This window comes from Streptomyces sp. NPDC046203 (genome assembly GCF_040646255.1).
Classification (GTDB): domain Bacteria; phylum Actinomycetota; class Actinomycetes; order Streptomycetales; family Streptomycetaceae; genus Streptomyces.
Genome location: NZ_JBEYZX010000002.1, coordinates 1 through 115,343, shown reverse-complemented (window position 1 = coordinate 115,343; position 115,343 = coordinate 1). Strand labels below are relative to the sequence as shown.

At 72.3% G+C, this 115,343-nt stretch carries 80 protein-coding genes, 1 pseudogene and 1 riboswitch; of the genes and pseudogenes, 21 read left to right on the top strand and 60 right to left on the bottom strand.

The window, feature by feature from the left end:
* Positions 1–363 precede the first annotated feature (363 nt).
* Positions 364–3,078: an NB-ARC domain-containing protein gene (locus tag ABZ990_RS02270; RefSeq protein ID WP_361223915.1), complete on the bottom strand. Its 2,715-nt coding sequence runs from the start codon at positions 3,076–3,078 to the stop codon at positions 364–366.
* A gap of 268 nt (positions 3,079–3,346) precedes the next feature.
* On the opposite strand from ABZ990_RS02270, the gene ABZ990_RS02265 reads away from it, so the two are divergent.
* Together ABZ990_RS02265 and ABZ990_RS02260 are read left to right on the top strand one after the other, a co-directional pair.
* Positions 3,347–3,547, top strand: a complete 201-nt coding sequence (locus ABZ990_RS02265; protein ID WP_361223912.1) for a hypothetical protein — start codon at positions 3,347–3,349, stop codon at positions 3,545–3,547.
* A gap of 220 nt (positions 3,548–3,767) precedes the next feature.
* Positions 3,768–4,721 carry an IS481 family transposase gene (locus ABZ990_RS02260; RefSeq protein ID WP_361223910.1) on the top strand — a complete coding sequence of 318 codons (954 nt, stop codon included), beginning with the start codon at positions 3,768–3,770 and terminating at the stop codon, positions 4,719–4,721.
* Between the two features lie 270 nt (positions 4,722–4,991).
* Here the strand turns inward: ABZ990_RS02260 and ABZ990_RS02255 are convergent, their stop codons facing one another.
* From ABZ990_RS02255 to ABZ990_RS02240, 4 genes are read right to left on the bottom strand one after another with little or no spacing between them, the layout of a single operon-like run.
* Positions 4,992–8,045 carry a DUF3962 domain-containing protein gene (locus tag ABZ990_RS02255; protein WP_361223907.1) on the bottom strand — a complete coding sequence of 1,018 codons (3,054 nt, stop codon included), beginning with the start codon at positions 8,043–8,045 and terminating at the stop codon, positions 4,992–4,994.
* A 52-nt stretch (positions 8,046–8,097) separates the two neighbouring features.
* Positions 8,098–11,802, bottom strand: a complete 3,705-nt coding sequence (locus ABZ990_RS02250; RefSeq protein WP_361223904.1) for a hypothetical protein — start codon at positions 11,800–11,802, stop codon at positions 8,098–8,100.
* Positions 11,795–12,985, bottom strand: a complete 1,191-nt coding sequence (locus ABZ990_RS02245; RefSeq protein ID WP_361223901.1) for a hypothetical protein — start codon at positions 12,983–12,985, stop codon at positions 11,795–11,797. Before ABZ990_RS02245 ends, ABZ990_RS02250 begins: the two co-directional genes overlap by 8 nt.
* The gene (locus tag ABZ990_RS02240; protein ID WP_361223898.1) at positions 12,982–14,751 is read right to left on the bottom strand and encodes a PD-(D/E)XK nuclease family protein; all 1,770 of its coding nucleotides are present in this window, start codon (positions 14,749–14,751) and stop codon (positions 12,982–12,984) included. The genes ABZ990_RS02245 and ABZ990_RS02240 overlap by 4 nt, the downstream gene beginning before the upstream one ends.
* Positions 14,752–14,961: 210 nt before the next feature.
* Between ABZ990_RS02240 and ABZ990_RS02235 the strand changes: the two genes are divergently transcribed.
* The gene (locus tag ABZ990_RS02235) at positions 14,962–16,437 is read left to right on the top strand and encodes a serine/threonine-protein kinase (RefSeq protein ID WP_361223895.1); all 1,476 of its coding nucleotides are present in this window, start codon (positions 14,962–14,964) and stop codon (positions 16,435–16,437) included.
* 81 nt (positions 16,438–16,518) lie between these two features.
* Here the strand turns inward: ABZ990_RS02235 and ABZ990_RS02230 are convergent, their stop codons facing one another.
* From ABZ990_RS02230 to ABZ990_RS02195, 8 genes are all read right to left on the bottom strand, one after another.
* Positions 16,519–18,591 carry an N-6 DNA methylase gene (locus tag ABZ990_RS02230; protein ID WP_361223892.1) on the bottom strand — a complete coding sequence of 691 codons (2,073 nt, stop codon included), beginning with the start codon at positions 18,589–18,591 and terminating at the stop codon, positions 16,519–16,521.
* A 388-nt stretch (positions 18,592–18,979) separates the two neighbouring features.
* On the bottom strand, positions 18,980–20,248 hold the full coding sequence (locus tag ABZ990_RS02225) for a TIGR02679 family protein (RefSeq protein ID WP_361223889.1): 1,269 nt from the start codon (positions 20,246–20,248) through the stop codon (positions 18,980–18,982).
* Positions 20,239–24,351 (bottom strand): TIGR02680 family protein, encoded by a 4,113-nt coding sequence (locus ABZ990_RS02220; RefSeq protein WP_361223887.1) that lies wholly within the window; start codon positions 24,349–24,351, stop codon positions 20,239–20,241. The genes ABZ990_RS02225 and ABZ990_RS02220 overlap by 10 nt, the downstream gene beginning before the upstream one ends.
* Positions 24,348–25,580, bottom strand: coding sequence for a TIGR02678 family protein (locus tag ABZ990_RS02215; protein WP_361223884.1), 1,233 nt, complete (start codon positions 25,578–25,580; stop codon positions 24,348–24,350). Before ABZ990_RS02215 ends, ABZ990_RS02220 begins: the two co-directional genes overlap by 4 nt.
* Positions 25,577–27,160 (bottom strand): TIGR02677 family protein, encoded by a 1,584-nt coding sequence (locus ABZ990_RS02210; protein ID WP_361223881.1) that lies wholly within the window; start codon positions 27,158–27,160, stop codon positions 25,577–25,579. The genes ABZ990_RS02215 and ABZ990_RS02210 overlap by 4 nt, the downstream gene beginning before the upstream one ends.
* A gap of 318 nt (positions 27,161–27,478) precedes the next feature.
* Complete coding sequence (locus ABZ990_RS02205; RefSeq protein WP_361223879.1) at positions 27,479–29,164, bottom strand: histidine kinase; 1,686 nt, start codon at positions 29,162–29,164, stop codon at positions 27,479–27,481.
* Between the two features lie 121 nt (positions 29,165–29,285).
* A complete protein-coding gene (locus tag ABZ990_RS02200; protein ID WP_361223876.1) occupies positions 29,286–30,092 on the bottom strand; it encodes an ABC transporter permease in 807 nt (268 codons plus the stop codon).
* Positions 30,089–31,054, bottom strand: a complete 966-nt coding sequence (locus ABZ990_RS02195; protein ID WP_361223873.1) for an ATP-binding cassette domain-containing protein — start codon at positions 31,052–31,054, stop codon at positions 30,089–30,091. Before ABZ990_RS02195 ends, ABZ990_RS02200 begins: the two co-directional genes overlap by 4 nt.
* 285 nt (positions 31,055–31,339) lie before the next feature.
* On the opposite strand from ABZ990_RS02195, the gene ABZ990_RS02190 reads away from it, so the two are divergent.
* Positions 31,340–31,984: a response regulator transcription factor gene (locus ABZ990_RS02190; protein ID WP_361224436.1), complete on the top strand. Its 645-nt coding sequence runs from the start codon at positions 31,340–31,342 to the stop codon at positions 31,982–31,984.
* Positions 31,985–32,098: 114 nt separating this feature from the next.
* Here ABZ990_RS02190 and ABZ990_RS02185 read toward each other — a convergent pair whose 3' ends face one another.
* Together ABZ990_RS02185 and ABZ990_RS02180 are read right to left on the bottom strand one after the other, a co-directional pair.
* Entirely contained in the window at positions 32,099–33,427 is a 1,329-nt protein-coding gene (locus tag ABZ990_RS02185; protein WP_361223870.1) for a class I SAM-dependent RNA methyltransferase, read from the bottom strand.
* A 128-nt stretch (positions 33,428–33,555) separates the two neighbouring features.
* The gene (locus ABZ990_RS02180; RefSeq protein ID WP_361223868.1) at positions 33,556–35,607 is read right to left on the bottom strand and encodes an APC family permease; all 2,052 of its coding nucleotides are present in this window, start codon (positions 35,605–35,607) and stop codon (positions 33,556–33,558) included.
* 236 nt (positions 35,608–35,843) lie between these two features.
* Between ABZ990_RS02180 and ABZ990_RS02175 the strand changes: the two genes are divergently transcribed.
* Positions 35,844–36,512 (top strand): TrkA family potassium uptake protein, encoded by a 669-nt coding sequence (locus ABZ990_RS02175; RefSeq protein ID WP_361223865.1) that lies wholly within the window; start codon positions 35,844–35,846, stop codon positions 36,510–36,512.
* The gene (locus ABZ990_RS02170; protein ID WP_361223862.1) at positions 36,512–37,189 is read left to right on the top strand and encodes a TrkA family potassium uptake protein; all 678 of its coding nucleotides are present in this window, start codon (positions 36,512–36,514) and stop codon (positions 37,187–37,189) included. Before ABZ990_RS02175 ends, ABZ990_RS02170 begins: the two co-directional genes overlap by 1 nt.
* A 178-nt stretch (positions 37,190–37,367) precedes the next feature.
* Here ABZ990_RS02170 and ABZ990_RS02165 read toward each other — a convergent pair whose 3' ends face one another.
* The 8 genes from ABZ990_RS02165 to ABZ990_RS02130 all read right to left on the bottom strand — a co-directional run bounded on the left by ABZ990_RS02165 (position 37,368) and on the right by ABZ990_RS02130 (position 45,482).
* Complete coding sequence (locus ABZ990_RS02165; RefSeq protein WP_361224434.1) at positions 37,368–38,051, bottom strand: DUF3159 domain-containing protein; 684 nt, start codon at positions 38,049–38,051, stop codon at positions 37,368–37,370.
* Positions 38,052–38,219: 168 nt separating this feature from the next.
* The gene (locus ABZ990_RS02160) at positions 38,220–38,618 is read right to left on the bottom strand and encodes an OB-fold nucleic acid binding domain-containing protein (RefSeq protein WP_361223860.1); all 399 of its coding nucleotides are present in this window, start codon (positions 38,616–38,618) and stop codon (positions 38,220–38,222) included.
* A gap of 46 nt (positions 38,619–38,664) precedes the next feature.
* Positions 38,665–39,351, bottom strand: a complete 687-nt coding sequence (locus ABZ990_RS02155) for a response regulator (protein WP_361223857.1) — start codon at positions 39,349–39,351, stop codon at positions 38,665–38,667.
* A 175-nt stretch (positions 39,352–39,526) separates the two neighbouring features.
* The gene (locus tag ABZ990_RS02150; RefSeq protein WP_361223854.1) at positions 39,527–42,289 is read right to left on the bottom strand and encodes a DUF4118 domain-containing protein; all 2,763 of its coding nucleotides are present in this window, start codon (positions 42,287–42,289) and stop codon (positions 39,527–39,529) included.
* A gap of 233 nt (positions 42,290–42,522) precedes the next feature.
* On the bottom strand, positions 42,523–43,215 hold the full coding sequence (locus ABZ990_RS02145) for an ABC transporter ATP-binding protein (RefSeq protein WP_361224432.1): 693 nt from the start codon (positions 43,213–43,215) through the stop codon (positions 42,523–42,525).
* Between the two features lie 404 nt (positions 43,216–43,619).
* Positions 43,620–44,384 carry a DUF3710 domain-containing protein gene (locus ABZ990_RS02140; protein WP_361223852.1) on the bottom strand — a complete coding sequence of 255 codons (765 nt, stop codon included), beginning with the start codon at positions 44,382–44,384 and terminating at the stop codon, positions 43,620–43,622.
* 1 nt (position 44,385) lies between these two features.
* Positions 44,386–44,898 carry a dUTP diphosphatase gene (gene dut / locus ABZ990_RS02135; protein ID WP_361223849.1) on the bottom strand — a complete coding sequence of 171 codons (513 nt, stop codon included), beginning with the start codon at positions 44,896–44,898 and terminating at the stop codon, positions 44,386–44,388.
* A complete protein-coding gene (locus tag ABZ990_RS02130; RefSeq protein ID WP_361223846.1) occupies positions 44,898–45,482 on the bottom strand; it encodes a PaaI family thioesterase in 585 nt (194 codons plus the stop codon). Before ABZ990_RS02130 ends, dut begins: the two co-directional genes overlap by 1 nt.
* 58 nt (positions 45,483–45,540) lie before the next feature.
* Between ABZ990_RS02130 and ABZ990_RS02125 the strand changes: the two genes are divergently transcribed.
* Positions 45,541–46,080 (top strand): DUF3093 domain-containing protein, encoded by a 540-nt coding sequence (locus ABZ990_RS02125; protein WP_361223842.1) that lies wholly within the window; start codon positions 45,541–45,543, stop codon positions 46,078–46,080.
* Positions 46,081–46,097: 17 nt separating this feature from the next.
* On the opposite strand, the gene ABZ990_RS02120 is transcribed toward ABZ990_RS02125, so the two are convergent.
* From ABZ990_RS02120 to ABZ990_RS02100, 5 genes and pseudogenes are all read right to left on the bottom strand, one after another.
* The gene (locus ABZ990_RS02120; RefSeq protein ID WP_361223840.1) at positions 46,098–46,907 is read right to left on the bottom strand and encodes a hypothetical protein; all 810 of its coding nucleotides are present in this window, start codon (positions 46,905–46,907) and stop codon (positions 46,098–46,100) included.
* Positions 46,908–47,132: 225 nt separating this feature from the next.
* Positions 47,133–47,852 (bottom strand): annotated as a pseudogene (locus ABZ990_RS02115) (hypothetical protein); the annotation flags it as partial.
* 629 nt (positions 47,853–48,481) lie between these two features.
* Complete coding sequence (locus ABZ990_RS02110) at positions 48,482–48,778, bottom strand: DUF4193 domain-containing protein (RefSeq protein WP_003955561.1); 297 nt, start codon at positions 48,776–48,778, stop codon at positions 48,482–48,484.
* A gap of 396 nt (positions 48,779–49,174) precedes the next feature.
* On the bottom strand, positions 49,175–50,410 hold the full coding sequence (locus ABZ990_RS02105) for an ATP-binding protein (protein WP_361223837.1): 1,236 nt from the start codon (positions 50,408–50,410) through the stop codon (positions 49,175–49,177).
* Between the two features lie 4 nt (positions 50,411–50,414).
* On the bottom strand, positions 50,415–51,068 hold the full coding sequence (locus ABZ990_RS02100) for a response regulator transcription factor (protein WP_361223835.1): 654 nt from the start codon (positions 51,066–51,068) through the stop codon (positions 50,415–50,417).
* 504 nt (positions 51,069–51,572) lie between these two features.
* On the opposite strand from ABZ990_RS02100, the gene ABZ990_RS02095 reads away from it, so the two are divergent.
* Positions 51,573–51,746 (top strand): hypothetical protein, encoded by a 174-nt coding sequence (locus ABZ990_RS02095; protein ID WP_361223832.1) that lies wholly within the window; start codon positions 51,573–51,575, stop codon positions 51,744–51,746.
* 144 nt (positions 51,747–51,890) lie between these two features.
* Here the strand turns inward: ABZ990_RS02095 and ABZ990_RS02090 are convergent, their stop codons facing one another.
* A complete protein-coding gene (locus tag ABZ990_RS02090; RefSeq protein WP_361223830.1) occupies positions 51,891–52,691 on the bottom strand; it encodes an inositol monophosphatase family protein in 801 nt (266 codons plus the stop codon).
* A gap of 129 nt (positions 52,692–52,820) precedes the next feature.
* Positions 52,821–53,948 carry a ferrochelatase gene (locus ABZ990_RS02085; RefSeq protein WP_361223827.1) on the bottom strand — a complete coding sequence of 376 codons (1,128 nt, stop codon included), beginning with the start codon at positions 53,946–53,948 and terminating at the stop codon, positions 52,821–52,823.
* Between the two features lie 245 nt (positions 53,949–54,193).
* Between ABZ990_RS02085 and ABZ990_RS02080 the strand changes: the two genes are divergently transcribed.
* Together ABZ990_RS02080 and ABZ990_RS02075 are read left to right on the top strand one after the other, a co-directional pair.
* Positions 54,194–55,624 carry an MFS transporter gene (locus tag ABZ990_RS02080; RefSeq protein ID WP_361223825.1) on the top strand — a complete coding sequence of 477 codons (1,431 nt, stop codon included), beginning with the start codon at positions 54,194–54,196 and terminating at the stop codon, positions 55,622–55,624.
* Positions 55,572–56,903 (top strand): D-arabinono-1,4-lactone oxidase, encoded by a 1,332-nt coding sequence (locus tag ABZ990_RS02075; protein WP_361223822.1) that lies wholly within the window; start codon positions 55,572–55,574, stop codon positions 56,901–56,903. The genes ABZ990_RS02080 and ABZ990_RS02075 overlap by 53 nt, the downstream gene beginning before the upstream one ends.
* Positions 56,904–56,952: 49 nt before the next feature.
* On the opposite strand, the gene ABZ990_RS02070 is transcribed toward ABZ990_RS02075, so the two are convergent.
* Positions 56,953–57,987, bottom strand: coding sequence for a hypothetical protein (locus tag ABZ990_RS02070; RefSeq protein WP_361223819.1), 1,035 nt, complete (start codon positions 57,985–57,987; stop codon positions 56,953–56,955).
* A 434-nt stretch (positions 57,988–58,421) separates the two neighbouring features.
* Between ABZ990_RS02070 and sepH the strand changes: the two genes are divergently transcribed.
* The gene (gene sepH / locus ABZ990_RS02065; protein ID WP_361223816.1) at positions 58,422–59,483 is read left to right on the top strand and encodes a septation protein SepH; all 1,062 of its coding nucleotides are present in this window, start codon (positions 58,422–58,424) and stop codon (positions 59,481–59,483) included.
* 215 nt (positions 59,484–59,698) lie between these two features.
* Here sepH and ABZ990_RS02060 read toward each other — a convergent pair whose 3' ends face one another.
* Positions 59,699–60,526 (bottom strand): sulfurtransferase, encoded by an 828-nt coding sequence (locus ABZ990_RS02060; protein WP_361223814.1) that lies wholly within the window; start codon positions 60,524–60,526, stop codon positions 59,699–59,701.
* 416 nt (positions 60,527–60,942) lie between these two features.
* Between ABZ990_RS02060 and ABZ990_RS02055 the strand changes: the two genes are divergently transcribed.
* Positions 60,943–61,740 carry a VOC family protein gene (locus ABZ990_RS02055; RefSeq protein WP_361223811.1) on the top strand — a complete coding sequence of 266 codons (798 nt, stop codon included), beginning with the start codon at positions 60,943–60,945 and terminating at the stop codon, positions 61,738–61,740.
* 157 nt (positions 61,741–61,897) lie between these two features.
* Here ABZ990_RS02055 and ABZ990_RS02050 read toward each other — a convergent pair whose 3' ends face one another.
* From ABZ990_RS02050 to ABZ990_RS02035, 4 genes are all read right to left on the bottom strand, one after another.
* On the bottom strand, positions 61,898–63,265 hold the full coding sequence (locus ABZ990_RS02050) for a polysialyltransferase family glycosyltransferase (RefSeq protein WP_361223808.1): 1,368 nt from the start codon (positions 63,263–63,265) through the stop codon (positions 61,898–61,900).
* A 3-nt stretch (positions 63,266–63,268) separates the two neighbouring features.
* Positions 63,269–64,234 carry a glycosyltransferase family 2 protein gene (locus ABZ990_RS02045; RefSeq protein WP_361223806.1) on the bottom strand — a complete coding sequence of 322 codons (966 nt, stop codon included), beginning with the start codon at positions 64,232–64,234 and terminating at the stop codon, positions 63,269–63,271.
* Positions 64,235–64,347: 113 nt separating this feature from the next.
* Positions 64,348–67,041 carry a YfhO family protein gene (locus ABZ990_RS02040; RefSeq protein WP_361223803.1) on the bottom strand — a complete coding sequence of 898 codons (2,694 nt, stop codon included), beginning with the start codon at positions 67,039–67,041 and terminating at the stop codon, positions 64,348–64,350.
* 470 nt (positions 67,042–67,511) lie between these two features.
* A complete protein-coding gene (locus ABZ990_RS02035) occupies positions 67,512–68,759 on the bottom strand; it encodes an MFS transporter (protein ID WP_361223801.1) in 1,248 nt (415 codons plus the stop codon).
* Between the two features lie 166 nt (positions 68,760–68,925).
* Here ABZ990_RS02035 and ABZ990_RS02030 point away from each other — a divergent pair, with 166 nt between their 5' ends.
* A complete protein-coding gene (locus tag ABZ990_RS02030; protein WP_361223798.1) occupies positions 68,926–69,852 on the top strand; it encodes a LysR family transcriptional regulator in 927 nt (308 codons plus the stop codon).
* Positions 69,853–69,957: 105 nt separating this feature from the next.
* Here the strand turns inward: ABZ990_RS02030 and ABZ990_RS02025 are convergent, their stop codons facing one another.
* From ABZ990_RS02025 to ABZ990_RS02010, 4 genes are all read right to left on the bottom strand, one after another.
* The gene (locus tag ABZ990_RS02025; protein ID WP_361223796.1) at positions 69,958–70,608 is read right to left on the bottom strand and encodes a thymidine kinase; all 651 of its coding nucleotides are present in this window, start codon (positions 70,606–70,608) and stop codon (positions 69,958–69,960) included.
* 155 nt (positions 70,609–70,763) lie between these two features.
* Positions 70,764–71,972, bottom strand: a complete 1,209-nt coding sequence (locus tag ABZ990_RS02020) for a nucleotide pyrophosphatase/phosphodiesterase family protein (RefSeq protein ID WP_361223794.1) — start codon at positions 71,970–71,972, stop codon at positions 70,764–70,766.
* Positions 71,972–72,574: a DUF5998 family protein gene (locus ABZ990_RS02015; protein ID WP_361223792.1), complete on the bottom strand. Its 603-nt coding sequence runs from the start codon at positions 72,572–72,574 to the stop codon at positions 71,972–71,974. Before ABZ990_RS02015 ends, ABZ990_RS02020 begins: the two co-directional genes overlap by 1 nt.
* Positions 72,575–72,901: 327 nt before the next feature.
* Positions 72,902–75,955: a GNAT family N-acetyltransferase gene (locus ABZ990_RS02010; protein WP_361223789.1), complete on the bottom strand. Its 3,054-nt coding sequence runs from the start codon at positions 75,953–75,955 to the stop codon at positions 72,902–72,904.
* 214 nt (positions 75,956–76,169) lie between these two features.
* Here ABZ990_RS02010 and ABZ990_RS02005 point away from each other — a divergent pair, with 214 nt between their 5' ends.
* Positions 76,170–76,451 (top strand): HPr family phosphocarrier protein, encoded by a 282-nt coding sequence (locus tag ABZ990_RS02005; RefSeq protein ID WP_361223786.1) that lies wholly within the window; start codon positions 76,170–76,172, stop codon positions 76,449–76,451.
* Between the two features lie 300 nt (positions 76,452–76,751).
* Here ABZ990_RS02005 and ABZ990_RS02000 read toward each other — a convergent pair whose 3' ends face one another.
* From ABZ990_RS02000 to ABZ990_RS01990, 3 genes are all read right to left on the bottom strand, one after another.
* The gene (locus tag ABZ990_RS02000; protein WP_361223784.1) at positions 76,752–77,522 is read right to left on the bottom strand and encodes a M23 family metallopeptidase; all 771 of its coding nucleotides are present in this window, start codon (positions 77,520–77,522) and stop codon (positions 76,752–76,754) included.
* Positions 77,523–77,534: 12 nt separating this feature from the next.
* Positions 77,535–77,698, bottom strand: a riboswitch (cyclic di-AMP (ydaO/yuaA leader).
* 278 nt (positions 77,699–77,976) lie between these two features.
* Positions 77,977–79,374, bottom strand: a complete 1,398-nt coding sequence (locus ABZ990_RS01995) for a pitrilysin family protein (protein ID WP_361223781.1) — start codon at positions 79,372–79,374, stop codon at positions 77,977–77,979.
* The gene (locus tag ABZ990_RS01990; RefSeq protein WP_361223778.1) at positions 79,371–80,720 is read right to left on the bottom strand and encodes a pitrilysin family protein; all 1,350 of its coding nucleotides are present in this window, start codon (positions 80,718–80,720) and stop codon (positions 79,371–79,373) included. Before ABZ990_RS01990 ends, ABZ990_RS01995 begins: the two co-directional genes overlap by 4 nt.
* A 189-nt stretch (positions 80,721–80,909) precedes the next feature.
* On the opposite strand from ABZ990_RS01990, the gene ABZ990_RS01985 reads away from it, so the two are divergent.
* On the top strand, positions 80,910–83,372 hold the full coding sequence (locus tag ABZ990_RS01985; RefSeq protein ID WP_361223775.1) for a DNA topoisomerase IV subunit A: 2,463 nt from the start codon (positions 80,910–80,912) through the stop codon (positions 83,370–83,372).
* Positions 83,373–83,516: 144 nt separating this feature from the next.
* Here ABZ990_RS01985 and ABZ990_RS01980 read toward each other — a convergent pair whose 3' ends face one another.
* The 4 genes from ABZ990_RS01980 to ABZ990_RS01965 form a co-directional block, all read right to left on the bottom strand.
* On the bottom strand, positions 83,517–84,560 hold the full coding sequence (locus ABZ990_RS01980; RefSeq protein WP_361223773.1) for a GTP-binding protein: 1,044 nt from the start codon (positions 84,558–84,560) through the stop codon (positions 83,517–83,519).
* Positions 84,561–84,838: 278 nt separating this feature from the next.
* Positions 84,839–86,431, bottom strand: a complete 1,593-nt coding sequence (locus ABZ990_RS01975; protein WP_361224430.1) for a cation acetate symporter — start codon at positions 86,429–86,431, stop codon at positions 84,839–84,841.
* 11 nt (positions 86,432–86,442) lie between these two features.
* Positions 86,443–87,006 (bottom strand): DUF485 domain-containing protein, encoded by a 564-nt coding sequence (locus tag ABZ990_RS01970; protein WP_361223770.1) that lies wholly within the window; start codon positions 87,004–87,006, stop codon positions 86,443–86,445.
* A gap of 281 nt (positions 87,007–87,287) precedes the next feature.
* The gene (locus ABZ990_RS01965; RefSeq protein WP_361223768.1) at positions 87,288–89,405 is read right to left on the bottom strand and encodes a DNA topoisomerase IV subunit B; all 2,118 of its coding nucleotides are present in this window, start codon (positions 89,403–89,405) and stop codon (positions 87,288–87,290) included.
* Between the two features lie 432 nt (positions 89,406–89,837).
* On the opposite strand from ABZ990_RS01965, the gene ABZ990_RS01960 reads away from it, so the two are divergent.
* The gene (locus ABZ990_RS01960; protein ID WP_361223765.1) at positions 89,838–90,068 is read left to right on the top strand and encodes a hypothetical protein; all 231 of its coding nucleotides are present in this window, start codon (positions 89,838–89,840) and stop codon (positions 90,066–90,068) included.
* 248 nt (positions 90,069–90,316) lie between these two features.
* Here the strand turns inward: ABZ990_RS01960 and ABZ990_RS01955 are convergent, their stop codons facing one another.
* From ABZ990_RS01955 to ABZ990_RS01925, 7 genes are all read right to left on the bottom strand, one after another.
* On the bottom strand, positions 90,317–91,135 hold the full coding sequence (locus ABZ990_RS01955; protein WP_361223762.1) for a serine protease: 819 nt from the start codon (positions 91,133–91,135) through the stop codon (positions 90,317–90,319).
* A 169-nt stretch (positions 91,136–91,304) separates the two neighbouring features.
* A complete protein-coding gene (locus tag ABZ990_RS01950) occupies positions 91,305–92,840 on the bottom strand; it encodes an RNA polymerase sigma factor (RefSeq protein WP_361223760.1) in 1,536 nt (511 codons plus the stop codon).
* A 618-nt stretch (positions 92,841–93,458) separates the two neighbouring features.
* Entirely contained in the window at positions 93,459–94,394 is a 936-nt protein-coding gene (locus tag ABZ990_RS01945; protein ID WP_361223757.1) for an FCD domain-containing protein, read from the bottom strand.
* 106 nt (positions 94,395–94,500) lie between these two features.
* Complete coding sequence (locus ABZ990_RS01940) at positions 94,501–96,687, bottom strand: ATP-binding cassette domain-containing protein (RefSeq protein WP_361223754.1); 2,187 nt, start codon at positions 96,685–96,687, stop codon at positions 94,501–94,503.
* A gap of 182 nt (positions 96,688–96,869) precedes the next feature.
* A complete protein-coding gene (locus tag ABZ990_RS01935) occupies positions 96,870–97,652 on the bottom strand; it encodes an NUDIX domain-containing protein (protein WP_361223752.1) in 783 nt (260 codons plus the stop codon).
* A gap of 902 nt (positions 97,653–98,554) precedes the next feature.
* On the bottom strand, positions 98,555–100,663 hold the full coding sequence (locus tag ABZ990_RS01930) for a glycogen debranching N-terminal domain-containing protein (RefSeq protein WP_361223750.1): 2,109 nt from the start codon (positions 100,661–100,663) through the stop codon (positions 98,555–98,557).
* A 178-nt stretch (positions 100,664–100,841) separates the two neighbouring features.
* A complete protein-coding gene (locus ABZ990_RS01925) occupies positions 100,842–102,365 on the bottom strand; it encodes a DUF4192 domain-containing protein (RefSeq protein ID WP_361223748.1) in 1,524 nt (507 codons plus the stop codon).
* 111 nt (positions 102,366–102,476) lie between these two features.
* Between ABZ990_RS01925 and ABZ990_RS01920 the strand changes: the two genes are divergently transcribed.
* Together ABZ990_RS01920 and ABZ990_RS01915 are read left to right on the top strand one after the other, a co-directional pair.
* Positions 102,477–104,660 (top strand): RecQ family ATP-dependent DNA helicase, encoded by a 2,184-nt coding sequence (locus ABZ990_RS01920; protein ID WP_361223745.1) that lies wholly within the window; start codon positions 102,477–102,479, stop codon positions 104,658–104,660.
* A gap of 216 nt (positions 104,661–104,876) precedes the next feature.
* Positions 104,877–105,512, top strand: coding sequence for a hypothetical protein (locus ABZ990_RS01915; RefSeq protein ID WP_361223743.1), 636 nt, complete (start codon positions 104,877–104,879; stop codon positions 105,510–105,512).
* Between the two features lie 185 nt (positions 105,513–105,697).
* Here ABZ990_RS01915 and ABZ990_RS01910 read toward each other — a convergent pair whose 3' ends face one another.
* Positions 105,698–106,327: a hypothetical protein gene (locus tag ABZ990_RS01910; RefSeq protein WP_361223740.1), complete on the bottom strand. Its 630-nt coding sequence runs from the start codon at positions 106,325–106,327 to the stop codon at positions 105,698–105,700.
* Positions 106,328–106,496: 169 nt separating this feature from the next.
* A complete protein-coding gene (locus ABZ990_RS01905; RefSeq protein WP_361223737.1) occupies positions 106,497–107,201 on the bottom strand; it encodes a ribonuclease HII in 705 nt (234 codons plus the stop codon).
* Positions 107,202–107,880: 679 nt separating this feature from the next.
* Here ABZ990_RS01905 and ABZ990_RS01900 point away from each other — a divergent pair.
* Positions 107,881–109,392 (top strand): MFS transporter, encoded by a 1,512-nt coding sequence (locus ABZ990_RS01900; RefSeq protein ID WP_361223734.1) that lies wholly within the window; start codon positions 107,881–107,883, stop codon positions 109,390–109,392.
* A 252-nt stretch (positions 109,393–109,644) separates the two neighbouring features.
* On the opposite strand, the gene ABZ990_RS01895 is transcribed toward ABZ990_RS01900, so the two are convergent.
* The 3 genes from ABZ990_RS01895 to ABZ990_RS01885 are packed head-to-tail and all read right to left on the bottom strand — an operon-like array spanning position 109,645 to position 112,872.
* Entirely contained in the window at positions 109,645–110,556 is a 912-nt protein-coding gene (locus tag ABZ990_RS01895) for an ADP-ribosylglycohydrolase family protein (protein ID WP_361223731.1), read from the bottom strand.
* Between the two features lie 12 nt (positions 110,557–110,568).
* The gene (locus ABZ990_RS01890) at positions 110,569–111,228 is read right to left on the bottom strand and encodes a histidine phosphatase family protein (protein ID WP_361223728.1); all 660 of its coding nucleotides are present in this window, start codon (positions 111,226–111,228) and stop codon (positions 110,569–110,571) included.
* Positions 111,229–111,261: 33 nt separating this feature from the next.
* The gene (locus tag ABZ990_RS01885; RefSeq protein WP_361223725.1) at positions 111,262–112,872 is read right to left on the bottom strand and encodes an ABC-F family ATP-binding cassette domain-containing protein; all 1,611 of its coding nucleotides are present in this window, start codon (positions 112,870–112,872) and stop codon (positions 111,262–111,264) included.
* A 100-nt stretch (positions 112,873–112,972) separates the two neighbouring features.
* On the opposite strand from ABZ990_RS01885, the gene ABZ990_RS01880 reads away from it, so the two are divergent.
* Positions 112,973–113,626, top strand: a complete 654-nt coding sequence (locus tag ABZ990_RS01880; protein ID WP_361223722.1) for a TetR/AcrR family transcriptional regulator C-terminal ligand-binding domain-containing protein — start codon at positions 112,973–112,975, stop codon at positions 113,624–113,626.
* A gap of 224 nt (positions 113,627–113,850) precedes the next feature.
* Here ABZ990_RS01880 and ABZ990_RS01875 read toward each other — a convergent pair whose 3' ends face one another.
* A complete protein-coding gene (locus ABZ990_RS01875) occupies positions 113,851–114,456 on the bottom strand; it encodes a YdbC family protein (RefSeq protein ID WP_361223719.1) in 606 nt (201 codons plus the stop codon).
* A 212-nt stretch (positions 114,457–114,668) separates the two neighbouring features.
* Between ABZ990_RS01875 and ABZ990_RS01870 the strand changes: the two genes are divergently transcribed.
* Positions 114,669–115,193 (top strand): TerD family protein, encoded by a 525-nt coding sequence (locus ABZ990_RS01870; RefSeq protein WP_361223716.1) that lies wholly within the window; start codon positions 114,669–114,671, stop codon positions 115,191–115,193.
* The last annotated feature ends 150 nt before the right edge of the window (positions 115,194–115,343 follow it).

Genomic DNA, 115,343 nt, shown 5'->3' with positions numbered 1-115,343 from the left:
GGGAAGAAGCGGAATGCCGACCGCACCGCGATGACCTGTGATGATCACCGATCGCCATGATCATCCGATGGCCGCCCGCCGGCAGACCCGACTTAGCCGCCGCCTGCCAGTCACCTCACCTCAGAGGCGAGTTCCGGCGCTTTCACCCGCTTTGCACCAACATCCCACCAGGGGAGACCGCCGGTCACCCATACCGCGCCGACAGCGTCGACCGTGACGGCTGATTTACGTACGGTCACTGTTCGTGAGTACGGCAGTCGGCCAGTCGTCCGCCCCGTCGTCGACTTCTTCGGGCAGGCGCTACCCGGACGAGCCCTCAGGCCGTACGAGGAGGCGCCCACCCCGGTCAGCGTCCGAACCACATCACGGAAGACGGGCGATCCGGTCGAGGGCCGCGTCGACATCCCTCTCGCCCGCCCTCCTCAGGAGGGCTCCGGCCTGTTCCGTCGCCTCGACCGACTCGGCAGCCCTTCCTGCGGCCCGGAGAGCCATCGCGAGCCAGACCAGTGTTCTTGTCTCCCTGCTCCCATAGGCCAACGACCGATACAGCACACGAGCACGCACCAACTCGGCGACGGCGGCTTCGGGATCTTCCCGCGCCATCCGGATGCGCCCCAGAGTGAAGTGCGCGTGCGCCTGCCCGTTGACATCGCCTGTGTCCACCAGTAGGGACAGGGTCCGCAAGCAGCACTCGGCTGCCTCCTCGTACTGGCCGAGGTCGTATCGCGCGCTCCCGATGCCGCTCAGTACAGCCGCCTGCCCAAGGACGTCCTGGAGTTCTTCGAAGGCGGGCAGAGCAGCACCGAAATGCTCCAGCGCCTCCCGGGGGGCACCACTCTCCTGGAGCAGAATCCCGAGGGTGTGGCGCGCCAGGGCGGCCCCCAGCATGTCTCCGTCGTCGTCGCTGATCCGCACCGCGCCGTTCAGCTCCCGCACGGCAGCCGCGACGTCGCCCAGGGCTCGGTGCGTCCCGGCGAGCATCCGGCGCACCATGGCCACGTCGGCCGGGCCGGACTCCCGTGTCGCCGCGGGGAGAGCGCGGTGGAGACCGGCGAGCGCGTCCAGATGGCGATCGGACCGCCACTGGAAGGTGACCAGGGTCATCGACAACAGCCATGTGTAGCGGTCGAGTCCGTGCCGCTGGGCCAGTCCGACGGCGGCGGTCAGCGTCGAGTACTCCGCCTCGAACCAGCTCATCGCCGCCGTCGCGTCGCCCGGGTCCATGACGTCGAGTGTGCTGGGCCGGCCGATCGGCAACCGCCGCCCGGGCTCCAGCCGCCGGTCGCAGGCCCACGCCTGGTGAAGCAGGTAACGCAGCATTCGCTTCACCACGCGAATCCGCTCGGCTTCGGCCCACTCGCGGGTCAGCGACTCGGCGTAGACCCGGACCAGGTCATGCAGGGCGTACCGCTCGCTCGAGGGTTCGAGCGCCAGGCTCATCCCCAGAAGCTCGTCGACCGCATCGCTGACATGAGGCCTGTCCTCGGGCTCGATGGCCCGCAGTGCCGCCCAACTGATCGTCGGTCCCGGATGGATCGCCAGCCGTTCGAGCAGTCGTGCCGCCGGCGCGGAAAGCTGCCGACGGGAAGTATCGAGCGACAGACGTACGCTCAGATCCTCGGAGCCCAGGTCGAGTGAACGCAGCCGAGTGCTTTCCACTCGCAGTTCGCGCACGATGTCCGGCAATGCCCATGGACGCCGTTTGATGCGCGCGGCCATGATTCCGAGCGCCAGCGGAAGCCCGGAACAATGCTCCACGATGTCGGGCACGAAGGGAGCGGCTGTGCGCATGCGGTCCTCGCCGAGCCGCTTGCCGAGGAGTGTGGCGGCGTCCGCACGATTCAGTGGTTCGAGAGGGATGAGTTCGCCGCGCTCCCGGATCTCCAGCCCGTCCAGGTGGCGGCGGCCGGTGACGATCGCCGCGCTGGCCCCGGCCGGGGGAAGCAGCCGGCGGACATGCGCCTCGTCCCGCGCGTTGTCCAGGATCAAGAGGACCGAACGGTCCGCGAGCGCGGTGCGGTACGCGGACAGCATGCCTTCGGGCGTCGGCGTGGCCGGGCGCACGCCGAGATCGTTCAAAAGCCGGGCGATGATGTGCTCGTGGCTCAGGAGGCCCTCAGGAGCGACCTCTCCGAGATCAACGTACAGGATGCCGTCGGCGAAGTACTGGTCGAGCGCCACCGCGACCTCGACGGCGAGCGCGGACTTCCCGACGCCGGGCAGCCCCGACAGGGCGACCAGCCGGGACCGCTCCGGGCATCGCCCCAGAAGAACCTCGGTCATCCGGTCGCGCTGCCGGCGGCGCCCCACCAGCGAGGCCGGCCCGAGCGGAAGCTGACGGGGTCTCGGCGGGGTCATGGAACGGATGGAGACGGCAATCCCCTGGTCGTACGCACCTGTCGTGCCCACGAGCAGCAGGTGCGCGGTGGACTGGCCGCGTTCCCGCTCCCACTCGGCCAGAAGCGGCGCAATCTCGACTTCCCTGCCGAGCGCACGCAGTGCGCGCACCTTGAGTTCAAGCAATGCCTCGCTCGTCGGCCAGTGCACCAGGGCGGAATCGACCCGATCGAGCGCGGCCCGCGGCTGAGCGCATTCGAGTTCCGTTCGGACACAGGCGGTCGTGGCCTCCCGGAGCTCCCCCATCAGTTCATGCCGTCTCCGATCGAAGGCGGCCCCTTGCATCCCATCGAAGAGAATCCCGCGCCACTCCCCTGTCGCGTCACGGAGTGAATCGAGCCGCACTGATGAGTCGCGCGTGAAGTCCGCCGTCCGCAGCAATCCTCGAAAGCGCAGGTAATCGACCCATTCCGGCTTGGCGTGAACTCCACAGAACCCTCTCTCGTTGCCCTCGGAGCAAATTTCCGGCACAGACTTACGAAGCTGGTGAAAAGTCTGCCGAATTCGATTCGGGTTCAACGACTCCCGGGGCCACAGATATCGCATGATCTCGTCGTGGGACGCGCGAAGGCCGGGCGAGACGAGGAGAACGGCCAGCAGCTCCAAGGCCTTTCGCGATCTCATGCCGACCGCCCGGCCCGCCCGGAGGACCGTCACCGGACCCAGCAACCGGAGCTCCATGACGCCTCGCCTTCTTCCCGTTCGCGGCGGATCCGCGAGCATCGGAGGAGAAGCATGGCACATCTCGTCGAGCGGCATTTAACGTTCACCTAACGCTTGCCACTTGGCCGCGAGGGGCTCGGCCTGACAATCTTCGAGCACCCCGATCCGGCTAGTCCGACAGGACGGGAATCGCCAGGTCATTCATTCGATGACATCGAATTTGTCTTCGATTGCGGGGGGAATCGACCTCGCAGTCGAACAAAGAACTCAAAGGCAGGAGAAACCCATGCCCCGAAACCACATCGAACGCCGTACCGGCCGACCCGCCCCGAGGCGCTGCGTCAACGGGACGAACTCCACCCGCCGGCACGACGCCCGTCTGACCTCCGGTGCGGCCTCCACCGCGTGGCACGGCCGCGTATGGAAGCCCGTCCGGCCGGCGGCTGAACTCGCCCGCGAATCGGCGCTGTTCTCCGAATTCGAGTAGAACAGGCCTGCCAGGGCCCGGGACCGTGACGCCGGAACCGGGCCGGAGGCGGGCCTGAGCGACACCTCCGGAGGCGGGCCTGGGCAGAGAGCCCTAGGTGTATTGCCCCGGGAGGTTGTGGACGGGTGATGCAGGTCTCGGCTGAGGGATCTTGAACGGGTGAGGGCCTTCCGGGTTCGGTGTGGATTGCGACGTCTACACCGACCAGCAGAAGGCCCTCATGCCCCACCGTAATGCACCCCTGACCGAGACCGGACGCCTGCGCCTGGCCCGCTGCGTGGTCGAGGACGGCTGGCCACTTCGACGGGCCGCCGAACGCTTCCAGGTCTCACCCACCACCGCCCAGCGATGGGCCACGCGCTACCGGGCCCTGGGCGAGGCCGGAATGAGTGACCTGCCCTCCCGCCCGCACCACAGCCCGAAACGGACACCGACCCGCACCGAACGCCGGATCATCAAGGTCCGCCTCGCGCGCCGGTGGGGCCCGGCCCGCATCGCCCACCACCTGCGGCTGGTCCCCTCGACCGTCCACCGGGTCCTGACCCGATACGGCCTGGCCCGCCTCGCTCATCTGGACCGGGCAACCGGCCGGGTCATACGCCGCTACGAACGCGAGCGCCCCGGCGAGCTGGTCCATGTCGACATCAAGAAACTCGGCAACATCCCCGATGGCGGCGGGCACAAGTTCCTCGGCCGTCAACCCGGCCGCAAGAACCGCAAGAACGCCGGCTACAGCTACATCCACACCGCCGTCGACGACCACTCCCGCCTCGCCTACAGCGAGATCCTGGCCGACGAGAAGAAGGAAACCGCCACCGCCTTCTGGACCCGAGCCCAGGCGTTCTTCACCCAGGCCGGAATCACCGTTGAGCGCGTCCTGACCGACAACGGCTCCTGCTACAAGTCGCACGCCTGGCGCGAGCTGCTGGCAGCGGCCGGGATCACCCACAAACGAACCCGGCCCTACCGACCGCAGACCAACGGCAAGGTCGAACGCCTCAACCGCACCCTGATGGAGGAGTGGGCCTACGCCCGCCCCTACCGATCAGAGCAGGAACGACGCGACGCCTTCCCCAACTGGCTCCACACCTACAATCACCACCGCGGACACACCGCGCTCGCAGGCAAAACACCCGCCAGCCGCGTCCCCAACCTCACAGGGCAATACACCTAGGGCATGTTTCGAAAGTCCCTCCTGGCCCGCGACGCCTGGCACGCCCGCTCGCTGCGTTGTCGGAGTCATCCAAGTACGCCCAGTACGAGGATGATCCTCCGCCTTGCGATCGTACGCACCAGACGCCGCAGGCCCCGCCCTCCGGGCGGACGGAGCTACTTTCGAAACACGCCCTAGCCCGCCTCCGGCCGAAGCGACGGGTACGCCGCCGCTCACCCGGGCGGCGGCCCACCTGGAGCCCCTCCCCCGAATCCATCCGAATCCCCCTGGTCAGAGGAGAGCCGACCGGTCCGGCGCCTCGCGACGCGGAGCCGGAATCGGCACGTCGGCGGCAGCCGGGGCCGACTCCCGGTCGGCGGGAAGGCTCTCGCTCCCCTCGTCGGAACGCTCCGGCGCGGTCTCCCCGTCTGTCGCCTCCGCTCCCGTCTCCTCCGCCGCGACGGTAGGAAGAACGTACGCCTGAGCCAGTGCGGCGAGGTGCAGGGGAAGCGGAAGGGAGAGCGCGACCGGATAGTCGGGAGCCATGCGCAGTTGGTGCGTCGCGAGAGCGATGGCCTCGGGTTCGTCGGGCGCGGAAGATGACGGCGTCTCCACGTCCCGCTCCGTATGGCAGCCGAGCACGGCGATCTCGGCCAGCGTCGGGTTCCAGGCTCCGGTGCCCGCCTGGGAGGTGAGCTTTCCCGCGGCGTTGACCCGGGCGGCAAGCCTGTCGAGTGCCGGTGAGACCGCGAAGGTTCCGGGACGTTCCGTGCTGCTGTAGAACACCCGCGCGGTGATGTCACCGTGTTCCCCGCCCCCTGGAGGCACGGCCCAGAACCCCGCCGGCTGGCCATGGGCCTTGCCCGGCTCCGCCAAGCCCCACCACTGAGCCGTCTCATGGCCGGCCCGCCCGCGTACCCGGACCAGACGGAGCTCGTCGTCGATGCCTCCCGGTGGAGCGTGACCGACCCTGATCGCGTCGGGTTCGATCTGTCCGTCCTGCAACCAGGGCCAGTGCGACCTGCTGTTCTGCGCATGGGTGATGAGTACGGTCGGGTGATGGCGGAGCGAGTGCAGCATGCGCTGGAGAAAGCGCGCGGTGTCCTTGCGCTGCTCGGACAGATTGGTCCGCCGTGCCTTCGCGGTGATGCGCGGCGCGCCGTCGGCGCCGGGCTCGTCCGGAGCGGACGGGTCGATCTCGGCCTTCTTCACCAGCCCGAGCAGGAAGTGCGGGTAGGGGATCCAGGTGCGGGTGTCGTCGTCCCATCCACGGACGACGCAGAGTCCGCCGCCCTCGGCGAGCGGAGTGACGAGCACGGCGACCGGCAGATGCCTCGGCAGCCGGGTAGGTCCGTCCTTGCGCCGCTTGACCATCCAGAGGGCGGCGTACTGAAGTCCGTCCGGCAGGTCGCCTCCCAGGGTGTGTTCCGGCAGGACACGTACGCCGAGCTGACGGAAGCCGTCCAGCCATGCCTGGTGAGCCCGGTGTTCGACGGTGTCCGCGTTGGCGATCCGCCGTTCCCCGGAGGGCGTGACGACGAACTGGGTCAGCACTCCCGCGTCGGCGCACCCGAGGCGCTGGGCGAACTTGGGGTCGGTGTCCACCTCGCGGAAGGTCGTCCGGTGGCCGATCTCGACCAGGGCGAGACCGGGATTGCTCGGGTCGGCGCCGTCCGCGCGCAGCCAGCCGCTCAGCTCCCGGCGGCGAACGGTCAGAGCACGGGCCGCTCGCTCTCCCCGGCGTCCGACGGCCGGGTCGAGAACGAGCCCGTCCGCGAGCCCGTCGGTGAGCGGCAGGCAGCGCAGCCGCACCACGAGTTCCGGGCTCCGCCATTCGAGCACCACGGGCCGGCCAGGACGGGCGTCGTCGAAGGCCTGTTCCGGCAGGTCGTGTGCTCCGCCATCGCCGTCGAGGCCCAGCGTCCTGGCGAACTCCCGGACCGCGTGGCGGCGCAATTCCGCGGTCCGCCAGAGCAGCCGGGCCGTCACATACGTCTGCTCGGCTTCCGGATCGGACGTGAGCCCGGCACGGTCCCCGAGGATCGCGAGGGCGCGGCGCCGGGCCAGCGCCGCACGTGATTCCTCGGCCTTCTTCGCCGGCTCGCCCACTGGCTTGGCACGCCGATTGGCCGGGGCGCCGATGCCCTTTCCGCGTCCGCGCACCAGATCGGGCAGCCGGACCAGGCCCGGCGGCAGAGCCGTCTCCGCCCAAGCGGTGAGCTGGGACCTCTGATGGGGCATGAGTCCCGGGCCGACCTCGTGCGCGCCCATGTGGTTGCTGTGGACGACGGCGGCCCGGACGCCGGGGCCGTCGCCGATCCAGTCTTCCGGGCCGGCGAGCAGCCGGTCGGGGGCCGGGAACTGTCCGACGACGCTGAGCTGGTGCAGGATGCCGGCCGGGTCGTTCTCGACCCAGGTGAATCCGTTGGAGGCGCGGTCGCGCCGCAGCCGGGCCAGAGCGCCGCGCTCGGTCGGAGGCACCCCGGGAAGCCAGGGGATCTTGGGTCGCAGATACACCGTGGTGGACTGTCCGTACGGCAGTGGCAGCCGTCCGGTGTCGGACCTCGTGTGAGTGGCCCAGCGGCGTACCCCCCAGTGCAGATGCAGCCGCGGCCGCGGGTCGAAGGGGGTGGTGTGCAGCGAGATGCCGAGCGTGATCGAGAACCACCACTCCTTGCGTTTGATGGTGCGGCACAGAGGTTGCGACATGAGCTCCGCGCCTTGGTCCCGGGGGCCTCGGGGCAGCGCCTGGAAGCGCAGTTCACCCCCCTCGAAGGGGTAGGGGTCGAGGCCCCGGACGCGGCGGGCGAGCGCGTCGGCGGCGAGCTGGAACTGCCGGGGCTCCGGTGCGGCCGTACCGCCGTCGGTGGGGTGCGCGCCGAGAAGATCCACCCCTGGCACGCTCTCCCAGTTCAACGGGGTGCCCGCCAGCTCGTCGCCGCATCGCAAGAGGAGGGCACGCAGCTCCGGGGTGGGCTCGGTTCGCCGGGGCATCAGCGTGCGCAGCCAGGCGTTGAACACCTGACCGCCTGCCCGGCCGGGAAGGGGGTCGGGCGCGTCCGCGGGCACGTACATCCAGAAGTCCTCGGGTGGCAGAGGTCCCTCACCGACGGGAGGGCGGGCCCTCGGCCGCACGATCACTTCGGGGGCGAGTGTCTGCAGCGCGGTGTCCAGGCTCCTGGTGGGCAGGGTCCGCTGCCACTCGGCCTCGGGGCGACCGTGGTTATGGAGCGCCAGAAGTGGGCTCCGCCAGTGTTCAGGGAAGCGCAGGACTCGGTAGTCCTCGGTCCATGGCGCGGCGGGGTCTGCGAGGTGGTAGGCGGATCGGCGGATCTCTCGGTACACGGTGATGCTCCCTCGGGGCTGCGTGATGGGGCCGGTGGTTGTCCGGCGTGGGTCAGCGGTCTTCGGGCGGCGAGGTGTCGATCCCGCACAGCGCGTTGTACAGCGGCCGGTAGAGCAGCCTGACCAGGGATGGATCGGCGGGGTCGGCACAGGCTCCGGGGTCTTCGGCGAAGTAGGGGGCCAGCACATCGCGCAGGCGGACCAGCAGGCCGGGATCGTTCTGCCAGCGCGGTCGGCGCCGGTCAGTCGCGCGGCCGCCGGCCGCCGCGAGCCGGGGGGCGAACGCGGCGTCGACGAAGACGACTCTGGCGGGAACCCCGCCGCGGACCAGGCGGCCGATCACCTGCCAGAGGGTGACCAACTGATCCCAGGCGAACGACTCCTTCTCCGGGGCGGACAGCCTGGAGTACATGTAGGAACGGGAGAGCAGGCGGCGCCACACCCCGCGCGCGGCTGTACGGAAGGCGCTGCCCGCTCCGTCCAGATCCGCCCCGTCGCCGACCAGTCCGGCGAAGGTGCCCTCGGCCAGCCCGGGTTGGTCGCGGACGAACCGCGCCGCCCAGTCGTTGACGGCGAAGACGGAGAGGAAGAGGTCGTCCGGGCGGGGGTGGGGGCGAACGAGGAAGAACACGGTGCCGAACGCGGCCACCCGCTCCTCTCCGGGGCTCTGGAAAGGGGTGAGGATGTTGTGTCCGCGTTCGACCGCGAGCAGGGGCGCGACCAGGATCTGGGCGCTCTTGTCGGCCGCGAACTCGGCCAGGTCGCCCCGGCGTACGACGGGCGCCGTCGCCGCTCCCGCGGAGCGCGCCTCCGAGGCGAGGGAGGCCTCCAGCGCGGCGTCGTCCGCGGCGAGCACCCGGACGCGTTCCCGCCAGGAGGGCATCTCCGAGAGCGTCGCGGCCACCAGCGCGGCCTCCCGATAGCTGCCCACGAGCAGAAGGGCTCGTCGACGGCGCGAATCGGGAATCTGTGCCAGTTCGCGCTGGAGGGGACTACCGGTGCGGTCCCGAGGGGGGCGTGCGAGCTTCTCCACGAGGAGGCGCAGGGCGGCCTCTCGCGTCTCCGGTTTCTGCCCGGAGATACGGATGGGCTGCCCGGTGTCGTCGTGCATGAACTCGGTGCGGAACACGGACTCACCGATCGAGCGCAGTGCCTCCGGCTGCGGCTTGAGCACTGCTTGGACGGGCGCCACCACGTGGGCCCGGGTGGACGTTCCCGCCCAGCTGGTCCCGGACATGAGCAGGACGTTCGGGCCCGTCGTGCCCCGGTCGGCGTCGGCGCCCAGCCGGGGCAGGGAGAGCAGGAGCTCGCGGCCCACCCCGGCGCACCGGAAGAAGCGAAGGGTGCCCGTACGCCGGCCGTCCCGGCCATCGCGCTCGTCGAGCAGGAACTGGAAACCGAGGACGTTGCCCATGGGGGACTCGGGCAGCAGGGGCGCGTAGTCCAGAGGCGGGCGCCTGGTCAGCTCGTGCTCTCCGGGATCGAGCCGCAGAGCGGCCTCGACCTGGGGCCAGAGAAAAGTCACCCGGTCGAGCCGCTGGTGCAGGGCCGCCAGTACCAGAGTGAACTCCAGCCGCTCAGCTTGGAGTTCGAGCCAATCCTCGGTGAACTCGGATTCATATCGCGGCACTTCGCCGGGAAGGGGCGGTCGTTCGAAGGGCCTGGGCGCACCGTCGAGCAGGGCGTCGAGCAGAGCTCGCACGCGCCTGCGTGTCCGCTTCTCATGGAGGGTGTGCAGGACGTCGTGGGCCAGACGCGCCAAGTCGTCGGAGAGGGTGCCGTGCGGCCCGCGATCACCGAGGGGGTCGTCGCGGAAGACGTCGAAGACCTTGGTGAGCCGGTCCCGGCAGGCGGCCCAGGGGGTGTCCTCCACGACGGGGGCGGCCTCGGACGGATGCAGGGCCTCCTCGTCCTCGTAGAGCGCCGCCTCGTCCACCGTGTCGTCGTCCTCGACGGCCCGCGGGGGCGGCGGGTACCAGGCGTTGAGCAGACGTTCCTGAAGAGTCCATGGGCTGAAGTAGTCGATCTGAGCCCATTTCCGCAGAGCCGGGGTGGCGATGAGCATGGCGTACAGCCGATCGGCGGCCGAGCCGACGACATCGAGGGCGGCCGACCAGCGTTCGACGTCCTGATCGGAGAGTTGCAGCCGCCCTTGCCGGGAGAGTTCGGCGATCTCATGGGTCTGGAGCCGGTCGAGCCACGACTCGGGGCCGGTGGTAACCAGGGTGGCCGTGGGGGCGAACATCTGGTCGAGCTGCATCTGAACGCGGTCGGCTTCGTCCACGACGACGATGTCGCTGCGCAGACAGGCGAGTTCCAGATACCGCAGGCGCTCGGCGTTGAGCTGACGCGGCACGGACGTCTGGACCAGGCTCGCGGGGTTGGCGACCCAGATGAGCGCGTCCACCAGGTCGCGCGAGGGCGAGTGACGGGGGCAGGCGCTCCACAGCGGACAGGCGTGCGGCTTCCCCGGGTCCTCCGTTTCCTCGCCATCGGCGAGCTCGGGGCCGGCGGCGCCGGTGGTGGCACCGTCCGGGCGCGCGCCCCGGGCGCGCTGGAGTTCCCGGGTGACACGGGCGGCGTGCGACCGCGTGTCCTCCTGCTGGTCGGGTTTGTCCGACTCGCGGCCCACCGGATGCAAGGAGCCGCAGGGCGCGTCGGCGAAGCGCAGGGGCGCGTCGGTCTCCAGGGCGCGCAGCGCGTCGAGCGGACAGGCCGTGCTCAAGTGGGCGAAGGCCGGGTCGGTGTGGTCCAGCAGCGAGCGCTTGCCGCGTGCGGCGAGCCGCCGGTGCAGGCGCTGGGTGTGCTTGGGCCGGGTGGTGGCGCCCTGGACGAGCGCCGCCCGCAGACCGAGCCCCTGGAGAAGCTGGGTCTGGCTGAGCTGCTCGGCGACATCGCCGACCACCAGGGTGGTACGCAGATTGCGCTGGTGCGCCCAGACCGCGAGCAGGATCATGAGGGTCGACTTGCCCGCGCCGACCATGCCCACCAGATGCGTCAGCCCGTCCAGGGTGAGCGCCTCCGCCTTCTCGAAGTCCGTTCCGTCCGCCGTACGGACGTCGAGTTCGAGGCTGGCCAGCCGCTCGCACCATTGGCCGGACGGCCTCCCGAGCTGGAGCTCCCGCGCCTCCATCCACCGCGCGGTGTCCTCGAGTTCGGCGAGGGGAACCTCGATGGGGCCGCCGGGGCCGGGGCGGGGAGCGACGAGGCCGTGCCCCGGCGGGGGATCGAACACGAACTCCGGGGGGATGGTGACGGAGGAATAACGGCGCTGCTCCTTGAAACGGTGGGTCCCCTCCCCCGCGTACGGAAGCGGGTTCGTCGCGAAGCCCGGGACCCGTCCGAGCGCGTTGTCGTAGACCTCGAAGCGGTGAGCGGCCACCGGGTGCGCGACCCGGCGGGCGGGTCCGCCGTCGGCCGGAACCCGGTAGCCGCGCAACTGCTCGGGAAGCTGCCGGTAGCTTTCCAGGCTCTGGTGCCACAGGCGCCGTCGCCTCATGGGCCACAGGAGGTGGCGGGCCGCCGTCAGGGCGAGCTGGTCTTCGGGGGTTCTCGCCAGTCCGGCGGCGGAGGCGAAGGGGTAGCCGCCGAGGAGGACCCAAACTCCGTCCGCCGCCCGTCCGGGCTCCAGCGTCTCGAGCAGCCGCAGGCCCAGCTCGACCTGGCAGAGCAGAGCGGGCTTGATGCCGCGGTACTCCGTGGGCCAGGGCCTCAGGTCTTTGGCCAGTCCCTGGTACCAGCCGCTGCGGTCACGCACGATCCGTCCTCTTCCTCCTGGAGGGCTCCGGCGCGATGCGCGCGTCCGGGCCTCGTTCGCCGCGCAGGCGCTTCCGGGCGGCCTCGACCACCTGATCGTCGGTGAGCAGACGGAGCCCGGCCGCACGCGCGGGGCGTTCCCGGGCGAAGGTCTCCAGGTAGTCGCCGCGCTCACGGACCCGGAAGTGCGGCACGGCCCAACACGCCTCGTCGTACGGCGGCTCGGGCCGTATGGTGGCGGCGGAACGGCCCAGAAACCCCGGGTGGGCCCAGTCCTTCACATCGATCGCCCAGACGTGGTCGTCGGGAAAGGTGATCCTCAGGTCGTACGCGTCGTATCCGGGCCACATCTCGACGGCGAGACCGAGACGGCGCAGCTTCCTCTCCAGATCCACCTCGGCATGCCCTGGCCCGGTGACGAACTGCCGCAGCGGGCGCCGAAGTTGCCACAGCCCCCCCACTTCATCGGCGAGCAGCCGCCGGCCGGGGGGAGGAGGGCCGAGGCGTCGGCAGTGTTCGCGTTCGCACCACCAGCCACCGTCGACCAAGGGGACGAGCAGCGTGAGGCAGCGGTCGCAGGCGAGGCCGACCCCGTCCCTGCCATGGCCCGCCGGCACCGGCGCGTAGACCTCGTCGACGAGGAACTGGACCGGTTCGAGGTAAAGGTCCGTGCTGACGTCGGGCCACTCCGCCTCGGTCAGCACGGGCCGGGTGACCAGCAGCCGCCGGAACGCCGTATACGACTGGGGCAAGTTCGCCGCACGGCAGGCGTTCATGGCCTCGCCGATCACCATCCGGGCGTACTGGCGGCCGGTACTGCTCCCGAACCCTTTGACCTCGAGCTCGCCACAGAGCTGTGTCGGCCTCCCGGAGCGCGGGTCGATGAGCCTGTTGTCCCCCCTGAAGAGATCCAGAGGCAGCGCGTCGAGGGGCCAGCTCCGCAAGGGGCGGGTCCGGCACCAGCTGATCATCTCCGGCACCCCCGCCGGCGGCTGCGCCCCGCCACGCAGACAGGCGAGGACCAGCCCGTCCAAGGCGCGCTGAGCGTCAGGAGGGTACGGCAGGACGAAGGAGTCCAGCCCGCCGACCTCGTCCAGCCGTGCGACGGCCGTGGCGACGTCGCGGAGCAGGACCACATCGGGGTTCTCCCACCAGTCCGGAATCGTCCCGGCGTCCTCGCTCACGCCGGCTCGACCGATCCCGGCGCACCGTCGGTGACGGAGGACGACGGGGAGGCGGAGACGTACGCGGCGCCGGGGGCACACCAGGTACGCACTTGGCAGGTGTGGCAGTGGCGGCCGGTGCGAGGTTCGTACGAGGTGTCCCGGAGCAGAGGCTCGGCGAGATCCGCGATCACCTCACGGGCTTCCGCCACCGTCGCGGGGCGGCTGGGATCGACGGCTTCGAGGCGGCTCTCCCCCGCACCCTCCCGCAGGTGCTCCAGCTCGATACGGCCGCGGCGCACCCCTTCGCCCACCGCTCCTTTGTCGAACAGCAGCACAGCCAGGGCCAGTTGAGGAAAGGCCCGCAGCAGCGGGCGGCCTTCCCACAGGGGTGCGGCAGCGGTCTTGGTCTCCCGCCAGATCCATCGCCCCCGCCGGGTGTGGAGCAGGTCCGGCACGGCGAGGACGACGACGTCCAGCTCGGGGATGTACGCCGTGACCCGGTGCTGCGGCAGCACCTTCTCGTCCTGGGTCAGCCCGTCCAGCGGGCAGAGCGCCCGGTGTTCGTCCAGCATCCGCAGGGCGCTCAGGGCCAGTGGTTCCTCCAGCGAGTGCCCCGGGGGCAGCATGCCCTCGTGCGCCTGGGGAAGTTCCCGGCAGCCGCCGGGGAGAGGCAGCTCGTGCCGCGCGTTCAGCACGGCGTCCACCGCCCGCCCACGGCGCGCCCCGGGGTTCTCGGGAGTCAGGTCGTTGAGATACAGCCGGCGCACGAGGTGGTACTGGGCGGGGCAGTCTCCATGAAGCCGCAGGTCCCAGGCGGAGAGGGAGCGACGCGCGGCCCGGAACGGCGCGGCATCCCGGAACGGTCCCCACAGATGGGGAGTGCGCGGCAGCTCGGCACAGTGCCCGATGACCTTGCAGTCGACACAACTGGCGCCTGGGCGTACTCCGGTGCCGGTGGCAGCGGCGATGAAGGCGGGTGCGGCGTCCCGCCCGAACCGCTCGCGCACGGTGTCCGGCCCCCAGTCGAGCAGGAGGGTGACGCTGCCGTCCGCACAGCCGAAGTCGAAGACCCGCACCCGCTTCGGTGGCGTGGGATTCATCAGGGAGGTCTCCGGCGGGCGGGCCTGACGTGCACGCCTCCGGGCGGGCAGGCCCTGTGCGACGACATAGGCGATCGCGGCCTTCTCCGCCGCCGGACGGTCGGGCTTCGCACGGCCGAAGGAGGGGATCCACAGTTCCCTCACCGCACCGTCCGCGGAGGCGTACTGACGGCCCCAGGTCTTGTGCTCGTACTGCCGGGCGCCCCGGCCGTCGGGGTGCTCCCGGAGCGCGGTGCGCACGGTCCAGTCCAGCCGCACCGGGACGGTGGGGGGCAACCCAGCGGCCTGCGCGGCGTATTGCTCCCGCGTACGGGCGGCGACATACCGCTCGAACGCCTGGATGGTCCATGCGATGAGGGAGGGGTGCGCGGGTGCGCTGCGCCCACGGAACGCGCCAGATGTCTGGCGCAATTCCTCGACCACCCGGCCGGGTTGCCAGCGCTCGTGCTCCCATAGGTCCAACGCGGCGAACAGGGGGCCGGCTCCGAAGTCCTCCAGGAGCTTGGGCCGTTCACCCATGAGGGGTACGCGCGTTGTTCCGGTGACATCCAGAACCTCCGCGCCGAGCAGGGGCCGGACCACGGTGCGCAGATGGGACGGGCAGGCATGGGGGTCGGTCCGGGCATGGGTGGTGCTGACCTTGACCAGCCAGCTCTCACCGGTGGTTCCGGGCGGATTCTCCATGGTTCCCCCTGCTCAGGGCGGCACGGACGGGGTGAACCGAGGAACGGGTCACCGAGGCACCCAAATAGCATGACACACCTTGTGAACTATGTCGTTGCCCGACATCTATCTCACGCAATACACGGTACGCTGCGCCCAGACGGGGCACTGGTCGACTACGGAGGGGCGCAGAGGGTGGAAGCAGGCTGGGGTGAAGTGCGGGCAGGGGAGTTGATCGGCGACCGCTACGAACTGGTCGATCTGACCGGCAAGGGCGGGATGGCCCAGATCTGGCGGGCCCGTGACCGGAAGGTCGGCCGACAGGTCGCCGTGAAGTTTCTGCGCCTGGATACCGAGGAGCTCCGTCAACTCGACACCCGGGATCAGGAAGAGCAGCTCGACCACCTACGCCTCAGGTTCAATCGCGAAGCAAGGCTTCTCGCCAGCCTGCGGCACCCCAGCATCCCCGAGCAGTACGCCTTCGGGGCTCATCACGGGGTCCCCTACCTGGTCATGTCCTACGTGGCAGGAATCAATCTGCGCAGCTTCCTGGAGAAGTACGCACCGCTCACGTCCTCCGTCGCCGCCTCCGCCGCCGCGCAGATCGCCGCCGCCTTCGTTCATGCCCATGGACTCGACGTGCTCCACCGAGATCTGAAGCCGGAGAACATGATGATCTCCGAGCAGGGTGTGGGGTTCGTGATCGATTTCGGCATCGGCAAACAGCTCGGAATCGAGTCCACCCTCACCCAGCCTGGATCCTCCCTCGGCACTCCGGGGTATCAGGCGCCGGAGCAGATCCTGGGCGAGGAGGCCACCTCGGCTTCGGATGTCTATTCATTCTGCTGCGTCCTCTACGAACTCCTCACCGGAAGACCCCCGTTCATCGCCAACGACCGGGACGGAAAGGTGGAGCGCCAGCACCTGCGCAAGATGCCGTTGCGCCCGGGCGATCTCGCGGCGGGAATCCCCGACGCCTTGGACAAGCTGGTGCTCTGGGGGCTCTCCAAGGACCCGAAACAGCGCCCGACCATGAGGGAAATCCTCGATATCTTGGTCGAGTTCACTCCCCGGCCCGGCGCCCCCGAGCTTCTGCCTCGGCCGCCTTACGACCCCACGCGCCCCTTCCGGTGTCCCGAGACGACCGTGGACCCGGACGAGTCACCCCAGCAGGAGTCCATCGGAAGCATCGAGACCGACGAGCAGGGGGGATGGCTGGACCCGGATGTGGTCACACTGCTCTGCACGGAGGCCGAGCGGGAGTTGACCGAGGGAGGACCTGGGGGCGCGGTGAGCGAACTCGCCGGGCTCACCTCCCGTGTTCGCGAGGAGTGGGGACGCCGCCCGCTGGTCCGGAGGGTCTGGGAACTGACCGCCGGGGGGCTCTGGCTCGCGGGAGACTTCGATGCCGCCGCGCAGCGGTACCAGAGCATCGCCGACGAGCTGGTGACTGGAACAGGCCCTCAGGCGCGGGCCGAGCGGGCAGTGTTCGGCCTGCGCGCCGCCCGGTGTCGGCTGGAGTCCGACGGAAACATCGCAGCGGCCGTCGACGTGGTCACCGAGGCCGGTTACCTGGCGGCGTCACTGCCCGAACCGTACGCCAGTCAGCTGGAGACGGAACGCCGCGAGGTGGCGGATCGCATCTCCGAACTGCTCGCCGAGCGGGACGGCGGGCCGGACTCCAGCACGGCACCCGAGCGGGAATGACGTCACCGGGCCGGGCCGGAGCCGGACCCCCCGGACCGGCCCGGCATCCCCCGGCAGACTTCCGTTCCCTCAGGCCCCGGTCTACTCCCCCTGAGCCAGGCGGCCCGCCGCGAGTTCGTCGCCGAGATCCCGTCCCAGCCCCCTGGCGACGGCACTCAAGCGCTCGGCCAGCCTCTCGAAGGTGGCCAAGTGCCGGAACGCGTCGCTGTAGCTCACCTGTTCCGACAGGTCGATCCGGCGCACCTGGAGCCGGCGTACATCGATCCGCGATGAGCTGGACGCATGGGTACCGGCGTGGCGGGCGTTGGCCGGTGCCTTGAGCGACCCCGCCAGGAACCAGGGGTCGAGTACGTCCGGGTCGACCCGGAGCGCGTGGATCTGCGGGCCCACCGCCATCGGCGGGCCTTCGTGGACCCAGGCCGAGAACTCCCTGGACACACCGACGACCACCACGTCCCGGGGTTCCACGACGACGGCGTCGTCCGGATACACCCACCCACTGGGGGACTCGTCCAACAGAAGATCGGAGAGGGTCAGCAGCGGGACTCGCCCGTGCCCGGGCTCCGGTACGGCCGCTTCGGCCGGAAGCCGGCCCGAGCGCAGGGTGAGCGCCTCCGCCCGAGCGAGTTCGCCGACGGTCGCGCTCGGCTGATCCTCCGTACCGCGGGTGAGTTCGAGGGCGGACAGACAGGTACTTCCGGTCCGGAGAGCGTCGAGCAGTTCACCGACCTCGCTCCAGGAGTCCGCGAGCCGGGGTCCGGCGTGCCCCGAAGCCGGGGTGACATGGCGGCCGGGAGTGAGGTCCACCTCGTCGTCGAGGAGGTCGATGACGGGGACGGCCGCGGCCCACGCGGTCGCGCCGGAGTCCTCGGCTGTCCGTTCACGCGATGCCCCGGCGCCCGGTCCCCCGTCGGCCGTGCCGACAACGGACCTGATAAAGGCCCCGAGTTCGCCCCACTCAGGACCGCTGTCCCGAGAGGTGGACCGGGGAAACCGCGCGGCCGCGTCGACGAACAAGAACTCCCCCGGCCCCTGCGGACTCTCCCCTGGAGCAGGCCGCCGCAGCACCCACAGGTGCAGAGAGAGACTGTGCGGCGCGGCGGATCCGGGCGGAAGAGCCACCACGGCCCGCAGGGCCCCGGTGCGCAGCAGCGATCTGCGGATTCTCCGTCCGGCCTTGCGCGCGGCCACGGTCGGCGGCAGGAGCAGGACCGCGCTGCCGCCTGGACGGAGCCGGGCCAGGCAGTGCTGCACCCAGGCCAGTTCCGGCTCGGTGCGGGGCGGGGTGCCGTGCACCCACCGAGTATCCGCGGCAAGGTCCTCGTACCCCCAATCCCGCTCGTTGGCCGGCGGGTTGCAGAGCACCATGTCCGCCTGTGCGCCGATGAGGGGATCCGCGCGGAGCGAGTCCCCCGGCGCGATGACGGCCACGGGCGCGGGTCCCGGCGCCTCGGCCTCCGGCAGCAGTGCGAGCCGCGCGTCGGTCAGAGCGGTGAGCACCGGATCGCGGTCACAACCGAGAAGCGCGGCGGGCCGGTTCAGCGTGGTAGGGGCGGCCTTCGCGGCGGCGGCCAGCAGATGGCCCGCTCCGCACGCGGGGTCGAGCACCCTGAGGGGATCCTCAAGGTGCTCGCCGACGTAAGACCCACGCGTCCGCAGGGCCAGCTCGGCCATGAGATCGGCCAGTGGCTCGGGGGTGGTGGCGACCTGGCGTACGTGGGTGTCCAGCCAGCGGCGCAGGAGATACGTGAGGATGTCGTACGAACCCTCGCGTCGCCCCAGCTCCACAGCGGCCCGCACCGGGCCCGACCTGGCGCCGCCAGCCCCGTCGCCGTCCTCCTCCCTGCGGGCGAGCAGTCGTCCCACAGTGGCGATGGCGAGCCCGGTCTCGTCACGGTCGCCCATGGCATCGAACCGGGGCCAAAGCCATTCACGGCTCGTCGCCGCCGGGCCGTCTCCCTTGCCCAGTTTCCCGCTGTCCCTGAGCCATTTCTCGATGTCCGTCAGGGAGAAGTGCGGGCTCGTGTCGGTGCCGCCGATCCGTGGCGGAAAAGTGTCGTGCCGACGGCGCCAGTTGCTGACGGCGGCCCGCCCCACCCCCGCGAGCCGGGCGATCTCTGCCAGGGTCACCGGTACGACGGGGGGCGAGGTCATTGCTTCTCCAGAGGCGTCGGCCGAGCGGAACCGGAGCGCCGGCTTGCGCGAGCACGTGAGCAGGCAGCCCCTCGCACCTTCCCGCTTCCGGGCCAGGCTAACGCATTGACTTTGTTCACAGGGTCACGCCACGCATATGCGCGCCGGCCTCAGTGACCCCGCCAGGGCACGGAGAAGCGGCGGCGCACCGTCCACGAGTCGCACCGCACCCACAGGCGAAACACCAGCCCAGCGCCCTTACTTGATCGGCTCAAGGATCACCGCGCATCACGTGCACTACGGGCGCTACGCGCGCTCCCCGCCGTCCTGGCCGTCTCGATGTCCTCGAAGACCGCCACCAAACGGGCCGATCTCACCGCACCCCGGACCCTCGCCCAGCCGGGCCGCGTCACGCGCTTCGCGCGAGGTCGGACAACAGCAGGTCCAGCTCCCTCTCCTCCTCGACACGGACACCGAGTTCGGCGACGGCCGCCGCGAGTGCGGGCTCCCAGGGGGTCTTTGTCGGGGTGCCGACGAGCGGTGACAGCGGAGGTGCGACGCCGCGCAGTGCGGCAGTGCGATAGTCAGCGGCCGTATAGCGCCAGGGCCGCCATGGGACGTGGCGATGAAGGACACCGGCGATCCGGAGCCCGCCCCAGTCGAAGTCGCCGTGGTAGCGCAGGGCCGCTCCGTGGTCGTGCAGCCTCCGGAGCAGAGTGAGGGCGGCGGCGGAAGGCTGGCCCTGGAGACAGACCAGGGGCGGGCAGGCAGAGCCAAGTGCGTCGGCAGCCGCCGCGAGGACGGTCGGGTTCTCGCAGATCCACACCACGGTAGCGGTGACGGTCGGGGGCCTGCGGGTGAGCTGGCGAAGGGTGAGCACGCAGGGTTCGCCGTCTTCGGCCAGGCGGTCCAGGGCGGGTGTGCCGCGCAGGTTCAGGGTCAGGACGGTCGAGGACAACTCGTCCCGCAACAGTCCCGCCGAGGCCCACGCCTCGCGTCGCCACTCCGCGCCCTGACCCTCGCGGAAGCCGGTCAGCGCACGGACCCCGGACAAGGTGAGGGTGGCCACTGGAGTGCCGTCGTCGAGGGCGTGGGCCCCGCCGAGGACCCGGGCGGCGAAGGCGGGCAGCGAGACCGCCGGGACGGCGGGAAGCACGCGGAGTGCGGTGCACACCTCGGTGAGCAGGGCGAGTGTGGCGTCAGGCGTGCGCCCCAGGCGCCGCGCGAGGCCGTCGGCGCGTATCCGGGCCGCCCACCGCGCGAGAGCGGGTACCGAAGCGACGAGTTCGTCGAGCGGCGCGTGCGCCCGCTTCCAGGCGGCCTCCGCCTCGTCGCGGGTCCGGGCGAGCGGTGTGACAGGTCCGGTGAGAGCCTCGACCGCGGCGGCGAGACCGTTCGGACTCACGCCCGAGCGGCGCAGTACGGCGTCGACCGCCTCGAGACGTACGGTCAGGGACCTCCCGTTGCCGGGGACTCGGGCGAGCAGTCGCTCGAGCGCCGCCCGCTGGGCGGGCGTGGGATCGGCCAGCGAGACCGCGCCGGTCAGGGGCTGCCCGGCGGTCAGGCGTCGGCGCGTTCGTTCGACGAGCCAGGCGAGATCCGCTGTGCCGAGGAGCCGGAGGAGCCGGGGGCGGTCGACCGCTCCGGATGCGGCCCCCGCCCCGTCCGTCAGTTCCACAGCGGCTCCGGTTCCTCGCTGCCGGGGACCTCACCGGGGAGGCCTCGTACGGGGTCCTCCCGGAGTCGGCGGCTCGCGCCGTCCCACTCCCAACGGGTGACGAGAACCGCCGCCACCTCGTCGACGCGGGACAGCTGGGCGATGGCGATACCGGGGACCTGCGGGTAGCAGGCCCATTCCCGTTCGCTGGTCATCACCACGTCGAGGTCGAAGGCGCTCAGCAGGCCGAGGCACTTGGCGCGCGAGTCGTCGTCCACGCCCGCGAACGCCTCGTCCAGCGTCACCAGGCGGGGCGCGTGCGGACTGCTCGCACTGGCGTAGTGCGAGGAGGCGGCGGCGAACAGGGGTACGGAGACGGCGAGGACGCGTTCACCGCCGGAGGCGGGGCCCGTGGCGGGGACCCAGCGCCCTTGCTGATGGCGCTCGACGCCGAACTCGTGCCAGGAACGGTAGTCGAGCGCGGTGGTGAGGTGTTCGAGCCAACTGCCCGAACCGTCGTCGGACTGCTGTCGGGCGATCTGGGCCTGGAGGAACTCGCCGACCGATGTCCGGTCTTCGGCGGTCCACGCGTCGGCGGACTGACGCAGCCGTTCCCGGGCGGGGGCGAGTCCGGGCGGTGCCTTGCGCGAGGGCCGCCACACCAGGCGGAGTCTCATTCCGGTGGAGGTGGGACGGTCCTCCAGTTCGGTGTTCATGTCCCGTACTTGACGCTCGGCCGCACCGATGAGTTCCTGGAGGGTGCCCGCGACCTCGGTGATCAGGTGGGTCTCGAGGATCTCCCGCTCGTGGGCGGACAGGATGCGGGTCAGCTCGCCGACTTCCGTGGCGAGCGCTTCGGCGAGTTCGGGTACGGCCCGTTCGCGTCCCTGGTAGACGATGTCGACGACCATGCCGTCTTCGACCATGCGCGCGGAGGCGCTGTGCCCGTGCCGGGACAGGGTGTCCTGCAGGGTCTTCAGTTCCTCGCTGAGCCGGCGCTGGACGCGTTCCCAGGCCGCCTCCGTGTCGTCGACCGCCGACAGGGCGGTCTCGACGGCGCGGGCGAACGTGATGGCCGGGGTGGCAGCCCACGGGCCGTCGCCCGCGGCGGGGATCACGAGGTCGGGCAGCGCGACCGCGACCAGGCCGGTGGAGGTGAAGCGCTGGAGCCCGGCGATGGCCTCCGCGCGGGTGCCGACGACTTCCGTGAAGTCCTTCTCCAGTTGCTCGATCCGCCCTTCGGCACGGCCGGCCTCCCGGTCCGCCTCCGCGTGACGTCGCCGGACGGTCTGCTGGCCGGCCTCGCAGATCCGCTGTGCCTCGGCGGTCTCGGCGAGTCGCCGTTCGAGTTCGGCGACGGCCGCTCCGACGGTGGAGCGCAGGGTCAGGTGACGCGCCTCCGCCGCTGTCGCCTCATGCTCCGCGGCTTCGGCCCGCTGGGCGAGAGCGCCGGCCCGCCGCTCGGCCTCGACCGTCTCGGCGTGCTCGTCTTCCACTTGGCGGGCGGCTTCGCCTTGTTCGCGTACCGCGGGCCACAGGGCGGCCAGGGTGGCGGCGAGGGAGCCGAGGGCGTGACGTACGGCGGTGAGTCCAGCCCGGTCGGCGGGCAGACCCAAGTCAGCGGCGGCCTCCGCGAGTTCGGTGGCGGCGTGCTCGGCTCGCCCGGCTACCTCGGCCACTTCGGCGACGCGCTCCTCGCACCGTCCACGGGCCTTGCGTACGGTGCCGACGGCGGCGCTCACGAGCGCGTGCGCCCGGGTGAGCGGCGATTCGTCGGGGACGGAGGCGAGTTCGGTATCGAGCGTGCGACGCCGGCTCGCGATCGCTTCGGAGCGGTCCGCGATGGAATCCGATTCCCGCCGCAGGGAGGCGAGTTCACCACTCAGAGCCTCAATGCGGGCTCTCCGCGCCGTCTCCCGCGCGCCCTCGCCGATGTACGCGGCGGCGGGCTTGGCCCACGTGCCGGTGAGCGCGCCAACGCGGAAGCGGCCGTCCGCCGCCACCCATGTTCCGGCCCCTCCCCCGCCGTCCAGGCCGATGGCCCCGAGCAGGCCGGTCGTCGCTTCGTCCAGGGTCGCGGCCCGCCCGTCGCCATGATCCATGGCCGGGCACAGCACGTCGGCCAGCGAAGGGCCGCTCACCGGTCCGTTCGACGGCGCGAGAAGGACGTCGTGTCCGTTCGCGTCGAGAGCGGAGCCGTCCGGGAGCACCCAGGCGTCGAGAAGGCCGGACGCTTCGAGCGCCGCTTCGAGACCCGCACGCTCGGGTGTGGACAACTCGTCGCGGAAGTCGACCAGTCGCCAGAGCGGCGCGCCCGGCGTCCGGTCGCGAAGGCCGGGGGTGCGGGTCGCGGGGGGCTGGGGCTCCCGGCCGCGGCCGGCTTCCAGCGCGGCGAGTTCCCGCTGGACCTCGCCGGTACGTTCCGCCAGCTCCGAGCCCCTGCGGGCGGCGTCGGCCGCCTGGTCGGCCAGGTCCGCCGTGCGGACGGTGTGCGCCCTGGCCGCGTGCACCCGTGCCGGGTACGGGCCGTCGAGGCGACGCGCCCATTCCTGGAGTTCGTCGAGAAGGCCGGTCTCGTCGGCGAAGGCCAACTCCCGCCAGGACCAGGCGTGTTCGCGTACGTCGTCCAGGAGGGCCTGTCCGGTGCGTGCCCGCCCCTCCTCTGCCTCGGCGTGCGACTCGACAGCCAGGGCGAGGTCGGTCTCGGCCTCGTCGAGGCGGCCCGCCGCCCGGCGGTGCGCGGCGACGGTCTGCTCGGCTGTGTCGAGGAGTCCCTCGACGTGGACGAGGGCGCGCTGGGCGCGCTGGGCGATGTCCTCGGTGGCGCGCCGCAGTTCGGGCTCGGGCAGCCGGTCGTCGAGCGGCAGGGCGAGGTACGCGGCGGTGGCGTGTGCCTGTGCCTCCGCCGAAGCCTCCTGGACTCCGATCCGCGCCGCACGGAGTCTGTTCTCAGCGGCGCCGAGGCGCCCGAGAGCCTTGGTGTGGAGGGCGTTCGCCCGGTCTCGGTCCTCTTGTGCCTGGTTCGCCGTCCGCGCCGTTCGGGCCACCGCCTGCGCGGCGTGTTCCAGATCCCGCGCGTCACGCATCTCGGGCGCCTCGCGCAGAGCCTTGTCCTGGGCCCGCAGGCGTTCCGCGGTCTGCGCGAGGGAGCGGATCTCTTCTTCCGCCGCCGCCCGCTTCTCCTCGGCACCGGTCCGCCGCTCCTGCGCGTCGGTCAGGTCTCGTTGCACGCGCTCGTAGCGGGAGTGCTCGGTGCGCGGAAGTCGTGCCCGGCGGCGGGTGGCGATGCGCGCGTAGCGCCGGTAGTGCTCCAGGAAGGCGGATGCCGCCCGCTGCGCGGCGGAGGCGACGGCCAGCTCGTCCTTTTCCTCGTCGAGGGAGCGGAACGCCTCGGCCACGTCGGCGATGACCGCCTGGTCCATGGGCGGCAGTGCCTCGGTGAGGGCGCGGGAGAGGGCGGCTTCGTTGGGCCGCTTGGAGAGCTGGGGCTGACGCAGTTGGATGAGCAGGTCGACCAGGGCCGCGTAGCGCTGCTCGCCGAGGCCGAAGAGGGCTTCGTCGACCGCCCTGCGGTACGTTCTGCCCTGGTCGTACACCATGCCGTGGCCGGCGATGGCCTCGGCGAGACGGTCCCTGGACAGCGCTGTGCCGGTGGCGTCGAGCAACCGGAAGGTGTTTTCGGCGCGTTCGGCGGAGCCGTGGTCGACACGCTGGCGGGTGACGGCGTACCAGTGGCGGGCGATGCCCCGGCCGCTGACGGCCTTGAGCCCGCACAGCAGCGTACGGAAGTGCTGCTCGCCGGTAGTGTCGTCGAGCCTGCCGAACTCGATCCAGGTGTATCCGAGCCGTTCGGAGTGCGGGTGCTCACCGCCGAGGAGCAGGTTCCACTCCATCCGCTTGCCCGGGTCGCCATCGGGCTCGACACGGCGGGGGCTGAGATCACCGTCGAGGAGGAACGGCAGGGTCAGGGCGAGCACCTTGGATTTACCGGTGCCGTTGTTGCCGCGCAGCAGCAGACGTCCGTCCCGGAAGTGGAACTCCTCCACGTCGTAGTGGAAGAGGTCGACGAGTCCGACGCGCAGGGGCTGCCAGCGGGAACGCCGCGGGGTGGGGAGGCGGTTCACGTGGTGGCCTTTCGCTGTGGAGGCACGGAAGTGGAGCCGGGTTCGCGGATGACGCTCTCACCGACCGCGTACCGGGCGAGCGCGGGGCGGGCCGTGACCGCGTGCGTGGTGCGGGAGACCAGGCCGAGCGCGGTGAGCCGGGCGACGGCCTGCTCGACGAGTTCGGTCTCCATGCCGGGCTCCCGGGCGGACTTCGACCAGAAGCTGCCGTGTTGGGCGGCGAGTTCACGGACCTTGAGGGCCAGGGCGTCGTGGGTGACGGGGGCGTCCGCGCCTGCCAAGTGCGCGGCGAGCAGCAGGGTGACATGGCCGTGGGTACCCTGCTCGGGCATGCGAAGGTCGGTGAGCTCGTCGTCGGGGTCGACCATGGCGATCCCCTCGGCCCGCACCTCGGCGATCAGCCCGGTCAGTTCGGTGATCCGGGCGGTGAGGAAGCCACGCTGCCGGGTGAGGTAGCCGAGTTCGGTGTCGGAGAGCTCGTCGTAGTAGAGCACCGGATCGTCGAGCAGCCTGCGGGTGAGCGAGCGGCGCATCGCCCGGAAGCGCAATTCGTCACTGTCCAAGGCGGTTTCGGCGACGAGTTCGACAAGGCGGTCGCCGAAGGGCTCGGCGTGGACGGTGGAAGGACCACGGCGGGAGGTCAGCAGACCGGCGAGGACCCGGCGTTCGACGTCGTACAGGACGTCGCCCGCCCCGCTGACGTATGCCTCCTCCTCGCCGGCCACCCGGCGCAGCACGCCGAGTTCGAGCAGCAGCCGCACGACGGCCGCGAGGTCGAGGCGCTCGTCACGGCGTTCCAGCGCGAACTCGATGCCCGTCTCGGCGAGTCGGGGATCGGCGGCGTCGAGGACGATCCGGTCGGCGAGCCGCCCCAGCGCGATCTGGGCTTCGCCGCGTTCGAGGGCGGCGAGCGCGAGACAGAGCAGCACGTACCGGCGACGAGTGAAGGGGGTGGCACCGCGGCCCGCCTCACGCGCCGGGTGCGTGGGGTCGGTGAGTACGCCGGGGATCTTACGCAGCCGCGCCGTCTCGGCGTCCGCTTGGAGAGACCAGCCTGTGTTGCGGTCGAACCATTCCCGGAGCTCCGACGCGTGCCGCCGAACGAGCCGGAACTCGTCCGCGTGCCGGCCGCGGGCGTGGAGGAGCGGATGTTTCAGCAGGGCACGCGCGGCCTTGCGCAGGTCGGCGGCGCGCTGGCCGTCCAGCACCTCGGCGAGAGGGGTGGTCATGGGCCGGGGGCTCCGTCCGTCAGGGTGTCCGGATCCGTGAGGTCGAGGATCTCGATGAGGTGGTCCGGGCCACTGAACACTCCGCCGAGCGTGCGGACCTCTGCGATCGTGCCGTCGCCGAGAGCGGTGAGCCGGATTTCCATGGAGCCGTCGTTGCTGGTGGCCACGGTGTGTTTCATCCCTGGGCGCCAGGTGGACAGCGCGTCGCCCAGAAGTTGGAGGAACAGGCCGAAGGATCCCGGGTCGAGTTCGCCGAGATCGGACAGCCGCGTGACGCCGTCGGTGACGAGCCGGCGGCGGGCGGCAGCGGTCTCGGCGGCCTGCTTGGCGGCCGTCTCGGCAAGAACACGCCGCCTCACCTCCCGGTCCTCGACCTTCCGGGGCTTGCCGCGCCGCTCGTAACTTCCGGTGCGGCGCAGTTGGGGGCTGATCCTGAGTGGCTCCGCCCCGGCCCAGGGCGTGGTGGCGGGGACGGGCTTCTCCGCCCGGGCGGAGAGGGTGTCGGCGTCGATGGTGAGATGCCGGGCGGGGTAGAGGCCAAAGGCCGCGCGCCACAGCCGGTGCCGGGCGTCGTCGTCGGGTGCCTCGGCGAACCAGCGGGCCAGGGTCCGGAAGTCGGCGGACCGGTCCGAGCGCCCCGAACGGCGCTCGTTCAACGCCCGTACGACCGCAAGGAGTTGTGGGATCGCGCCCAGGGCCCGGCCGCGCAGCAGCCGGGCCTGGGACTCGCGCTCATTTCTGCTGATGAACCACGCACCGAGCCCCTCCCAGCGCGCGGCCCAGCGCGCGTATGCCTCCCGCTCGGCGTCGGCGGCGTCCTCCGGTGAGGCGTCGGCGGCCTCGCGTCGGGCGGCGGCCGTCAGCAACCGGTCCACCCGGTCGTCCGTCTCCAGTTCGAGGATCAGCCGGGCGATCCGTCCGCCCAGCGTGATCAAGTCCTGGATGAATCGCTCCAGATACTGGATGAGCCGGTCCTTGTACGCGAGGAAGACCTCGTCCTCCACGTCGTGCAGGTCCATGGTCCTCTGGAGCGACCCCATGAAAGCCCGGGCGTTGTCGGCGAGCGCGGCGAAGCGGTTGGCCAGGGTGTCGAGCGTCAGGTGTGTCTTGGCCGGGTCCAGCTCGCTCTCCGCCGCCAGGACGAGGAGGGCGCGCAGCTGGGTGACGATGTCGTGCAGCGCGACGGCCTGCAGCGCGCCACGACGGCCGAGCGCCTCGTCGTAGGCGGACAGCGCCGTCTCGGCGGCCTCTCCCTCACGCGTGAGCTGATAGATGAACCGCTTCCGGTAGAAGTCCTCGACGGCTGTGACCCGCGCGGTGTCCGGATCGGCCCGCAGATTGCCCCAGACGACAAGCTTGTCGAGCGCGGCGACGACTGCCTCCGGCTCGGCGGGGCGGCTCTCCGCCGGGAGCGCGGCATGGACCTCCTCGGGGCGCAGATGGACCGCGAACCGCTCCTTGGCCACGAGGAACACCCGCATCACGTGGCGGTAGAGCGGAGTGTTCCGGACGGTGAGGTGGGCGAAGGGGCCGAATCCGTCCGGTTCGGGAGCCGGATCGGCCGAAGTGGTGGCGCTCATCGCCGCCATTGTCCCGTACCGGGGGCGGCTGCCGGCGAGGACGAGCAATCCTGTCCGCTTCCTTGCCAAATGACCAAGCCGGCGCGCCGTACAGAAAGACACACGCGGTGCGTCACGGCGCCAGTGGTCTTCCGGCCGTCGGCGGGAGGTGGGGCCGGGCCGATGTCGGGCCTGCGGAAAATGAGACTCGGAGACCCTTCGCGGCCTACGGCCCCCTGGCTCAAGGCGTATCGCGCGCAGCTCGCGCCACTCTCATCCGCCGCGATCCGGCGATGAGGTACTTCAGTACTTCATGGTCCTCACTCCGTTTCGGAGCGGTCAGGGGCGGCTCGCGGGCACGGTGTCCTTCGTCAGCAAGGTGTTGCCGGACCAGCAGAGCCGGTAGAGGTCGACTTCGTCCAACAGGTCGCGGCCGGAACGGTAGAACTCGCAACGGGCTCCGGGCGGCCGGGGCGCGGAACGGGCGTGGTCGGACGGGTAGGGGTAGGCGCGGGCCGGCAGCAGAGGGGCGAGTTCGGCGCGCGGCCGGCCGGTGGTCAACTCGTCGAACCGGGAGGGCGGCAGCACGCTCGTTGTCAGTTGCCAAGCCAGGTAGACGGCGGACGGCACGAAGAACACGGCTGCGACGGCAGGTGCCACGAAGGCGGCGGCGGAGCGGCGACGGGCATCGCTCCGCACGGAGGCGAACCGCTTCCCGGACTCCGGCAGGACGGTGCCCGGGACCATGTCCGGGTCCGGGTCCGGGTGGGGAGCGGTCTCGGACGGCGACGCGGGCCCTTGGGTCCCGACCGGCGTTCCCGGCACTGTCACTGGCGCCGGTATGCCGATACGGGCGGTGGCCTGGTGCGGGAGGACGGCCGTGATGCTGAACCCGCCCGCGTCGTGCCCGGTCCGCAAGGAGCCGCCAAGGACCGTCACCCGCTCCCGGAGTCCAGTCAGCCCCCGCCCGGCGCCGCTTGCCGAGCCTTCTCTCACGTACGCCGCCGGGTCGGCCGATGGGGCGGCGTTCACGACGCTCACATGGGTACGGTCGGGCGCGTGGGTGATCCGCACCCTGATCGAACAGTCCGGCGCGTGCTTCACCGCGTTGGTGAGGGCCTCCTGCACCACCCGGTACATTCCTCGTTCGACCAGGGGAGACATCGGGGGCACCGCCCCGTGCCGCTCCCAGCGCACCGGCACCCCGGAAGCGACCGCCCGGCCGAGAAGACTCTCGACGGTGTCGTTGACCGGCAGGCCCGCACCCGTGTCCGTGCCGGGCGGGTCTCGCAGGACGGCGACGGTCTCCCGCAGTTGCTCCACAGCGTCCGCGATCGTCCCGCGCAACTCGGCGAGGTCGGCGCGGTCGCGGTCGGTGAGGTCGGGCGAGAGTTCCAGGGCCCCGGCGCGCAGCGTGACCAGGCTCAAGGCGTGGCCGAGGGAGTCGTGCATGTCGGCCGCGATGTCCGCGCGTTCGGTCAGCCGAGCCCGCTCCGCGACCAGATGCTGGCGCTCTTCCAGGGTCCCGGCCAACCTCCAGCCCTCCCGCACGAGTTCGCGACGGCCACGCCAGTGCCGTCCGGCCAGCCAGGGCAGCAGAAGGGCCGCGGGCAGCACGGTCATCGCGTAGAACCACCACACGGGCTGCGCTCGCAGCACCGCGCACGTCGCGAGATCGACCGCGACGCACCCGGCGAGCAGCAGAAGCGGGCGCCGTGCCGCGGCGACCCGGGCGCCGAGCAGACAGCTCAGGGCGGCCAGCGACAGGACGTGGGCGTTGCCGGGAGTCGCGGGGTCGGCCAGGCCCAGCACGCACAGCCCGTTGACCAGCACGACGGCGGCCCCCGGCCGGCGGCGGGACCACGGCACGGCCACCGCCAGGACGGCCAACGGGAGGAACAGGTCCAGCATCAGGGAGGCCGTCACCGCGTCCCGGAACCCGTAACCGGTGGCGGCGGCGAGCACGCCCCACAGAGCCGCGTCGCCGCACCCGGACCTGGCTGAGGTGGTACGCAGTTGCAGCATGGCGCGTCGGCCGTCCTTCCGCTGGATGTCCTCACCTGTCCGAGGCGATTCTGCGGGACGGGCCCGGACGCCCGACGAGGAGCATGCACGGAGAGGGCGTCCGGGCCGGTTCCACCGCGGTTCAGGCGTCCCGCCGTCGCAGCACGAAGAAACCGGCGGCATGGGCGGCGACGGCCCACACCAGCAGGATCAGCAGGCTCACGGCGTCCGGGAACGGGGCTTTGCCGTCGCTCAGCATGAAGTATCCGCCCACGGTTTGCGGCATGTACTCGTTGATGGCCAGCAGCACCGGGCCTCCCAGTCCGACCAGCATGCCGGGCAGTGCGGAAACCACGAAGAAGATCACCGCCACGGTGCCCGCCGCCGTCCGCAGAGCGAACGACACCCCTACCGTCATCACACAGATGAGCGCGGAGTACACGCCCATGGCAACGGTTTGGTACGCCACCTTCGACAGCTCGAAGCCGGCGTGCCCCTGGAAGGGTCCCCAGGCCAGGACGGTGCCGAGCACAGCCCACACCACTGCGGTGACGAAGCCCACCAGGGCGCTCAGCAGCGCTTTCGCCAGCTGCACGCGGGGCCTGACCGGCACCCACAGCAGCGAGGTGCGCACGCTGCCCGTGGAGTATTCGCTCGTCACCATCGTCATCGCGAGAACCACCAGGGCGAACTGGGTGAGGATGACCGAGGACACCGAGGCGTTGCCGACCGGCTGGATCGGCTTGTCGTTGATCCGGGCGATCGACCCGTAGTAGAAGGTGAAGACCGCCGTCACGATCAGACCGACCAGCAGGCAGATGTACGGCGTGCGGATGGTCCACAGTTTGGTCCACTCGGAGGCGAGTGCACCGACGAATCCGCCACCGGTGTGTCCGAAGGCCGTACGGCCACTGCGGCCATCACGCACGTCGGTCGATACGGCGCTCATGCTCCCGCTCCCCGCGTCCGCTGGGAACCCGGGCCACCGAACACGGAGTCGCCAGTCTCGTACTCCACGCTCTGCGCTGTCAGTTTCATATATGCCTGTTCCAACGAAGCGGAGACGTTGCGCAGTTCGTGCAGCCGCAGCCCCAGCCGGTGGGCCAGGTCGCCCACCTGCTCGATGCTGCGGCCTTTCACGACGACCTCGTCGGCCGCGGTCGACTCCACACTCACATCAGCGTCCTTGAGGAGTTGGCCGATCAGCGTGCGCAGGTCCGCCACGTCCGGGGTGCGCACCCGCACCGACGACAGCGAGCTGTTGGCCAGCAGGTCGGCCATCGAGGTGTCGGCCAGGAGCTTCCCCCGTCCGATGACGACCAGGTGGTCGGCGGTCAGCTGCATCTCGCTCATCAGGTGACTGGAGAGGAAGACCGTCCGGCCCTCCGCGGCCAGGGTCCGCACGAGCTCACGCACCCAGCGGACACCGTCGGGGTCGAGGCCGTTGACCGGCTCGTCGAAGATGAGTACCTGCGGGTCGCCGAGCAGCGCGCCCGCCACACCCAGCCGCTGGTACATGCCGAGAGAGAACGCCCCGGCGGAGCGTCGCGCCACCTTCGCCAGGCCGACCATCTCCAGCACCTCGTCCACTCGGCGCAGCGAAATGCCGTTGCTGCGTGCCTGCGCCCGCAGGTGGCCGCGTGCGGAACGAGCCGGGTGCAAGGCCTTGGCGTCCAGAAGCGCGCCGACCTCACGGATCGGGTGGCGCATCGAGGAGTACGGCTTTCCGTCGATGAGCGCCTCGCCCTCGGACGGACGGTCCAGGCCGAGAATCATGCGCATCGTGGTCGACTTGCCGGCGCCGTTGGGACCCAGGAAGCCGGTCACCAGACCACCCTTGATGTCCAGTGTCAGACCATCCACGGCGACGGTCTCGCCATAACGTTTGGTCAGTTCTCGAAGGCTGATCACAGAGCTCCTTGATGCCGGTCGCGGAACGTGGAAGCCGATGACGACGCGCACTGGCCGGCGCATGGTGCTCAGCCGTGGGGCGGGCCGCCGCGTTTTCCGTACGACAGCGACGCTAGAAGTCCGCGGCGCCGGCGCCCATCGGTCGAACGGCAGCGGCCTCCTGCCCTTCGTCAGGGGTGTTCCCCGCCCCGGGGCTGATCCGTGGAGCCCACCGCTCGCACCGCGGTGCGCCGGCCGTAGGCTCGCCGCGTGGAAGAGACGACACCGGACAGCCGGCCGGTCCGGGTGCTGATAGCCGACGACGAGGCGATGATCCGGGCGGGGGTGCGGGCCATCCTCGCCCGGGACCCGCACGTCGAGGTGGTCGCCGAGGCGGGCGACGGGCACGAGGCCATCGCGCTCACCCGCAGGCACCGGCCGGACGTGGTCCTGCTGGACATCCAGATGCCCGGCCTGGACGGGCTGACGGCAGCGGCGCGGCTCCACCGGGAATCGACGGCGGTCGGTGTGATCATGCTGACGACCTTCGGTCAGGACGAGTACATCACCCGTGCCCTGGAAGAGGGCGCCGACGGGTTCCTGCTGAAGGCGGACGACCCGAGAGAACTCCTCAACGGGGTAAAGGCGGTGGGCGCCGGCGGGGCCTACCTGTCCCCGCGGGTCGCCGGCCGTGTCATCGCCGGGCTGCGCGCGCACCGGGCGGCACACCCGCACCGCTCACTGGAGCGGCTCACGGAACGGGAGCGCGAGGTGCTGGCCGGACTCGGGGCGGGGCTGTCCAACGCGGAGATCGCAAGCCGGCTGCACCTCGTCGAGGGCACGGTGAAAGCGCACGTCAGCGCGGTCCTCGCGAAGTTGGGAGCACGCAACCGGGTGGAGGCGGCCATCTCCGCGTACGAGGCCGGCCTGGTCCCGCCGGGATCCCGCTGACCCAGCGGATCAGACCCCCGGCCCCGAATCTCGTCTCGGACCCTCTCCGCGGCAGCGAGGCCGCGCGCGGAGAGAAACAGGTCGAGCGGCCCACCAGAGCAACAAACCCGCAAGTCACGCGTCCTTCTTCACCGGCTCCAGGATCGCCACGCACTCCACGTGGTGCGTCATCGGGAACAGGTCGAAGGCCCGCAGCGTCCGGACCCGGTAGCCGTTGTCGCGGAAGTAGCCGAGGTCGCGGGCCAGGGCGGCCGGGTCGCAGGCGACGTAGGCGATGCGGCGGGCGCCGAGGGTGGCCAGGTGGTGGACGGTCTGCTTGCCGGCGCCGGCGCGCGGCGGGTCGAGGACGATCAGGTCGACGTCCGTGATGCCGGTGCGCGGGAGGACGGACTCGACCTTGCCCTGCTCGATGCGGACGCGCGGGTAGTCGGCCAGGTTGTGGCGGGCGTCCTCCACCGCGCGCTTGCCGGACTCGATGCCGAGGACGGCGCCCGCGTCGCCGAGGCGGTCCGCGAGGGCGCCCGCGAAGAGGCCGACGCCGCAGTAGAGGTCCAGGGCGGTCTCGCCCTTGCGCGGCAGGAGGCCCTGCATGACGGCGCGGACGAGGGTGTCAGCGGCCTTCGGGTGGACCTGCCAGAAGCCGCCGCTGCCGACGCGGTAGGTGCGGTCGTCGGCGCGCTCGCGGACGAAGGGGCGGCCGTGGACGCGGTGGACGCCGCCGTCCTTCTCGTCGACGCGCATGACCGAGACGGGCTTGTCGAGCTCTACGATCGGCAGCCGGGCGCCGGGCCGCGGGGTCAGGATGACCTGGCGGTCCTGCGAGCCGGTCGCGGCGATGGCCTCGATCGACGCCATGCCTTCCCAGGTGCGGCTCTCGATGCCCAGCTCGGAGACGCCGGGGGCGGCGATCATGCAGTGGTCGACCGCCTCGACCTCGTGCGAGCGGTGCTTGCGCAGACCCGCGTGGCCTTCGGCGTCGACCGCGTACTGGACGCGGGTCCGCCACTGCGGGACCTCGCCGGCCGGCAGCTTGTCGCCCTCGGCCGGTACGACGGTGCCGTCCCAGCCCGCCTCCTCCGGGGTGAGGCCCGCGAGCCGCTGCAGCTGCTCGGCGATGACCTCGCCCTTGAGGCGGCGCTGGGCGCCCGGCTTCGCGTGCTGCCAGTCGCAGCCGCCGCACTTGCCGGGGCCCGCGAACGGGCACGGCGCCGCGATGCGGTCCTTCGACGCGTCCAGGATCTCGACGGCGTCGGCCCGCAGGAAGCGGGAGGTCTCCTCGCCCTCGGTCACCCGGGCCCGGACCCGCTCGCCCGGCAGGGCGTGACGGACGAAGAGGACCCGGCCCTCCTCCGTACGGGCGATGCAGTGACCGCCGTGGGCCACGGGGCCGACCTCGACCTCGTACTCCTCCCCGACCAACGACGCAACAGGGGTGTTCTGCATGATCAGGAGCTCCAGAAAGGAAAGTGGGGGAAGAGGGAGGGGGAGGGAAAGGAGAGAGGGAGAAAAGGAAGGGAGAGATACGCGGGAAGGAAGAAAAGTGGGCGCCGTTTGCACGGCAGCCCACCAGTCTAGTTGCTCTTCCCGGCCGTTTCCCGCTGGCCCTTCTCCACCGGGCCGCGGCGCACCGAGCCCGGCGCGTTCCACTCCTGGCGCCTGCGGAACCGTTTGCGCGCGGCTTCCGAGGAGCGGAGCTGGTACGGCACGGACGTCACCATGACACCCGGCGTGAACAGCAGCCGCCCCTTGAGGCGCAGCGCGCTCTGGTTGTGCAGCAGGTGCTCGTACCAGTGGCCGACCACGTACTCCGGGATGTAGACGGAGACGGCGTCGCGCGGGCTCTCCTGGCGCAGGTTCTTCACGTACTCCACGACCGGCCGGGTGATCTCGCGGTACGGCGAGTCGAGGATCTTGAGCGGGACGTTGATGCCGCGCCGCTCCCACTCCGCCTTGAGCTCCTTGGTGTCGGCCGGGTCGACGTTGACGGTGAGCGCCTCCAGCTCGCTCGCGTGCATGAGCTTGGCGTACGCGAGGGCCCGCAGGGTGGGCTTGTGGAGCTTGGAGACGAGCACGATGGAACGGACCCGGGAGGGACGTACGTACTCGTCGGGGCGCTCCTCGGCCGCGGCGATCTCCCGCCCGACCGAGTCGTAGTGGCGGCGGATCGCGGTCATCGTCACGTAGAAGATCACCATGCCGAGCAGCGCGACCCAGGCGCCGTGGGTGAACTTCGTGGCGAGAACGACGACCAGGACGAGACCGGTGAAGAAGGCGCCGAAGGCGTTGATCGCGCGGGAGCGGATCATGTGGCGGCGCTTGGCCGGGTCCCGCTCGGCGGCCAGGTGGCGGTTCCAGTGCCGGACCATGCCGATCTGGCTCAGGGTGAAGGAGACGAACACGCCGACGATGTAGAGCTGGATCAGGCGGGTGGAGTCCGCGCCGTAGATCCAGACCAGGAGCGCGGCGGCGCCGGCGAGCAGCACGATGCCGTTGGAGAAGGCGAGCCGGTCGCCGCGGGTGTGCAGCTGGCGCGGCAGGTAGCGGTCCTGGGCGAGGATCGAGCCGAGGAGCGGGAAGCCGTTGTACGCCGTGTTGGCGGCCAGGAAGAGGACGAGCGCGGTGGCGGCGGCCAGCAGGATGAAGAAGAACGTGCCCTGGCCGAAGACGGCGGCGGCGACCTGCGAGATGACCGGGTCCTGGACATAGCCGGGCCCGACCGGGACACCGTCGCGCACGAGGTCGTGGGCGGGGTTCTCGGCCATCCGGACGTTGGTGGCCGTGGCCAGGAAGATGATGCCGCAGAACATGGTGACGGCGAGCCCGCCCATGAGGGCGAGCGTGCTGGCGGCGTTCTTCGACTTCGGCTTGCGGAAGGCGGGCACACCGTTGGAGATGGCCTCGACGCCGGTGAGCGCCGCACAGCCCGAGGAGAAGGCCCGCAGCAGCAGGAAGATCAGCGCGAAGCCGGCGAGTCCGCCGTGCTCGGGCTTGATCTCGAAGTCGGCGGTCGGCGCGCGCATGGTGTCGCCGAGGACGAGACCGCGGAAGGCGCCCCAGAGGATCATCGCGAAGACGCCGAAGACGAAGACGTACGTCGGGATGGCGAAGAGGCTGCCGGACTCCTTGACTCCGCGCAGGTTCATCAGGGTCAGCAGCACGATCACGGCGATCGCCGAGATCGTCTTGTGCTCGATGATGAACGGGACGGCGGAGCCGAGGTTCTCGATGCCGGAGGAGATCGACACGGCGACGGTCAGGACGTAGTCGACGAGCAGGGCGCTCGCGACGGTGAGTCCGGCCTTCGGGCCGAGGTTGGTGGTGGCGACCTCGTAGTCGCCGCCGCCGCTCGGGTACGCGTGCACGTTCTGCCGGTACGAGGCGACGACCGTGAACATCAGGACCACGACCGCCAGCGCGATCCACGGGCTGAAGTGGTAGGCCGACAGGCCCGCGACGGACAGGACGAGGAGCACCTCGCCGGGCGCGTAAGCCACCGAGGACAGCGGGTCGGAGGCGAAGACGGGGAGGGCGATCCGCTTGGGGAGCAGGGTCTCCCCGAGCTTGTCGCTGCGTAGGGCCCGCCCGATCAGGATCCGTTTGGGCACGTCGGTCAGTTTGGACACAACAGAGGATCGTAAGCGTTCGAAATAGGCCGTGACGACCATCTTCCCCGATCCGCACCGAATCTCCCTGGCCCGCCACCGCGGATGATGTCCCGCCCGGTGGCCACGCTTAAGCTCAGACCGGACAGCACGCGCGTGCGTGGTCCGCCGCAGCCCGGGCGACTCGGGACGAGAAAGTTGTGAGCAGGGTGTTTTCGCAGGTCAGCAGGACGATCAGGAGTGCGGGGTAAGGGGACGTGCACATCGTCATCATGGGCTGCGGGCGAGTGGGAGCCGCTCTCGCGCAGACTCTGGAGCAGCAGGGGCACACGGTCGCGGTCGTCGACCAGGACCCGACGGCTTTCCGCCGTCTCGGCTCGGGATTCGGCGGGCGCCGGGTCACGGGAGTGGGCTTCGACCAGGACACCCTCCGCGAGGCGGGCATCGAGGAGGCCGGCGCCTTCGCCGCCGTGAGCAGCGGCGACAACTCGAACATCATCGCGGCCCGGGTCGCGCGCGAGATGTTCGGCATCGAACACGTCGCCGCCCGGATCTACGACCCGCGGCGTGCCGAGGTCTACCAGCGTCTGGGCATCCCCACCGTGGCGACGGTGCGCTGGACCGCCGACCAGATGCTGCGCCGGCTGCTGCCCTCGGGTGCCGAGCCGCTGTGGCGGGACCCGAGCGGTGGCGTGCAGCTCGCCGAGGTGCACACCTCGCCCGCGTGGATCGGCCACAAGATCAGCCGGATCCAGGAGGAGACCGGGGTGCGCGTGGCCTTTCTCACCCGGCTGGGCGAGGCGGTTCTCCCCACCTCCCAGACGGTGTTGCAAGAGGGCGACCTCGTGCACGTGATGATGCGGACGGACGAGATCGACACGGTCGAGGCGGCCTTCGCCGAGGGTCCCGAGGAGGGTGGTCACTGATGCGTGTCGCCATTGCCGGCGCGGGCGCGGTGGGCCGTTCCATCGCGGGCGAGCTGCTGGAGAACGGGCACGAGGTCCTGCTCATCGACAAGGCGCCGACCGCCATCTCGGTGGAGCGGGTGCCGCAGGCGGAGTGGCTGCTGGCCGACGCCTGTGAGATCACCTCGCTGGACGAGGCTGCGCTGCAGCGCTGCAACGTCGTGATCGCGGCGACCGGTGACGACAAGGTGAACCTGGTCGTCTCGCTGCTCGCCAAGACCGAGTACGGGGTGCCCCGGGTGGTCGCCCGGGTCAACAACCCGAAGAACGAGTGGCTGTTCAACGAGGCGTGGGGCGTGGACGTCGCCGTCTCGACGCCGCGTCTGATGTCGGCCCTGGTCGAGGAGGCGGTGAGCGTCGGCGACCTGGTCCGGCTGCTGCGCTTCAGCCACGGCGACGCCAACCTGGTGGAGCTGACGCTGCCGCCGGAGTCGGCCGTCACGGGGACGCAGGTCGGCGACGTGGACTGGCCGCAGGACACCTCCCTGGTCACCATCATCCGCGGCTCGCGCGTCCTCACGCCGAGCCCGGAGGAGACTCTGGAGGCGGGCGACGAGCTGCTGTTCGTGGCCGCGCAGGCGCGCGAGGAGCAGCTGGAGGAGCTGCTGTCGGTCCGCCGTCCGGCGGCGGACGCGTAGCTCCGGCCGGCTCCCGGCCTGATCGATCCGGTAACGAGGTACGAGGTACGAGAAAGGGGCCGGGGACCTGTGACAGGTCCCCGGCCCCTTCTCTTGTGTCCTGCGGCGGTACGTCCTCGGGGCCGCGGCGGTGCCAACGCGCGCGTGCGCCTCGCCGGCCTCGGCCCTCCCGTAGGACCTACGCCTCGGTGGCCTCGGCCTTCCCGCGCGCCTCCGCCTCCGCCTTCTCCTGGGCCTTCTCCTCGGCCTCCATCTCGGCGAACACGTCGATCGGCGGCGGCGCCTTCGCCAGGAAGACCCACGTCAGATAGACCGCGAGCAGGAACGGCGGGATCTTCAGGGCGACCAGGACCCAGCCGAGCTGGGCGGTGTCGGCCCACCAGTACAGCGGGAAGAGGATCGCGCACTTGGCGAGCAGGATCAGGCCCCAGGCCCAGCTGGCCTTCGCGTACGCCTTCTTGCGCCCGGGGTTGCGGGTGCGCCAGGAGAGGTTCTCCTTGAACACCGGCCCCAGGATCAGGCCGATGAGCGGTACGCCGGCGATGGTCGTGACGATGTACGCGACGGCGAGGCCGAGCGTGTAGAGCATGCCCGGCAGGTAGAAGTCCTTGGCGTTGCCGGTCATCATCGCGAAGACGACACCGAAGGCGACGCCGAAGACGCCGCTAAAGGCGTGCTTGACGGTGTCGCGGCGGATCAGCCTGACCAGCACCAGGACCAGGGAGACCGCGGCGGCGGCGATCGCCGAGGAGTGCAGGTCCTTGTTGATCGTGTAGATGGTGACGAAGAGCAGGCCCGGCAGGACCGTCTCCACCATTCCGCGAACGCCGCCGAACGCCTCGAACAGGGCGGCCTCGGTCACCGCCTTGTCGGTGGTGCCCTCCGGCCCCGTCCCCGTCCCAGGCCCAGGCCCCGGCTCCCCGGCCCGGCCTGCGGCCGAGGTGCGGGCATGCCGACCCGGGCCCGCGGAGGGCGCTGCGGGGGCGGGGGACGGCTGGTCGGCGGTCGGCTTGTCGACTGACGTCACCGGCTACTCCTGTCCGAGCGGTCGCAGCTCGTATTTGGGGTTGAAGAGGACCCGCCGGCCGTGGCTCATGGAGATCCGGCCGGAGGCGATCAGCTTGCGGCCCGGCTCGATGCCCACGATGGAGCGGCGTCCCAGCCAGACGACGTCCAGCGGTGCCGTGCCGTCGAACAGCTCGGCCTCGAGCGCGGGCACCCCCGCCCGGGGCCGCAGGGTGACCGTGCGCAACGTACCAGTCACCTTGACGATCGCGCGGTCGGAACAGTCGGAGATGCGTGTGCACCCCGACGCGGCCGTGTCCTCCTGGAGCTCCTCGGACTCCAGCTCCTCCTGCGAGGTGGACAGGCGGTCGAGCATACGGCGGAAGCGCCCGGTGGGCTTCTCGGTACGCGGTGCGGCACTCATACAGAAAGCCTACCGGCCGCCGCCGGGCCGGGGCCCGGGACCGGTCTCAGTGTTCGAAGCGGTAGCCCATGCCCGGTTCGGTGACGAAATGCCTCGGATGGGAGGGGTCGCGCTCCAGCTTCCGCCGCAGCTGCGCCATGTACACGCGGAGGTAGTTGGTCTCGGTGCCGTACGAGGGTCCCCATACCTCCTGGAGCAGCTGTTTCTGGCTGACCAGCCGGCCGCTGTTGCGGACGAGGACTTCGAGCAGGTGCCACTCGGTGGGGGTGAGCCGGACGTCCTTGCCGTCGCGGTGGACCTTCTTGGCGGCCAGGTCGACCGTGAAGCCGCTGGTCTCGACGACCACGACCCCGTCCTCGGCGCCGCCGACCGGCTCGGCCCGGCGGACCGCGGCACGCAGCCGGGCCAGCAGTTCGTCCATGCCGAACGGCTTGGTGACGTAGTCGTCGGCGCCCGCGTCCAGGGCCTCGACCTTCTCGTCGGAGGTCTGCCGGGCGGACAGGACGAGGATCGGCACCCGGGTCCAGCCGCGCAGCCCCTTGATGACCTCGACGCCGTCCATGTCGGGCAGCCCGAGGTCGAGGACGACGACGTCGGGATGGCGCTCGGCGGCCAGCCGGAGGGCGGTGGCGCCGTCGGGTGCCGCGTCGACCTCGTACTTCCGTGCCTTGAGGTTGATCACCAGGGCACGGACGATCTGTGGCTCGTCGTCGACCACGAGGACCCGGGTCATGGAGGGCCTTCCTGTTCGGAGGGGGCGAAGTGGGTGGGGCGGGGTGTACGGGGTGCGGTGCGTACGAAGACGCGGGAGGTACGGGAGGTGCGGGGGTACGGGAGGTACGGAGCGCGCGGGAGGTACGGAGGGTCCGAGGCGTCCCGCACGGGCCACGCGGACCGCGCGGGCGGGGCTACGTGCCGGTACGCGGGGACGGCGCCGGGGGCTCGGTCCCCGAGGATCCGACATCCGCCGGCCCAGTGGGCCCGGTGGGCCCGGTGTCCATAGGGCCGGTGTCCACGGGGTCGGTGTCCAGGGGCCTCACGTCGACCGGCCCGGGGATGCCGGGTCCGTCCCCCGCCCGCTCGGTCCCGGCCGTGCCCGCCACCCCTGCCGTCCCCGGCGCCGTCCCCGGCACCGGCGGCAGGGCGCTCTGGGGCGCGGTCCGCAGAGTGAGGACCATCGTGAGACCGCCGCCCGGGGTGTCCTCGGCGGTCAGGGTGCCGCCCATGGCCTCGACGAAGCCGCGGGCGACGGGCAGCCCGAGGCCGACGCCGGAGCCGCGCGGGGCGTCGCCGAAGCGCTGGAAGGGTTCGAAGATGCCGTCCTTGCCCTCCTCGGGGACGCCGGGGCCTCGGTCGGTCACTCGCAGTTCGAGGCGTTCGCCGAGGACGCTGGCGGCGACGAGGACGGGAACGCCCTCGGGGCTGTACTTGACGGCGTTCTCGACGATGTTGGCCACGGACCGCTCCAGGAGGCCCCGGTCGACGGCGACCATGGGCAGGGTCTCGGGGATGTCGAGTTCGACGCTGCCGTCGGGGACGCCGAGCAGCGCCATCGGCACCACCTCGTCGAGGTCGGTGGGGCGGATCAGCGGGGTGACGGTGCCGGTCTGGAGCCGGGACATGTCGAGGAGGTTGCCCACGAGGTGGTCGAGCCGGTCCGCGCCCTCCTCGATGCCTTCGAGGAGGACGGCCTTGTCCTCCTCGGACCACTCGACGTCGTCGGAGCGGAGCGAGGTGACCGACGCCTTGATGCCGGCGAGCGGGGTGCGCAGGTCGTGGCTGACGGCGGCGAGCAGCGAGGTGCGGATCTTGTTGCCCTCGGCGAGCTTGCGGGCCTTCTCGGCCTCGTCGACGAGCCGCTGGCGGTCGAGGAAGACGGCGGCCTGAGCGGCGAACGCGCCCAGGACGCGGCGGTCCTCGGCGGGCAGCACCCGGCCGCTCAGGGCGAGCGCGAGATGGTCGCCGACCGGCATGTCCACGTCGGCCTCCTCGGGGCGTCCCACGGGATGGGCGCCGACACTGGCCGCGCGGGTCCAGGGTTCGAGGTCGCCGGAACGTTCCAGGAGGGCGACGGACTCCATCGAGAAGGTCTCCCGGACCCGTTCGAGCAGCGCCTCCAGACCGGTCTCCTCCCCCGGCTGCGCCGGGACCCCGAGCCGCAGCACACTGCCCGCCAGATAGGACAGCACCTCGGCCTCGGCGCGCAGCCGGGCGGCCTGGTGGGTACGGCGGGCGGCCAGGTCGACGACCGAGGCCACCGACATGCCGACACCGAAGAAGACGGCGATGGCCACGATGTTCTTGGGGTCGGCGACGGTCAGCCGGTGCAGCGGCGGGGTGAAGAACCAGTTGAGCAGGACGGAGCCGAAGGCCGCGGCCGCGAGGGCCGGCAGGAATCCGCCGAGGAGGGCGGAGGCGACGGTCAGCGCGAGGAAGAGCAGCATGTCGTTGGCGAGACCGAGGTCCGCCTCGACATGGGTGAGCAGCAGGCTGAGCAGGATGGGGCCGGCGACGCCGACCACCCAGCCCCACAGGATCCGGGCGCGCCCGAGCCGACCGCCGCGCGCGACGGGCAGGCCGCGGCCCTTGGCGACCTCCTCGTGGGTGACGATGTGGACGTCGAGGTCGGGGCCGGAGTCGCGGGCCACGGTCTGGCCGACGCCGGGGCCGAGGATGTACTGCCAGGAACGGCGGCGGCTGGAGCCGAGGACGATCTGGGTGGCGTTGACCCCTCGGGCGAACTCCAGGAGCGCCGAGGGCACGTCGTCGCCTATGACGTGGTGGAACGTTCCGCCGAGGTCCTCGACCAGGGTCCGCTGGTCGGCCAGCTCCTTGGGGGACGCGGAGGTCAGGCCGTCGCTGCGGGAGATGTAGACGGCGAGCACCTCGCCGCCGGCGCCCTTCTCGGCCAGCCGGGTGGCCCGCCGTATGAGGGTGCGGCCCTCGGGTCCGCCGGTGAGGCCGACGACGATCCGCTCCCGGGCCTGCCAGGTGGAGCGGATGTTGTGCTCGCCGCGGTACTGGCGCAGGTATTCGTCGACCCGGTCCGCCGTCCAGAGCAGCGCCAGCTCGCGCAGCGCGGTCAGGTTGCCCGGGCGGAAGTAGTTGGACAGGGCCGCGTCGACCTTGTCGGGTTTGTAGATGTTGCCGTGCGCCATGCGCCGCCGCAGGGCCTGCGGCGACATGTCGACCAGCTCTATCTGGTCGGCCCGGCGGACGATCTCGTCCGGGACGGTCTCCCGCTGCCGTACACCGGTGATCGCCTCGACGACGTCGCCCAGCGACTCCAGGTGCTGGATGTTGACCGTCGCGATGACGTCGACACCGGCCGTGAGCAGCTCCTCCACGTCCTGCCAGCGCTTGGGATTGCGCGAGCCGGGCACATTGGTGTGCGCCAGCTCGTCGACCAGCGCGACGACGGGACGGCGGGCCAGGACGGCGTCGATGTCCATCTCGGGGAAGGTCGTCCCCCGGTACTCGATCTCCCGGCGCGGCACCGCTTCCAGACCGTGCAGCATCACCTCGGTACGCGGCCGGTCGTGGTGCTCGACGAACGCGACCACGCAGTCCGTACCGCGCTCCACCCGCCGGTGGCCCTCGGAGAGCATGGCGTAGGTCTTGCCGACGCCGGGTGCCGCCCCCAGGTAGATCCGTAGCTTGCCGCGTCCCATGGGCCGACCTTACGTCCAGCCAAACGGACATACCGCACGGGTGGGCGCGGCCGGGGGCCGTCTTGACGTGATCCTGATGCACGGGTGGCACCGGCCCCGGGCGACGGCCGGCGCCCCGCGCGCGCGGCCAGGTGCCGTGCCAGGCGTCACGGCCCCGGCCAAGATCCGCTGAACAGCCCCCAAGCCGCCCCGCCGCCCGCCGCCCCGCCGCCCGCCGCCCGCCGCCCGGTGCGTCAGTGTTCGATGATCTCCCCGTCGCTCAGTTCGAGCACGCGGTCGGCGAGGCCGAGGAGCTGGTTGTCGTGGGTGGCGACCAGGGCCGTACACCCCTCGCTGCGGACCACGGCCCGCAGCAGCTCCATGACGGCGAGGCCGGTCTCGGCGTCGAGCTGGCCGGTCGGCTCGTCGGCTATCAGCAGCGCGGGCCGGTTCGCGAGGGCGCGGGCGATGGCGACCCGCTGCTGCTGGCCGCCGGACAGCTCTCCGGGGCGCTGGGCCGCGTGGTCGGCGAGGCCGACCAGGGCGAGCAGCAGCGCGACCCGCTCCTCCCGCTCCTTGGGGTCGGAGCGGCGCAGCCGCATCGGTACGCCGACGTTCTCGGCGGCGGACAGGATCGGGATCAGGCCGAAGGACTGGAAGATGAAGCCGATCCGGTCGCGGCGCAGCGCGAGCAGTCCGTCCTCGCCGAGCCCCGCGAGGTCGACGCCGTCGATGACGATGCTGCCCTGGTCGGCGGTGTCGAGCCCGCCGACGAGGTTGAGCAGGGTGGTCTTGCCGGAGCCGGAACGGCCCTTGAGCGCGACCAGCTCGCCGCGCGGAATGTCGAAGGAGACCCCGCGCAGGGCGTGTACGGCGGCCTCCCCCGTCCCGTACGAGCGGCGCAGATTCTCCACCCGGACCATCGGCGACGCGGCCGGGTCCTCCATGACGGCCGCTCCCGTGCGGGCGTTGCTCTCGCTCACCGTGTTACCCCCCTGGTTCGAACGTGTGCGCCGCCAGTATGGGCCGAGGTCGGGGGCCGGTGCCAGGTCTGTGGATAACCCGGATCGGATCTTTCCGCGGCACTCGCCGCGGGCTGTGGAAAACCCGATGGGCCGCTTCCGTCCTCCCCACACCGAACATACGGGCGGGGCGGAAGCGGCCCATCGGGCCTGTTCACATGGCGCGCGCGTGATCTCCCACACGCGTTCGGCCAATGATCCGCTGATCCGGCGATCCGTCCGGCGACCGGACGGATCCACGCGGACCGGCAGAACACGACGGACCTCAGCGCGTCGACAGATCAACGCGTCAGCAGATCAGCGCACCGGCGGATCAGCGGATCAACAGATCAGCGGATCTCGGAGATCTCCGGGCCGCGCTGGAGCTGACCCATGCCACCGGAGAACCGGGAGCCGGCCTGCTCTTCCTGCTGCACGCCGTCCGGCACCATCTGCGCGTCGTTCGGCAGCTTGAGGACGATCGGGTCGCGCGGGGCCATCGGGCCGTCGCCGCGGACGACGACGGTGTCCCGGACGATCTGCTCCAGCAGACCCGCGGCCTCAGGCTGCACCGCGCCCTGACCGGAGATCACTCCGCGCAGGAACCAGCGGGGGCCGTCCACGCCGACGAAGCGCACCAGCTGAACGCCCCGGTTGCCGTCGGGCAGCTGTACGGGGACCTGCGCGCGCAGCTCCCAGCCCAGCGGGCCCTCGATCTCCTCGATGGCGCCACCCTGCTGGGTGATGCCCTCCGCGATCTCGTCGCGGACCTCGCCCCAGATGCCTTCCTTCTTGGGCGCGGCGAAGGCCTGGAGCTGTACGGCGCTGTCGCGCAGCACGACGGTGGCCGCGACGATCGCGTCGCCCGCCACCTCCACGCGCAGCTCCATGCCCTCCACACCGGGGACGAAGATGCCGCCGAGATCGACGCGGCCTTCCTCCGGCTTGCCGACCTCGGAGATGTCCCACGGGCCGTCCGGCCGGGGCGCCGGCGGAAGGTTCACCCGGCGCGGCGCGGCCGCGTCGTCCGCGTGCTCACCGGCGGCCTCGCCGGCCTGTCCGGCCTCGCCCGCCGCGTCCTCGGCGGCACCGTTCTTCTTGCGACGTCCGAACACGTCACTGTCCTTCCCGGTCGGATACGACCGAAGCGTATCGATTCCCACCCGTTGTGCCGTCCACGGCGGCATGGCCGCCGGTGGACCCGAAGCCCCCTTCGGCCCGCGCGGAACCGGGAAGCTCCGCCACCTCGTGGAAGCGCACCTTCTCGACCTGCTGGACGACAAGCTGGGCAATCCGGTCGAACCTGTCGAACCGCACGCTCTCGCGCGGATCCAGATTGACCACGATCACCTTGATCTCTCCACGGTACCCGGCATCGACCGTCCCTGGGGCATTCACGAGTGCCACACCGCAGCGTGCGGCCAGGCCGGAGCGCGGGTGCACGAAGGCGGCGTAGCCGTCGGGCAGGGCGAGGGAGATCCCGGTGGGCAGGACGGCCCGCTCCCCGGGGGCGAGGACGGCGGCCTCGGTGGTCACCAGGTCGGCACCGGCGTCACCCGGGTGCCCGTAGGCCGGAATCGGCACCTCCGGGTCCAGGCGGCGGAGGAGTACGTCGACGGGAGGGCGCATCAGGGGTTCACCTCGAAGGCACGGGCACGCCGGACCTGGTCGGGATCGGACATGGCGGCCCGGATCTCCTCCGGGCGTCCGTTGTCGATGAAGTGGTCGACCTTGACCTCGATGAAGAGGCCGTCCGCGCGGACGGCGACGGGGCCGTCGGGCCCGCCGATCCGGCCGACGGCGGTCGAGTAGATCTTGCGGCCGTGCACGGCGGTCACCTCGGCCGCGAGGTGGAGCACCGTATCGACCGGAACGGGCCGCACGTAGTCGGTCTCCAGGCGCCCGGTCACGGCGATGACCCGCAGCAGCCAGTTCAGGGAGCCGAGGGTCTCGTCGAGCGCGGTGGCGAGCACGCCGCCGTGCGCGAGACCGGGGGCACCCTGGTGGCCGGGCTTGACGGTGAACTCGGCGGTGACGGTCACGCCCTCGCCCGCGCGCGCCTCCAGGTGCAGCCCGTGGGGCTGCCCGCCGCCGCACCCGAAGCAGTGCTCGTAGTGCGAGCCGATGATCTCGCCGGGGGCGGGCGCGTCGGGGTGCCGAACCGGCGGTATGGCCTCGGCCGGCGGCGTCAGGGCGGGGGAAGTTCCAGTCACAGCCGCAGACCTTACCCGCGAGGTGGGGCGCGGGTCGCGCCGTGCCAAGCTTGGACGCATGCAGCAGTCTTCCGCACCGTCCCCCGGACAGTCCTCCGCACAGCCCGCGGCGCAGCCCGCTGCGCCCAGTTTCGACGAGCGGCTCACCGCTCCGGGTACGTGGTGGGTGATCGTGTTCCTGTTCGGCCTGTCCGGTGGGCTGATCATGCTCCCGCTCGGTGCGATCCCGATGATCGGCGGTGTGATCGTCGCGGCGGCCCTCGCGGCGGTGATGGTCTCCTCGTACGGTTCGGCCCGGATCCGGGTCGTGGCGGGGTCCCTGGTGGCCGGGGACGCCCGGATCCCGGTGACGGCCCTCGGGGAGCCCGAGGTACTGGACGCCGAGGAGGCGCGCGCCTGGCGTACGCACCGGGCCGACATGCGCGCCTTCATGCTGATGCGCAGCTACGTGCCGAGGGCCGTACACGCCGAGGTGACGGACCCGGCGGACCCCACGCCGTACGTCTACCTGTCCAGCCGGGACCCGGAGGCGCTGGCGTCGGCGCTGACGGCTGCCCGTGAGAACGCTGTTACCACCCAAGACGCCCAGGACGCCTGACCCGGCTCCGGGGCGGGCTAGGCGAAGAGTCCGGCGCGACGGGCCCGGTCGGATCGCCATCGCCGGCCGGTGATCCACCAGACCGGCACCAGCAGGACCAGCCAGACGAGCAGCATGACCGGCACGTTCGTGCCGGCGACGGCTCCCACGGCCCCCGCCGCCACCGCGCACAGGGCGATCGCGCCCGCGGTCTTGCCCCAGCCCAGGAACTCGGGGGGCAGTCCCCGTCCCCGAGCGGAGTGGCGGCGCGCCGACCACACCGCGCTCCCGCCCGCGTACAGGCCGAAGGCGCCGACGGGAATCAGGCCCAGGCCGATCATGCAGGTGATCTGCGGCTCCCCGACGGGCGTATCGGAGGACGTCTGCGCGACGTCTCCCCGCCGGACCTCGACGGCATAGTCCCGCCACACGATGACCGTCACCTTGTCACCGGGGCGCAGCCGCTTGAGCAGCGGCCCCGCCCCGCCCATGTCGATCTCGGACGGCACCTGGCCGGGGCCGTCCAGGTACAGCGTGTACTCCGCCGTCTTCGGCTGGTCGCGGATCACGGTGCGCTTCACGGTCGCGTCGACCTCACGCAGACAGTCGGCGTGGGCCGAGGCCGGGGACGCGGTGGCGCACGGCGTCGCGTCGGCGAACGCTTTCTCGTCCTCGATCAGGCTGGGCACCGCGGCCAGCGCCAGCGCCCCGACGAGCAGGGCGAGGCCGCCGAGCAGGGTGACGCACAGGCCCCCGACGCGGTATCCGAGGACCCGCACCCGGACGGCGGACTCCGAGGACGGCAGCCGGGGGCGGCGCCCGCCGGACGGATCGGTGAGTCCTCGCACGTGGGCTCCCCTCCCCGGGTTTGCTCGTTTCCCCGGAAACCTACTGTTCAGAGGCGTCTCAGGCCAAAGCGGAGCCGGTACGCGGGGCTCCGCCGCCGCGAGGCGCGGGCCGAAGGACAAGGGTCCGAGAGGAAGCACGTCACAGAGGAAGGCGCCGGACGAGCGGCCGGGCGAGCGGGGGCACCGGCCGCTCGGAACCGCCCTCCCCCGGCGTTCCGCGGGGGCTCAGAAGCCCTCGGTGCCAGGGCCGGGCATCCCGGGCAGCTCCGGGTGTTCCGGCTGCTCCAGGGGCGGCAGGGCCGTCAGGCGGTCCCAGGGGACCTGGCGCTCGCGCAGGTCTCCCCGGATGCGGGCGGCGAGCTTCTTGGTGTCGCGCCGGTTCATCACGGCGCCGACGGCCGCGCCCACCAGGAACGGGGTCAGGTTCGGCACGTTGCGCACCATGCGCCGCATGATCTGCTGGCGCAGTTCGCGCTTGAGCCGGCCGCCGAAGGCCACATTGGCGGTGGCCAGGGTGGTGGCCAGATGGCCGGGGTCGAGGCCGCGCTCCTCGGTCCAGGAGGTCAGATACGCGGTCGAGCGCTGGGTGAGCGTGCCGGGCGGCCGTACACCGTAGAGCTCGTGCAGCTCGGCGACGAGTTTCAGCTCGATCGCGGCGACGCCGGTGATCTCGGTGGCGAGCTCGGCGGGCACCGCCGGCGGTACGGGCAGCATGGCGGCGGCGCCGACACCGGCGCCCACGGTGGCGCTGGCGCGCGCCGCACCGGCGACCAGCTTGTCGGCGATCTCCTCGGGCCCGAGGCCGGGGAACTGCCGGCGCAGGGTCGCCAGGTCCCGTACGGGGACGCGCGGGGCCAGGTCGATGACGCGGTCGGCGAGATAGCCGAGACCGGCCTTGGCGCCCTGGCCGCCGCGTCGGACTCCGCGCCGTACGGCGTCGATGCGGGCGCTGTCGAGCCGTACGCGGTCGAGCCGTACGCGCGCGGGGTTGGCCACTCGTCGCAGGACGGGCGGGGCCACTCGCCCGAGGACGCCCCGCTTGCGGGCGTCGCCTGAGCCGTCGGCCTCGGGACCACCGGCGGTGGAGCCTTCGCGCTCGGGGTCTCCGGCGGCGGGGTCTCCGGCGGCGGGACCGCCGGCCGCGGAGCCGGCCCGGCCCGCGGGGCCGGTGCTGCCGCCGGGGCCGTCACGGTCGGCGCCGGGTGCGTCACCCTCGGGGCTCTCGCCCTGGGGTGCGCCGGCCCGGGGACCGTCTCCGCCGGCGTGGTGGGTGCCCCGGAAGAGACTCCGGGGAAGTTTGCGGAGGGCGTTCCGGGCGGCATGGCCGCGCCGGTCCTCCTCCGGGACGGGCCGTCGTGCGGCCCGGTGTGACGCGTCCGATGCTTCGAGCGAGGCCGTGGGGCCCCGCCCGTCGTCACGTGCGCCAGGTGTGGGCAGGTGGACGGAGTGCTCGGCCGAGGAATCGTCGTGGACGTCCTTGGCCGGGCCCGAGCCGTCCTGGTACGCCTCCGGTCTCCCGGGGAGCCGGAGCCGTCGCTTCCGAGACGGTGTGTCGCCTGCCACGGCGGTCTGCCTCAGTCGCAGTCGCGGCAGATCGGCTGACCGTTCTTCTCCCGAGCCAGCTGGCTGCGGTGGTGCACGAGGAAGCAGCTCATGCAGGTGAACTCGTCGGCCTGCTTGGGCAGGACCCGGACGGCCAGCTCCTCGTTCGAGAGGTCGGCGCCCGGGAGCTCCAGGCCCTCGGCGGCCTCGAACTCGTCGACGTCGACGGTCGAGGTCGACTTGTCGTTCCGGCGGGCCTTCAGTTCTTCAAGGCTGTCCGAGTCGACGTCGTCGTCGGTCTTGCGTGGGGTGTCGTAATCCGTTGCCATGTCGCTCTCCCCCTCTGGGTGGTTGCGGTGTCTCCAGCGCACGTAACGCGTGAGAGGCCGGACTTGTGCCCGACCCGAGGCGGAGATTTTGCCTCACATCAAGGTCTGTTACTCAATCGACACCCAATCCGCCCCCTCAAGAGTGAGCGGGTTTGGGTGGCGAACCGGACCGTACACGGTCCATCGGACCTCCCTCACGGGTGCCACCCCGTGTACTTCCCGCCATTCAACCCCCTGAAAACCCGGACTTTTCCGGGCTTTTCGGGGGAATTCTCGATCACGGAGAGTGGAGGACCGGATACTCATTCCTGTGATCGATCACACAGGACCGCTCCGGGAATGAGAATCGGAAATTCCGCGCAAGGCGAACAAATCCGTTCGGCTTGCACAGTGTAGTCAGATCGGAAGTGTGACGCGCATCACGAGCCCGCCCCCTTCCCTGGGCTCGGCGATGATACGACCGCCGTGGGCGCGCGCGACGGATCGCACGATCGACAGCCCCAGGCCGACACCCTTGTCGCTGCCGGTGCGCTCCTGGCGGAGGCGCCGGAATGGCTCGAAAATGTTGTCGATCTCGTACGCCGGGACCACGGGCCCCGTATTGGACACCACCAGCTCCGCCAGGCCGTCACGGGTTGCGGTGGAGACCTCCACCCAGCCGTCCTCCGGGACGTTGTACCGGATGGCGTTCTGCACCAGGTTCAGGGCGATCCGCTCCAGCAGGACACCGTTGCCCTGGACCACCGCCGGGGCCCGTTCGCCCCGGAGGGACACGCCCTTGGCCTCCGCCTCCGCGTGCGACTGGTCCACCGCGCGCGAGGCGACCTCGGCGAGGTCGACCGGTTTGCGCTCGACGATCTCGTTGTCGCTGCGGGCCAGCAGGAGCAGGCCCTCGACCAGCTGCTCGCTGCGCTCGTTGGTGGCCAGCAGGGTCTTGCCGAGCTGCTGGAGCTCGATGGGCGCCGCCGGGTCCGAGAGCTGCACCTCCAGAAGCGTGCGATTGATCGCGAGCGGGGTGCGCAGCTCGTGCGAGGCGTTGGCGACGAAGCGCTGCTGGGCGGTGAAGGCGCGCTCCAGGCGCTCCAGCATCTCGTCGAAGGTGTCGGCCAGCTCCTTGAGCTCGTCGTCGGGGCCGTCCAGCTCGATCCGCCGGGACAGGTCCGAGCCGGCCACCCGGCGGGCGGTGCGGGTGATCCGGCCCAGCGGGGAGAGCACCCGGCCGGCCATCGCGTATCCGAAGGCGAAGGCGATGATGCTGAGGCCGAGCAGCGCGAACAGGGAGCGACGCAGCAGGTCGTCCAGGGCGAGGTCGTTCTGGTGCCGCAGACACAGGCTCACGGCGTTGTTGAGCTGCTCGCCGGTGGTGTTCTCGGGCAGCAGGCACCAGTTGGTGGTGGCCCGGACGGTGCCGTTGACCACCTTGAACGGCAGCTCGGCGTTGCTCCCCCGCAGGACCTGCGCGGCGAACAGGTAGATGATCGCCAGCAGCAGGATGCCCGCGATCAGGAACATCCCGCCGTAGAGCAGGGTGAGCCTTATCCGGATCGTCGGGCGCAGCAGCGGGCGGACCGGATCGCGCGGGTCCCAGGTCGGCTTCGGAGGGGCGTTCAGGGGCGGCGGGGACTGGGCCATCGGGTCAGATCCGGTATCCGGAGCCGGGGACCGTGACGATGACCGGCGGCTCGCCCAGTTTGCGGCGCAGGGTCATCACGGTGACGCGGACGACGTTGGTGAACGGGTCCGTGTTCTCGTCCCAGGCCTTCTCCAGGAGCTGCTCGGCCGAAACGACCGCGCCCTCGCTGCGCATCAGCACCTCCAGGACCGCGAACTCCTTGGGCGCCAGCTGGACCTCCTTGCCGTCGCGGAAGACCTCGCGCCGGTTGGGGTCGAGGCGGATGCCCGCGCGCTCCAGGACGGGCGGGAGCGGGACGGAGGTACGCCGGCCCAGCGCGCGTACGCGCGCGATGAGCTCGCTGAAGGCGAAGGGCTTGGGCAGATAGTCGTCGGCGCCCAGTTCCAGGCCCTCGACGCGGTCGCTGACGTCGCCGGAGGCGGTGAGCATCAGGATGCGGGTCGGCATGCCGATCTCGACGATTCTGCGGCACACGTCGTCGCCGTGGACCAGGGGAAGGTCACGGTCGAGGACGACCACGTCGTAGTCGTTGACCCCGACGCGCTCCAGAGCGGCGGCGCCGTCGTAGACGACGTCGACCGCCATGGCCTCCCGCCGCAGTCCGGTGGCCACGGCATCCGCGAGCAGCTGCTCGTCCTCGACGACGAGTACGCGCACGTCTGTCAATCCTTTCCTGGGCCCTGGTCCTGGTCCTGGGGACGGACGGGCGGTCTCACGCACGGATTGTGCGCTGTCCATCCTGCCCCGAACGCGCGTAAACCGGCTGTAAGGCGGTTCTGCCGGGCGGCCGGGGGCCCGGAGGGGCCGGGGGGTACTCGGGGGCTCCGGAGGGCTCCGAAGGGGTACGGGAGGCGCTGAGGGGCGGCGAGCGGCGGTACGAGGCGGGTGCGCCGGGCGGCGGGAGCGAGGGGCCCGTGACCGGGGTGGCGCGTGCGGTGGCGGGCGGGTGGCCGGACCCTGGCGAACGGCTTCGGAGAATTCATCTGATTCTCGGCCCGGTTGAGGTTTCTCTGAGGAAACGGCTGGGGAGGACGACTGCAACCCCGCGATCACGCCGTAGACGGTACCCCGTCGCCACTCTCTGTCCCCCAGAGGCTGCGGTGCGTGATCCGCCCACCCGAGGCACTCCCGTGCCAACGACCCACGACGAGGGGGCGCACGATGGACGCTTTCACCGCAGGACTGCTGCACCGCATCAGGACCACCCAGTCCGACCTCACGCACGCTCGTGAGACGGGCGACGACTTCCTCGCGGACGTCGAGCAGGCCGAGCTGGACGACCTGCATCGCCTCGCCGCCGAACACGGCGTGGAGGTCGGCGCAACCCGCGCCTGACCCGACGACGACCCGACCGAGGCCCCCGAGCCACTGGAACCCAAGCCGGCTCCCGGGGGCCTCGGTCATGCCCGGGCCCGCACGCGTGCGGGCCCGGGCGGGGTTTCAGGTCGCGCAGTTTCGGAAGGGTCCGGCCGGGTCAGCTCAGTCGTGCCAGGCGCCGGCGTCCTCCAGGAACTCCTGGAGCACCCCGAAGATCCCCTCCGGCGCCGCCAGGGTCAGCTCGCCCGACGGCCGGTCGCCCGGTCGGCCGCCCGTCAGGGCGCCGGCCTCGCGCGCGATCAGGTCGCCCGCCGCGTAGTCCCAGGGGTTCAGTCCGCGCTCGTAGTAGGCGTCAAGGCGTCCGGCGGCGACGTCGCAGAGGTCGATGGCGGCGGAGCCGGCCCGCCGTATGTCGCGGACGAGCGGGATGAGGCGCTGGGCGACGTCCGCCTGGTGGGCGCGGCGTTCCTGGAGGTAGCCGAAGCCGGTGGCGACGAGGGCCTGGCCGAGTTCCGGCGAGGGCCGGACGGCCAGCCGCCGCTCGCCGAGCCAGGCGCCGCCGCCGCGCACCGCGTGGAAGGTCTCGCGGCGCAGGGGGACCTCGACGACGCCGACGAGCGTCTCGCCGTCCCGTTCGGCGGCGATGGAGACGGCCCAGGTCGGCAGGCCGTAGAGATAGTTCACGGTGCCGTCGAGCGGGTCGACGATCCAGCGGATCCCGCTGGTGCCGGGGGTGGACGCGCCCTCCTCGCCGAGCACCCCGTCCTCGGGGCGGTGCTCGGCGAGGAAGCCGGTGATCAGCTTCTCGGCGGCGATGTCCATCTCGGTGACCACGTCGATGGCGCTCGTCTTGGTCCTGGCCACCGTCAGGTCGTCCGGCCGTCCGTCGCGCAGCAGCGCTCCGGCCCGGCGTCCGGCCTCCAGGGCCAGGTCGAGGAGTTCGGACAGCAGGGGGTCGGTCACGGGATGTCTCCTTGGGGCCGGGGGCCTGTCTTCTCGGATCTTGCCGGGCTCGGGGCTCGCGGGGTCCGGCCCGATCCGGGGGACGGACCCTGGGCTGGGGACGTCCTGCGGATCAGGGCCGGACGGTCCCTACGCGTACGGGCTGTCGGCGCCGGCAGCGGCGGCCCGTTCCGTCCGGGCCGGGCAGCAGCCGATGGGGCACAGGTCGTGGGACGCCCCGAGCGTTCCGAGCGCGCAGGGGGTCACCCGCTTCCCGCGCTCGGTGGCGGCCCGGTCCAGGACGATCTCGCGCACGGCCGCCGCGAACCGGGGGTCGGCCCCGACGGTGGCCGAGCGCCGTACCGGCAGCCCCAGCTCGTCGGCCTTGGCGGTGGCCTCGGTGTCGAGGTCGTACAGGACCTCCATGTGGTCCGAGACGAAGCCGATCGGCACCATGACGGCGGCCGGGACTCCGGCGCCGTGGAGTTCCTCCAGGTGGTCGCAGATGTCGGGCTCCAGCCACGGGATGTGCGGGGCGCCGCTGCGGGACTGGTAGACGAGCTTCCAGGGGTGGTCGACGCCGGTCTCCTCGCGGACCGTGTCGGCGATCAGCCGGGCGATGTCGAGGTGCTGCTTCACATAGGCGCCGCCGTCGCCGTGGTCGCCGACCGGGCCGGAGGTGTCGGCGGCGGACTCGGGGATGGAGTGCGTGGTGAAGGCGAGGTGGGCCCCGTCCCGTACGGACGCGTCGAGGCCGTCGAGCGCGGCGAGGACCCCGTCGATCATGGGGCGGACGAAGCCGGGGTGGTTGAAGTAGTGCCGCAGCTTGTCGACGCGGGGCAGCGGCAGACCTTCCGCTTCCAGCGCGGCGAGCGCGTCGGCGAGGTTCTCGCGGTACTGCCGGCAACCGGAGTAGGAGGCGTACGCGCTGGTGGCGAGGACGGCGATATGACGCCGTCCGTCGGTGATCATCTCGCGCAGGGTGTCGGTGAGGTACGGCGCCCAGTTCCGGTTGCCCCAGTAGACCGGCAGATCGAGGCCGGACGTGGCGAAGTCGGCGCGCAGCGCGTCGAGCAGGGCGCGGTTCTGGGCGTTGATGGGGCTGACGCCGTCGAAGAGGAAGTAGTGCCGGCCCACCTCCTTCAGCCGTTCCTTGGGGATGCCTCGGCCGCGGGTCACGTTCTCCAGGAACGGGACCACGTCGTCCGGGCCCTCGGGGCCACCGAAGGAGAGCAGCAGCAGGGCGTCGTACGGGGCGGGATCGAGCTCGTCGGACATGCCACCGATCCTGCCACTCGCCCCTGACAGCCCGGGTCGCGGCCCGGCCGGAAAAAAGTGAGTGACTGTATGACTTCAAGACCGTAAGCTTTAGCAGTTAACTACAGGTGCCGGGCCACACTCTCGCCCGCCCGTGTCCCGGCCATGCCCCCACGCGCCCCTGGCGTGCCCCCGGCCCGCTCGGGCAGCGTGCGACCGGTCCGGCACTTGCGTACGCGGCTGGCCGCCCGAGCCCGGAGTCCACCTTGCCCAGTCCCTATCGCGCGATCTTCGCGGCCCCCGGCACCGCGTCGTTCTCCGCCGCCGGCTTCCTCGGGCGTATGCCGCTGTCCATGATGGGCATCGGCATCGTGACCATGATCTCCCAGGTCACCGGGCGGTACGGGCTGGCCGGCGCGCTCTCCGCCACCCTCGCCATGTCCGCCGCCGCGCTCGGCCCGTGGGTCTCCCGGCTCGTCGACCGGCACGGGCAGCGGCGGGTCCTGCGCCCGGCGGCGCTGATCGCGCTCGCCGCCGCCGCGGGGCTGCTGCTCTGCGTCCAGTACGAGACGCCGGACTGGACGCTGTTCGTGTTCACGGCGTGCGTCGGCTGTGTGCCGAGCCTCGGCTCGATGGTCCGGGCCCGCTGGGCGGACGTCTACCAGGGCGACGCCCGGCGGCTGCACACCGCGTACTCGTGGGAGTCGATCGTCGACGAGGTGTGCTTCATCTTCGGCCCGATCATCTCCATCGGCCTGTCCACCACCTGGTTCCCCGAGGCCGGCCCGCTGCTCGCGGGCGCCTTCCTCGCCGTCGGCGTCTTCTGGCTGACCGCGCAGGCCGCCACCGAACCGGTGCCCCACCCGCGCGGCACGACCACCGGCGGCTCCGCGCTGCGCTCGCCGGGACTGCAGATCCTCACCCTCGCCTTCGTGGCCACGGGCGCGGTCTTCGGCGCCGTGGACGTGGTGACCGTCGCCTTCGCCGAGGAGCGGGGCAGCAAGGCCGCGGCCAGCCTGGTCCTCGCCGTCTACGCGCTGGGTTCGTGCGCCGCCGGCGTGGTCTTCGGCCTGCTCCATCTCAAGGGCGAGCCGTCGGTGCGCTGGCTTGTCGGGGTCGTCGCGATGGCCGTGAGTATGATCCCCCTCCTACTGGCCGGGAGCCTGCCGTTGCTGGCCGTGGCGCTCTTTGTCGCGGGTCTGTCCATCGCACCGACGATGGTCACCACGATGGCCCTCGTCGAAGCGCACGTACCGCGTTCCAAGCTGACCGAGGGCATGACCTGGACGGGCACCGGCCTCGCGGTCGGTGTGGCGCTCGGCTCGTCGGCCGCCGGCTGGGTGGTCGACGCGTCCGGGGCGAAGTCGGGGTACGTGGTGCCCGTGGTGTCGGGCGCGCTCGCGGTCGTGGTGGCGCTCCTGGGCCACCGCCGGCTGCGCAGGCCGGTGACGCCGACGCGGGAGGGGCAGCCGGGTGAGCGGGACGGACAGGCCGGGCAGGGCGAGCAGGCCGGGCAGGGCGAGCAGGCCGGGCAGGGCGAGCAGGCCGGGCAGGGCGAGCAGGCCGGGCAGGGCGGACAGGCCGTACGGAGCGAGCGGTCCGGGCGGGACGAGCCGGCCGGACGGGACGAGCGGGCCGGGCACGGTGGGCACGCGGGGGCCGGGGAGCGCCGGGACGGCGGGCGGCCCGTGGCGTAACTGGGCGGGCAACGTCACCTCCCGGCCCGTCCGGGAGGTGAGTCCCGCCAGTGCCGAGGAGGTCGCCGAGGCCGTACGGCGGGCGGCCGAGGACGGACTACAGGTCAAGACGGTCGGCACCGGCCACTCCTTCACGTCGATCGCGCAGACCGACGGCGTCCTGATCCGGCCCGGACTGCTCACCGGCATCCGCCGGATCGACCGCGAGTCGATGACCGTGACCGTGGAGTCCGGCACCCCGCTCAAGCGGCTCAACGTGGCGCTGGCCCGGGAGGGCCTGTCGCTCGCGAACATGGGCGACATCATGGAGCAGACGGTGGCCGGGGCCACCGCCACCGGCACCCACGGCACCGGCCGCGACTCGGCCTCCCTCGCCGCGCAGATACGCGCGCTCGAACTGGTCACCGCCGACGGACGCCTGACGACCTGCTCGAAGAGCGAGAACCCCGAGATCTTCGCCGCCGCCCGGGTCGGTCTGGGCGCCCTCGGCGTGGTCACGGCCCTCACCTTCGCCGTGGAGCCGGTCTTCCTGCTCACCGCCCGCGAGGAACCCATGTCCTTCGATCGGGTGAGCGCGGAGTTCGACGCGCTGCACGCGGAGAACGAGCACTTCGAGTTCTACTGGTTCCCTCACACGGACAACTGCAACACCAAGCGCAACAACCGCAGCGCGGGCCCCGCCGCTCCGGTCGGGCGCTTCGCCGGCTGGTTCGAGGACGAGTTCCTGTCCAACGGGGTCTTCCAGGCCGCCTGTTCCCTGGGCCGTGCCGTACCGCCGGTGATCCCGTCGCTGGCCCGCCTGTCCAGCCGGGCCCTCTCGGCCCGTACGTACACCGACATCCCCTACAAGGTGTTCACCTCGCCGCGCCGGGTGCGCTTCCTGGAGATGGAGTACGCGCTGCCGCGCGCGGTCGTGATGCCAGCGCTGCGCGAACTGAAGGCGATGATCGAACGCTCGCCGCTGAAGGTGAGCTTCCCGGTGGAGGTACGGACGGCGCCCGCCGACGACATCACCCTGTCCACGGCCTCGGGCCGGGACACCGCCTACATCGCGGTGCACTTGTATCAGGGGACGCCGCACCACGCGTACTTCACGGCGGTGGAGCGGCTCATGACCGCGTACGGCGGCCGGCCGCACTGGGGGAAGGTGCACACCCGGGACGCGGCCGCCTTCGCGGAGCTGTATCCGCGCTTCGCCGAGTTCACGGCGCTGCGGGACCGTCTCGACCCGGACCGCCTCTTCGGCAACGACTATCTGCGACGGGTCCTGGGCGACTGACGCCCCCGCGCCCCGTACCCCTGCCCCCTTGTCCCCTACGGCTTCTCCCTTACTCCCCGTTCGGCGCCTCGGGGTTCACGGATGCCGGGGCCGGCGGCGCGGAGGTGGGGGTGAGGCCGCCCGGCTCCGCCGGTGCGGTGGGCGCGGGGTCGGAGCCGGAGCCGGGGGTGGTGCCGCCGTCCGGGGCGGGCGAGGGAGTTCCGGTGCCGGTGCCGGTGGTGTCGCCCGGGGCGGGCGTACCGGTGTTCCGGTCCGGGGCGGGCGTGGGGGTGCCGGTGCCCGGGGTGCCGCTCGGGGACGGCTGGTCCTGCCCGGCGCCACCCTGACCGTTCTGGTCCCGCGGGCCCGTACCGTCGCTCTGGCCGCTCCCGCCGGGCTCCCCGCTTCCGTCGTTTCCGCCGCTTCCGCCGTTCTCGCTTCCGTGGCCGTCCCGGGCTCCGCCGTCGCCCCGGACCACGGAGCCGAAGGTCGTACGGCCCTTGGTGCCGCCGAGGTCCTGACCGGAGGTCAGTTCGTACGTGGTGATGCCGCCCATCGCGAGGGCGAAGACGGCGGCGGCGCCGAGCGCGGGCCGCTTCCAGCCGCGCATCCGGGTGCCGTGCGTGGTGGGGGTCCCGAACTCCTCGTCGGGCATATGCCCGTACGGGGCGGTGGCCGCCGGATCCGGAAGCGAGGGCGGGACCAGGACCGCTGTCGGGGTGGAGGTCGGGGCCGGGATGGGGGTCGAGGTCAGGGTCGAGGTCGGGGTTGCCGCAGGCGCCGGGCCCGGAGCCGAGAGCGGGTCGGCAGCCGGCCGGGGCCTGCGCATCTGCTCGCCGGTGCGCTTGAAGACGTGCTGGAGGACCGGGCCGCCACAGGTGGCGACGACGCTGATCACGCCCGCGCCGATGATGGTCCCGTAGACCCCGAGAGTGGAGGCCAGCTTGGCGGCGAGCACAGCGGCGAAGGCGCTGCCCGCGACCTGGGGGACGCTCAGGTCGAACCTCTTCTTCCGTTCCCGCCCCTCCCCCTGGTCGTTCTCCGTACTCTCGGGCTCTGTGCCGGTGTTCGGCGTCTCACGCATCTCCGACCCCTGCTTGTTCATCCGTTCGACCATGCACCCAGAAGGGACAAATAGGAGGAGCGAATAGTTCCGCTTCCGCCGGTTCTGTGAAGAGCGACACGCAGGGCCCGAAACCCCCGAAACTCGACTCCCGTGACACCCGAGAACTCGGGCGGCGCGCCGGTCCACCCTGGTGGTCCGAATGGAGTACTGTGACGAGCCCTGGGTCCGGACCCCTCACGGGTGTCCGGAAACGACGGAAAGGGGGCCGAAGGTGGCACTCGAACCGGCGGCGCCGCGGGCACCGCACGCACACCCGTGACTCGGCGTGGCATCCTGTCACTCTGGGTCGCGAAACGGGTAACCGTGTCATACGGCGTTCCAGGGTCCAGGCCCGACACGCCGGGCGAATCGGCAGGGTTGTGGCAGGCTGCACCCGGGCAGGCCACACTCGACTAGCGGAAGCAGCGACGCACGTGACGTCGGCAGGCACCACCCGGGAGGTTCCCATGCCCGAACTGCGTGTCGTGGCCGTCTCGAACGACGGCACACGACTGGTGCTGAAGGCTGCGGACAGCACGGAGTACACCCTTCCGATCGACGAGCGGCTGCGCGCCGCCGTACGCAACGACCGTGCGCGGCTCGGCCAGATCGAGATCGAGGTCGAGAGCCACCTCCGCCCCCGTGACATCCAGGCGCGGATACGTGCCGGTGCCTCCGCCGAGGAGGTCGCACAGCTCGCGGGCATCCCCGTCGAGCGGGTACGGCGCTTCGAGGGCCCCGTCCTCGCGGAACGCGCCTTCATGGCGGAGCGGGCCCGCAAGACCCCCGTCCGCAGGCCGGGCGAGAACACCGGCCCCCAGCTCGGCGAGGCGGTACAGGAACGCCTGTTGCTGCGCGGTGCCGAGAAGGACACCGTGCGGTGGGACTCCTGGCGCCGGGACGACGGCACATGGGAAGTGCTGCTCGTCTACCGGGTCGCGGGCGAGGTGCACACGGCGAGCTGGACGTACGACCCGCCGCGGCGGCTCGTCCAGGCCGTCGACGACGAGGCGCGGGCGCTGATCGGCGAGACCGACGACACCCTGGCCGCCGCGCCCGAGCCGAGCTTCCCGTTCGTGCCGCGGATCGCCCGGCTGCCCCGGGACCGGCCGCTGGACCGCACGCTCGACCGCCCGTCGGAGCGCACGCCCGCCCCGGCTCCCGAGCCGGAGGAGGAACGCGACTCGCTGACCAGCCTCCTGGAGGCCGTGCCGAGCTTCCGCGGCGACATGGTCGTACCGGAACCGGCCACTTCGGATTCCGCCGAGGAGACCGAGGCCGACGTCGAGGAACCGCCGGCCCCCGCCGCCTCCGCCGGAGCGGGCGCGGCCTACGCCGACGTGCTGATGCCGCGCGCCGTCTCGGGTCACCGCGACCGGCTCACCGGCACCACCGACCGTCAGGCCGAGGCCGACGGCGTGCGGCCCGGCCGCCGCGCGGCGGTCCCGAGCTGGGACGAGATCGTGTTCGGCACCCGGCGCAAGAAGCAGGAGTGACGCGCGCGTACGTCGGCGTACATGTGTCCGCGTGAGCGGGTCATCGCGTGGCGGAGGGGCCCGCTGCCGGGTGACGGCAGCGGGCCCCTTCGTCGTGCGGTGCAGCCGGAGGTCGGCGCTCGGTCGGCGCTCGTGTCGCCGCCCGGGCCTTGGGCCGTACATGACCCGTCGTCAGCGGGCGCACGCACGACCGTGGCCGTGGCCGGAAGGGTCCGCTACTCGGGGTCCGGGCCCGTCGCGACCGGGCGGGCCGGGTCGGCCGACCATTCGGACCAGGAGCCGGCGTAGAGCGCGGCGGGGATCCCCGCGACGGCGAGCGCCAGGACCTCGTGGGCGCCGGAGACGCCCGAACCGCAGTAGACCGCCACCTCGGAAGCCTCCTTGGCGCCGAGTGCGGCGAACCGCGCCGTCAGGGCGTCGGCCGGGAGGAAACGGCCGTCCGGTCCGACGTTCTCGGTCGTCGGGGCGCTCACCGCGCCCGGGATGTGGCCGCCGACCCGGTCGATCGGCTCCACGTCGCCCCGGTAGCGCTCGGCGGCCCGGGCGTCCAGGAGCAGACCCGCCCGGGCCAGGGCGGCCGCGCCGTCCGCGTCGAGCAGTCCGAGGGCGCCCGGCTCCGGTACGAAGTCGCCCGGCGCGGGATCCGGCGTGTCGCGCGACAGCTCACCCGTCCAGGCGGCGAGACCGCCGTCGAGGACCCGCACGTTCGGGTGACCCGCCCAGCGCAGCAGCCACCAGGCGCGGGCCGCGGCCCAGCCGAGCCCGCCGTCGTAGACGACGACCGGGGTCCGCGCCGACACGCCCGCGCGGCGCATCGCGGCGCCGAAGGCGTCCGGGTCCGGCAGCGGGTGCCGGCCGCCCTTCCCGGGCGGGCTCGCCAGCTCGGCGTCCAGGTCCACGTAGACGGCGCCGGGCAGATGTCCGATCTCGTACTCGGGCCGCCCGGGCGGGCCGCCGAGGCTCCAGCGGACGTCCAGCAGGACCGGGGGCGTCGCCCCAGCCGACTCGCTCACGAGTTCGCTTACGGAGATGATGGGCTTCATGGGTGCCATCCTCGCGCAGCCCGCGCCCTGAACACGGCCCCTTGGGGATTCCGGGATTCCGCGCGTCCGCGTCGGGACGCGGGGGCGACGTACAGACGCTTCGCAGAGGGACTTCGTACGGAGGCTTCGTACGGGGGCTTCGTACGGGGGCTTCGTACAGAGCTTGGTACGGCCTTCGCGGCCCGGGGCCACGGGCCGTTCGCGCGAACTCGCCGCCCGGCCGGGGCGTGGGCTGAGCGCGCCGTGTGCCGCGTGGTGCGACGATCGTCGCGGGACACGAAGGGTGCCCGACGGGACACCCGGGAACGGTCGCAGGTGTAGGACGGGCGGACGGCGGGCAAGGGCCCGCCGCGGCGCGGCCCCGTACGGCCCGCCGGAATTCACCTCGTACGGCCACTGGCGAGGAGAGAGTGACGATGACCGAGGCGACTCGGCGGACACCCGGCACACCCTGTTGGGTGAGTTTGATGGTGCATGGACTTGACGCGACGCAGGAGTTCTACGCCACGCTGTTCGGCTGGGAATTCGAGCCGGGCCCCCAGCAGCTCGGCCCGTATGTGCGCGCACTGCTCGACGGACGGGAGGTCGCCGGGATCGGCCAGCTGCCGCCGGACCGGCATCTGCCCGTCGCCTGGACCACCTATCTGGCCACGGACGACGCGGGCGATTCGGCGGAGACCATCCGCTGCTGCGGCGGCACGGTCGCGGTCGGCCCGCTGGAGGCGGGCGACGCCGGGCGGATGGCCATCTGCGCGGACCCGGCGGGCGCCGTCTTCGGTCTGTGGCAGGCGAAGGCCCATCTCGGCACGGCGAAGGCCGGACCGGCCGGAACACCGGTCTGGAACGAACTGCTGACGTACGAGACAGGCTCGGTCGCCAAGTTCTACCGGTCCGTCTTCGCCTACGAGGCCGAACCGCTCGTCTCCGCCGGCCACGACTACGTGACCCTGCGCCTCGACGGCCGGCCCGTCGCCGCCCTGCACGGGGTCGGCACGGGGCTGCCCCGGGACCGGGGCGCGCACTGGATGACGTACTTCGAGGTCGGCGACGTGGACGCGGCGGCCCGGCTGGTCGCCGAACTGGGCGGGCAGGTGCTGCGCCCGCCGCGCGAGGGCACGGCGGGGCGGCCGGTCCTGGTGGCCGACCCCGAGGGAGCGGTCTTCACCCTCGTACAGTCGGAGGACGGGGAGGCGGACCCGCCGCGAGTGCTCTGACCCGGCCGGTCCACCGGGACCTCCGGGACCTCCGGGGCCCCGGGTCTCCCAGGTACCCGGGGCCCCCGCGCTCGCTCTTCCGGCCGGTCGTCTCCGCGTCCACTCCTGCCGGCCGGTCGTCCCCGCGCTCTTCCTCCTCTCGCTCCTCTCGTCTCCCTCAGGTGCGGGCCGGGAGGGGCAGGGCGAGTTCGGCGAGCCGTTCGGACGGGAAGTGCGGCTCGCCGGGGTGCCCGGCCACGTAACGGACGGCCTCGGGCCGCAGCCCCGGGTGCGTGGCCGGGCGCATGCAGTAGCCCACGGCGCGCAGCAGCGGCGCGAGGCTCGCGGGCGCGCCGTCCGGGACGGTGGGCTCGGTGCCGCTCTCCAGATCGGTCACCAGATGGTCGACGATCGTCAGCGGGACGCGGTTGCTGTTCTCGTACGGGGTGAGCCGGGCGAGCACCGTGCCGGTGCCCACGCGCGCGATGGGCACGCCGAAGTACACGGCGGCGGTGATCATCGCCGTGGAGAAGCAGCCGACGACGAGACGGGGCCGGCAGCGGGCGTAGAAGGTCTCGGCGAGCAGCGGACCGTCCAGGACGGTGAGGGTGACGCCCGCGCGGTCCGCCTCCTCGTGCAGGGCCGCCGTCTGGCTCGCCGGTGCCGTGGGGTGCGGCTTGAAGACGATCGAGCGGTGCCCGGCCCTGGCCGCGCCGCGCACCATCCGTACGTGCAGGTCCTCCTCTTCCTCGGCGGTGAGGATGCCGAGGGCGGCGAGGTACTGGCCGAGGAGCAGCGCGGTGGGCGCGGTGGCGACGGCGGCGGTGAGGGCGGCGTTCTCCGCCGAGTCCTCCGACGCCGCCGCGATCTCGCGCAGCACGGCGCGGAAGGCGTCGTCGGGGACCAGCTCGGCGCCGACGCCGTACTCGGTGAGGAGCAGCGGCACCAGGCCCGGCACGAGGTCCAGGTGGAGCACCCGGCGGAGGCGACAGGCGATCGAGTGGGACAGCTCGTCGCGGGTCGGACCGTAGCTCATCAGGCCGTCGGCGTAGACGTGGACGGGGCTCTCGGCGAACACGGTGGCGAGCGCCCGGGCCGGGTTGACCTGGATGGACTCGACGACCAGCTCGACCGGGGCGGCGGCGAGGTCCCAGGCCGTACGCAGCACCCGCTGCCAGAGCGGGGCCTCCTCGGGGCGGGGCGACCAGGTGCCGGGGTGGTGCGGGCGGATGGTCTCGTTCCAGTCGAGGACCTCGTCGAAGCGGGTCGCGATCCGCTCGTAGCCGGTCATCGTCTCCAGGCGGACGGCCGTCTCGGGGATCTCGGCGTTGTTCGAGACGAGCAGCAGGCGGCGGGCCTCGCCGGGGGCGCCGAACAGCCCGGCGTCGAGGGCGGCGGCCACGGTGGCGGCGCCGTAGAGAGTGGACACCTGGAAGATCTGGACGCGGCGGGGCTCGGCGGGTGATGCGCTGCGGGCGTCGTGGCGGGGGGAGCCGGTGTCGGAGGTGTCGGGCCGAGGGGAGCCGGGCCGGGTGGTGGGGGCCATGGGTCAGGCGGCCTTTCCGGTGTCGCGCAGGCTCCTCAGGAGGGCGCTGCGGGTGGTGTCCATGGTCGCGAGGGTCTCGTCGAGGACCGGCTGCGGCATCCGGCGCAGCGCGTCGGTGACATCGCGGCGCAGCCGCTTGGCCACGGCGGTCTCGTACTGGTCGGCCTTCGCCAGGTGGAAGGCGATCATCGCGCAGTACGTGCGGACGGCCTTGGGCAGGAAGCGGTCGGCCTCGCGGTCCCGGGAGACCTCGTCGATCAGCAGGTCGTAGGACGGGATGAAGTCCAGCTGGCGGTGGTCGGAGATCTGGGTGAGCGAGGTGGTGACACCGCGCCGGTAGAAGACGCCGTGCAGGGAGAGCGCCGCGTAGCTGGTGGCGGCGAGGTGGAGGCGCCAGATCCAGAGCCGGTCCTCGGCGGTGCGCAGCGCCGTCTCGAAGCGTCCGGCCCCGTCCCGGAAGAGCGAGGCGCGGTAGATGCCGAACGGCACGAACGGATAGTCCACCATCGTCACCATCGAGGACGGCGCGATGCCGTCCCGGGGGTCCATGACGGTGTCGCGTTCCTTCGCCGGCGCGTAGCGGATCTGTCGGTCGCGGCCGGTCGCCAGGACATGATCGGTGCGGGCGAACTCGCAGCCCAGACGGTGGATTCCGGTCACCATGGCGCGCAAGTGGCCGGGGGCGTACCAGTCGTCGCCGTCGAGGAAGGTGAGGTAGTCGCCGGTGGCCGCGTCGATGCCGGTGTTGCGCGCCTGGGCGACGCCGAGGTTGGTCGCGTGGCGGATGACGGTGGCCTGGGGGATGCGGCTCTTCCAGCGGTCGAGGAGGTCCGGCGTCTCGTCGGTGGAGTGGTCGTCGATCAGCAGGAACTCGGTGTCGTCGTCCGCGTTGTCGGCGAGACTGCGCAGGGTGTCGGGGGCGTAGGGCCCGACATTGTGGAAGGGCACGACGACGGACAGTTTCGGCACTCTGACTCACCAACTCGTGGATCGGTACGGGGGTCGGGCAGACGGGGCGGGCAGACGGGGGCGGGGGTTCGCTCCGTCGGACGGGACGGACGCGCGCGGGCGGCGAACTCCCGTCATGTGGCGGGTGGGCGGCTTGGGGCGCTCGGGGTACTCGGGGTGGTTTGGGCGCTCGGGTCGCTCAGGCGCCTTCGGCGGTGGAGCAGGGCGGTGGTGAGGAGGCCGAGGAGGGCCGCCGCGCCGACGGCGCCGCCGAGTTTCATGCCGGGTGGGCGGAAGGAGCAGGTCACGGAGGTGGCCCGGCCGTCGAGGGGGACGGCGAGAAGGCCGAGGCGGCTGTGCGCGGGCTTCAGGGGCGCGTCGCCGGCGGCGCAGCGCCAGCCTCGGATGCGGGGGACGGCGAGGACCGCCGTGCCGGTGCTGCCCGCGGGCAGGTCGGCGGTGAGGGTGTGGCCGGTCGCGCGGACGGCGGTGGCGCCGGTGGCGGTCAGGTCGCGTACGGCGCTCTGGAGCCGCTGCCGGTCCAGACAACCGATCGGTCGCGCGGGCAGCTTGGGGACGGAGCCGGCCGGACCGGACTTCAGCTCGGGCCGCAGTTCGATCCGTACGGCCGTGGAGCCGGGCACCGTACCGAGCCGCTGCATGGGCGCGAGGACCGAGGGCGGCTTTCCGGCGAACGGCACGGGCCCGCCGCCGCCCGCGAGGGTGGCCGTGCCCTGGAACTCGGGGGCCCAGAACCAGACCTCCGAACCGGCCGGGCAGCTCGCGGTGAGGGCGGTGGTCGGGACGGTGGCGGTGGCGGTACGGCTAGGGGTGACGGTACGGCCAGGGGGCGCGGTACGGCGTGGAGCGGCCGGCACCTCGTACACCGTGTGTCCGAGCATCCGCTCCTGGCGGGCGAAGGCGGAGTCCGCGCTCCCCTCCGGTCCCGGGGACGAGGCCGGTCCCGGGGGCGGGGCGCTCGGGTGGACGGTGACGAGCAGCGGTACGGGGGTGTCGGTGACGGTGATCGCGGCCTTGGGCAGCCGGTCGAGCGCGAGCGGGCCCTCGGGCGTGGAGCGCATCCGGGTGCCAATGGAGAAGATCGCGTCGGTGACGGGGTTGTCGAGGCTCACCGGGTGGCGGCCCTTGGCGTAGGAGCCGAAGCCGAGTCCGGCGAGGGTGCGTGAGTATGTATCGGAGGTGAGGCTGCTGTAGTAGTCGGCGCCCTCGCCGCCGACCAGCAGGACGTCGTTGCCGCCCGGGACTTCGCCGGGGTCGGTGCGGTGGCGGGGCCAGTCGTCCTTCCGGGCGACGGCGCGGGCCATGTCGGTGTGCCAGGGCCCGACCCTGGGCGCCCAGGAGACCTCGCTGACCTGCTGTTCCTCGATGCGCTTGCCGGTGACCAGGGCCTCCCCCGCCTGCGCGGCGAGCAGCAGGACGACGGCCACGACGGGCAGCAGCCGGCCGGCGGGGCGACGGGCCCTGGCGAGCAGGGCGACTGCGGCGGCGAGCGCGCCGAGGACCGCGGCGCCGGCGGCGGCCGGGTAGGTCCAGCGGTCGATGTCGACGGTGCCCTCGGCGGCCCACGCGAGGAGGCCGAGCGCGCCGGCGCCGCCGAGCAGCGCGCGCGTCCGGGGTACGCCGCCGGCCACGGACAGCCAGGCGGCCATCAGCAGCAGTCCGCACAGGACGAAGGTCTGACGGTACGGAATGCCGTTCGGCGAGGTGCCCGCGTGCCAGAGCAGATGCGTCGGCTCCCACTGGAGGGAGAGGGTGACCAGCGCGATCGCCGTGATCCAGCCGGCCCGGACGCGACCGGCGACCGTGCCGTTGAAGGGCAGCGTGAGGGCGAGCGCGAGGGCGGGTGTGCCGATGAACAGGGCCGGCGTGGCCACGCTCGCGGTGGCCGGCAGGAAGCGGGCGGCGACATCGGCCCATGCGGCCGCGACGAAGGGGGTCGGCGGGGTCGGGGCGGCGGCCTTGGTGCCGAGGTAGATGACGACGACGAGCGGGGCGGCCAGCCCGATGCCGAGGGCGACGGTACGGGCGGCGCGCAGCAGCGCGGTGAGCCGGGGGCCGGGGCGCGGGCGGTGGCTGGGGCTGGAGCTGGAGCTGGAGCTGGGGCTGGGGCGCGGGGTGACGACGCCGGCGGCTGCGGCTGCGGCGGGTGAAGGGTCCGGGGAACCTTCCGGCCGGGTGCCGGGGCGGAGGTCGCGGCCGGTGTCGTCGGCCGTGAGCAGCCGGACGAGGAGGACGACGGCGGCGCCGATCGTGGCCATGTACGCGGTGTAGAAGTTGGCGAACCACGCGAGCGCGACGACCAGCGGCCCGAGGAGCGGACGGCGCCCCCGGCGCGCCCACTCCCCCACCAGGCACAGCAGCGGGAAGGCGACGAGCCCGTCGAGCCACATCGGCACGGTGGCGCCGTAGTTGAAGGTCCAGCCGGACAGCGCGTACGCGGTGCCGAGGATCGCGGCGACCGGCCACGGGCCGCGCCGCAGGGTGAGCAGCAGGGCGGCCATCGCCGCGCCCGCCGTGGCGATCTTGAGTGCGGTGACGGTGTACAGGGCGAGTTCGGGGCGGCCGGCCGGGAAGAGGACGACGAGCAGGTCGAAGGGGCTGCCGAGGTACGTACCGAAGTCGCCCAGGAAGTTGGTGCCGAACCCCGACGACCAGTTCAGGAACAGGTCGCCATGGGTCCGGCCGAGGAGGAGCTCGCGCCAGTAGGCGTGGAACGGCAGATACTGCTGGCCCAGGTCGACGATGTTGCGGGTGCGGGTGCCGAACGGATAGCTGCCGGCGAGCCGGCCGGCCAGGCAGAAGAGCACTCCGGTGAGCAGTGCCGCGCCGGCCGCCGCCCGGAGCCGAGGCCGGGGCCGGGACGGCCCCGGCGAGCCGTGCGTCCCTGAGGGTCCCGACGGCTGGGACGCCCCGTGTGTTCCGGGTACCCCGGGTGTCCGGGAATCAGCCTCGGCCTGGGACTCGGCTGCGGGTGGCACACGTCCTCCTGGTGGCCGGCGCGGCTCGGCGGACGGCACGGCTCGGCTCGGCATGCCGGACTGCGGGGCGCCGCTCGGCACGCGGTCTGATCGTCGTAGAAACGCATTACCCCCGAGCAGGGCGACCGCCGGCCGATCGACAGGAGGTCTCCGGGCACACCGCAGGTGAACAGCCGGTGCCCGGACCGCCGCCCCGGCCGGCTCGGGCGGTGGCCGGACGGCCGGTGACCGGACCGCCGGTGACCGCGCGAGCCGCCGTATCCCGACCACCCTCCGGCCAACGGGCGGCGGCCGGCAGATCACCGGGTGTCGCCGGCGGGTGCGCGGCCCAGGGCCGTCGCCGCCAGGGCTCCGGCGGCGAGGACCGCGCCCAGGTACATGACGGCCTCGACGCCGAACCCGTCCGCCGCACGGCCGCCGGCGAACGCGCCCAGCGCGATCGATCCGTTGAATACGCCGACGAACAGCGCGGACGCGGCCTCGCGCGCCTCGGGAGCCGCCGCGAGCAGCCAGCTCTGGGTGGCGACGGAGACCCCGCCGTACGACAGTCCCCAGACCGCGAGCAGGACCGCCGCCGTGACGGCCGACCCGCCGACCGCCGGCATCAGGCAGACCGTCGCGGCCAGCACCGGACAGATCGCCAGGAGCGCACCGCGCGGGGAACACGAAGCGACGGCGCCCGAAAGGAAGTTGCCGGCCACGCCCGCGACGCCGTACACCAGCAGCAGTGTGCCGATGGTGGCCGCACTCGCGCCCGAGAGCTCTTCGAGGACCGGCCGTACATAGGTGTAGGCGGCGAAGTGGCCGGTGACCAGGAGCGCCACCACGCCGAGCCCGGTCGCCACCCTCGGCTCGCCCGCGAGCCGCAGCACGCCGCCGAGCCGGATGCCCCGCTCGGCGGGCAGCCTCGGCAACAGCGCCGCCAGGGCGGCGAGTACCACCAGGGCGAGTCCGGCGGCGACGACGAACGACATGCGCCAGCCGGCGAGTTCGCCGAGGTAGGTGCCCGCCGGAACGCCGAGCACCGAGGCCACCGCGATCCCGCTGAAGATCAGCGAGGTGGCCGGGCCGACGGATCGCCCCGGGACCAGCCGTACGGCGAGACCGGCCGCCAGGGCCCACACCCCGCCCATGCCGACGCCGACCAGGACCCGGGCCGACAGCATGACCGCGAAGTACGGGGACCAGGCGGCCAGCAGGTTGCCGGCGCCCAGCACCGCCATCAGGGCGCACAGCACCGGGCGGCGGGCGAAGCGGGCGAGCGCCGGAGTGAGCAGCGGCGCGGACACCGCGGCGACCAGGCCCGTGAGGGTCAGGGTCAGACCGGCCGTCCCCTCCGACACGCGCAGGTCCCGGGCGAGGGGCGTCAGCAGTCCCACCGGCAGCATCTCGGACGTGACCACGGTGAACGTCGCACCGGCGACGGCGACGACGGCGAGCCAGCCGCCAGTTCGGGGACTCGCGACGCTCGCGGTGACGGTGACGGTGACGTCGGCGGTGTCCGTGTCGGTGCCGGCGGTCGCGGTGGATTGCTCTGTCTGTGCCATGAGTTCAGCCAATCCGCCGCGACCTGTCGGAACAACGGCCAATCCCTCATGCTTCGATGAGCCGGGCTCATCGATCGGCCTGCCCGGCCGGTCGCCCGAACCGGGCTTCCGGGCACCGGGGTTGAGGCCGAAGCCGACACGAAGAGAAGGGAAGCGAGGGAGCGACATGAGCACGGGCAGTCTGCACATCCGTGAGTTGGAGGCATTCCTCGTCCTCGCCGAGGAGTTGCACTTCGGCCGGGCGGGCGAGCGGCTGTACGTGTCCCAGAGCCGGGTCAGCCAGCTGCTCCGGTCGCTGGAGGGCCGGATCGGCGCCCCCTTGGTGGAGCGGACGAGCCGCCGGGTGAGTCTGACCCCGCTCGGTGCGTCGTTCCTGTCCGCGCTGCGTCCGGCGTACGAGTCGCTGCGCGCGACGGTCGACGAGGCCCGGGCCGCGGCCCGGAGCGTCGGCGGGGTGCTGCGGATCGGCTTCCAGGGAACGGTGGACGGCCATCTGGCCCGGGCCATCGCCCGGTTCGAGGAACGCCATCCGGAGTGCGCGACGGAGGTGGTGGAGATCGCGCTGTCCGATCCGTTCGGGCCGGTGCGGCGCGAGGAGGTGGACTGCGCGGTGGTGCTACTGCCGGTGGCGGAGGACGACTTGGCCCTCGGGCCGGTGTTCTCGCGACAGCCGCAGACCCTGGCACTCTCCGCCCGACACCCCCTCGCGGCGCGGGAGTCGGTCTCGGCGGAGGAACTGACGGGACTACGGCTGATCGGCGTCCACGACACCGCGCCCGCGTACTGGCGCCTGGCGCAGGCCCCGCGCGAGACCCCGGCCGGCCGCCCGATCCCGCCCGGCCCCACCATCAACACGCTTCAGGAGGCCCTCTCGCTCGCGGCGGCGGACCGGGGAGCACTGCTGCTCTGCCGCTCGACGGCCGGATACCACGCCCACCACGCCTCCCTCGCCTACGTCCCGGTCGAGGGCCTTCCCGACTCCCGGCTCGGCCTGATCCTCCCCCGCACGAACACCACTCCGAGCGCGCGGGCCTTCGCCGAGGCCCTCGCCCATTCCCTCGCCGAGACGCCGCCCGATCACTCGACTCACTGAAGAGCGATCACTTCTTCGCCGGACGGATTCACCAAAGGAAAACGCCGCACCCCCGACCTGACGTCGGCGGCACGGCGGCGGAACGGCGGCGGAACTCCCTTAATGTCAGGCGTGGTTGACGGGCAGGACGTCCGGGGAGAGAGCGCCCGCGCGGGCCGTGGCGCTCGTCACCCGGCGGCGGTGGTGCCGGCGGCAGAGGACCTCGTAGCCGATCTGCTCCGCCGGCCGGTTCACGTCGCCGACGACCACCTGGGCGCCCTCCACGACCATCTCGCCGCTCACCGTACGGGCGTTGTGCGTGGCGCGGGCGCCGCACCAGCACAGGGCCTCGACCTGAAGCTGCTCGATCCGGTCCGCCAGCTCGATCAGCCGCTGCGAGCCGGGGAAGAGCTTGGTGCGGAAGTCCGTGGTGATGCCGAAGGCGAAGACGTCCATGTCGAGGTCGTCCACGATCCGGGCCAGCTGGTCGATCTGCTCCGGCGCCAGGAACTGGGCCTCGTCCACGATCACGTAGTCCGCCCGGCCGCCCTTGGAGAGTTCGGTGACCAGGTACGCGTACAGGTCCATGCCCTCGGACGCCTCGACGGCCTCCGTCACCAGACCCAGCCGGGACGACAGCTTCCCCTCGCCCGCGCGGTCGTCGCGCGTGAAGATCACGCCTTGGAGCCCGCGGGCCGACCGGTTGTGCCCGATCTGGAGCGCCAGAGTACTCTTCCCGCAATCCATGGTGCCGGAGAAAAATACCAATTCGGACATGGAAGGACGGGGACCTTTCGGGATCGGAAAGCTGCGGAACGGCAGAGCGGCGGAACAGTGGGCAGCGGACGGCGGACGGCGGACGGACGGAGCAGCGGGCAGGCGGAGCGGCGGGAGGGCGCGGGGCACGCGCGAAAACGGCTGCCCCGTCCTCCTCAGGTACGTACTTCGAGGAGCGGAACCAACTGCTCCGCCGGCGTCATGGACCCGTGCATGCCCGTCATCGCGGACTCGTTCGGCTCGTTGAGGGACGCGGTGATGGCGATGTCGCCGTCCGCGGCCGCGGCGACGACGTCGCCGATCCGGCCGTACACCCGCTCGTCGACGTGCTCGCCGAACCAGCCGAGCGCGATGGCCTCGTCGCGGCTCGCCACCCAGAAGCGGTCGCCGATGACCTCGCGCCAGCAGGTGAGGACGTCGGCCTCGGCCCCGGGGACCGCGTAGACGTGCCGGGCCCGGCCCTCGCCGCCGAGCAGGGAGACGCCGGCGCGCAGCTCCCAGTCCTCGTCGAAGTCGATCCGGTGGTCCTCGTCGAAGGGGATGTCGACCATGCCGTGGTCGGCGGTCACGTACAGCGCCGCGCGGGGCGGCAGCTGCTCGGCCAGCCGCTGGGCGAGCCGGTCGACGAACATCAGCTGGCCGCGCCAGGCGTCCGAGGAGACGCCGAAGCGGTGCCCGGCCCCGTCGAGTTCGCTGTAGTACGTGTAGACCAGCGAGCGGTCGCCGGCGGCGAGCTGCTCGGCGGCGAAGTCCACGCGCTCCTCGCCGGACAGCCGTCCGTGGAAGCTGCCGCCGCTCAGCGCGATCTTCGTGAGCGGGGTGTCCGAGAAGATCGGCGAGGAGACCTGGGCGGTGTGGATCCCGGCCTCGTGGGCGAGCTGGAAGACGGTGGGGTACGGCTGCCAGACCCGCGGCGGGGTCCAGGGCTTCCAGCGGAGCTGGTTCATCAGCCCGCCGGTGTCCGGGTCGCGCACCGTGTAACCGGGCAGACCGTGGGCGCCGGGGTGCAGACCGGTGCCCACCGAGGCGAGCGAGGTCGCGGTGGTGGCGGGGAAGCCCGCGGTGAGGGGGCGCCCGGTGCCGCCGCGCGAGCCGGCGAGCAGCGAGGTGAGGAACGGGGCCTCGTCGGGGTGGGCCTTGACCTGTTCCCAGCCGAGCCCGTCGACCAGGAAGACACAGACCCGGTCGGCGGGCGCCAGCTCGGCGATCCGCGACTCGAAGCCGGGTACGCCCTGCCCGGCCACGAGCGTGGGCAGCAGGTCGGCGAGGGAGCCGCTGCCGTACTCGGGCAGCGGCGCGGTGGCGGGGTCGAGCGGGATCGGGTCGTCCGGCCAGCCCTGGGCGATGGCGGTGGGCTGGGCCATCAGCGGGCGGTGGAGGTCGACGCGGTGGCCTCGGAGAGGGCCTGGGCGAAGGCGAGCGTCTGCCGGACGGTGTCCGGGCCGTCGCCCGCGTCGCTGACCCGGAGGCTGAGGTCGTCGGCGGTGGCGTTGCCGGTGTAGCCGTGGTCGGCGTCGCAGTTGGGGTCGCCGCAGGCGGCCGGCTCCAGGTCGATCCGGGAGACGGCGCCCCAGCCGATGGTGAGCACGACCTCGCGGGGCAGGGTGCCCGGGGTGTACGACTCGGGGTTGGCGACCATGCGGCTGACGACGACCGAGGAGATCCGGTCCAGGTTGAGGGACTCGGTGGACGTCGTGGCGTACGGCGTCGGGGAGCCGCTGTCGGCGGCCTGCTCGTCGGTGTGGCTGACGATGAAGCGGTTCGCCGTCAGGACCAGGACGGTGACGTGCCGCCGGACCTCGTTCGCGTCGAACGTGGTCTCCTGATGCACCACGTACGACTTGACGGCCTCGCCGCCGACGGCGGACTCCACCGCCTCGGCCACGAGGGCCGGGTAATAGCCGCTGCGCTCGATCGCCGTGCGCAGCCCCTGGGTCGTCGTACCGGTCTTCGCCATGGACTCCATCCTAATCCGTGGGCAAGGACGGCTTGGCCCGCCGGACGGGCGGCCGGGGCCGTTCGGCGGCGCGAGGGCTGTGACTTCCGACTCCCCGCCGGGCGTGTGGGGGCAAACCGGGCTCGGTCGGGCGGACGCGCGCCGGTTCGCACGCCGGATCAGAAGCACGTCAGGACTACACCGGGACCACACCGAAGCCGCGCCAGGGCCTCGTCGGAACCGGAACCGGATCAGGACCGGACCAGGAGGAGGTGCGCCCCGGCGAGGGAGTCCCGGTCGGCGCGGGGTCCCGGGCGGCGGGAGTGGTCGGAGGTGGTCAGGGGCGGTCGGGAGCGGTCAGTAGGAGGGGAGGCGGCGCGGGCCGAGGTCGGTGACGGGCGAGGGCGGGGGCGGGGCCAGGCGGACGCTGGCACCGAGCACGGACAGACCGCGCGGGGCGACGACGACGGGTTCGAGGGAGAGGGCGACGACCTCGGGGTGGTCGTCGACGAGCCGGGAGACGCGCAGCAGCAGCTCTTCGAGGGCGGCGGTGTCGACGGGCGCCGAGCCGCGCCAGCCGAAGAGGAGGGGCGCGGTCCGGATGGAGCGGACGAGGTCGGCGGCGTCCCGGTCGGTGGCGGGGACCAGCCGGTGGGACATGTCGCCGAGGAGTTCGGAGGGGGCGCCGGCCAGGCCGAAGGAGAGGACGGCGCCGACGGCGGGGTCGATGGCGGCGCGGACGACGGTGTCGACCCCGCGCGGGACCATCGCCTGTACGACCGGCTGGAGCTCCTCGGGCTTGCCGAGGGCCTCGGTGAGTTCGGCATATGCCGTACGCAGCTGGCCCTCGGTGGCCAGGTCGAGCCGTACGCCGCCGAGGTCGGGGCGGTGGCGCAGATGGGGCGCGGTGGTCTTGAGGGCGACCGGGAAGCCGAGGCGGGCGGCGGCCCGGACGGCCTCGTCGGGGCCGGGGGCGGGCAGGGTCGGCAGGACCCGGATCCCGTAGCGGCCGAGAAGGTCGACGGTCTCGTCGCCGTCGAGGGTGACCCCGCGCGCGTGGGCGTCGCGCTCGCGCAGGACGCGGGCGATGAAGTCGGCGGCGCCGGGTTCGTCGATCCGGTCGAACTCGGGAACCCGGCCGGGGTCGGCGGCGGACCGGCGACGCCAGTCGGCGTAGCGGACGGCCTCGGCGAGGGCGCGCACGGCGCGTTCGGCGGCGGGGTACGCGGGGATGGCGCCGGGTACGGCGACCGGTTCCGCGGTGTCCTGCGGCCCGGCCGATTCCGGGGTGGCCGGTTCCGGGGTAGCCGGTTCCGGGGTAGCCGGTTCCCGGCCCGCGACCCGCGAGGCGGCCGGAACCGGTGGGGCGGCGGGGGCCGGCGGGACTGCCGGGGCGGATGGCACGGCAGGGGCGGGCGACACGGCGAGGGCCGCCAGGGCCGCCGTGGGGTCCGTCGGCCGGCCGGCGCTGGGCCGCGTACGGGTGGCCGCGGACAGGGCCTCCGCCAGCGCGCCCATCTCCACATGCACGACGACGACCGGCTTCGCGGGGCCGGGTGCGGCGGCGACGGCCGAGCGCAGGGCCGCGGCCAGCACATCGACGCCGCCGGACGCGGCGGCACCGCCCGGCGTACCGGCCTCGCCGCCCGTCGCGCCGGCCGTTCCGCCGATACCGTCCTCGCCCACGCGCGGTATGGCCGTGACGACCACCGCGTCGCAGCCGTCGTCGGCGAGGGCCGCCGCGAGCGCGGCGCGGAAGCCGTCCGGGGTGGCGCCGGTCGTCAGGTCGAGGGGCCGCTGTGGACGCAGCCCCTCGGTGAGGCAGGCATCGTAGGCCAGCAGACCCAGCGATTCGGAGTTGCCGAGGATGGCGACCCGGGGGCCGGCCGGCAGCGGCTGGTCGGCGAGGAGCAGACCGGTGTCGACGAGTTCGGTGATGGTGTCGACGCGGATGACTCCGGCCTGCCGCAGTAGCGCGGAGACGGTGGCGTACGGAACCCGGGTGACCGGGACCCGGTGTCCGGGCGGGGCGCTGCCGCTGTGCCGGGCCCCCTTGACCACGACCACGGGCTTGACGGCGGCGGTCCGGCGGGCGAGCCGGGTGAACTTGCGCGGGTTTCCGATCGACTCCAGGTACAACAGGACGACATCGGTGGCGGGGTCGTCGTACCAGTGCTGGAGCAGGTCGTTGCCGGAGACATCGGCGCGGTTCCCGGCGGAGATGAAGGAGGAGACGCCCGCGCCGTGCCGGTGCAGACCGGCGAGCAGAGCGATGCCGATGGCACCGGACTGGGCGAAGAGACCGATCCGGCCGGCGGCGGGCATCTGCGGGGCGAGCGAGGCGTTCAGCCGGACGGACTCGGCCGTATTGATGATCCCGAAGGCGTTGGGACCGATGATCCGCATGCCGTACGAGCGGGCCTGGCGCACCAGGGCGCGCTGGCGTTCACGGCCCTCGGCGCCGCTCTCCGCGTATCCGGCGGACAGGACGACCAGTCCGCGTACGCCGTGCTCGCCGCAGTCGGCGACGGCCGCGGGCACCTGGTCGGCGGGGACGGTGACGACGGCGAGGTCGACCGGCTCGCCGATGTCGGCGAGCCGGCGGCAGGCCGGAGCGCCCTCCAGGGTGTGCGGCCCCTCCCCCAGGTTCTTGTTCACGGCGTGGACGGTGCCCCGGTAGCCGGCGGCGACGAGGTTGCGCAGCACGGTCCGGCCGACCCCGCCGGGCGCGCGGCCGACGCCGATCACCGCGACCGAGCCGGGGGCGAGCAGCCGCTGGACGGAGCGGGACTCGGCGCGCTGTTCGCGGGCGCGCTGCACGGCCAGGGAGCGGTCGGTCGGCTCCAAGTCGAGGTGGAGGCGGACCGAGCCGTCCTCGAAGCTGCGCTTCTGGGTGTAGCCGGCGTCCGTGAAGACCTTGATCATCTTGGTGTTGGCGGGCAGCACCTCGGCGGCGAACCGGCGGATCCCGCGCTCGCGGGCGACGGCCGCGATGTGTTCCAGCAGGGCGGAGGCGACCCCGCGGCCCTGGTGGGCGTCCTGGACGAGGAAGGCGACCTCGGCCTCGTCGGCGGGCGCCGAGGCGGGCCGCCCGTCGGGGGCGATGCGGTCGTAGCGGACGGTGGCGATGAAGTCGTCGCCCACGGTGGCGGCGAGCCCGACCCGGTCCACGAAGTCGTGGTGGGTGAACCGGTGGACGTCCTTGGCGGACAGCCGGGGGTAGGGCGCGAAGAAGCGGTAGTACTTCGACTCGTCCGACACATGCTCGTAGAAGCCGACCAGCCGGTCGGCGTCGTCGGCGGTGATGGGGCGGATGCGCGCGGTGCCGCCGTCCCGCAGGACCACGTCCGCCTCCCAGTGGTCGGGGTAGGCGTGTTCCGGCTGTGCGGGCTGTTCCGACGCGCTCTGCATGGGGAAAGACTACGACCGGCGCGGGGCCGTGACACGAGTGGTGACACGGGTCGCGGCGGAGCCGTGGCACCGGTCGCGCGGCGGGCGGGCGCCGGGCACTGTGGGGAGGGCCGGACGGGGCACCCCAGGGGCTGCCCGGCGGTTCTAGGCCGGGTCTCCCGCCACCCGTGAGAGACTGGTCTAGACAACCGCTGAGAGTTGAAGGGCAACCACTATGGCTGAGCGCCGCGTCAACGTCGGCTGGGCCGAGGGCCTGCACGCCCGCCCCGCCTCCATCTTCGTCCGTGCCACCACGGCCTCCGGCATCCCCGTGACGATCGCCAAGGCCGACGGCAGCCCGGTCAACGCCGCGTCCATGCTCGCGGTGCTCGGCCTGGGCGCCCAGGGCGGCGAGGAGATCGTGCTCGCCTCGGACGCCGAGGGCGCCGAGATCGCGCTCGACCGCCTCGCGAAGCTGGTCGCCGAGGGCCTCGAAGAGCTGCCCGAGACCGTCTGACCCGTCCGCCGCCACCCCGCCGTCACCCGACGACAGTCCGACGACAGTCCGGCGGCGGTTCGGCTGTTCAGCGATTCAGCGACGAGAGCCGCGCCCCTCCAGCTCCTCCGGAGGGACGCGGCTCTTCGCATGTCCGCGCCCAGCGCGCCACGCCCCGTGCGCACCCCACGCACCGCGCCCCCGGCACCGCGCCCCCGCGCACACCGAAGCCCCGGCTCCTTCGAGCCGGGGCTTCGTCACGTGGTGCGCCGCGCGCGATCGCGGGATGCGATCATCCGCCGGGCTGTCCGGGGGCGACCGTCAGACGGCCACGCCGCGGGCCCGCAGGTACGAGATCGGGTTGATGTCCGTGCCGTACTCCGCACCGGTGCGGGCCTCGAAGTGGAGGTGCGGGCCGGTGGAGTTTCCGGAGGATCCGGAGATGCCGATCAGCTCGCCCGGGGTGACCTTCTGGCCGACGTACACGCGCAGGGCGGAGAGATGGCCGTACTGGGTGTACGTGCCGTCGTTCATCCGGATGACGATGTTGTTGCCGTACGCGCCGCCCCAGCCGGCCTCGACGACGGTGCCCGAGCCGACCGAGACGACCGTGGTGCCGTACGCGGCGTGGAAGTCGATACCGGAGTGGTGGCCGGAGGACCACAGCGCGCCGCCGGTCTGGTAGCCGGTGGAGACGTACGAGCCGGCAACGGGGAGCTGGAAGGAGGCGAGGCGCTTGCGCTCGGCGTCACGGGCCGCGCGCTCCTTGGCCTCGCGGATCTCCTTGACGCGCTGCTCGGCCTTGCGCTTCGCCTCGGCGGCGGCCTTGGCGCGGGCGGCGGCCTGGTAGGCCTGCTTCTCCTGGGCGGCGGCCTGGGCGTCGACGTGCTTGGCGAGGGACTCCTCGGTGACCACCCGGGTGAGGCCGGTGTCCTCCAGGGAGCCGTCCTCGGTGTCGGCGGCGAGCGCCGGAGAGGCCAGAGAGCCGATGACGCCGGCACCGGCGAGGGTCGCCGCGCCGGCGATGCCCGCGCCGCGGCGCGCCATCCGGCTCGGAGCACGATGCTTCCCGGTGGCACGGGTGAACGCCATGAAAAGGCTGGTCCTTTCCTTCCCTCTCGCCTACCGGGTTAGCTGACGGGTTCGGAGCAGGAAGGTCTCCTACGGGCCCCTCCGCGAGAGCGAAGGCGTCCGATTCACCCCAGGGGACGTGAGGGGTCCCCGGCTCCCCAGGCTCGCGCCTGACGGGGACTCGGCGATGGCTGCCCGGTGCCGCGGACGCGGCGTCGTACAGGGGCGGACAGCCGCATCGACGCTAGGCCGATCATCTGTCCATCGCCAAACAGAGGCGCCTCATTGTTATTCATGCCACAGGGCATTCGACCTCACAGGCCATCAATTCGGACATAGGGAAGGACCCTGACGAACCGGGTCGTCAGGGTCCTTCCCTCAGCCGTCCACACCGTCGGCCCGGCCGAGCCCGCGGGATCGGCCGGGCCGGCCGGGTCAGGTCGGGTCAGGTCGGTCGGGTGAGTCGGTCGGCCGCTCAGCCGGTGACGACCGTCACCTCGCCGATCCCGAGGGCCCGCACCGGCTCCTCGATCTGTGCCGCGTCACCGACGAGCACGGTGACCAGCCGGTCCACCGGGAAGGCGTTGACCACGGCGGCCGTGGCCTCGACCGTGCCGGTCTCGGCCAGGCGCGCGTACAACTGCCCCTGGTAGTCGTCCGGGAGGTGCTGCTCGACCTGGTCGGCGAGCGTGCCCGCGACGGAGGCCGCCATCTCGTACTTGAGCGGGGCCACCCCCACCAGGTTCTGCACGGCCACATCGCGCTCGGCGTCCGTCAGACCCTCGGCGGCCAGGGTGCGCAGCACCTTCCACAGGTCGTCGAGGGCCGGGCCGGTGTTCGGCGTGTCGACCGAGCCGGTGATGGCCAGCATCGAGGCACCGTGGCCCTCGGCGTCGGAACGCACCACCTGGCCGAAGGCACGTACCCCGTAGGTGTAGCCCTTCTCCTCGCGCAGGACGCGGTCGAGCCGGGAGGTGAGGGTGCCGCCGAGGCAGTACGTGCCGAGCACCTGGGCCGGCCAGACCTGGTCGTGGCGGTCGGCGCCGATACGGCCGATGAGCAGCTGCGTCTGAACGGCGCCGGGTCGGTCCACGATGACGACCCGTCCGGTGTCGTCGGCCGTGATGCCCCGCATGGGACGCGGCGCGGCGGGCGCCCCGGTCCACGCGCCCAGGGTCTCGGCGAGCAGCTTGTCCAGGTCGACCCCGGTCAGGTCGCCGACGACCACGACGGTGGCGGCGGCGGGCCGCAGGTGCGCGTCGTAGAAGGCGCGCACGGCGGCGGCGTCGATCGCCTCCACCGTCTCCTCGGTGCCCTGGCGCGGCCGGGACAGGCGCGTACCGGCCGGGAACAGCTCCTTGGAGAGCTGCTTGGCCGCCCGGCGGGCCGGGTTGGCCGCCTCGTGCGGGATCTCGTCGAGCCGGTTGCGCACCAGGCGCTCGATCTCGGACTCGGCGAACGCGGGCGCGATCAGGGCCTCGGCGAGCAGGCCGAGCGCCTTGGGCAGCCGGGAGACCGGGACCTCCAGGGAGACCCGTACGCCGGGGTGGTCGGCGTGCGCGTCGAGAGTGGCGCCGCAGCGCTCCAGCTCGGCGGCGAACTCCTCGGCGGAGCGCTGGTCGGTGCCCTCGGACAGGGCCCGGGCCATGATCGTGGCCACGCCGTCCAGGCCCTCGGGCTCGGCCTCCAGCGGGGCGTCGAGGGACACCTCGACGGCCACCACCTGCTGGCCGGGGCGGTGGCAGCGCAGCACGGTCATCCCGTTGCCGAGCGTGCCGCGCTCCGGGGCCGGGAAGGCCCAGGGCTTGGCGAGGCCCGGCTGGGGCTGCGGGTGGAACGTCATGGTTGCCAAAGACGCGGCGGCCTCGGTCACTGGTCCGCTCCCTCTTCCTCGTCGCTGTCGCTGTCGTCGGCGCCGTCGGCCGTCACCGGCTCGTAGACCAGGACGGCGCGGTTGTCCGGGCGCAGTCGCGCCTGGGCGACCTCCCGGACCTCCTCGGCGGTGACGTCGAGGACCCGGTGCACGGCGGTGAGCGCGAGCTGCGGGTCGCCGAACAGCACCGCGTACCGGCACAGTTCGTCGGCGCGGCCGGCGACCGTGCCGAGCCGGTCCAGCCACTCGCGCTCCAGCTGGGCCTGGGCGCGCTCCATCTCCTCGGGCGTCGGGCCCTCGGCGGCGAAACGGGCCAGCTCCTCGTCGACGGCCTTCTCGATCGCCGGGACCTCGACACCGCCGGATGCCTTGACGTCCAGCCAGCCGAGCGAGGGCGCGCCGGCCAGCCGCAGCAGGCCGAAGCCCGCGGCGACGGCCGTGCGGTCGCGGCGGACCAGCCGGTTGTGGAGACGGGAGGACTCCCCGCCGCCCAGGATGGTCAGGGCCACGTCGGCCGCGTCGGACTCCCGCGTGCCGTCGTGGGGCAGCCGGTAGGCGGCCATCAGCGCACGCGCCGGGACCTCCTCCTCGACTACCTCGCGCAGCTGCCCGCCGATGACGTCCGGCAGCGAGCCGTCGCGGGGCGCGGGCTTGCCGTCGTGGCCGGCGATGGAGCCGAAGTACTTCTCGACCCAGGCCAGGGTCTGCTCCGGGTCGATGTCGCCGACGATGGAGAGCACCGCGTTGTTCGGCGCGTAGTACGTGCGGAAGAAGCTCCGCGCGTCCTCGAGGGTGGCCGCGTCCAGGTCGGCCATCGAGCCGATCGGGGTGTGGTGGTACGGGTGGCCCTCGGGGTACGCGAGGGCGGTCAGGCGCTCGAACGCGGTGCCGTACGGCACGTTGTCGTAGCGCTGGCGGCGCTCGTTCTTGACGACGTCGCGCTGGTTCTCCATGGACTCGTCGTCCAGGGCCGCGAGCAGCGAGCCCATGCGGTCGGCCTCCAGCCAGAGCGCGAGCTCCAGCTGGTGCGCGGGCATGGTCTCGAAGTAGTTGGTCCGCTCGAAGCTCGTCGTACCGTTGAGCGAGCCGCCGGCGCCCTGCACCAGTTCGAAGTGGCCGTTCCCCTTCACCTGGCCCGAGCCCTGGAACATCAGGTGCTCGAAGAGGTGGGCGAGTCCGGTGCGGCCCTCGACCTCGTGGCGCGAACCGACGTCGTACCAGAGGCAGACCGCGGCGACCGGGGTCAGGTGGTCCTCGGAGAGCACCACCCGCAGGCCGTTGGCCAGCCGGTGCTCGGTCGCAGTCAGGCCGCCGGAGCCGGCCTCGGCCTCAGCCGTGTGACCCATGGGCATGTACGTCCCTTCGATCGCGATCGGGAAAAAGTCCTGCCACTGTATGCAAGCGCGCCGCCACCTCGCGAAGTTCCCGTACCTCTCGGATGTCCCTCTTCCGGGTCGCGGTCGGCATTGTCCGTGGCACGGTCCACAATGGTCGGCGTCAGATCAGCCCATGTTGGTGAAGGAGCCGCAGCCGCGATGGCCCGCCGCAGCACGAAGACACCGCCGCCGGACGAAGCGTTCGAGGAGCGAATCCTCGACATCGATGTCGTCGACGAGATGCAGGGTTCCTTCCTCGAGTACGCGTACTCGGTGATCTACTCCCGTGCGCTGCCCGACGCCCGCGACGGCATGAAGCCGGTGCAGCGCCGCATCGTCTACCAGATGAGCGAGATGGGCCTGCGGCCCGAGCGCGGCTTCGTGAAGTGCGCGCGCGTGGTCGGCGAAGTCATGGGCAAGCTCCACCCGCACGGCGACGCGTCGATCTACGACGCGATGGTCCGCATGGCACAGCCGTTCTCCATGCGGCTGCCCCTCGTCGACGGCCACGGCAACTTCGGTTCGCTCGGCAACGACGACCCGCCGGCCGCCATGCGGTACACCGAGTCGAAGATGGCCCCGGCCGCACTCCTGATGACGGAGTCCATCGACGAGGACACCGTCGACTTCGCCCCGAACTACGACGGCCAGGAGCAGGAGCCGGTCGCGCTGCCTGCCGCGTACCCGAACCTGCTGGTCAACGGCGCCTCGGGAATCGCGGTCGGCATGGCGACCAACATGCCCCCGCACAACCTGGGCGAGGTGATCGCGGCCGCCCGGCACCTGATCCGCCACCCGAACGCGGACCTCGACGCGCTGATGCGCTTCGTGCCCGGACCGGACCTGCCGACCGGCGGCCGGATCGTCGGCCTCGCCGGCATCCGGGACGCCTACGAGTCGGGCCGAGGCACCTTCAAGATCCGCGCGACGACCACCATCGAGACCGTGACGGCGCGCCGCAAGGGCATCGTCGTCACCGAACTCCCCTTCACGGTCGGCCCCGAGAAGGTCATCTCCAAGATCAAGGACCTGGTCGGCTCGAAGAAGCTCCAGGGCATCGCCGACGTCAAGGACCTCACCGACCGCAACCACGGCCTGCGCCTGGTCATCGAGGTGAAGAACGGCTTCGTGCCGGAGGCCGTCCTGGAGCAGCTGTACAAGCTGACGCCCATGGAGGAGTCCTTCGGCATCAACAACGTGGCGCTGGTCGACGGCCAGCCGCTCACACTGGGCCTGCGGGAACTGCTGCAGGTCTACCTCGACCACCGCTTCGCCGTGGTCCGGCGCCGCTCCGAGTTCCGCCGCGCCAAGCGGCAGAGCCGGCTGCACCTGGTCGAGGGCCTGCTCGTCGCGCTGCTCGACATCGACGAGGTCATCCGGCTCATCCGCGAGAGCGACAACTCGGCGGAGGCCAAGCAGCGTCTGATGGAGCGCTTCTCGCTCAGCGAGATCCAGACGCAGTACATCCTCGACACCCCGCTGCGCCGGCTCACCAAGTTCGACCGGCTGGAGCTGGAGGAGGAGCGCGACCGCCTCACCGGCGAGATCGACGAGCTGACGCAGATCCTCGAATCCGACACGGAGCTGCGCAAGCTGGTCTCGACGGAGCTGGCGGCCGTCGCGAAGAAGTTCGGCACCGACCGGCGCACGGTCCTGCTGGAGTCGGCGGGCTCGCCGAAGACGGCCCCGGCGATGGCCCTGGAGGTCGCGGACGACCCGTGCCGGGTGCTGCTGTCCTCCACCGGCCTGCTGGCCCGTACGGTGACCGAGGGCCTTCCGGCCGACCACGACGGCAAGCGCGCCAAGCACGATGTGATCGTCTCCTCGGTGGCGGCCACCCAGCGCGGCGACATCGGCGTGGTGACCTCGGCCGGCCGGCTGCTGCGGATCGCCGTCATCGACCTCCCGCAGCTGCCGGACACGGCCGCCGCGCCGAACCTGGCGGGCGGTGCGCCGCTCACGGAGTTCCTGACCCTGGAGGCGGACGAGACGGCGCTGTGCCTGACCACTCTCGACGAGTCCTCGCCCGGCCTCGCGCTCGGCACGCTCCAGGGTGTGGTCAAGCGGGTCGTGCCGGACTATCCGGCGAACAAGGACGAACTGGAGGTCATCGGCCTCAAGGACGGCGACCGGGTCGTCGGCGCGACCGAACTGCGCACCGGCGAGGAGGATCTGGTCTTCATCACCTCCGATGCCCAGTTGCTGCGCTACCAGGCCTCCCAGGTACGGCCACAGGGCCGCCCGGCCGGCGGTATGGCGGGCATCAAGCTGGCGGAGGGCGCCGAGGTCCTGTCCTTCACGGCGGTGGACCCGGCGGCGGACGCGGTGGTGTTCACGGTGGCCGGCGCGACCGGCACCCTGGACGCCTCGGCCGGCACCTCGGCCAAGCTGACCCCGTTCGACCAGTACCCGCGCAAGGGCCGGGCCACCGGTGGTGTGCGCTGCCAGCGGCTCCTGAAGGGCGAGGACCTGCTGATCCTGGCCTGGGCGGGCGCCACCCCGGCCCACGCCGCCCAGAAGAACGGCACCCCCGTCGAACTCCCGGCCCCCGACCCGCGCCGCGACGGCTCGGGCACGCCGCTGGCGAAGCCGGTGGCGGTGCTGGCGGGACCGCCCAGCTAGGGAACCGCTCTCCGCGTATGCGCGACGCCCCCTGTTCCCTCGCGGGTACAGGGGGCGTCGCGGGTGCGGGTGCGGGACGGGTACGGGTGCGGGACGGGTACGGGTGCGGGACGGGTGCGGGACGGGTGCGGGACAGGCAGGCTCTCAGGCCGGCGCCTCGGCCTCGTCCGGCTGCGGCACGTACCGCAGCACCCCCCACATGCTCTGCTCGTCGGGCGTGTCGTCCGGACCGGTCTGCTCGCAGGCGGCGAGGTCCGCGCGCAGCGCGGCGGCGTCGACTCCGCTGCCGATGAGGACGAGCTGCGTCAGCCGCTCCTCTCCGGCGGGCCAGGGCTCGGGGTGGAAGCGCAGAAAACGGCCCACCGCGTGGACGGTGTAGCGGTGTTCCGGGTCGGCGGCGCCGAAGTCGACGAAGCCCTTGATGCGGTAGAGGCCCTCGGGGCGGGAGTCCAGGAAGGTCATCAGACGGCGCGGATGCAGCGGAACCGCCGTACCGAGCGACACCGTGTCGTAGGCGGCGTGCGGATGGGCGTGCTCGTCCCCGTACAGGATGTCCTCGATGGACATCTGTCCGGCGATCTCGCCGTCCGGCACCACCCTGTCGAAGAGCAGCTCCGGGTCGATCCGCCCGTGCGCCGTCTCGACGATCGCCGCCCGCGTCGCGAGCCCGGTGACCGTCTCCCGTACGGCGGCCAGTTCCGCCGGTGCGAGCCGGTCGGACTTGTTGACGACGACGAGGTCGGCGACGGCCAGATGGCGGTCGGTCTCCGGGTGGCGGGCGCGGGTCGCGGCGAACTCGGCGGCGTCGACGACCTCGACCAGCCCGCCGTAGACGGCGCGCGCGTTGTCGCTGGCCAGCACCATCCGGACGAGTTCCTGCGGCTCGGCGAGCCCGCTGGCCTCGATCACGATCACGTCCAGGCGCAGCTCGGGACGGGTGAGGACCTCCAGGTAGGTGTCGAGCTCGCTCGCGTCCACGGCGCAGCACAGACAGCCGTTGCCGAGCGAGACCGTGGATCCGACCTGCCCGGCGACGGTCATGGCGTCGATGCCGATGTCGCCGAAGTCGTTGACCATGACCCCGATCCGTGTGCCGCGCGCACCGCGCAGCAGATGGTTGAGCAGGGTGGTCTTCCCCGCCCCGAGAAACCCGGCCAGGACGACGACGGGGATCGGCTGGGTGGTCAAGGGTGGTGCCTCCGGGCCATGGGTGCTTACGGGTGGTGCCACGGTCGGTGCCCGCGACCGCGAAGCCCCAAGGATAGGCACGCCGCACGGCCCGGCCGCCCGCTCGCCCTGTGACCAGGCCCGATGCTCCCCCGGCGCCCTCCCCTCCCCTTCCCCTGGCCCGGCCCTGGCCCTGACCCCGGATACGGCTCCGGATACGGCACATCGCCGAGCGGACCGGTGTCGACCGGTGACTCGCTCGGCGATGTGTTCCCGGACACGGCCCGGGGAGGGGTGGATCAGACGGCCCCGGCGCCGGTGAGCGCCCGGACCTCGGTCTCGGCGTGCTTGGCCTCGTCCGCCGGCTCGGACGAGGTGACGGTGCCGAACCAGCCCGCGAGGAAGCCGAGCGGGATGGAGACCAGACCCGGGTTCTCCAGCGGGAAGTAGGCGAAGTCCACGCCGGGGAAGAGCGATTCGGGGCTGCCGGAGACGACCGGCGAGACCACGACGAGCAGGACAGCGGGGAGGAGTCCGCCGTACACCGACCAGACCGCGCCCCGGGTGTTGAACCGCCGCCAGAACAGCGAGTAGAGCACCACGGGCAGGTTGGCCGAGGCGGCCACGGCGAAGGCCAGGCCGACGAGGAAGGCCACGTTGAGATCGCTGGCCAGGAGGCCGAGGCCGATCGCGGCGACGCCGATGCCGGCGGCGGCCAGCCGGGCGATGGTCACCTCGCTGTACTGCTTGGCGTTCGGGCGGCGCAGCGTGGCGTAGAGGTCGTGGGCGACCGACGCGGAGGAGGCGAGGGTGATGCCGGCGACCACGGCCAGGATGGTGGCGATGGCGACGGCCGCGACGACGGCGAAGAGGATGGTGCCCCCGGTGGAGCCGGGGCCGCCGCCGAGGTCGAGGGCGAGCAGCGGTACGGCGGTGTTGCCGGCCGCGTTGGAGGCGTGGACGGTGTCGGGGCCGACCACGGCCGCGGCACCGAAGCCGAGCACGATCGTCATCAGGTAGAAGCCGCCGATGAGGCCGATGGACCAGACGACGGAGTGGCGGGCGGCCTTGGCGGTGGGCACCGTGTAGAACCGGGACAGGATGTGCGGGAGTCCGGCGGTGCCGAGGACGAGGGCGACACCGAGGCTGACGAAGTCGAGGCGGGCGGTCCAGTCCCGGCCGTAGAGCAGACCGGGGCCGAGGAAGTCCTCGCCGTGGCCGCTGCGTTCGGCCGCGACGGCGAGCAGCTCGTTGAAGTTGCCGTGGAACCGGATCAGGACGAGCACGGTGAGGGCGATCGTGCCGAGCATCAGCAGGACGGCCTTGACGATCTGGATCCAGGTGGTGGCCCGCATGCCGCCGAGCGACACGTAGACGACCATGAGCGCGCCGACCCCGATCACGGTCCAGGAGCGGGCGGCGCCGCTGGTGCCGCCGAGGAGCAGGGCGACCAGGCTGCCGGCGCCGACCATCTGGGCGACGAGGTAGAGCACCGACACGGTGACCGAGGAGGAGCCGACGGCGATACGGACGGGACGCTCGGCCATCCGGGAGGCCACGACGTCGGCGAGGGTGAAGCGGCCGCAGTTGCGCACGAGTTCGGCGACCAGCAGCAGGACGACCAGCCAGGCGACGAGGAAGCCGACGGAGTACAGCATGCCGTCGTAGCCGAACAGGGCGATCAGACCGGAGATGCCGAGGAAGGAGGCGGCGGACATGTAGTCGCCGGCGATGGCGAAGCCGTTCTCCATGGGCGAGAAGAGGCGCCCGCCGGCGTAGAACTCCTCGGCGGAGCCCTGCCGGTTGCGGCCCGCCCAGGTGGTGATGGCGAGGGTGACCACGATGAAGACGCTGAACAGCACCAGTGCCAGGGCCTGGTGGTCACCGGTGATCTGGTCTCCGGTCATGACCGCGCCCCCCGGGTCATCTGCTGGGTGTCCCAGCGCAGTTCGAGGGCGGCCTGGTCCCGGCGCCGCCGGGCGTTGCGGACGTACGCCCAGGTGAGCAGGAAGGTGGAGGCGAACTGACCGAGTCCGGCGAGCATCGCGACGTTGACCGCTCCGGCCACGGGGTGGGCCATGACACCGGGGGCGGCGGTCGCGGCGATCACGTACGCCAGGTACCAGAGGAGGAAGGCCACGGTGGCGGGGAAGACGAACCGGCGGTACCGGCTGCGTACTTCCTGGAAGGCGGGACTGCGTTGGACCTCCAGGTAGATGTCCGCCGTGCTGTGCACCCGCTGGCGCGGGACCCTGCCGGACGGGTCCAGGACACCGGCCCCGATTCCGTCGTGCTCCGTGTCGTCGTGGGCCCGGCCGGCGAACGCCGCGGCTCCGTATCCGTCGCCGCCGTGTCCCTCGCTGTCGGGGGTTTTCCCGTCCGGCTCGCCCCATGGGGCGGCCAGCGCGTCGTACCAGGGGTCGTCGATCCGCACCGTCGCGGCGTCGCGCCCGTCCTGCTTCTCCACCGGTGAACTCTCCTTGGTCAGCGAACCCTTTGGGCCGCGTGCCCAAGGATGGACAGAGCGGGCGCATCCTGGACGCTTCTCCTGGATTCTTCACACCATTAGGTGATCAAGGCGCCCTTGCGCCTGACCGGTGCCGTCCGACAGTCGTATCGGAGGAGACACGGGAGAGGGACATGGGAGGGATCGCGGGGAGACACGCCCGAGGCCCCCGGCAGTCGGATGCCGGGGGCCTCGGAGCGGGTCGTGCCGCGGGGTGGTGCCGTACGCCGAAGGGGCGGGCGTCAGGCGTCGATGCGGGAGCGGTCGAGGGTCGCCGCGGAGCTGGTGATGAACTCCTTGCGGGGGGCCACGTCGTTGCCCATGAGGAGGTCGAAGACCGTCTCGGCCGCTTCCAGGTCGCCGATGTTGATCCGGCGCAGGGTGCGGTGGCGGGGGTCCATGGTGGTCTCCGCCAGCTGGTCGGCGTCCATCTCGCCGAGGCCCTTGTAGCGCTGGATGGAGTCCTTGTAGCGGACCCCCTTGCGCTGGAACTCCAGCAGGGTCTGCCGCAGCTCGTTGTCCGAGTACGTGTACACGTACTTGTCCTGGCCCTTCTTGGGCTGGACCAGCTCGATGCGGTGCAGCGGCGGCACGGCGGCGAAGACGCGCCCCTGCTCGACCATGGGCCGCATGTAGCGCTGGAACAGGGTCAGCAGCAGGGTGCGGATGTGGGAGCCGTCGACGTCGGCGTCGGTCATCATGATGACCTTCCCGTAGCGGGCCGCGTCGATGTCGAAGGTGCGGCCCGAGCCCGCTCCTATGACCTGGATGATCGCTCCGCACTCGGCGTTCTTCAGCATGTCCGAGACCGAGGACTTCTGGACGTTGAGGATCTTGCCGCGGATCGGGAGCAGCGCCTGGAACTCGCTGTTGCGGGCGAGCTTGGCGGTGCCGAGCGCGGAGTCTCCCTCGACGATGAAGAGTTCGCTGCGCTCGACGTCGTCGCTGCGGCAGTCGGCGAGCTTGGCGGGCAGCGAGGAGGATTCCAGGGCCGTCTTCCGGCGCTGCGCCTCCTTGTGCTGACGGGCCGCGATGCGCGTACGGGCGGCGGCGACGGCCTTCTCCAGGACCGCGCGGGCCTGTGCCTTGGCGTCGCGCTTGGTGGAGGTCAGGAATGCCTTGAGTTCCCTGGCGACCACGTTGGCGACGATCCGGCGGGCCGCGGAGGTGCCGAGCACCTCCTTGGTCTGCCCCTCGAACTGCGGCTCGGCGAGCCGGACCGTGACGACCGCGGTGAGGCCCTCCAGGGCGTCGTCCTTGACGATGTCGTCCTCGGCGACGCGCAGCATCTTGGCGGAGCGCAGCACCTCGTTGACGGTCTTGGCGATCGCCTGCTCGAAGCCGGAGACGTGCGTACCGCCCTTGGGGGTGGCGATGATGTTGACGAAGGACTTCACCGTCGAGTCGTAGCCGGTGCCCCAGCGCAGGGCGACGTCGACGCCGAGTTCGCGGGTGACCTCGGTGGGGGTCATGTGGCCTCGGTCGTCGAGGACCGGGACGGTCTCCTTGAAGGTGCCCTGCCCGGTGAGGCGCAGCACGTCGCAGACGGCCTTGTCCTGGGCGAGGAACTCGCAGAACTCGCTGATGCCGCCGTCGAAGCGGAAGGTCTCCTCGCTCTTGCCCACGCCGTCCAGGTCGCGCTCGTCGCGGACGACGATGGTGAGACCGGGGACGAGGAACGCGGTCTGGCGGGCCCGCTGGTGCAGCGTCTCCAGGGAGAGCTTGGCGTCCTTGAGGAAGATCTGGCGGTCGGCCCAGTAGCGGACCCGGGTGCCGGTGCGGGTCTTGGGGACGCGCTTGCCCTTGAGGAGGCCGCCGGACGGGTCGAACGGGCTGTCCGCGCCGGACTCGGTGAAGATGCCGGGGACGCCGCGGCGGAAGCTGAGCGCGTGCGTGGCGCCGTCGCGGTCGACCTCGACGTCGAGCCGGGCGGAGAGCGCGTTGACCACGGAGGCGCCGACACCGTGCAGACCGCCGGAGGCGGCGTAGGAGCCGCCGCCGAACTTGCCGCCGGCGTGCAGCTTGGTCATGACGACCTCGACGCCGGACAGACCGGTCTTGGGCTCGACGTCGACCGGGATGCCCCGGCCGTTGTCCCGGACCTCGACGGAGCCGTCGTCGTGGAGGACGACGTCGATGTGGTCGCAGTAGCCACCGAGGGCTTCGTCGACCGAATTGTCGATGATCTCCCAGAGGCAGTGCATCAGTCCACGGCTGTCGGTGGACCCGATGTACATACCGGGGCGTTTACGGACGGCTTCGAGCCCCTCGAGGACGAGCAGGTGCCGCGCGGTGTAGTTGGAACCGTCACGGTCTGCGGTCAGCAGCGCACTGGACGGCACGGACGTATCGGCGGTCACGCGGTTCGCTCCTCGCTGAATTTGAAATCTGGCCCGGTGGGGTAAGGCCCGTCTTCGGTTACCGGTCAGAGGGTACCGATGCCTGGTAGGGCCGTTGTCACGCCACCCTCCTGATTCCTCATGCTAGTCCAGAGTCGCATGAGTGTTCGATCCCTCGATGGGGTGACGGAAACATCACGTTCCCTTCCAGGCATGAACCATTTAGGCTCCGGGCACGTCCTCATGAACAACCGGCAACCCGCCGGGAGGGCACAACCACACACAGCAACGCGAAAACCCGTAGAGCGAAGCAATACGGCTCATTCGCCGCCAACCGGCAGCAAACAGCCACCTTGGAAAATTTTTCAAGGAAAAGCCACGAGCGGGAACGTTTTCGGCCTGGTTGGATGTTGACCCTGGTACGACAGCTCGTCGAGCTAGAGAAGAGGCGACGTGACTACTGTTCTGACCCCCGCGACCCCCCTGACGGCCGCTGACCGATGCGACCGCTGCGGCGCCCAGGCGTACGTGCGCGTCGTCCTGACGAGCGGCGGTGACCTGCTCTTCTGCGCTCACCACGGACGCAAGTTCGAGCCGGAACTGAAGAAGATCGCCGCAGAGATACAGGACGAGACGGACCGGCTCAGTGCCGTTCCGAACCACGCCGCGGAAGACGAGCGCTGACGCCTCGCTGTACGACGAGCCGGCAGCCGGTCACTGAGGCCGGCGACGACGGGCGGCCACCCGACCACGCGTACGCGTGCGGGTGGGCGCCCGTTCTCGTACCGTGACCGCGCCCTGACGCGAGGTCATGGGCGCGGAATCACCGGCACAGGGCGTCGGGTCGGCACGGGGGCACCGGTCGGGCGGCGCGGCGCACCCGCGAGCCGCCGTCCCGGTGCCGTACAGGCCGGAAGGCCGCCGTACGGCGGTCAGGAGCGCCGGTGCAGCACCGCGGGGACCCGGGTGTAGACGCCGGGGCTTCCCGCCTCACCGCAGCCGCTCCCCCACGACACCAGCCCGATCAGCCGCCCGCGCGCCACGAGCGGGCCCCCGCTGTCCCCCTGGCACGCGTCCCTGCCTCCGCGCAGGTCGCCCGCGCACAGCATCGTGTCGCGCCGGTACTCCACCCCCAGACTGCGTGGATACGCCTTCTCGCAGGTGGCGTCGGACAGTACCCGTACGCGTGCCGAGCGCAACGACGGCGCGTAGGCGCCGCCCCCGGTCGTGTCGCCCCAGCCGTACACGTCCGCCGGCGTCCCCGGCTCCAGCGCCGGATCGTCCACGGCGGCCACGTCGATGGCGTACGACGACGGCAGCGCCTTCGCCAGCGTCAGGACGGCCAGATCGTCCGACCCCGCCGAGGGGTCGTACTCCGGATCGACCCAGGTCCTGGCGACCCGGACCTCCTGCCCGCCGTCGCCGCGCAGTTTCGTGCGCCCCGCGATCACCTTGAAGTCGGGCAGTTCCCCGGGCTCGCCGCCCAGCACCTCGCGCCCCAGGCAGTGGGCGGCCGTGAGCACCTTGGTGGGGGCGATGATCACCCCTCCGCAGAACTGTCCCGCCCGCATTCTCCCGAAGCGGGCGCGGCTGGACAGGGCCACCACCCAGGGCGCGTCCGCGGTCCGGGCGGGCCGGCCGCCGACCACGACACCGCCGGCGGACGCGGGGGCCGGTGCGGCGAGCGGCACCGCGACGGCGGCGAACAGACCCAGGGCGCCGGTCAGGGCGCGGGCAAGAGGACGACGCATGAAGTCTCCTGACTCTCCGTTGACGACCTTCTACCCAGCGTCGTGCAGTCGCACCGCCCGCGCACCCGCGCCTACGCCGAAGGGCCCGGCTCCCCTGACGGGGAACCGAGCCCTTCGTGTGCCGGTCCGGGTCCGACGACCCGGGCCCGACAGTCCGTACGCGTACGGATCAGTCGAGGTAGTCCCGCAGCACCTGCGAGCGCGACGGGTGGCGCAGCTTCGACATCGTCTTCGACTCGATCTGCCGGATGCGCTCGCGCGTCACGCCGTAGACCTTGCCGATCTCGTCGAGGGTCTTCGGCTGACCGTCGGTGAGACCGAAGCGCATGGAGACGACGCCCGCCTCACGCTCGGACAGCGTGTCGAGGACGGAGTGCAGCTGCTCCTGGAGGAGCGTGAAGCTGACCGCGTCGGCCGGGACGACGGCCTCGGAGTCCTCGATGAGGTCACCGAACTCGCTGTCGCCGTCCTCGCCCAGCGGGGTGTGCAGCGAGATCGGCTCACGGCCGTACTTCTGGACCTCGATGACCTTCTCCGGGGTCATGTCGAGTTCCTTGGCCAGCTCCTCCGGGGTGGGCTCGCGGCCCAGGTCCTGGAGCATCTGGCGCTGCACACGGGCGAGCTTGTTGATGACCTCGACCATGTGCACCGGGATACGGATGGTGCGGGCCTGGTCCGCCATGGCGCGGGTGATCGCCTGACGGATCCACCAGGTGGCGTACGTGGAGAACTTGTAGCCCTTGGTGTAGTCGAACTTCTCGACGGCGCGGATCAGACCGAGGTTGCCCTCCTGGATCAGGTCCAGGAAGAGCATGCCGCGGCCGGTGTAGCGCTTGGCCAGCGAGACGACGAGACGGAGGTTGGCCTCGAGGAGGTGGTTCTTGGCGCGGCGGCCGTCCTCGGCGATGATCTCCAGCTCGCGCTTGAGCTTCGGAGCGATCTTGTCCGAGTTCGCCAGCTTGTCCTCGGCGAACAGACCGGCCTCGATGCGCTTGGCGAGCTCGACCTCCTGCTCGGCGTTGAGCAGCGGGACCTTGCCGATCTGCTTGAGGTAGTCCTTGACCGGGTCGGCGGTCGCACCGGCGACGGCGACCTGCTGGGCCGGCGCGTCGTCCTCGTCCTCGTCGGACAGGACGAAGCCCTTGTTCTCGCCCTCGGTCTCTTCTTCGTCCTTGCCGGACGCGACGTCCTCGAGCAGCTCCTCGCCCTCGAGGAGTTCGTCGTCGTCCTTCTTGGACTTCTTCGCCGCCGTCTTCTTGGCGGCGGTCTTCTTCGCGGTCGCCTTCTTGGCGACGGTCTTCTTGGCCGCGGCCTTCTTGACCGGGGATCCGGTCTCGTCGGCGTCGGCACCTTCGGCCGCCGAGGCCGCGCCGGTGGACGTGACGGTCTTCGTCACGGTCGTCCGGGCGGTGACGGTCTTGGTGGCGGTGCGCTTGGCCGGGCTCTTGGCAGCGACGCTCTTACGGGTGCGCTTCGGCGACTCCGCCGCACTGACCATCAGCGTCACACCCTCTTCCTCGAGGATCTGATTCAGGCTGCGCAGAACGTTCTTCCACTGAGTCGGCGGAATCTGGTCGGCCTCGAAGGCCCGCCGCACGTCATCTCCGGCGATCTGCCCATCAGCCTTTCCCCGCTCGATGAGCGCCATCACAGATGCGGACTCGGCGATCTCCGGCGGGAGCGTACGGGATGTGCTGGCCGACACGAACAACCTCTCGGAACGATGGAAACGGCTTCCGGCCCCGCCCTGGATCAGGCTGGAGCCGACGACCGGCGGCAGGGAATGAGCCGACGGCGCGGGCTAGGCCGGGGAACTGCACAGCGCCCTGAGCGGCTGCTGTATTCCTTCCTCGGCTGTCACCTCTTAGGTCATCGCTCGGCCGCCGGGAGCGTTACGCCCAATCCACGTGGCCCGAGTCACACCTCATTTACGGCGAATCCGTCAGGAAGCGACAGGAACGCACCTACCCCGCCCGGACGCGCGTACGGACACGGGGCCCGATGAACGCCTCCGCCGGACTCCGCCGGGCTCCGGCGCGCGGGCCGCCGTGGGGCCGCCGCACACCCCGGTCGCCGCACCGGTCGCCGCATCGGCCACGCGCCGGTGCTCCGGGCGCGGCGTACGCGCGTCGGGTGCGCCGGGCGGCATGGCGGTCGCGGTATGCACGGGGTCACCTCAAGGGTGCCGGACGCGCCGGGTGTGCCGGATGGGCCCGGCGCGCCGGGGCCCGGCACTCCCGGGGGTGGTCGCCCGCCCCCGGGTGCCGCCCGCTCGGGCGGCGCGCGGGGCGGGCGTCACGGTGCGGCCGGCCGCGGTGCGCGGTCAGTGCTGCTCACGGGGCCCCGGCACGACGGGCTCGGGGTGCCCGATCAGCAGCTGCCGCATGGCCGCCTCCGCGGCGTTCGCGTCACCCGCGGCGAGCGCGTCGACGATCCGGGCGTGGTGGCCGAGGCAGCTCTCGCTGAGGCGGTCGCATCCCGCGGCGGGGGCGCCGGAGACCTGGAGGGCGGCGGCGACGATGCCGGAGAGGTGCTCCAGCATGCGATTGCCCGCGAGCTGGATGAGGAGCGCGTGGAACTCGGCGTCGGCCCGCGAGAAGGTGATGGCGTCACCCTGTGCGTAGGCGTGCCCCATGATCTCGACCATGTCGGACAGCCGCTGCTGGACGTCCTCCCGACCGTGTCCGGCGGCGAGCCGGGCGGCGAGCGGCTCGATGGTCCAGCGCAGCTCGTTCAGCTCGCGGCGCTGGTCGTCGCGCTGTGGACCGAAGGCCCGCCACTCGATGATGTCGGGGTCGAGCAGATTCCAGTCGCTGACCGGGCGGACCCGGGTGCCGACGTTGGGCCGGGCGCTGACCAGGCCCTTGGCCTCCAGCACGCGCAGCGACTCGCGGACGACGGTGCGCGAGACCTCGAAACGCTGGCCGATCTCCTCGGGGACGAGTGGGCGGTCGGCGCCGAGGTCGCCGGAGACGATCATCTGTCCGAGCTGCTGGACAAGCTGGCCGTGCAGTCCGCGGCCGCGGCTGCCCGCGGCCCTGCGGCCGGCCCGGCCGAGCTCGTCCACCCCTTCCCATGCGGGCGGGGCCACTCGGTCCGGCCCGGAGGTCTCGGAGTAGGAGTAGCGGTCGAGATCGCCCGGGGCGCCGAGGCCGGACTCGACGGAGCGGGCGGCGGTCATCATCGTGTGCGCAAGGGTACTCACGCATCCTTTGTCGGCGTGGCTTCCGCGCCCCTTGAGGTCTTTGGTGAAAAGCACACGAAAGGGTGATCGGCGCCCCCTACACAATTGACGATTATTGCGACATAAGGTGCATTTTCCAAGGGAGTTGCCGCCCGGACGGAACTTCTCGATCCGAATGCGGTCACCAACGCGCCTTGCTGCGAAGACCGGTGAGCACATAGGCGCAGAGGAGAACCGTCAAGGTCAGCGCCATGGCCACCCCCACGGGTTGGCCGACCACCTTGAGGACCGCCATCACCCAGCGGTCCGCCGCCGACGACCACTCGACGCTCATCAGCGCGCGCAGCCTGGCCGGCAGTCCCGCGACGGATCGCCCGGGGCCGGCGGCGAGCACGTGGTGCAGTGGCGGCGCGAAGGCCACCGGTACGGCGAGGACCGCGGCGACTCCGGCGGCCGCCGCCCGGAACACCCCCGCTCCCAGCAGCCCCGCCCATCCGCAGCCGATCATCAGGCCGAACCAATTCGCGGACAGTGCGGGCCAGTTGTGCGGCACGGGGACCAATTGACCGCCGTAGACGAACCGCAGCGCCTCCCGGTCGGCGACGACGACCAGGACGGCGAGGAGCGCGGCGATCGCGGCCGTGACGGCCAGCTTCGCGAGCAGCAGCCCGAGCCGGCGCGGTACGGCGCCGCGCCCGGTCGTGAGCGCCGGGTAGCGGTACTCCTCCCCGAAGGAGAAGGCGCCGACGAGCCCGGCCCCGAGGGCCGCCGGGGGCAGCGGCGAGAGGACGGGCCAGCCGGCCAGCACCGCGGGCAGCGGGGTGCGCCCGTTGCGCGCGAGCAGCACGGAGAGCGCGAGGGAGACGAACAGGACGCCCAGCACCACCAGCGGCGTGGAGGGCACCCCGAGGAGACGGCGGATCTCGTAGCGCACGGGCCACAACGGGGAACGCCGGGGCGCGCGGATCACGGAGGCTGCCGGGACGCTCTCGGGTTTCAGGGGCGGGACGTTTTCGGGCTCCGGGGGCGGTGCGTTGCCGGCGGGTGGGACCGGGGCCGGGGCCGGGGCGTCTGCGGATTCCGGGGCGAGGCTTGGGGTCGGTGCGCTCTCGGGGTCCCGGGTCGGCGTGTCCTCGGGATCGACGGCCGGGGTGCCACCGGGGTCCTGGGCGGGGCTCGGGATCGGCGCGCCTTTGAGTTCCGTGTTCGACCGAGGGTGGTCCCCATCGACTACTCCCGGTGCGCCCGAGGGATCGTCGGCGATCGCCCCGGCATCGTTGTGGGCATCGACGCCGGGGCCGGGGTCAGGGTCAGAGGCGGTGCCGGCGCTGGCGTCAGTGCCGGGCTCCTCGACGGGCGGTACGGCGCCCCACGGGGCCTTGCGCGCGGGAGCGAGCACGGGCACGGGTGCGAGCACCGGCACGGCTGGAGGGTGAGGCTGGAGCTGAGGCGCGGAGGAGGAGGGTGCGGGCGCCTGCCGGGGGACGACCGAGTCACCGGCGTCGCCCGTCTCGTCGGCGAGCCGGTGCAAGAGCAGACCGTTCCGGAAGGCACTCTCGCCGACGGTGGCGCAGTCGCTCCCGTAGACGGAAAGGTGGTTGCCGCCTTCCGCGACCACTTCCACCGGGCGGCGGGCCGCCCGGGATTCCTGGGAGAGCACGGCGGCCAGCCGGGTCGCGTAGGGCGTACGGACGGCGACCCGCGGACGCAGCCGGGTACGGGCGAAGTCGACGGCCTCCTGGTCGGCGACGAGTCGCCCCTGGTCGAGCGTGACGACCCGGTCGGCGTTCCGGGCGGCATCCTTGGGATCCGCGGTGGTGTAGAGGACGGTGCCGCCCTCGTCCGCGTGGGCGTGCAAGAGTTCGTACAGCCAGGCGCTCTCGCGTACGGAGAGCCGGGCGCCCGGCTCGTCGAGGAGCAGGGTGTGCGGGTCGCCCAACAGTGCGCAGGCGAGGCCCAGTCGGCGGTCCATGACGAGCGGCAGGGTGCCGATGCGCCGATCACGGGCGCCGGTGAGACCGACGAGCCCGAGCATGTCGTCGGCGCGTGAACCGGGCACTCCGGCGGCGGCGCAGAGCATGCGCAGCTGACTGCGCACGGCGCGGGAGGGGTGACCGGGAACGTCGCCGAACAGGACGCCGACCTCGCGGGCGGGGTGGGCGACGCGGTGCAGCGTGCGGCCCCTGAAGTAGGTGATGCCCCGGCCCGGTTCGAGCTGGAGCATGAGGCGCAGGGCGGTGGTCTTGCCGGCGCCGGCGGGCCCGAGCAGGGCGGTGACGGTGCCGGGCCGGGCCTCGAAGGTGAGATTGTCCACGGCGGGCGGAAGGTCCCGGCGGGGGGTGCTGGTGAGTCCGATGGCCTGGAGCATCGCTTCTCTCGCGGGTAGGTGAGACCGCTCCGCGGCAGGGCGGTTTCCCAGCAAGATAGCGTTACATTTCGGACTTTTGGTGCAGCGTGCGCACCTCGGGTCGCCCCGGGTCCCCGCCTGGGTGTGTCCGGCGGATCAGGGCCGGGGCCCGGCGAGCCCGGCAGGATCCGGAAAGACGGTTTCTAGACCTCCGGGCGCAGCATCGGCGGGTTCAGCAGGGTGGCACCGCCGGCGCGGAACAGCTGGGCGGGACGGCCGCCCTGACGGGTCGTGGTGCCACCGGCCGGCACGAGGAAGCCAGGCGTACCGGTCACCTTCCGGTGGAAGTTGCGCGGATCCAGCGTCACGCCCCACACCGCCTCGTAGACCCGGCGCAGTTCGCCGACCGTGAACTCGGGCGGGCAGAAGGCCGTGGCCAGCGACGAGTATTCGATTTTCGAACGAGCGCGCTCCACGCCATCGGACAGGATCCGGGTGTGGTCGAAGGCGAGCGGCGCGGGTTCCTCGTCCTTCCGGTCCCCCGGATCCGCCGCGCCGCCGTCCGGGCCGAGCAGTTCCCCGACCGGGGCCCAGCGCGCGCTGTCCGCGTCGCCGCCCGGGCGCGGCGCGGGCAGGTCCGGGGCGAGTGCGAGGTGGGCCACGCTGACCACCCGCATCCGCGGGTCGCGGTCCGGCGCGCCGTACGTCGCCAGTTGCTCCAGGTGCGCTCCGTTCCCGGGCACGGGCATCGGCGCTCCCGGGTCGTGGACGCAGAGCCCGGTCTCCTCGACCAGCTCGCGCGCGGCGGCACCGTCGAGGTCCTCGCCGTCCCGGACGAATCCGCCCGGCAGCGCCCAGGCCCCCTGGAACGGAGGCTCCCCGCGTTTCACGACGAGGGCGCACAGGGCATGGCGCCGCACGGTGAGCACGACCAGATCGACGGTGACAGCGAAGGACGGGAAGGCCGACGGGTCGTAGGGAGGCATGCCGCGATCATAGTCGTCTCCCTGACGATAAACACGCGAGTCGATGGATCCCACCCTTCCGTTCCGGCCCCTCCTCGCCTCCCTCGCCGACTCCACCACTTTTGTCCGCCTTCCCAGCCGACCCGCCACCCGGTGCCCCATTGCTCATGCCGCGCGTCACCGGCCGACAGTGCGGTGGCGTTCGATCACGCCCCCGGTGGCCGGTCGCGACAGCCGGTCGGAAAGAACCTCGCCCGAGAGGGCGGGCAGGGCGGTGCTCTGTTCCGCGCACGTGGTCTCGCCGCGGTGCGGGGACTCGCCGTGCACCAGCGGTACCCACCGTCCGGTACGTCACGAGGGCCCTCTCCACCGTCCCCCGCGGGCAGCCCCCTCGCCCCTTCCCAAGGCTCCTCATGGGATCCATCATCTGAACTGCGGCTCTCCGCGCGAGATTTCCCCGCTCGGCGAGGCACGTCCGGCAGCCACCGCACCCGGCCGCCCGGCCACCATGTGCCACGGCCCACTCGTCGAGGCACAGTCGGACGGGCCGGTCCGGTCCGGGGCGACCCCCGTCTCGGCATCGCCGACCTGCGCGGCCCCGGGAAAGTCTGGGTGCGGACCAGGGGCCTGCGCCTCGCCCGCGCGGGACCCCGAGGAGAGTGCCTGCGGCAGATCATCCGCCTCGGCCCACACCTCGAAGGACGTACGGCGCATCGCGCCGGCCCATCCACACCGCGACCCTCGGGAAAGCTGCCGGACCCTCGGCCGGTTGCCGCCCCCACCGCGACCAGGGCCACCGTCTTCACGTGCACGTCCCCTGGGAGTCCGCCCGGCCCGCGCCTCCCTCCGCCGAGTGGCCTGCCGTCAGGCCGGCCTCCCCTGTGGTGCCGAGCGTCCGGTCGCACCAAGCAGGCGGCGGCCCGTCAGACTCCCAGCTGAAGACCGGACGCGGCCTCCTCCACCATGCCGAGACCGAAGCGGCCGGATCGGGCCGCGAACGGCTCGCCCGCGACGACGAGTCCGGACAGCCGGACCTCGCCGAACGGCGCCGAACGCAGCGGATGCAGAGCCACCGTGCGGCCGGGTACGTCGGGGCACACGCCGACCAGGGTGGTCACCAGGTGCACTCCGGCCGCGGCGGCGACCGCGGCGGGCCGGCAGGCCGCCGGGTGCGCGACCGGCGCGACGCCGGGCGTCCGTCGATGCCCCGCGAACATCTCGGGAAGGCGGTGGTCGAAGGCGTCCGCGGCGTCGAGCAGCCCGCGCAGCAGCCCGACGGCCTCGCTCTCGTGCCCCGCCGCCGCCAGCCCGGCGACGGCGACGGCGGTCTCGTGCACCCGCACGGCCCCGGAACGGTGTCCGAACGGATTGTGCCCCTGTTCCTTCGCCCCGAGGCCGCGCAGTCCCCAGCCGGAGTCGAGCGCAGGGGTCACCAGCAGGTGGGCGAGCCGCTCGATGCGGGCCCGGTCGAGGAGCCCGGGAGCGTGCCAGCCCTCCTCGGCGAGTCCGGTGTCCAGCAGATGCGCGGCCCAGCCCCCGAGTTGGCACAGCGGACGGCCGTCGACCGTCAGTGCGAGCACGGGCCGGCCACCGGACGGATCGTCGAGCCAGAACCGGGCCCGGAACCGCTCGCGCAGCGCCCACGCCCACTCCCGCCACGCGTCGCCGCCGGGCCGTCCGCAGGCGTCCAGCAGATCGGCGCCGAGCAGGGCCGCCCGGTGCGCGTGGGCCTGGGTCTCGGCCCGCGCCGGTCCGGTGGGCCACGGGTCCGGTACGAAGCCGTGCCCGTCGAGGGCGCCGCGCAGCCAGCCGAGGCAGCGTTCCGCGACGGGCAGCAGTTCCGCGAGGTCCTGGTCGGCCAGTCCCCAGCGGCGGGCCTCGGCGAGGACGGCGGGGAAGGCGAGGGTGGCCTCGACGCCGGTGCAGCGGGGCGGCAGATGGGGTCCCGCGTCGCGGAGCGGACCGCGCATCCGCCCCGACTCCGGCCCCGTACCGCCGCATTGGGAGCGGGCCACGGCGCGCAGCGTGGTGGCGGCGAGCCGGGTGCCGAGCGGGAGGGCCATCCGGGCGGCCCAGAGGGCTTCGGCGGTGACGGGGCCGCAGCGCCAGGGCACCCCGGCGGCCAGATGGACGTCGGCGGGATGTGCCGGGTCGCGCTGGAGCAGGGCCCGCAGGTCGGCGACGGAGGCCCGCAACAACAGACCGAGCCGGGCGTCGTCGCCCTCGGCGACGGCGTCGGCGAGGACGTGTCCGCCGACGCGCCCGCCGGTACCGGGCCCGAACCCGGCACCCGCACCGGGGCCGGGGCCCTGACCGCCGGAGCCCTGACCGGAGTGGTGCGGGGTCCGGTCGGCGCGGAGCCGGAGGGTGAGGACGAAGCCGGCTCCGGGGGCCAGCTCGATTTCCCAGCGGAGCAGTCCGGCCGTGGCGAGGGCCTCACGGGGCGGAGGGTCCGCCAGGACGGCGACGGCGGCTCCGTCGCCGGCCGTCCAGCGCAGGCCGGTGCCGTGGACGGCCGCGGCGAGTTCGGGGCCGGGCCGCCCCGCCCCCACCGCGCGCAGGTCCGCGAGATCCGTGCCCAGAGTGATCTCCACAGGGATCCGCAGCGGCCGGGAGGCGGAGCTGCGCAGCGTGATCCGCTCCGTCCCGTCGGCCGACCGGACCCGCTCGACGGCCAGCCCCGGATCGGGGCCGGTGTCCCCGGGTGCCCGCAGGACCCCGAGGAACTCGGCCTGATCCGCCGTGATCGCGCGGCTGTGGAGAGGTATGGGCGCGCGGCCGGCGACCCGGAGGACGCAGCGGGCGAGCAGTCTGCGTCCGGAGAGGAAGACTCCTTCGAGGCCGTTCCCGGTGAGCTGGCCGTGCCGGGGGCTGATGGCGAGACCGGGCAGGGCGACGCCGATGAGGGTGTCGTGGGTGGCGGGCAGGTCGGTGGGGCGGGCGGCCCCGTTTCCCGGTCCCGGGGGTGGGTTTCCGGTACGGGGCGGGCGCCCGACGGAGGGTCCGGGGGCCTGGGCGGGGCTGGTGGCCATGGCGGGAGTGCGGCGCTCTCTGTGCGGTCCGGGCGGCTCGGCCTGATTCGGCGAGGGCCGGGGCCGGGGCCGCACGGGCGGTCCCGGCGGCCCGCCGGGGCGGCCACAGGTCGGCGCCACCGCTCCCGCGGTACCGCCATCCAAGTGAACGCCGTGGCGGGCCGCCGGGTCACGGTCGTCATCCCCCGTTCCTCGCGCCTCGGCGCCCGGTCCGGCGCACGGCCGGGTTCTTCGGCGGCTTCGGGGCCGCGTCGGCCCGCTGGGGCGGCCGGGTGGCGCCGGGGGCCTTGCCCGGTCCGGCCTTGCGCGCGTTCCGCCGCGCGATCAGAAGGGCTCGCCGCCGCGCGCGCTCCCGGTCGGCGGAACCGGCGGGGCCGTTGTCGGTGTCGGTGTCGGCGCCGGTGTCCTCGGCGTCGACGACCACTTCGCCGTCGGAGTCGGAGTCGTCGGCCGGTGCCGGCGCCCGGTCCTGCCCGGCCGCGGTCCGGGCGGACCGCTCGCTCCGCAGACAGTCGCGCAGGGCCTCCGGGTCCAGCCCCTCGTTGCACGCCTGGGTCAGGAGCCGCGCGAACAGGTAGTGCGAGTCGGCCTCGATGGCGAGGCCGAGCGCGACCCGGGCGAGGGGATCGTCGCCGGTGGACCACGCGACCCAGCCGGCCAGGGTCAGCGGCGCCGCCGCGTATTCCTCGTACGGGGCGACACAGCGGCGCGAGAGCGCGCTCCAGAGCCGCAGGGCGGGGGCGGCTTCCGGTCCTTCCATCCACTCGGCCGCCCGGTCGCGGGTCTCGCGGTCCTGGAGCGCGAGGATCAGAGTGGCGGCCTCGTCCGGGCTGATCAGCGCGTCGTCCCGGGCGTCGTCCCGGGTGGGCCCGGACAGTCCGGCGCCCCTGCCCGCGCCGGCGTCCCTGCCGGTGTCCGCCGCCGGGTCCACGGACACCGGCGCGGACGCGGACGCTTCGGAGAGCCGCCGGACCAGCCGGTGGACGAGGTCGATCGCGGTCTCGCGCGTCTCCTGCCGCGCGAGCACGCCGGACGGTCCGTCGAGGATCCTCGGCACGATGACGGCCGCCGCGTCGTTCAGGGCGGCGCGCTGGGCCGCCGCTTCGGCCCCCGGGCAGCGGGGCTTCAGCCGGGCCTCCATGTCCTTGAGGGTGCCGCGCACCTGGACTCCCGCGTAGGCCGCGGACGCCGCCATCACCGACGTACCGGCGAGGGCGAGGGGTGTGCCGTCCGCCGGACAGCACGGGGAAGCGTCGGGGCAGCAGTAGGAGAAGTACAGGCCGTCGGAGATGCAGAGGACTTCGAGGACGGGGACGTCGAGCCTGCCGCAGGCGACGCGCAGGCTCTGGGCGAGGGGCCTCAGCCGCTCCATCGCCCGGCGGCCGGTCTCGCCTCGGGCCGGTTCCTGGCAGAGGAAGCCGACGACGGCGTCGGGGCGCTCGCCACGTCGTGCGGAGCCCTCGACGAGGCACTCGGCCAGGCAGCCGGCGAGAGCGGCCCAGTCCCGCGGGGAGGAGGGGATGCCGACTCTGACCCGGCCGCCGAAGCGCGCGCGCTCGCCGTGGAGCGCGACGAGGACGATCGAGTCGCTGGGGTGGAAGCCGAGGATGAAGGGCAGGGCGTCCGCCAGTTCGGCGGGACCGCGCAGGACGATCTGCTGCGGCGAGGGCGATGAACCGGTTTGGCGTGGAATGTTGCTCATGGCCCTGACGGTCCCGCAAGCGCGTCGATCGCGAAAGCCCTGTGGATAACGTTATCCACAGGCTCGGCGGCCCATTCGCGCAATGTCGTACTCATCAGGTTGCATGGGGGCATGACCCACGCAGACCGCACCGAGGACCGCACCGCCCTGCGCACGGCCGCCGACGCCGTGCTCGCCCGTCTCGTCTCGGACCCGACGGGGACGGCGAGACTCCGCGAGGACCAGTGGCGTGCCATCGAAGCCCTGGTCGCGGAGGGACGCCGGGCGCTGGTCGTCCAGCGGACCGGCTGGGGCAAGTCGGCGGTGTACTTCGTGGCGACATCGCTGCTGCGCGAGCGCGGCGCCGGCCCCACCGTGATCGTCTCCCCGCTGCTCGCGCTGATGCGCAACCAGGTGGAGGCGGCCGCCCGCGCGGGAATCCGCGCGCGCACGATCAACTCGTCGAACACCGAGGAATGGGACACGGTCCAGCAGGAGGTGGCGGCGGGCGAGGTCGACGTGCTGCTCGTCTCGCCGGAGCGTCTCAACAACCCCGACTTCCGCGACCAGGTGCTGCCGCGGCTGGCCGCCGCGACGGGGCTGCTCGTGGTCGACGAGGCGCACTGCATCTCCGACTGGGGGCACGACTTCCGGCCCGATTACCGGCGGCTGCGGACCATGCTCGCGGACCTGCCGGGCGGCGTGCCGGTGCTCGCCACGACGGCGACGGCCAACGCCCGGGTGACCGCCGATGTCGCCGAGCAGCTGGGGACGGGCGCCGGCACGGACGCGCTGGTGCTGCGCGGTCCGCTGGACCGGGAGAGTCTCAGCCTCGGCGTGGTGCGGCTGCCGGACGCCGCGCACCGGCTGGCCTGGCTGGCCGACCACCTCGACGAGCTGCCGGGCTCCGGGATCATCTACACGCTGACGGTCGCCGCGGCGGAGGAGGTCACCGCCCATCTGCGCCAGTGCGGGTACGCCGTCGCCTCGTACACGGGCCGGACGGAGAACGCCGACCGCCAGCAGGCGGAGGACGATCTGCTGGCCAACCGTGTCAAGGCGCTGGTGGCGACCTCGGCGCTCGGCATGGGCTTCGACAAGCCGGACCTGGGTTTCGTGGTGCACCTCGGTTCGCCTTCCTCCCCCATCGCCTACTACCAGCAGGTGGGCCGTGCCGGGCGTGGCGTGGAGCACGCGGAGGTGCTGTTGCTGCCGGGCAAGGAGGACGAGGCGATCTGGAAGTACTTCGCCTCGGTGGCCTTCCCTCCGGAGGAGCAGGTGCGGCGCACGCTGGACGTGCTGGCGGCGGCCGGCCGGCCGCTGTCGCTGCCCGCCCTCGAACCGCTGGTCGAACTGCGCCGGACCCGGCTCGAGACGATGCTGAAGGTCCTCGACGTGGACGGGGCCGTCAAGCGGGTCAAGGGCGGCTGGGAGAGCACGGGCCGCCCGTGGGTGTACGACACCGAGCGGTACGCGTGGGTGGCCCGGCAGCGGGAGGCCGAGCAGCAGGCCATGCGGGAGTACGCGGCGTCGGACGGCTGCCGGATGGAGTTCCTGCGCCGTCAGCTGGACGACACGGAGGCGGCGCCGTGCGGTCGCTGCGACAACTGCGCCGGGGTCCGGTTCGACGCGAAGGTGTCGGGCGGCTCGCTGGACGCGGCCCGGGGCGAGCTGGGCCGGGCGGGTGTGGAGGTCGAACCGCGCAAGATGTGGCCGACCGGGCTCGCCGCGGTGGGAGTGGATCTGAAGGGCCGGATTCCGGCGGGCGAGCAGTCGTACCCGGGCCGGGCGCTCGGCAGGCTGTCGGACATCGGCTGGGGCAACCGGCTGCGGCCGCTGCTCGCGGACACCGCGCCGGACGGGGAGGTCCCGGACGATGTGGCGCAGGCGGTGGTGGGAGTGCTCGCCGACTGGGCGAAGGGGCCCGGCGGCTGGGCCTCGGGCGCTCCGGACGCGGCGCCCCGGCCGGCCGGTGTGGTGACGGTCGCCTCGCACCGCAAGCCGCGGCTGGTGGGCTCGCTCGGGCACCGGATCGCACAGATCGGGCGGATGCCGTTCCTGGGCACGGTGGAGTACACGCCGGAAGCGGCGGACCTGAGGCTGTCCCGTACGAACAGCGCGCAGCGGGTGGTCGGGCTGCAGCGGACGCTGGTCGTGCCCGCCGACCTGGCGGAACGCCTGACCGCGGCAGGCGGCCCGGTACTCCTCGTCGACGACCTTTCCGACAGCGGCTGGACGCTGGCGGTGGCGGCGAGGCTGCTGCGCCGGGCGGGAGCGGAGGGGGTGTTTCCGCTGGTGCTCGCCGTCCAGGGGTGAAGGACGGGTGAACCGGGGGAATCGGGCAGGGATATGAACCTCATACCGGTTCATTCCGGTCGGCGGCGCCAATTGCTCGTTGCCGCCCGCGCACGCGCCAGGAAGAATCGGAAATCCACCCCGCACGGCTCGTCAGTGGTCCGCCGGACCGTGCCGCGGTGCGCCCTCACCCGTCCCCGCCCGAGGCGCGGGCGACGCATATCCGAAGGGAGGATCGTGACCTTCGGACTCATTCCGTCCGGGGCCGCTCCGGCCGGCACACCGTCCGGTTCGGCCAGCCGTCTCTCGCGGACACTCGAACCGGCCGAATGGGCCGGTGCCGGGATTCCGCTGTTGCGCAATCCACGTGAAGTCGTCACCGGGCTCCACTCCCGCCACCGGCCCACGCCGTCGACGGCGGTCGTGGCCGTACTCGATCACGAGGAGCGGCTCGCCGCCAGCGCCTCGTTCACCCCGCGGTCCGCGCCCTCGGACGGCTGGGAGTTCCGCAACGCGCTCCTCGCCCATCTGCGCCGGGTGATCCCGCACGATCTGCGGCGTCGCACTCCGGTGCGGACGGCGGTGCTGCTCTACTGCCGCGAGGGCGACGAGCGCTGGACCGAGGAGGACGGCGCCTGGATGTGGGGGCTGCGGGACGCCTGCACGCTTCACGGGCTGCGCTGCGGGGCGTACATCACGCTCACCCGCGCGGGCTGGCAGGTGCTCGGCGAAGGGCGGGGCGGCCGTCGGCCGGACCTCGACTCGCCCCCGGTGCCGCTCGGGGTGAGCACCGCGTTCGATCTGCCGTCGCTGCCGTCGCCTCGTATCGCGAGCGGGGCGTCCGAGCCGCTGCGGCGGGCCGCCGCCCGCTGAGGGACGGACCCTGACGCTCTGACGCTCGGGCACCGATGGCCGGCAGTCGGATGCCGGCGACCGAGCACTCGCCGTCCCGGGCACCGTCCGGCTCGCGGTACGGGACCACGACCGGACGGGGAAAAGCGGGCCGGGCCCCTCCGCCCGGCCGCCGCGAGAGCGGCCGGGACAGTGGACGGGTGCGGTCAGACGCCGGCGCCGAGCACGGCGCCCACCCGCTGCGAATCGCCGCAGACGATCAGCAGGGCGGAGGCCCGGGCCATGGCCTCGGGCAGCCGGCCCGCGACGGCCTCGTCGGAGCCACCGTTGACGGCGACGACCACCACGGGGCGGACGGCGGTACGGGCCGCGGTGGCGGCGTCCGCGAAGAAGACGTCCTCGCGAGCGTCTCCCTGCGCCCAGTAGGCGTCCTCGCCGAAGGACAGCTCGTGCGCCGCCCACGGGTGCTGCTCACCGGTGGTCAGCACCAGCACGTCGCCGGGGGCGCGGCCGCTTTCGAGCAGCAGGTCCACCGCTTCCTCAGCGGCGTCGACGGCTCCGTCGACGGTCGCCGGTATCAGCTGGATCTGCGGCTCGGCGCGCTGGTCGAAACGATTCTCCGCCGCGGCGTCGGCCTGCGGGTCGGCGACCGGCGGGCGCGGCATCGGCGGCGCGGGCCGGGCGGGACCGGGGACAGGACGCCCGGGACGCGGCGTGGCCGCGGTACGCGGGCCGGGTACGGGTCGGGGGGTCGGCACGGGGCGGCCGGCGGCCGCGGTCGCGCGGGGACCCTGGGCACTCTCGTGAATCTGAGACTCCTCGGGGATGAGAGGCATGGGTGGATGTCTATCAAACGCCGTCGCGTGGGGCTCCGGCGGGTGGGCGCGCATGCGCCCCGACCCGTTGGAACGAGGTCTTCCGGTCGGCTCCCCGAGTGGGGCGTCCGCCGGCGGATCCCCGTGTCAGGGGCCGGAAGTACGGGTGGTCGGCCGTGGGGGCCGGACGTCAGAAGTCGAAGCCGAGCTGGCCCCCGCTTTCCAGTGCGGCCGCCTCGGCGGAGAGGCGGACCTTCTTGAGGTGCCGCCAGCGGGGCATCGCGTCGAGGTAAGCCCAGGAGAGCCGGTGGTACGGGGTGGGCCCGAACTCCTCCAGCGCGGCCTTGTGGACCGGCGAAGGGTAGCCCGCGTTGGCCCCGAACGCGTACGCGGCGTACTCCCCGGCCTCCAGTTCGCCCATCACCGCGTCGCGGCGGACCTTGGCGATCACGGAGGCGGCGGCGACGGCGACACAGGACTGGTCTCCCTTGATCACCGTCCGCACCTGCCAGGGACTGCCCAGGTAGTCGTGCTTGCCGTCGAGGATCACGGCGTCGGGGCGCACCGGCAGGCCCTCCAGGGCGCGGACGGCCGCCAGCCGGAGCGCGGCGGTCATCCCGAGTTCGTCGATCTCCTCGGGCGAGGCGTCACCGAGCGCGTACGCGGTGACCCACCCCTCGAGTTCCGCGGCGAGTTCGGTGCGGCGCTTGGGGGTGAGCAGCTTGGAGTCGGTGAGCCCGTCGGGCGGGCGGCGCAGGCCGGTGACGGCGGCGCACACGGTGACCGGACCGGCCCAGGCCCCGCGTCCGACCTCGTCGACCCCGGCGATGATCTTGGCGCCGGTGGTGGCTCGGATCGAGCGTTCGACGCTGTGGGTGGGTGGTTCATACGGCATGGCGCCTGACAGGTTACGCCGAGAGACACCCGCGCCGGTACCCGGATTCCCCGTACTCCATCAGGCACGTCCGAAACCCGCTGGCCCCGGCGTCCGGAGCACCCGCCCCTCGCGGTGGAAACGAGGCCGCTCGGCGGCCCGGCCACGCCCGGACGGCACACGTGGATCATCCTCGTCCCCTGGGGCTTGGGGATGGAGCGCCAGCCCCTGCGATCACTCCATGGGTACGTTCGCTCCCGCACAGTTTCGCGCGGTCGCCGCGCCCTTCGACGCCCTGCCGCGCCCCCCGCTTCCCGCTTCACCTTCCGGCTCCCTGCTACGAGAGAGACCCCTGGGATCCGGCACTCCGCACACGGGGACGTCGAGCGATCCCTCATCGCATTGGCGAAGATCATCGCTCCATGCGACAGCACCCGGGCCGGCGGCCACCGGAAACCGGAGCACACTCGCCGCAGCCGCCGCCCGCGCCGCGGCCGGGATGAAGCACCCGCCCACCCTCACTCCGTATCGGGCCGCCGCCGGTCCGGGCGACACGACCGCGGTGGTATCCGGTGAACTTGCCTTCCCCGGAGAGGAATCACTACCGTGAAACGCAGTCAACGGGGCACTTCACCGCATATTTCGTGGGGGACGCACCGTGACAACCACCCGGACGAACACACGCACGCCTCCCGGACGTGTGCGCCGCCATGACCGGCCGGGCATCGCGCTCGCCGTCATCGCCGCATGCCAGTTGATGGTGATCCTGGACGCGACGATCGTGAACATCGCGCTCCCCCACATCCAGGACGCTCTCGACTTCTCCACCACGAGCCTGTCGTGGGTGCTGAGCGCCTACACCCTCACCTTCGGCGGCCTGCTGCTGCTCGGCGGTCGCGCCGGCGACATCCTCGGCCGCCGCCGGATGTTCCTCATCGGCATCCTCGTCTTCACGTTCAGCTCGCTGCTCGGCGGATTCGCGCAGGAGCCCTGGCAACTGCTGGCCGGGCGCGCCCTCCAGGGCGTCGGCGGGGCGATTGCCTCGCCGACCGCCCTCGCTCTGATCACCACGACGTTTCCCGAAGGACCGGCCCGCAACCGGGCGTTCGGCGTCTACGCGGCGGTCTCGGCCGGCGGCGGCGCCGTCGGGCTGCTTGCCGGCGGCATGCTCACCGAGTGGCTGGACTGGCGCTGGGTGCTGTTCGTCAACGTCCCGATCGGCCTGGTCATCGCCTTTCTGACACCGCGTTTCATCCCGGAGTCCCCCCGGCATCCCGGCCGCTTCGACCTGACCGGGGCGCTCACCTCCACGCTCGGCATGGCCTCGCTCGTCTACGGATTCATCCGCGCCTCGGAAGCGGGCTGGACGAACGCCCTCACGATCGGGGCGTTCGTCTCGGCCGTTCTGCTCCTCGCCGCCTTCGCCGTCGTCGAGTCACGGGCCCGTGAACCCATCACCCCGCTCCGGCTGTTCGCCGACCGCAACCGCGCGGGCACCTACGTGATCATGCTCAGCCTGGCCGCCGCGATGCTCGGCATGTTCTTCTTCATCGTCCTGTTCCTCCAGGACGTGCTCGGCCTCAGCCCGATCCGTGCGGGGATCGCCTTTCTGCCGGTCACGCTCGCCATCGGCGTGGGTTCGGGAATCGCCCAGCGGGTCCTTCCGCTGTTCGGCCCGAAGCCGTTCCTGATGACCGGCACGGCCATCACCGGCGCGGCCCTGCTCTGGCTGAGCTTCCTCACTCCGGACACCTCCTATGTGGCCGGGGTCCTCGGCCCGATGATCGTCTTCGGCTTCGGCATGGGGCTCAATTTCGTGACGCTGACCCTGACCGCCGTCTCCGGTATCGCCTCGCACGAGGCGGGAGCCGCTTCGGGGCTGCTCAACGCGACCGAGCAGGTGGGTGGTTCGCTCGGCCTCTCGATCCTGGTCACGGTCTTCGGTGCGGCGAGCGCGGACGCGGCGCGCGCGCAGATGCCCGACTTCCTCGCGCACGCGACGCCCGAGCAGAAGGCGGCGTTCGCGCGCGAGGGACGGCTGCCCGCGCCGTGGTCCCACGACGTACTGACGGCCGGGATCTCCAGCGCGTTCACCGGCGCCGTGGTCATGGCGCTGGTCGCGCTCGGCACAGCCACCCTGGTGATCCGGGTCCGCCGGAGCGACCTGGCGGCCCTGCGGGGGAAGACGGAGGCGGCCGGCCCGACCGTCTGACCGGGCCGGCACGCCTCCGGTACGGCGGCCCGGCGCGGCCTCCCGGTACGGATCTTCCGTAACCGAACCGGCTCGGGGCTGTCCGGTTGGATCAGGTTCGGACAGGCCGGGGAGGCCGGCGCATAGGGTCTCCCCCAGGCCCGCCAAGGCTCAGGGGACAGATGACAAGGCGTCAAAGTGTCCAACGCAGCCGGGTGCCGCGCCAGACGCCCCGGCCCCCACCCGCCCCGGCCGAGGTCCGCCGGACAGCCCCTACGGGCGTGCCGCCGCCGGAATCCAGGCGGGCAGGTCCTCGGTCTGGTCCAGCCATGCCGCCGGCGGGGTGCCCGCCGGGCTCGCGGCCACCACGCCGCCCGCGATGGCGCAGGTGGTGTCGACATCCCCGCCGACCGACGCGGTGGTCCAGAACATCCGCTCGAAGTCGCCGATCGCCCGGGCCGCCGACCAGAGCGCGAACGGCACGGTGTCGTGCGCGCTGGTGCGCCGGCCGCTGCCGAGGACGGCCGCGACCGTGCCGGCGTCGTCGTAGTCGAGCATGTCGCGGGCCCGGCGCAGTCCGGCGCCCACGGCGCTGCGCGGGACGAGTGCGACGACACCGTCGAGCAGTGCCTCCGGCGCGGGCGGGCCGGCGGGGTCGGCGACCAGGGCCGCGGCCGCGGCGACGGCCATCGCTCCGGCCACCGCCTCCCGGTGCTGGTGGGTGGTGTAGGCGGAGATCTCTGCCTGGTGGGTGGCCTGTTCGGGATCGTCGGCGTACCAGGCGCCGAGCGGGGCGATCCGCATGGCGGCGCCGTTGCCCCAGGACCCCTGGCCGTTGAAGAGGTTCGCGGCGAGGGAGCGCCAGTCCTCTCCTTCACGGACGAGCCGGAGCATGCGGTTGACGGCGGGGCCGTATCCGCGGTCGAAGTTGTGGTGATGGGCGAACGACGAGGCCAGGGCGTCCTGGTCGATCCGGCCGTGGTCGGCGAGGACGGCGAGGACGGAGCAGGCCATCTCCGTGTCGTCGGTCCACTGCCAGGGACCGGTCGGCGTCTCACGCTGTTTCAGTAGGGCGTAGGTGCCGGGAACGAAGAACTGGGAGCCCAGGGCGTCTCCCACGGCCAGTCCGCGCAGACTGGCCAGGGCGCGGTCGAAGCGCCGGTCGATTGAGGAGTCAGCGGTCATCTCTTGGCAACTCTATCCGGTGGAACCATACGATTCCGGGTCCCGCCAGCGTTCGAAGGGCCGGTCGAGCCGGTATTTTCCGTCCTCGCCGAGCAGCAGGGTCCGGGTCTCCGCGTTGCCGGGGTTGGACAGCGACTCGAAGTCGGCGACCGTCCAGTGGAACCAGCGCATGCAGAACAGTCGCATGGTCAGTCCGTGGGTGACGAGCAGGACGTTGGGCGGGTGGTCGGCCGCTTCGAAGCTGCGGTAGAGACTTTCCAGGAAGGCCCCGACCCGGTCGTACACGTCGGCGCCGGACTCCCCCTGGGCGAAGCGGTAGAAGAAGTGCCCGTACGCGTCCCGGTACTCCTTCTGCAGGCGTACGTCCTCCCGTTCCTGCCAGTTGCCCCAGTCCTGCTCGCGCAGCCGGGGCTCCTCCCGGATCCGCACCTGGTCCGGGTCGAGCCGGAAGGCGCTCAGCGTGTCGTGGGTGCGGCGGTACGGCGATACGTAGACGCTGACCCGCTCGTCGCCGAAGAGCTCCCGCAGCCGCTCCCCCGTCTCCGCCGCCTGCCGCCGCCCGGTCTCCGTGAGTCCGAGCGCGTGATCGGGGACCCGCTCGTACACGGTGTCGTCGACGTTGCCGTCGGACTCTCCGTGCCGTACGAGGACTATGCGCCGCGGTCGTGCCATACCTCGACCCTAGGCGGTGTCCCGCCGTCCGGCTCAGTCGGTCAGGCGTCCGACGTCCATACGCCGTATACGACCGGTGAACCGGCGGCGCAGTTCACGGTCGTGGGAGACGACGACCACGGCTCCCTCCCACTGTTCCAGGGCCTGTTCCAGCTCCTCGACGAGGCCGAGGGCCAGGTGGTTGGCGGGCTCGTCGAGCAGCAGCAGGTCGGCGGGGCGGGTGAGCAGGCGCGCGAGGGCGAGGCGGCGGCGCTGGCCAGCGGAGAGGCTGCCGACCGGGACGGTGAGGTCGGCCGGGCGGAACAGTCCGTACGAGAGGAGAAGTTCGGCCCGTTCGTCCTCGGTGAGGGGGAGGCCGCGGCCGAAGGCGGCGAGGACGTGTTCGGCGGGGCGGTGGGCCGGGATCTCCTGGGCCAGGAAGCCCGTGCGTCCCCGGCGTACGACCTGCCCGGCGTCCGGTGTGACGAGGCCGGCCATGACGCGCAGCAGGGTGGACTTGCCCGCGCCGTTGCCCCCGTGGACGAGCAGCCGCTCGCCCGCGCCGACGGTCAGGTCGTCGACGGCGAGCCGGCTGCCGACCCGTACCCCGCTGAGTGTGATCAGGGCGCCCTCGGCGCGGCCGGTGACGGGCCTGGCCGTGAACGCGAGGGGCTTCGGCGGCTCGGGGACGGCGTCCTCGTGAAGCCGGCTCAGTCGCTCCCGGGCGCTGCGGACGCGGCCGGAGACGGATGCCTGCACCCGGCCGCCCGCCCGGTCGTAGGCCATCTTGTTGTTGTCCGTCATGGTCCGCCCGGCGGCGACGGTGTGCGCGGTGGTGCGGGTGTACTGCTCCAGTCGGGTGATTTCCGCGCACCATTCCTCGTGCGCCTGTTCCCAGCGCCGCCGGGCGGCGGCCCGCTCGGCGCGAAAGCCCGCGTACCCGTCGCCGTAGCGCACGACGGTCCGGCGGTCGGCGTCGACCTCCAGGATGGCGGTGGTCACCCGCGCCAGGAAGACCCGGTCGTGGGAGACGGCCACCACCGTGCCGCGATGGGCGAGGAGAGCGCCCTCCAGCCAGTCGAGGGCCTGGGCGTCCAGGTGGTTGGTCGGCTCGTCGAGGAGCAGCACCTCGGGGGCGGCGGCGAGCACACAGGCGAGACCGAGACGCGCCTGCTCCCCTCCGGAGAGGCTGCCAAGTCCGCGGTCGCGCCCGAGGTGTGCCACGCCGAGGCCGTGCATGGCCTTGTCGACCCGGGCGTCGGCCTCGTAGCCGCCGCGCAGTTCGAAGGCGGTGAGCAGTTCGCCGTACGCGTCGAGGGCCGGCGCGTCCGCGTCGCCGAGCCGTGCCTCCAAGGCGCGCAGGCGGCGCTCCATGGCGCGCAGTTCGGCGAGCGCGGCGTCGATGACCTCGGCGACGGTGGCGTGCGCGGGCAGTTCGGGGGTCTGGGCGAGAAGCCGGGCTCCGCGCTCCGCCACGGTGACGACCTCACCGGAGTCGGGCGCGTCGAGCCCGGCGAGGATCCGCAGCAGGGTGGACTTGCCCGCCCCGTTCTCCCCCACGATCCCGATCCGCTCGCCGGGGCGCACGGCGAGCGATACCTGGTCGAGCAGCAGCCGTTCACCGCGGGTCACGGTCACGTCGTGAAGCGAGATCTGCGTGGGCAAGGGCGCCTCCCGGGCAGCAGTGGGGCGAATAAACGCAACCCATGTCGCGTTATGGAGAAGTGTGGCACACTCGGAGCCACTAACGCAACGGGAGTAGCAATTGAATGATCCTCAGAGCGCCGCGGACCACGAGGGAAGCGACCCGGCCCCCGGCAGCAGACGCCCCGGCGGCCGCACGGCCCGGACCCGGGCCGCCGTCCGCGACGCGGTCCTGACCGGACTCGCCGAACACGGCTACCCCGCCCTCACCGTCGAATACGTGGCGGAGCACTCGGGGGTGCACAAGACGACGCTCTACCGCCGCTGGGGCGGCGTCGAGGGCATGGTCGCGGACGCGCTCGCCCTCGCGGGCGAGGACCGGTGGACGGCACCCGACACCGGCAGCCTCGCCGGGGATCTGCGCGCGCTGGCGCACGAGGTGGCCGAGTCCTTCGCGGATCCGGCGCGGGCGGCGGCACCGACCGGGTTCGTGGCCGCCGCGTTCCAGTCCCCCCGGGCCGCCGAGTCGCTGCGCGACTTCTACACCGAGCGCTTCCGGCGCTGCGAGTGCGTCGTCGACCGGGCGATGGCCCGGGGCGAGGCCCCGGCCGGCACGGACGCGGGAGCGGTGGTGCGGGCGGTCTCCGCGCCGCTCTTCCTGCGGCTGTTCGTCACCCGCGAGCCGGTGGACGCCGATCTCGCGGACCAGGCGGCCCGTACGGTGCTCGCGGCGGTCGAGGCGGGGGCCTTCGCGAGCGAGGGCGCCCCGGTGTGAGGCACGGGGGCGGGTCCTTCGGTCGCGACGCGGCAGGAGGGGTGAGGCAGGCGGGCGGGAAGCAGGCGGCCGGACGGCCGGGCGGAGACCGACCCGGGCCCTGCCTCCGTGACTCCTTCGCGGCTCAGACCCGGAAGTCGGGGAGCGTCCCCTCCTTCACACTCGGCCGACCCCCGACCCCCGGCCGACCCGTCACCCCCGCCCGGACCCCGGGCCGGACGGGCTCACACCGTCCAGGCCTGCTCCAGCTCCACGATGTCCCCCGTCATGGCCGCCACATCGGCTTCGGTCTGCGCCCGCAGCCCGAGCCGCTCGATGCGCTCCACCCGGTACTTCCCGTGTTCGGCCGCCGAGTTCCACATCGACAGGACCAGGAACTCGCTTCCCGGCCCCTCCCCGAACAATCCGCGCAGCATGCCCGGGGACCCGGCCATCGCCGGGTTCCAGACCTTCTCCTGCATCAGCGCGAAGTGCTCCGCCCGCTCCTCGCGCACCTGGCAGTGCGCGACCCGGGCCACGTCGGCATCGGCGAAGCGCGGCTCGAACCCCGTCTTCACATCGAAACGGTGGTCGAACAGCTTCACCTGCATATCGCGGTACGTGCCGACCTGGGCGGCCGCGAGCCGGTCGTGGGACCGCGCCATGAAGGAGTCGTAGAACGCCCGGCTCTCCCAGAAGCCGAAGACATGGGCGACATCCGGCCGTCGCCGGCTCCACCCGCCACCCTGCGCCCGGAACCCCGGTTCGCCCGGCAGCCCCGCCCACTTCCGCTGCCCCCGCTCGAACCCTCGGCGGTCCACCACGGTGCAACGAATCCACTTGACCAGCACCGCGCCATGGTACGGGGCGAAACGACGCACCGTCAGGTCTCGGCCGCCCGCACCTTCCGCCCCGCCCCGCCGTCTCACCGCCGTGTTCGAGGCCCGGCGCCCGGGGCGGGAACGGGGCCGGTATCCGCCGTACCCCGACGGCATGTCGACCGGTTGTCCGCATGACACTATGAACGACTCGTCAAGAACCGTACGCGGAGAGGGGATTCGTGATGAGCGGACTCAACAAGGGTGTCGAAAAGGTCGAGGTGGCGCTCAAGTGGGACCCCAGCCCGGCCGGCGCCCCGGCCCATGACCTGGACATCGTCGCGGGGGTCTACGCGGCGGAGGCCCCGTACGGCCCGCCCGCCTATCTGGTGCACTTCGACAACCGCTCCCCCGACGGCACCATCACGCTGCAGCGTGACAGCCGTACGGGACAGGGATTCGGCTACGACGAGGCGATGACCGTGGAACTCGTGCGGCTCGCCGACCACTACGCGCGCGTAGTGGTGGGAGTGGCCATACAGCAGGGCGCCGGACGGCTCGCGTTCGGCCAGGTCGCGGGGACCGGCGTCCGGGTCCGCGAGGGTTACACGGACCTGCTGACCGACGACTTCGCGTCGGTGGCGGACGCGACGGCGGCGACCGTGGCCGAATTCACCCGCGACGACACGGGCGCCTGGACCTGCCGCCCCCTGCTGCGCGGCTTCAACACGGACCCGCGCTCCTTCGGCGACGTGATGGGCGCCGCGTAACCACCCCCACCGGGGTCCGCCGGGCCGGGCGGCCGCACACGCCGGAAAGGGGGGCGCCCCGGGGGGGGGGGCCCTGGCGGGGGGGGGGTGGGGGGGGGGTGGGGGTGATTGGCGCGTGGCGCGGGGGGCCCATCCGCGCGGCATAACCTG

Bases quoted from the DNA above. Each gene is read 5' to 3' on its own strand.
- ABZ990_RS02270 (WP_361223915.1), bottom strand. From the start codon at position 3,078: ATGGAGCTCCGGTTGCTGGGTCCGGTGACGGTCCTCCGGGCGGGCCGG.
- ABZ990_RS02265 (WP_361223912.1), top strand. From the start codon at position 3,347: ATGCCCCGAAACCACATCGAACGCCGTACCGGCCGACCCGCCCCGAGG.
- ABZ990_RS02260 (WP_361223910.1), top strand. From the start codon at position 3,768: ATGCCCCACCGTAATGCACCCCTGACCGAGACCGGACGCCTGCGCCTG.
- ABZ990_RS02240 (WP_361223898.1), bottom strand. From the start codon at position 14,751: ATGGAGAATCCGCCCGGAACCACCGGTGAGAGCTGGCTGGTCAAGGTC.
- ABZ990_RS02230 (WP_361223892.1), bottom strand. From the start codon at position 18,591: ATGACCTCGCCCCCCGTCGTACCGGTGACCCTGGCAGAGATCGCCCGG.
- ABZ990_RS02215 (WP_361223884.1), bottom strand. From the start codon at position 25,580: ATGACCACCCCTCTCGCCGAGGTGCTGGACGGCCAGCGCGCCGCCGAC.
- ABZ990_RS02210 (WP_361223881.1), bottom strand. From the start codon at position 27,160: ATGAGCGCCACCACTTCGGCCGATCCGGCTCCCGAACCGGACGGATTC.
- ABZ990_RS02205 (WP_361223879.1), bottom strand. From the start codon at position 29,164: ATGCTGCAACTGCGTACCACCTCAGCCAGGTCCGGGTGCGGCGACGCG.
- ABZ990_RS02200 (WP_361223876.1), bottom strand. From the start codon at position 30,092: ATGAGCGCCGTATCGACCGACGTGCGTGATGGCCGCAGTGGCCGTACG.
- ABZ990_RS02185 (WP_361223870.1), bottom strand. From the start codon at position 33,427: ATGCAGAACACCCCTGTTGCGTCGTTGGTCGGGGAGGAGTACGAGGTC.
- ABZ990_RS02170 (WP_361223862.1), top strand. From the start codon at position 36,512: ATGCGTGTCGCCATTGCCGGCGCGGGCGCGGTGGGCCGTTCCATCGCG.
- ABZ990_RS02160 (WP_361223860.1), bottom strand. From the start codon at position 38,618: ATGAGTGCCGCACCGCGTACCGAGAAGCCCACCGGGCGCTTCCGCCGT.
- ABZ990_RS02155 (WP_361223857.1), bottom strand. From the start codon at position 39,351: ATGACCCGGGTCCTCGTGGTCGACGACGAGCCACAGATCGTCCGTGCC.
- ABZ990_RS02150 (WP_361223854.1), bottom strand. From the start codon at position 42,289: ATGGGACGCGGCAAGCTACGGATCTACCTGGGGGCGGCACCCGGCGTC.
- ABZ990_RS02145 (WP_361224432.1), bottom strand. From the start codon at position 43,215: ATGGAGGACCCGGCCGCGTCGCCGATGGTCCGGGTGGAGAATCTGCGC.
- dut (WP_361223849.1), bottom strand. From the start codon at position 44,898: ATGCGCCCTCCCGTCGACGTACTCCTCCGCCGCCTGGACCCGGAGGTG.
- ABZ990_RS02125 (WP_361223842.1), top strand. From the start codon at position 45,541: ATGCAGCAGTCTTCCGCACCGTCCCCCGGACAGTCCTCCGCACAGCCC.
- ABZ990_RS02110 (WP_003955561.1), bottom strand. From the start codon at position 48,778: ATGGCAACGGATTACGACACCCCACGCAAGACCGACGACGACGTCGAC.
- ABZ990_RS02105 (WP_361223837.1), bottom strand. From the start codon at position 50,410: ATGGCCCAGTCCCCGCCGCCCCTGAACGCCCCTCCGAAGCCGACCTGG.
- ABZ990_RS02095 (WP_361223832.1), top strand. From the start codon at position 51,573: ATGGACGCTTTCACCGCAGGACTGCTGCACCGCATCAGGACCACCCAG.
- ABZ990_RS02085 (WP_361223827.1), bottom strand. From the start codon at position 53,948: ATGTCCGACGAGCTCGATCCCGCCCCGTACGACGCCCTGCTGCTGCTC.
- ABZ990_RS02070 (WP_361223819.1), bottom strand. From the start codon at position 57,987: ATGAACAAGCAGGGGTCGGAGATGCGTGAGACGCCGAACACCGGCACA.
- ABZ990_RS02060 (WP_361223814.1), bottom strand. From the start codon at position 60,526: ATGAAGCCCATCATCTCCGTAAGCGAACTCGTGAGCGAGTCGGCTGGG.
- ABZ990_RS02055 (WP_361223811.1), top strand. From the start codon at position 60,943: ATGACCGAGGCGACTCGGCGGACACCCGGCACACCCTGTTGGGTGAGT.
- ABZ990_RS02050 (WP_361223808.1), bottom strand. From the start codon at position 63,265: ATGGCCCCCACCACCCGGCCCGGCTCCCCTCGGCCCGACACCTCCGAC.
- ABZ990_RS02035 (WP_361223801.1), bottom strand. From the start codon at position 68,759: ATGGCACAGACAGAGCAATCCACCGCGACCGCCGGCACCGACACGGAC.
- ABZ990_RS02030 (WP_361223798.1), top strand. From the start codon at position 68,926: ATGAGCACGGGCAGTCTGCACATCCGTGAGTTGGAGGCATTCCTCGTC.
- ABZ990_RS02025 (WP_361223796.1), bottom strand. From the start codon at position 70,608: ATGTCCGAATTGGTATTTTTCTCCGGCACCATGGATTGCGGGAAGAGT.
- ABZ990_RS02020 (WP_361223794.1), bottom strand. From the start codon at position 71,972: ATGGCCCAGCCCACCGCCATCGCCCAGGGCTGGCCGGACGACCCGATC.
- ABZ990_RS02015 (WP_361223792.1), bottom strand. From the start codon at position 72,574: ATGGAGTCCATGGCGAAGACCGGTACGACGACCCAGGGGCTGCGCACG.
- ABZ990_RS02010 (WP_361223789.1), bottom strand. From the start codon at position 75,955: ATGCAGAGCGCGTCGGAACAGCCCGCACAGCCGGAACACGCCTACCCC.
- ABZ990_RS02005 (WP_361223786.1), top strand. From the start codon at position 76,170: ATGGCTGAGCGCCGCGTCAACGTCGGCTGGGCCGAGGGCCTGCACGCC.
- ABZ990_RS02000 (WP_361223784.1), bottom strand. From the start codon at position 77,522: ATGGCGTTCACCCGTGCCACCGGGAAGCATCGTGCTCCGAGCCGGATG.
- ABZ990_RS01990 (WP_361223778.1), bottom strand. From the start codon at position 80,720: ATGGGTCACACGGCTGAGGCCGAGGCCGGCTCCGGCGGCCTGACTGCG.
- ABZ990_RS01985 (WP_361223775.1), top strand. From the start codon at position 80,910: ATGGCCCGCCGCAGCACGAAGACACCGCCGCCGGACGAAGCGTTCGAG.
- ABZ990_RS01955 (WP_361223762.1), bottom strand. From the start codon at position 91,135: ATGCGTCGTCCTCTTGCCCGCGCCCTGACCGGCGCCCTGGGTCTGTTC.
- ABZ990_RS01940 (WP_361223754.1), bottom strand. From the start codon at position 96,687: ATGCTCCAGGCCATCGGACTCACCAGCACCCCCCGCCGGGACCTTCCG.
- ABZ990_RS01935 (WP_361223752.1), bottom strand. From the start codon at position 97,652: ATGCCTCCCTACGACCCGTCGGCCTTCCCGTCCTTCGCTGTCACCGTC.
- ABZ990_RS01930 (WP_361223750.1), bottom strand. From the start codon at position 100,663: ATGGCCACCAGCCCCGCCCAGGCCCCCGGACCCTCCGTCGGGCGCCCG.
- ABZ990_RS01925 (WP_361223748.1), bottom strand. From the start codon at position 102,365: ATGAGCAACATTCCACGCCAAACCGGTTCATCGCCCTCGCCGCAGCAG.
- ABZ990_RS01920 (WP_361223745.1), top strand. From the start codon at position 102,477: ATGACCCACGCAGACCGCACCGAGGACCGCACCGCCCTGCGCACGGCC.
- ABZ990_RS01910 (WP_361223740.1), bottom strand. From the start codon at position 106,327: ATGCCTCTCATCCCCGAGGAGTCTCAGATTCACGAGAGTGCCCAGGGT.
- ABZ990_RS01905 (WP_361223737.1), bottom strand. From the start codon at position 107,201: ATGCCGTATGAACCACCCACCCACAGCGTCGAACGCTCGATCCGAGCC.
- ABZ990_RS01895 (WP_361223731.1), bottom strand. From the start codon at position 110,556: ATGACCGCTGACTCCTCAATCGACCGGCGCTTCGACCGCGCCCTGGCC.
- ABZ990_RS01890 (WP_361223728.1), bottom strand. From the start codon at position 111,228: ATGGCACGACCGCGGCGCATAGTCCTCGTACGGCACGGAGAGTCCGAC.
- ABZ990_RS01870 (WP_361223716.1), top strand. From the start codon at position 114,669: ATGAGCGGACTCAACAAGGGTGTCGAAAAGGTCGAGGTGGCGCTCAAG.